The sequence below is a fragment of the Sphingomonas sp. TX0543 genome (assembly GCF_048565505.1).
In the GTDB taxonomy this organism is placed as follows: Bacteria; Pseudomonadota; Alphaproteobacteria; order Sphingomonadales; family Sphingomonadaceae; genus Sphingomonas.
Genome location: NZ_JBLZUS010000002.1, coordinates 1,598,108 through 1,711,476 on the forward strand (window position 1 = coordinate 1,598,108; position 113,369 = coordinate 1,711,476).

At 66.4% G+C, this 113,369-nt stretch carries 108 protein-coding genes, 1 tRNA gene, 1 pseudogene and 1 riboswitch (2 of these 111 running past the window's edge); of the genes and pseudogenes, 51 read left to right on the forward strand and 59 right to left on the reverse strand.

The features are described from left to right. A protein-coding gene (locus ACM61V_RS08300) for a PaaI family thioesterase (protein WP_137788270.1) crosses the window boundary here: on the reverse strand, positions 1-250 show its 5' portion. It extends 203 nt beyond the left edge of the window; the window shows 250 of its 453 coding nt (coding positions 1-250); the start codon lies at positions 248-250; the stop codon falls past the left edge of the window. 117 nt (positions 251-367) lie between these two features. Here ACM61V_RS08300 and ACM61V_RS08305 point away from each other — a divergent pair. Then, positions 368-1,125, forward strand: a pseudogene (locus tag ACM61V_RS08305) (IS5 family transposase). Between the two features lie 79 nt (positions 1,126-1,204). Beyond that, positions 1,205-1,987, forward strand: a complete 783-nt coding sequence (locus ACM61V_RS08310; RefSeq protein ID WP_137788480.1) for a crotonase/enoyl-CoA hydratase family protein — start codon at positions 1,205-1,207, stop codon at positions 1,985-1,987. 12 nt (positions 1,988-1,999) lie between these two features. On the opposite strand, the gene ACM61V_RS08315 is transcribed toward ACM61V_RS08310, so the two are convergent. Beyond that, a complete protein-coding gene (locus ACM61V_RS08315; protein WP_419714256.1) occupies positions 2,000-2,758 on the reverse strand; it encodes a DUF1134 domain-containing protein in 759 nt (252 codons plus the stop codon). 177 nt (positions 2,759-2,935) lie between these two features. Here ACM61V_RS08315 and ACM61V_RS08320 point away from each other — a divergent pair. The 9 genes from ACM61V_RS08320 (at position 2,936) to ACM61V_RS08360 (ending at position 14,169) form a co-directional block, all read left to right on the forward strand. Further along, a tRNA-Ser gene (locus tag ACM61V_RS08320) sits at positions 2,936-3,025 on the forward strand. Between the two features lie 535 nt (positions 3,026-3,560). Next, positions 3,561-6,185, forward strand: coding sequence for a TonB-dependent receptor (locus tag ACM61V_RS08325; RefSeq protein WP_419713935.1), 2,625 nt, complete (start codon positions 3,561-3,563; stop codon positions 6,183-6,185). Between the two features lie 87 nt (positions 6,186-6,272). Further along, on the forward strand, positions 6,273-8,120 hold the full coding sequence (locus ACM61V_RS08330; RefSeq protein WP_419713936.1) for a CocE/NonD family hydrolase: 1,848 nt from the start codon (positions 6,273-6,275) through the stop codon (positions 8,118-8,120). Further along, the gene (locus ACM61V_RS08335; protein ID WP_419713937.1) at positions 8,120-8,731 is read left to right on the forward strand and encodes a DUF3237 domain-containing protein; all 612 of its coding nucleotides are present in this window, start codon (positions 8,120-8,122) and stop codon (positions 8,729-8,731) included. The genes ACM61V_RS08330 and ACM61V_RS08335 overlap by 1 nt, the downstream gene beginning before the upstream one ends. Positions 8,732-8,988: 257 nt before the next feature. After that, on the forward strand, positions 8,989-9,945 hold the full coding sequence (locus tag ACM61V_RS08340) for a LysR substrate-binding domain-containing protein (RefSeq protein WP_249341452.1): 957 nt from the start codon (positions 8,989-8,991) through the stop codon (positions 9,943-9,945). A 146-nt stretch (positions 9,946-10,091) separates the two neighbouring features. Beyond that, entirely contained in the window at positions 10,092-11,414 is a 1,323-nt protein-coding gene (gene gabT, locus ACM61V_RS08345) for a 4-aminobutyrate--2-oxoglutarate transaminase (RefSeq protein ID WP_137785920.1), read from the forward strand. Continuing rightward, positions 11,414-12,892: an NAD-dependent succinate-semialdehyde dehydrogenase gene (locus tag ACM61V_RS08350; RefSeq protein WP_137785919.1), complete on the forward strand. Its 1,479-nt coding sequence runs from the start codon at positions 11,414-11,416 to the stop codon at positions 12,890-12,892. Before gabT ends, ACM61V_RS08350 begins: the two co-directional genes overlap by 1 nt. Positions 12,893-13,151: 259 nt before the next feature. Continuing rightward, the gene (locus tag ACM61V_RS08355; protein ID WP_137785918.1) at positions 13,152-13,904 is read left to right on the forward strand and encodes a gamma-glutamyl-gamma-aminobutyrate hydrolase family protein; all 753 of its coding nucleotides are present in this window, start codon (positions 13,152-13,154) and stop codon (positions 13,902-13,904) included. 13 nt (positions 13,905-13,917) lie between these two features. After that, positions 13,918-14,169: a hypothetical protein gene (locus ACM61V_RS08360; RefSeq protein ID WP_137785917.1), complete on the forward strand. Its 252-nt coding sequence runs from the start codon at positions 13,918-13,920 to the stop codon at positions 14,167-14,169. A gap of 238 nt (positions 14,170-14,407) precedes the next feature. On the opposite strand, the gene ACM61V_RS08365 is transcribed toward ACM61V_RS08360, so the two are convergent. Together ACM61V_RS08365 and ACM61V_RS08370 are read right to left on the reverse strand one after the other, a co-directional pair. Next, the gene (locus ACM61V_RS08365; protein ID WP_137785916.1) at positions 14,408-15,709 is read right to left on the reverse strand and encodes an NAD(P)/FAD-dependent oxidoreductase; all 1,302 of its coding nucleotides are present in this window, start codon (positions 15,707-15,709) and stop codon (positions 14,408-14,410) included. Next, a complete protein-coding gene (locus tag ACM61V_RS08370; protein WP_137785915.1) occupies positions 15,709-17,061 on the reverse strand; it encodes a glutamine synthetase family protein in 1,353 nt (450 codons plus the stop codon). Before ACM61V_RS08370 ends, ACM61V_RS08365 begins: the two co-directional genes overlap by 1 nt. A gap of 144 nt (positions 17,062-17,205) precedes the next feature. Here ACM61V_RS08370 and ACM61V_RS08375 point away from each other — a divergent pair, with 144 nt between their 5' ends. Continuing rightward, positions 17,206-18,765 carry an APC family permease gene (locus tag ACM61V_RS08375; protein WP_137785971.1) on the forward strand — a complete coding sequence of 520 codons (1,560 nt, stop codon included), beginning with the start codon at positions 17,206-17,208 and terminating at the stop codon, positions 18,763-18,765. On the opposite strand, the gene ACM61V_RS08380 is transcribed toward ACM61V_RS08375, so the two are convergent. From ACM61V_RS08380 to ACM61V_RS08430, 11 genes are all read right to left on the reverse strand, one after another. After that, on the reverse strand, positions 18,752-20,260 hold the full coding sequence (locus ACM61V_RS08380) for a CoA-acylating methylmalonate-semialdehyde dehydrogenase (RefSeq protein WP_419713938.1): 1,509 nt from the start codon (positions 20,258-20,260) through the stop codon (positions 18,752-18,754). The two genes, ACM61V_RS08375 and ACM61V_RS08380, sit on opposite strands and share 14 nt — an antisense overlap. 72 nt (positions 20,261-20,332) lie before the next feature. Beyond that, entirely contained in the window at positions 20,333-21,724 is a 1,392-nt protein-coding gene (locus tag ACM61V_RS08385; RefSeq protein ID WP_137785914.1) for an amino acid permease, read from the reverse strand. Then, a complete protein-coding gene (locus tag ACM61V_RS08390) occupies positions 21,721-23,046 on the reverse strand; it encodes an aspartate aminotransferase family protein (RefSeq protein WP_137785913.1) in 1,326 nt (441 codons plus the stop codon). The genes ACM61V_RS08385 and ACM61V_RS08390 overlap by 4 nt, the downstream gene beginning before the upstream one ends. 129 nt (positions 23,047-23,175) lie before the next feature. Beyond that, on the reverse strand, positions 23,176-23,880 hold the full coding sequence (locus ACM61V_RS08395) for a GntR family transcriptional regulator (protein ID WP_137785912.1): 705 nt from the start codon (positions 23,878-23,880) through the stop codon (positions 23,176-23,178). Positions 23,881-23,973: 93 nt separating this feature from the next. After that, positions 23,974-26,094, reverse strand: a complete 2,121-nt coding sequence (locus ACM61V_RS08400) for a xanthine dehydrogenase family protein molybdopterin-binding subunit (RefSeq protein ID WP_137785911.1) — start codon at positions 26,092-26,094, stop codon at positions 23,974-23,976. After that, complete coding sequence (locus ACM61V_RS08405) at positions 26,091-26,552, reverse strand: (2Fe-2S)-binding protein (RefSeq protein ID WP_137785910.1); 462 nt, start codon at positions 26,550-26,552, stop codon at positions 26,091-26,093. The genes ACM61V_RS08400 and ACM61V_RS08405 overlap by 4 nt, the downstream gene beginning before the upstream one ends. A 12-nt stretch (positions 26,553-26,564) precedes the next feature. Next, positions 26,565-26,930, reverse strand: coding sequence for a c-type cytochrome (locus tag ACM61V_RS08410; protein ID WP_249341451.1), 366 nt, complete (start codon positions 26,928-26,930; stop codon positions 26,565-26,567). A gap of 8 nt (positions 26,931-26,938) precedes the next feature. After that, entirely contained in the window at positions 26,939-28,822 is a 1,884-nt protein-coding gene (locus ACM61V_RS08415; protein WP_419713939.1) for an NAD(P)-binding protein, read from the reverse strand. 344 nt (positions 28,823-29,166) lie between these two features. Then, the gene (locus tag ACM61V_RS08420) at positions 29,167-30,048 is read right to left on the reverse strand and encodes an amidohydrolase family protein (protein WP_137785907.1); all 882 of its coding nucleotides are present in this window, start codon (positions 30,046-30,048) and stop codon (positions 29,167-29,169) included. Further along, positions 30,045-31,100 carry a 4-oxalomesaconate tautomerase gene (locus ACM61V_RS08425; protein ID WP_137785906.1) on the reverse strand — a complete coding sequence of 352 codons (1,056 nt, stop codon included), beginning with the start codon at positions 31,098-31,100 and terminating at the stop codon, positions 30,045-30,047. The genes ACM61V_RS08420 and ACM61V_RS08425 overlap by 4 nt, the downstream gene beginning before the upstream one ends. Beyond that, positions 31,093-31,767 (reverse strand): 4-carboxy-4-hydroxy-2-oxoadipate aldolase/oxaloacetate decarboxylase, encoded by a 675-nt coding sequence (locus tag ACM61V_RS08430; protein ID WP_137785905.1) that lies wholly within the window; start codon positions 31,765-31,767, stop codon positions 31,093-31,095. The genes ACM61V_RS08425 and ACM61V_RS08430 overlap by 8 nt, the downstream gene beginning before the upstream one ends. A gap of 96 nt (positions 31,768-31,863) precedes the next feature. Between ACM61V_RS08430 and ACM61V_RS08435 the strand changes: the two genes are divergently transcribed. From ACM61V_RS08435 to pobA, 7 genes are all read left to right on the forward strand, one after another. Then, on the forward strand, positions 31,864-33,039 hold the full coding sequence (locus ACM61V_RS08435; protein WP_137785904.1) for a LysR family transcriptional regulator: 1,176 nt from the start codon (positions 31,864-31,866) through the stop codon (positions 33,037-33,039). 71 nt (positions 33,040-33,110) lie between these two features. After that, positions 33,111-33,947: an NAD(P)-dependent oxidoreductase gene (locus ACM61V_RS08440; protein ID WP_137785903.1), complete on the forward strand. Its 837-nt coding sequence runs from the start codon at positions 33,111-33,113 to the stop codon at positions 33,945-33,947. Beyond that, on the forward strand, positions 33,944-34,969 hold the full coding sequence (locus ACM61V_RS08445) for an amidohydrolase family protein (protein WP_137785902.1): 1,026 nt from the start codon (positions 33,944-33,946) through the stop codon (positions 34,967-34,969). Before ACM61V_RS08440 ends, ACM61V_RS08445 begins: the two co-directional genes overlap by 4 nt. Continuing rightward, positions 34,966-35,442, forward strand: coding sequence for a protocatechuate 4,5-dioxygenase subunit alpha (gene ligA / locus ACM61V_RS08450; protein ID WP_137785901.1), 477 nt, complete (start codon positions 34,966-34,968; stop codon positions 35,440-35,442). The genes ACM61V_RS08445 and ligA overlap by 4 nt, the downstream gene beginning before the upstream one ends. A gap of 1 nt (position 35,443) precedes the next feature. Next, on the forward strand, positions 35,444-36,337 hold the full coding sequence (locus tag ACM61V_RS08455; protein ID WP_137785900.1) for a class III extradiol dioxygenase subunit beta: 894 nt from the start codon (positions 35,444-35,446) through the stop codon (positions 36,335-36,337). A gap of 113 nt (positions 36,338-36,450) precedes the next feature. Next, positions 36,451-37,392: a Gfo/Idh/MocA family oxidoreductase gene (locus ACM61V_RS08460; RefSeq protein ID WP_137785970.1), complete on the forward strand. Its 942-nt coding sequence runs from the start codon at positions 36,451-36,453 to the stop codon at positions 37,390-37,392. After that, complete coding sequence (gene pobA, locus ACM61V_RS08465; protein WP_137785969.1) at positions 37,392-38,561, forward strand: 4-hydroxybenzoate 3-monooxygenase; 1,170 nt, start codon at positions 37,392-37,394, stop codon at positions 38,559-38,561. The genes ACM61V_RS08460 and pobA overlap by 1 nt, the downstream gene beginning before the upstream one ends. Positions 38,562-38,730: 169 nt before the next feature. On the opposite strand, the gene purU is transcribed toward pobA, so the two are convergent. Both purU and ACM61V_RS08475 read right to left on the reverse strand, forming a co-directional pair. Beyond that, complete coding sequence (gene purU, locus ACM61V_RS08470) at positions 38,731-39,582, reverse strand: formyltetrahydrofolate deformylase (RefSeq protein ID WP_137785899.1); 852 nt, start codon at positions 39,580-39,582, stop codon at positions 38,731-38,733. 18 nt (positions 39,583-39,600) lie between these two features. Further along, on the reverse strand, positions 39,601-40,476 hold the full coding sequence (locus ACM61V_RS08475) for a methylenetetrahydrofolate reductase (protein WP_249341450.1): 876 nt from the start codon (positions 40,474-40,476) through the stop codon (positions 39,601-39,603). Positions 40,477-40,555: 79 nt separating this feature from the next. Here ACM61V_RS08475 and ACM61V_RS08480 point away from each other — a divergent pair, with 79 nt between their 5' ends. Further along, entirely contained in the window at positions 40,556-41,299 is a 744-nt protein-coding gene (locus tag ACM61V_RS08480; protein ID WP_137785897.1) for an alpha/beta fold hydrolase, read from the forward strand. A 14-nt stretch (positions 41,300-41,313) separates the two neighbouring features. Continuing rightward, positions 41,314-42,711 (forward strand): syringate O-demethylase, encoded by a 1,398-nt coding sequence (gene desA, locus ACM61V_RS08485; RefSeq protein WP_137785896.1) that lies wholly within the window; start codon positions 41,314-41,316, stop codon positions 42,709-42,711. A 134-nt stretch (positions 42,712-42,845) separates the two neighbouring features. Here desA and ACM61V_RS08490 read toward each other — a convergent pair whose 3' ends face one another. From ACM61V_RS08490 to ACM61V_RS08505, 4 genes are all read right to left on the reverse strand, one after another. After that, positions 42,846-43,586: an IclR family transcriptional regulator gene (locus ACM61V_RS08490; RefSeq protein WP_249341449.1), complete on the reverse strand. Its 741-nt coding sequence runs from the start codon at positions 43,584-43,586 to the stop codon at positions 42,846-42,848. Between the two features lie 114 nt (positions 43,587-43,700). After that, positions 43,701-44,828, reverse strand: coding sequence for a cobalamin-independent methionine synthase II family protein (locus ACM61V_RS08495; RefSeq protein WP_137785895.1), 1,128 nt, complete (start codon positions 44,826-44,828; stop codon positions 43,701-43,703). A gap of 77 nt (positions 44,829-44,905) precedes the next feature. Beyond that, complete coding sequence (locus ACM61V_RS08500; RefSeq protein ID WP_171007498.1) at positions 44,906-45,064, reverse strand: hypothetical protein; 159 nt, start codon at positions 45,062-45,064, stop codon at positions 44,906-44,908. Between the two features lie 34 nt (positions 45,065-45,098). Next, positions 45,099-46,517: an aldehyde dehydrogenase family protein gene (locus tag ACM61V_RS08505; RefSeq protein WP_137785967.1), complete on the reverse strand. Its 1,419-nt coding sequence runs from the start codon at positions 46,515-46,517 to the stop codon at positions 45,099-45,101. Positions 46,518-46,654: 137 nt separating this feature from the next. Between ACM61V_RS08505 and ACM61V_RS08510 the strand changes: the two genes are divergently transcribed. The 3 genes from ACM61V_RS08510 (at position 46,655) to ACM61V_RS08520 (ending at position 49,894) form a co-directional block, all read left to right on the forward strand. Next, positions 46,655-47,089, forward strand: a complete 435-nt coding sequence (locus ACM61V_RS08510; protein WP_419713940.1) for a MarR family winged helix-turn-helix transcriptional regulator — start codon at positions 46,655-46,657, stop codon at positions 47,087-47,089. Between the two features lie 100 nt (positions 47,090-47,189). Beyond that, on the forward strand, positions 47,190-47,768 hold the full coding sequence (locus ACM61V_RS08515) for a TonB-dependent receptor (RefSeq protein ID WP_171007497.1): 579 nt from the start codon (positions 47,190-47,192) through the stop codon (positions 47,766-47,768). 20 nt (positions 47,769-47,788) lie between these two features. After that, positions 47,789-49,894 (forward strand): acetate--CoA ligase family protein, encoded by a 2,106-nt coding sequence (locus ACM61V_RS08520; RefSeq protein WP_419713941.1) that lies wholly within the window; start codon positions 47,789-47,791, stop codon positions 49,892-49,894. Between the two features lie 156 nt (positions 49,895-50,050). Here the strand turns inward: ACM61V_RS08520 and ACM61V_RS08525 are convergent, their stop codons facing one another. Further along, entirely contained in the window at positions 50,051-50,890 is an 840-nt protein-coding gene (locus tag ACM61V_RS08525) for a p-hydroxycinnamoyl CoA hydratase/lyase (protein ID WP_137785891.1), read from the reverse strand. A gap of 177 nt (positions 50,891-51,067) precedes the next feature. Here ACM61V_RS08525 and ACM61V_RS08530 point away from each other — a divergent pair, with 177 nt between their 5' ends. From ACM61V_RS08530 to ACM61V_RS08550, 5 genes are all read left to right on the forward strand, one after another. After that, entirely contained in the window at positions 51,068-51,535 is a 468-nt protein-coding gene (locus ACM61V_RS08530) for a hypothetical protein (protein ID WP_137785890.1), read from the forward strand. Positions 51,536-51,537: 2 nt separating this feature from the next. Then, positions 51,538-51,939, forward strand: coding sequence for a nuclear transport factor 2 family protein (locus tag ACM61V_RS08535; protein WP_419713942.1), 402 nt, complete (start codon positions 51,538-51,540; stop codon positions 51,937-51,939). 16 nt (positions 51,940-51,955) lie between these two features. Next, positions 51,956-53,236 (forward strand): MFS transporter, encoded by a 1,281-nt coding sequence (locus ACM61V_RS08540; protein WP_137785888.1) that lies wholly within the window; start codon positions 51,956-51,958, stop codon positions 53,234-53,236. A 160-nt stretch (positions 53,237-53,396) separates the two neighbouring features. Continuing rightward, positions 53,397-53,620: riboswitch (cobalamin riboswitch) on the forward strand. A 126-nt stretch (positions 53,621-53,746) separates the two neighbouring features. After that, positions 53,747-54,730, forward strand: coding sequence for a putative oxygenase MesX (locus ACM61V_RS08545; protein WP_137785887.1), 984 nt, complete (start codon positions 53,747-53,749; stop codon positions 54,728-54,730). A gap of 29 nt (positions 54,731-54,759) precedes the next feature. Beyond that, entirely contained in the window at positions 54,760-55,788 is a 1,029-nt protein-coding gene (locus ACM61V_RS08550; protein ID WP_137785886.1) for a methionine synthase, read from the forward strand. A 149-nt stretch (positions 55,789-55,937) separates the two neighbouring features. Here ACM61V_RS08550 and ACM61V_RS08555 read toward each other — a convergent pair whose 3' ends face one another. Continuing rightward, positions 55,938-56,105, reverse strand: coding sequence for a hypothetical protein (locus tag ACM61V_RS08555; protein WP_171007496.1), 168 nt, complete (start codon positions 56,103-56,105; stop codon positions 55,938-55,940). Positions 56,106-56,563: 458 nt separating this feature from the next. Here ACM61V_RS08555 and ACM61V_RS08560 point away from each other — a divergent pair, with 458 nt between their 5' ends. Further along, the gene (locus ACM61V_RS08560; protein ID WP_137785885.1) at positions 56,564-57,199 is read left to right on the forward strand and encodes a glutathione S-transferase family protein; all 636 of its coding nucleotides are present in this window, start codon (positions 56,564-56,566) and stop codon (positions 57,197-57,199) included. 122 nt (positions 57,200-57,321) lie between these two features. On the opposite strand, the gene ACM61V_RS08565 is transcribed toward ACM61V_RS08560, so the two are convergent. Both ACM61V_RS08565 and ACM61V_RS08570 read right to left on the reverse strand, forming a co-directional pair. Further along, positions 57,322-59,811 carry an ABC transporter permease gene (locus ACM61V_RS08565; protein WP_137785884.1) on the reverse strand — a complete coding sequence of 830 codons (2,490 nt, stop codon included), beginning with the start codon at positions 59,809-59,811 and terminating at the stop codon, positions 57,322-57,324. Beyond that, positions 59,808-60,512, reverse strand: coding sequence for an ABC transporter ATP-binding protein (locus ACM61V_RS08570; protein WP_137785883.1), 705 nt, complete (start codon positions 60,510-60,512; stop codon positions 59,808-59,810). Before ACM61V_RS08570 ends, ACM61V_RS08565 begins: the two co-directional genes overlap by 4 nt. Here ACM61V_RS08570 and ACM61V_RS08575 point away from each other — a divergent pair. Together ACM61V_RS08575 and ACM61V_RS08580 are read left to right on the forward strand one after the other, a co-directional pair. Continuing rightward, positions 60,500-61,165: an arylesterase gene (locus ACM61V_RS08575; protein WP_137785882.1), complete on the forward strand. Its 666-nt coding sequence runs from the start codon at positions 60,500-60,502 to the stop codon at positions 61,163-61,165. The two genes, ACM61V_RS08570 and ACM61V_RS08575, sit on opposite strands and share 13 nt — an antisense overlap. 86 nt (positions 61,166-61,251) lie before the next feature. Then, on the forward strand, positions 61,252-63,015 hold the full coding sequence (locus tag ACM61V_RS08580) for a GGDEF domain-containing protein (RefSeq protein WP_137785881.1): 1,764 nt from the start codon (positions 61,252-61,254) through the stop codon (positions 63,013-63,015). 42 nt (positions 63,016-63,057) lie between these two features. Here the strand turns inward: ACM61V_RS08580 and ACM61V_RS08585 are convergent, their stop codons facing one another. Next, positions 63,058-64,146 carry an MBL fold metallo-hydrolase gene (locus tag ACM61V_RS08585; RefSeq protein WP_212742164.1) on the reverse strand — a complete coding sequence of 363 codons (1,089 nt, stop codon included), beginning with the start codon at positions 64,144-64,146 and terminating at the stop codon, positions 63,058-63,060. A gap of 125 nt (positions 64,147-64,271) precedes the next feature. On the opposite strand from ACM61V_RS08585, the gene ACM61V_RS08590 reads away from it, so the two are divergent. The 6 genes from ACM61V_RS08590 to ACM61V_RS08615 all read left to right on the forward strand — a co-directional run bounded on the left by ACM61V_RS08590 (position 64,272) and on the right by ACM61V_RS08615 (position 70,645). After that, a complete protein-coding gene (locus ACM61V_RS08590; protein WP_137785880.1) occupies positions 64,272-64,655 on the forward strand; it encodes a hypothetical protein in 384 nt (127 codons plus the stop codon). Next, entirely contained in the window at positions 64,652-66,301 is a 1,650-nt protein-coding gene (locus ACM61V_RS08595; RefSeq protein WP_419713943.1) for a sulfatase-like hydrolase/transferase, read from the forward strand. The genes ACM61V_RS08590 and ACM61V_RS08595 overlap by 4 nt, the downstream gene beginning before the upstream one ends. Next, a complete protein-coding gene (locus tag ACM61V_RS08600; protein ID WP_137785878.1) occupies positions 66,301-66,888 on the forward strand; it encodes a TetR/AcrR family transcriptional regulator in 588 nt (195 codons plus the stop codon). The genes ACM61V_RS08595 and ACM61V_RS08600 overlap by 1 nt, the downstream gene beginning before the upstream one ends. Then, the gene (locus ACM61V_RS08605) at positions 66,885-67,544 is read left to right on the forward strand and encodes a 2-hydroxychromene-2-carboxylate isomerase (protein ID WP_137785877.1); all 660 of its coding nucleotides are present in this window, start codon (positions 66,885-66,887) and stop codon (positions 67,542-67,544) included. Before ACM61V_RS08600 ends, ACM61V_RS08605 begins: the two co-directional genes overlap by 4 nt. Before the next feature lie 100 nt (positions 67,545-67,644). Further along, entirely contained in the window at positions 67,645-69,888 is a 2,244-nt protein-coding gene (locus ACM61V_RS08610) for a transferrin receptor-like dimerization domain-containing protein (protein ID WP_249341447.1), read from the forward strand. A 67-nt stretch (positions 69,889-69,955) separates the two neighbouring features. After that, the gene (locus ACM61V_RS08615) at positions 69,956-70,645 is read left to right on the forward strand and encodes a ferritin-like domain-containing protein (RefSeq protein ID WP_137785875.1); all 690 of its coding nucleotides are present in this window, start codon (positions 69,956-69,958) and stop codon (positions 70,643-70,645) included. Between the two features lie 76 nt (positions 70,646-70,721). On the opposite strand, the gene ACM61V_RS08620 is transcribed toward ACM61V_RS08615, so the two are convergent. From ACM61V_RS08620 to ACM61V_RS08635, 4 genes are read right to left on the reverse strand one after another with little or no spacing between them, the layout of a single operon-like run. Then, on the reverse strand, positions 70,722-71,465 hold the full coding sequence (locus ACM61V_RS08620; RefSeq protein WP_419713944.1) for a peptidase: 744 nt from the start codon (positions 71,463-71,465) through the stop codon (positions 70,722-70,724). 19 nt (positions 71,466-71,484) lie between these two features. Beyond that, the gene (locus tag ACM61V_RS08625; RefSeq protein WP_137785873.1) at positions 71,485-72,336 is read right to left on the reverse strand and encodes a transglutaminase family protein; all 852 of its coding nucleotides are present in this window, start codon (positions 72,334-72,336) and stop codon (positions 71,485-71,487) included. Beyond that, positions 72,336-73,271: an alpha-E domain-containing protein gene (locus tag ACM61V_RS08630; protein ID WP_137785872.1), complete on the reverse strand. Its 936-nt coding sequence runs from the start codon at positions 73,269-73,271 to the stop codon at positions 72,336-72,338. Before ACM61V_RS08630 ends, ACM61V_RS08625 begins: the two co-directional genes overlap by 1 nt. Before the next feature lies 1 nt (position 73,272). After that, positions 73,273-74,682 (reverse strand): circularly permuted type 2 ATP-grasp protein, encoded by a 1,410-nt coding sequence (locus tag ACM61V_RS08635; RefSeq protein WP_419713945.1) that lies wholly within the window; start codon positions 74,680-74,682, stop codon positions 73,273-73,275. A 324-nt stretch (positions 74,683-75,006) separates the two neighbouring features. Between ACM61V_RS08635 and ACM61V_RS08640 the strand changes: the two genes are divergently transcribed. Beyond that, a complete protein-coding gene (locus ACM61V_RS08640) occupies positions 75,007-75,558 on the forward strand; it encodes a TetR/AcrR family transcriptional regulator (protein ID WP_137785870.1) in 552 nt (183 codons plus the stop codon). A gap of 3 nt (positions 75,559-75,561) precedes the next feature. Here ACM61V_RS08640 and rfbA read toward each other — a convergent pair whose 3' ends face one another. From rfbA to ACM61V_RS08665, 5 genes are all read right to left on the reverse strand, one after another. After that, the gene (gene rfbA / locus ACM61V_RS08645) at positions 75,562-76,431 is read right to left on the reverse strand and encodes a glucose-1-phosphate thymidylyltransferase RfbA (RefSeq protein WP_137785869.1); all 870 of its coding nucleotides are present in this window, start codon (positions 76,429-76,431) and stop codon (positions 75,562-75,564) included. Further along, the gene (gene rfbD / locus ACM61V_RS08650) at positions 76,428-77,315 is read right to left on the reverse strand and encodes a dTDP-4-dehydrorhamnose reductase (RefSeq protein WP_137785868.1); all 888 of its coding nucleotides are present in this window, start codon (positions 77,313-77,315) and stop codon (positions 76,428-76,430) included. Before rfbD ends, rfbA begins: the two co-directional genes overlap by 4 nt. After that, on the reverse strand, positions 77,312-78,364 hold the full coding sequence (rfbB, locus tag ACM61V_RS08655; RefSeq protein ID WP_137785867.1) for a dTDP-glucose 4,6-dehydratase: 1,053 nt from the start codon (positions 78,362-78,364) through the stop codon (positions 77,312-77,314). The genes rfbD and rfbB overlap by 4 nt, the downstream gene beginning before the upstream one ends. Before the next feature lie 9 nt (positions 78,365-78,373). Continuing rightward, complete coding sequence (gene rfbC / locus ACM61V_RS08660) at positions 78,374-78,940, reverse strand: dTDP-4-dehydrorhamnose 3,5-epimerase (protein ID WP_137785866.1); 567 nt, start codon at positions 78,938-78,940, stop codon at positions 78,374-78,376. A gap of 70 nt (positions 78,941-79,010) precedes the next feature. Further along, a complete protein-coding gene (locus ACM61V_RS08665; protein WP_137785865.1) occupies positions 79,011-79,952 on the reverse strand; it encodes a D-2-hydroxyacid dehydrogenase in 942 nt (313 codons plus the stop codon). A 46-nt stretch (positions 79,953-79,998) separates the two neighbouring features. Between ACM61V_RS08665 and ACM61V_RS08670 the strand changes: the two genes are divergently transcribed. Continuing rightward, the gene (locus ACM61V_RS08670; protein ID WP_137785864.1) at positions 79,999-80,973 is read left to right on the forward strand and encodes a M48 family metallopeptidase; all 975 of its coding nucleotides are present in this window, start codon (positions 79,999-80,001) and stop codon (positions 80,971-80,973) included. Positions 80,974-80,977: 4 nt separating this feature from the next. On the opposite strand, the gene cysS is transcribed toward ACM61V_RS08670, so the two are convergent. The 3 genes from cysS to ACM61V_RS08685 form a co-directional block, all read right to left on the reverse strand. Beyond that, positions 80,978-82,408 (reverse strand): cysteine--tRNA ligase, encoded by a 1,431-nt coding sequence (gene cysS, locus ACM61V_RS08675; protein ID WP_137785863.1) that lies wholly within the window; start codon positions 82,406-82,408, stop codon positions 80,978-80,980. A 182-nt stretch (positions 82,409-82,590) separates the two neighbouring features. Next, on the reverse strand, positions 82,591-83,883 hold the full coding sequence (locus ACM61V_RS08680) for a sensor histidine kinase (protein ID WP_249341446.1): 1,293 nt from the start codon (positions 83,881-83,883) through the stop codon (positions 82,591-82,593). After that, positions 83,867-84,580: a response regulator gene (locus ACM61V_RS08685; protein ID WP_249341445.1), complete on the reverse strand. Its 714-nt coding sequence runs from the start codon at positions 84,578-84,580 to the stop codon at positions 83,867-83,869. The genes ACM61V_RS08680 and ACM61V_RS08685 overlap by 17 nt, the downstream gene beginning before the upstream one ends. Positions 84,581-84,828: 248 nt before the next feature. Between ACM61V_RS08685 and rpsU the strand changes: the two genes are divergently transcribed. Together rpsU and ACM61V_RS08695 are read left to right on the forward strand one after the other, a co-directional pair. Further along, complete coding sequence (gene rpsU, locus ACM61V_RS08690; RefSeq protein ID WP_022686405.1) at positions 84,829-85,035, forward strand: 30S ribosomal protein S21; 207 nt, start codon at positions 84,829-84,831, stop codon at positions 85,033-85,035. Between the two features lie 119 nt (positions 85,036-85,154). Then, on the forward strand, positions 85,155-85,739 hold the full coding sequence (locus ACM61V_RS08695; RefSeq protein WP_419713946.1) for an FKBP-type peptidyl-prolyl cis-trans isomerase: 585 nt from the start codon (positions 85,155-85,157) through the stop codon (positions 85,737-85,739). Positions 85,740-85,810: 71 nt separating this feature from the next. On the opposite strand, the gene ACM61V_RS08700 is transcribed toward ACM61V_RS08695, so the two are convergent. From ACM61V_RS08700 to wecB, 3 genes are all read right to left on the reverse strand, one after another. Beyond that, positions 85,811-86,593, reverse strand: coding sequence for a metallophosphoesterase (locus ACM61V_RS08700; protein ID WP_137785860.1), 783 nt, complete (start codon positions 86,591-86,593; stop codon positions 85,811-85,813). Between the two features lie 91 nt (positions 86,594-86,684). Beyond that, positions 86,685-87,983, reverse strand: coding sequence for a UDP-N-acetyl-D-mannosamine dehydrogenase (gene wecC, locus ACM61V_RS08705; RefSeq protein ID WP_419713947.1), 1,299 nt, complete (start codon positions 87,981-87,983; stop codon positions 86,685-86,687). After that, positions 87,970-89,085: a non-hydrolyzing UDP-N-acetylglucosamine 2-epimerase gene (wecB, locus tag ACM61V_RS08710; protein ID WP_137785858.1), complete on the reverse strand. Its 1,116-nt coding sequence runs from the start codon at positions 89,083-89,085 to the stop codon at positions 87,970-87,972. The genes wecC and wecB overlap by 14 nt, the downstream gene beginning before the upstream one ends. Before the next feature lie 113 nt (positions 89,086-89,198). Between wecB and galU the strand changes: the two genes are divergently transcribed. Further along, a complete protein-coding gene (gene galU, locus ACM61V_RS08715; protein WP_137785857.1) occupies positions 89,199-90,068 on the forward strand; it encodes a UTP--glucose-1-phosphate uridylyltransferase GalU in 870 nt (289 codons plus the stop codon). Further along, positions 90,065-91,060: an SDR family NAD(P)-dependent oxidoreductase gene (locus ACM61V_RS08720; protein WP_137785856.1), complete on the forward strand. Its 996-nt coding sequence runs from the start codon at positions 90,065-90,067 to the stop codon at positions 91,058-91,060. Before galU ends, ACM61V_RS08720 begins: the two co-directional genes overlap by 4 nt. A 137-nt stretch (positions 91,061-91,197) precedes the next feature. Here ACM61V_RS08720 and ACM61V_RS08725 read toward each other — a convergent pair whose 3' ends face one another. From ACM61V_RS08725 to ACM61V_RS08760, 8 genes are all read right to left on the reverse strand, one after another. Then, positions 91,198-91,440: a hypothetical protein gene (locus ACM61V_RS08725; protein WP_137785855.1), complete on the reverse strand. Its 243-nt coding sequence runs from the start codon at positions 91,438-91,440 to the stop codon at positions 91,198-91,200. 98 nt (positions 91,441-91,538) lie between these two features. Beyond that, positions 91,539-92,297, reverse strand: a complete 759-nt coding sequence (locus ACM61V_RS08730; protein ID WP_249341444.1) for a HesA/MoeB/ThiF family protein — start codon at positions 92,295-92,297, stop codon at positions 91,539-91,541. Next, positions 92,294-92,695 carry a hypothetical protein gene (locus ACM61V_RS08735; RefSeq protein ID WP_249341443.1) on the reverse strand — a complete coding sequence of 134 codons (402 nt, stop codon included), beginning with the start codon at positions 92,693-92,695 and terminating at the stop codon, positions 92,294-92,296. Before ACM61V_RS08735 ends, ACM61V_RS08730 begins: the two co-directional genes overlap by 4 nt. 1 nt (position 92,696) lies before the next feature. Continuing rightward, positions 92,697-93,143, reverse strand: a complete 447-nt coding sequence (gene dut, locus ACM61V_RS08740; protein WP_137785853.1) for a dUTP diphosphatase — start codon at positions 93,141-93,143, stop codon at positions 92,697-92,699. A 57-nt stretch (positions 93,144-93,200) separates the two neighbouring features. Beyond that, positions 93,201-94,382, reverse strand: coding sequence for a bifunctional phosphopantothenoylcysteine decarboxylase/phosphopantothenate--cysteine ligase CoaBC (gene coaBC, locus ACM61V_RS08745; RefSeq protein ID WP_137785852.1), 1,182 nt, complete (start codon positions 94,380-94,382; stop codon positions 93,201-93,203). Next, positions 94,379-95,500: a hypothetical protein gene (locus ACM61V_RS08750; protein ID WP_137785851.1), complete on the reverse strand. Its 1,122-nt coding sequence runs from the start codon at positions 95,498-95,500 to the stop codon at positions 94,379-94,381. Before ACM61V_RS08750 ends, coaBC begins: the two co-directional genes overlap by 4 nt. After that, positions 95,500-97,038, reverse strand: coding sequence for a 2-polyprenylphenol 6-hydroxylase (gene ubiB, locus ACM61V_RS08755; RefSeq protein WP_137785850.1), 1,539 nt, complete (start codon positions 97,036-97,038; stop codon positions 95,500-95,502). Before ubiB ends, ACM61V_RS08750 begins: the two co-directional genes overlap by 1 nt. After that, positions 97,035-97,766, reverse strand: coding sequence for a class I SAM-dependent methyltransferase (locus ACM61V_RS08760; RefSeq protein ID WP_137785849.1), 732 nt, complete (start codon positions 97,764-97,766; stop codon positions 97,035-97,037). The genes ubiB and ACM61V_RS08760 overlap by 4 nt, the downstream gene beginning before the upstream one ends. Before the next feature lie 48 nt (positions 97,767-97,814). Here ACM61V_RS08760 and mutM point away from each other — a divergent pair, with 48 nt between their 5' ends. The 3 genes from mutM (at position 97,815) to dnaA (ending at position 100,783) form a co-directional block, all read left to right on the forward strand. After that, positions 97,815-98,630, forward strand: coding sequence for a bifunctional DNA-formamidopyrimidine glycosylase/DNA-(apurinic or apyrimidinic site) lyase (gene mutM / locus ACM61V_RS08765; RefSeq protein ID WP_137785848.1), 816 nt, complete (start codon positions 97,815-97,817; stop codon positions 98,628-98,630). A 91-nt stretch (positions 98,631-98,721) separates the two neighbouring features. Next, positions 98,722-98,985 carry a 30S ribosomal protein S20 gene (gene rpsT, locus ACM61V_RS08770; RefSeq protein WP_137785847.1) on the forward strand — a complete coding sequence of 88 codons (264 nt, stop codon included), beginning with the start codon at positions 98,722-98,724 and terminating at the stop codon, positions 98,983-98,985. Positions 98,986-99,388: 403 nt separating this feature from the next. Beyond that, a complete protein-coding gene (dnaA, locus tag ACM61V_RS08775) occupies positions 99,389-100,783 on the forward strand; it encodes a chromosomal replication initiator protein DnaA (RefSeq protein WP_419713948.1) in 1,395 nt (464 codons plus the stop codon). A 16-nt stretch (positions 100,784-100,799) separates the two neighbouring features. On the opposite strand, the gene ACM61V_RS08780 is transcribed toward dnaA, so the two are convergent. The 4 genes from ACM61V_RS08780 to secB all read right to left on the reverse strand — a co-directional run bounded on the left by ACM61V_RS08780 (position 100,800) and on the right by secB (position 104,448). After that, entirely contained in the window at positions 100,800-101,108 is a 309-nt protein-coding gene (locus ACM61V_RS08780) for a PspC domain-containing protein (protein ID WP_137785845.1), read from the reverse strand. A 221-nt stretch (positions 101,109-101,329) separates the two neighbouring features. Next, a complete protein-coding gene (gene trpS, locus ACM61V_RS08785; RefSeq protein WP_137785844.1) occupies positions 101,330-102,337 on the reverse strand; it encodes a tryptophan--tRNA ligase in 1,008 nt (335 codons plus the stop codon). Positions 102,338-102,354: 17 nt separating this feature from the next. Next, a complete protein-coding gene (gene murJ / locus ACM61V_RS08790; RefSeq protein ID WP_419713949.1) occupies positions 102,355-103,914 on the reverse strand; it encodes a murein biosynthesis integral membrane protein MurJ in 1,560 nt (519 codons plus the stop codon). A gap of 24 nt (positions 103,915-103,938) precedes the next feature. Continuing rightward, positions 103,939-104,448, reverse strand: coding sequence for a protein-export chaperone SecB (secB, locus tag ACM61V_RS08795; protein ID WP_137785842.1), 510 nt, complete (start codon positions 104,446-104,448; stop codon positions 103,939-103,941). Positions 104,449-104,607: 159 nt separating this feature from the next. Here secB and ACM61V_RS08800 point away from each other — a divergent pair, with 159 nt between their 5' ends. The 4 genes from ACM61V_RS08800 (at position 104,608) to ACM61V_RS08815 (ending at position 108,868) form a co-directional block, all read left to right on the forward strand. Next, positions 104,608-105,252, forward strand: coding sequence for a Tim44/TimA family putative adaptor protein (locus ACM61V_RS08800; RefSeq protein WP_137785841.1), 645 nt, complete (start codon positions 104,608-104,610; stop codon positions 105,250-105,252). Positions 105,253-105,280: 28 nt separating this feature from the next. Then, positions 105,281-106,555 carry a murein transglycosylase A gene (locus tag ACM61V_RS08805; RefSeq protein WP_137785840.1) on the forward strand — a complete coding sequence of 425 codons (1,275 nt, stop codon included), beginning with the start codon at positions 105,281-105,283 and terminating at the stop codon, positions 106,553-106,555. After that, positions 106,530-107,102: a Smr/MutS family protein gene (locus ACM61V_RS08810; RefSeq protein ID WP_137785839.1), complete on the forward strand. Its 573-nt coding sequence runs from the start codon at positions 106,530-106,532 to the stop codon at positions 107,100-107,102. The genes ACM61V_RS08805 and ACM61V_RS08810 overlap by 26 nt, the downstream gene beginning before the upstream one ends. 104 nt (positions 107,103-107,206) lie before the next feature. Beyond that, positions 107,207-108,868, forward strand: coding sequence for a putative bifunctional diguanylate cyclase/phosphodiesterase (locus ACM61V_RS08815; RefSeq protein ID WP_419713950.1), 1,662 nt, complete (start codon positions 107,207-107,209; stop codon positions 108,866-108,868). Here the strand turns inward: ACM61V_RS08815 and dapE are convergent. From dapE to rnpA, 6 genes are all read right to left on the reverse strand, one after another. Then, the gene (gene dapE / locus ACM61V_RS08820; RefSeq protein WP_249341441.1) at positions 108,846-110,009 is read right to left on the reverse strand and encodes a succinyl-diaminopimelate desuccinylase; all 1,164 of its coding nucleotides are present in this window, start codon (positions 110,007-110,009) and stop codon (positions 108,846-108,848) included. The two genes, ACM61V_RS08815 and dapE, sit on opposite strands and share 23 nt — an antisense overlap. Continuing rightward, positions 109,967-110,635, reverse strand: coding sequence for a glutathione S-transferase family protein (locus ACM61V_RS08825; protein ID WP_137785837.1), 669 nt, complete (start codon positions 110,633-110,635; stop codon positions 109,967-109,969). The genes dapE and ACM61V_RS08825 overlap by 43 nt, the downstream gene beginning before the upstream one ends. An 87-nt stretch (positions 110,636-110,722) precedes the next feature. After that, positions 110,723-111,358: a ribosome biogenesis GTP-binding protein YihA/YsxC gene (gene yihA, locus ACM61V_RS08830; protein WP_137785836.1), complete on the reverse strand. Its 636-nt coding sequence runs from the start codon at positions 111,356-111,358 to the stop codon at positions 110,723-110,725. Next, positions 111,355-113,055: a membrane protein insertase YidC gene (gene yidC / locus ACM61V_RS08835; protein WP_137785835.1), complete on the reverse strand. Its 1,701-nt coding sequence runs from the start codon at positions 113,053-113,055 to the stop codon at positions 111,355-111,357. The genes yihA and yidC overlap by 4 nt, the downstream gene beginning before the upstream one ends. 27 nt (positions 113,056-113,082) lie before the next feature. After that, entirely contained in the window at positions 113,083-113,295 is a 213-nt protein-coding gene (gene yidD, locus ACM61V_RS08840; RefSeq protein ID WP_137785834.1) for a membrane protein insertion efficiency factor YidD, read from the reverse strand. Next, positions 113,292-113,369 carry the end of a ribonuclease P protein component gene (rnpA, locus tag ACM61V_RS08845; RefSeq protein WP_137785962.1) on the reverse strand. Its footprint extends 267 nt past the window's final position, so the window shows 78 of its 345 coding nt (coding positions 268-345); the start codon falls outside the window, past its right edge; its stop codon occupies positions 113,292-113,294. Before rnpA ends, yidD begins: the two co-directional genes overlap by 4 nt.

A 113,369-nucleotide genomic window follows, 5' to 3' on the forward strand; every position in this document is an offset into this window, starting at 1 on the left:
CATGCGGCGCGAATGCCCCGATGCGCTGCCACACGACGAGGCTGGTCGCCACGTCCATCATCGCGATGATCGGGCCGGAAGCGATGACGCCGCTATCCTCGTCGCCGATCAGCTCCTGCGAATAGGGCAGGGCCAGTTCGAGCCAGTCATCGCCCATCGCGTGGAAGCGGATGCCAAGCCGCCCGGCGTGGCCGTTGAAGTTGCGGTTCTCGATCATCTCGAGCGCCATCCTGGCGGGGTCGAAGTCCATGTATCGTCCCTACACGCTGATGCGCGCCGTGCAACGCTAGGACGGATCGACATTCAGGATTCCCAAGGGGAGTGATCGCTGATTCATAGGTATCCGTGTTGAGACGCGGAGCGGATGATGGTGGCCAAGCGGTATGAACTGAATGATGCACAGTGGTCGAGGATCGCGCTGCTGTTGCCGGGCAAGGCGACGGATCCGGGGCGAACTGGATCCGATAACCGCTTGTTCGTGAACGGATGTTTGTGGGTGCTGCGGTCTGGGGCGCATTGGAGCGACCTGCCGGAGCGCTACGGCAAGTGGAAGACCGTGCATCGCCGCTTCAGTCGCTGGTGCCATGCCGGTGTCTGGGAGCGGGTGTTCGCAGCGCTGACGATCGACCGGAATAACCAATATCTGATGATCGACAGTACCATCGTTCGGGCGCACCAGCAGGCGGCGACTGGAAAAGGGGGGCGTGCGATCAGGCGCTGGGGCGTTCCCGAGGCGGACTGACCACCAAGGTCCACATGCTGGCGGACGCGCTCGGCCGGCCGCTGCGCTTCATCGTCACGCCCGGCCAGACCGGAGATATCACCCAGGCGCCGGCCCTGCTCCACGGCCAGGAGGGCGGCGCCGTACTCGCCGACAAAGCCTATGACAGCAATGCCTTACGGGCCATCATCGCCGACATGGGGGCTGAAGCGGTCATCCCATCGAACCGCCACCGCAAGGTCGCCATCCCTCACAACGCCACCATCTACAAACACCGCAACTGCATCGAGCGATGTTTTGCCCGCCTCAAGCACTTCCGGCGCTTCGCCACGCGCTATGACCGACGCACCGCCCACTTCGCAGGCTTCATACACCTCGCCGCCGCCATGATATGGCTACGATGAATGTCGATCCGTCCTAGGGCGTTGATACGTCGCACGATGCGCGGTAGCGCATGGGAAACGACACGCAGGAGAGCAAGCGATGGAACAGCGGGTGACGATCACGGTGACGGACGGTGTTGCCGATGTGCGCCTCAATCGTGCGGACAAGATGAACGCGCTCGATCCTGCGATGTTCGCCGGCCTCAACGATGCGGTGGCGCAGCTTGCCGGCATGAAAGACGTGCGCGTCGCCGTGCTTTCAGGTGAGGGCAGGGCGTTCTGCGCGGGTCTGGACATGGTGTCGATGGCGGGCGGCGGATCCGGCAACGATCTCGGCGCGCGGAGCCACGGGCTGGCCAATGCCGTGCAGCATGTCGCCTGGGGCTGGCGCGAGCTGCCGATGCCGGTGATCGCGGCCGTTCATGGCGTGGCGATGGGTGGCGGCTTCCAGGTGCTGTCGGGTGCGGACATCCGCATCGTGCACCCCGCCACCCGCATGTCGATTCGCGAAACGTACTGGGGGCTGGTGCCGGATATGGCGGGTGTGGCGCTGTGGCGCACGCTGGCGCGGGACGACGTGTTGCGCGAGCTGACCTATACCGCGCGCGAATTCTCCGGTGCGGATGCGCTGAACTACGGCTTCGCGACGCGGCTCGACGAGGATCCCCGCGCGGCGGCACTCACGCTGGCGCGCGAAATCGCCGGCCGCAATCCCGCTGCGATCCGCGCCTCGAAGCGGCTCTACAATATCGCCGCCGATGCCGATGCCGAAACAGTGCTGCGCGCCGAAAGCGCCGAGCAGATCGCCTTGATGCGCTCGCCCAACCAGGTCGAGGCGGTACGCGCCAACATGGAAAAGCGTGCGCCGGTGTTCAGCGACTGACCCGGCCAGTCGTCAGAACGGCAGCCATTTCGATTTGTGGGTGAAATTCATGTAACCGACGTTCACCCCGGCGCGCCAGCCCACACCCAGCCGCACCGGGATCAGCACGATGTTGCCGCGCCGCAGATAGGTCGCCGCAAACCCGCCGACGAAATAGAGGCGCCCCTCGGCGGCGGGAAAGCGGCGGTAAAGCTCCTCGGTGTCGTACAGGTTGTACACCAGTACAAACACCTTGTTGGCGTCGCCGCCAAGATCGAAGCCGAGCGACGGGCCGGTCCAGTAGACCGGCATCTGCCCCTCGACCTTATGCGTCATGACCCCGGAGCCATAGCGCAGGCCGACCACGATCGCGCCCGAGGCCTCGCGCCCGGCGATATAGGCATTAGGCTGGCCCTGATCCTTGAGAATTTTCTCGATGATCGACGCGAATCCCTCCGCGCCTTTCCCGAACACGCCTTCGCCCGCGCCGATGAGATCGTCGCGCTTGAACGTCGCGTCGGCAGTGGTGGTGGACTGAGCGCGCGAATCCTGCGTCTGGACGCCGCCGGCCGGGGCGGGCGCGAGCGGGGCGGGCTGGCCCGGCACGGGGTCGGCCGGGACCGGTTCGTCGGGATAGGCCGGAACCTGCCGCGCGGGCGGTGCGCCGCCGGGCGCGGGGGAAATGTCGTTGTCGATCGCCTTGTTCGGGTCGATCGTTCGCATTTGCGCCGGCGCGGCCGTGCCGGCCAGCAATGTCGCTGTCAGACCAAAGGCCAGCATCATCTTGCGCATCGTCACATACCCCCCGGGGAACGGAGCGATCCCCATCCTAGGATGCTAATCATCATGCGCCTTTCGGGGCAATGAACCGGACGACGACCTGAGTCGATTTCGCGCCAGGGCGAATCCGCAATGCATCGGTTGATTGCCGCGTTTCGCCCCGCTATAGCCCGCCCTCGCGCCGCATCCGGAGACGTGGGTGAGTGGCTGAAACCAACGCTTTGCTAAAGCGTCGTACGGGAAACCGTACCGAGGGTTCGAATCCCTCCGTCTCCGCCAGCAGGGTTTTTCAGGCTGTATCATCCGGTCGCAGGGGTGATCGCCGCGGGCTGCAGCGGGAAGGCCGCCTCGAGCCTTTGCAGGTCAGGCCGTTCTTGAGCGGACGGCCTTGCAGCGGGCCGGAGTGCGCGAGACAGATCGCCTCCAGCAGCGCAATCTTCATCGAATCCCCTCAGGATGCCGCGCTCGGCGCTGTCCGGGGAGTTCAAGCCGATTGCGGCGACAATATCCGCGCCGCGGCGCGCATGAACCCTCGCGCGGATCGCGCGGTCTGACCACGCGACGCCACGGCTGGGGCGGCGCGCGCAACGTCAAGTCGGAGATGACGACGGGCGGAGAAGGGGAGCGGGACCGCCGCGCCGGACGAGTGGCAGAGCCTTGCAAGCCAGGCCAACGCGTTGAAAGACCGACCTGCATCGTGTGGATAGCGGCTGGCGTCAGGCTGACGGCACCTCTCCGGGGCATTGCGCAGCCTCGGTCATGGGATAAGGCCTTTGACCTGGGGCACGACCTGGATCATCGCGCTGGTCGCCCGATGGAACCGAGCCGCGGGGCGTGGTGTCTGGAATGCACCATTGATGATCTTGTTGGCCACTCCCCCAAATCTGCCCGTACGTCGACACAGTTTCCAAATGGCACCGATCCGACGAAGGCAGTGGGCGCCGATGGCACCACTGGGGATCTGCGACGGGTTAAGAGGTTGGGCCGGATAGGGGAGTTGACAGTGAAGGGCTATTTCAAACGGCACGTCGCACTCTGCGCATTGCTTGCAGCGTCATATGCCAATCAGGCCGGCGCCCAGACGGCCACGCCCGCGCGGGCCGAGAAGGCGAATGACAACAGCGGCGCCGCCGCCGACATCGTGGTGACCGCGAACCGGCGTAGCGAGGCGCTCTCGACCGTCCCCATCAGCATCGCCGCCTACACAGGCGACGACCTGCGCGAATCGGGCGTGAAGTCGATGATCGATCTCGCCCAGAAGTCGCCCGGCGTGCAATTCGATCAATCGGCGGGCTTCGGTGCGGGAACGCAGACATTCGTCTCGATCCGCGGGATCGCCTCGACGATCGGGACTTCGACGACCGGTGTATATATCGACGATACCCCGGTGCAGTCGCGCGTCGCGGCGCTGTCCTATTTCGGCAATCCTTACCCCGCCCTGTTCGATCTCGAGCGTGTGGAGGTTCTGCGCGGGCCGCAAGGAAGCCTGTTCGGCGCCGGCGCGGAAGGCGGCGCCATCCGCTTCATCACGCCATCCCCGAAAGTTTCAGGCGTGAGCGCGACTGCGCGAAGCGAAATCGGCTTTATCGATGGCGGCGGCACGAATTTGGAGGCGGGCGTTGCTGTCGGCGCTCCGATCATCGAAGGGAAATTAGGTTTCCGCGCCAGCTTCTGGACCCGCCACGACGGGGGATACATCGATCGGATCAATCCGCTCACCGGCGATGTCCTGATCAAGAACACGAATAGCGCAAACGCATATGCCGGACGGCTCGCGTTCGCCTTCGTGCCAAGCGACGGGATCACCATCACCCCCGCAATCTATTTCCAGCGTCAGACGAACGCCGATGCTCCGCTGTTCTATCTTTCGGCGCCCCAGCCCGCCGATAGCCTGCAGACCCGCAACATCGCCGATCCGAAGAATGGTGTCTTTCTGAACGGCCGCCTCTTGCGTCAGCCGTTCTCGGACCGCGTGATCCTCCCATCGCTGAAGGTCGAAGTCGGATTGGGCGGGGCGACGCTTACCTCGATAACATCGTATGTCGACCGTCGGGGCAAGCTGCTGTCCGACACGACCCAGATCAACGGCGCGTTCTTCGGCACGGTGACCGGATTTGACGAGAACGGCCCCATCATCGTGCCGGGTTACGGGAATCCGAACGGGCCCGAATATCCCACCAGTTACGACCAGGCAGGCCCGCAGGATATCCGCACCAGCCTGAAATCGATAACACAGGAAGTACGGATTTCCAGCGATGGGGGTGGTCCGTTCAAGTGGACTGCCGGCCTGTTCTATCTTCACACCGAGCAGACCGATTTTCAACGCGCGACCTCTCCCTTCGTCGTTCAAAACTACATTCTGCCGCTGCTCCCGAATTCGCAAGGATTGAACGATCCGATCCTCTATTCGCAGATCACCCAGACCGACGAGCAATATTCAGTTTTCGGTCAGGCCGATCTTGGCCTGACGGACAAGTTGACGCTGACGGTTGGCGGCAGACTTTCCCACCACAAGGCGGACTATAATCAGGAACAGTCCGGATTTCTATCTGCGGCCCAGGTTTGGGGACCGCTGGTGACCTCCTCCGGCGGGCAAAGTGAGACTCCGTGGTCCGGCAAGGTTGCGCTCGACTACAAGTTCTCGCCGACACTGATGGTGTATGGATCTGCAAGCCGCGGCTATCGGATCGGTGGCGCCAATCAGCCGATCTCATCGACGTGTGGCGTCTCCAATATCTTCAAGCAGACATACAATAGTGACTATGTAAACAGCTTCGAAGCTGGTTCGAAAGGGCGCATCGGCAGGAAGATCCGGTTCGACGTCGATGCCTTTTATGTAAAATGGAAGAACGTACAGCAGAATGTCGTATTTCCATGCGCCTTCGGTTATATCGACAATACCGGAGACGCGACCGTCAGCGGATTCGATGCTTCGCTTGATCTAGACGTTGTGAGAAACCTCAAGATCTCCGGTTCGGTATCATATGCCAAAGCGACGTTTTCGAAGACCGTCCTGATACCCGGCGTCGCCGCGGGTGATCCTGGAAGCCTGGTTGTACGTAAGGGAGATCAGGTTAATCCCTATCAATCACCCTGGAACCTGAGCGCATCTGCCGAATATAGCTTCGATGTCGGCACTTCAAAGGCCAAGATCAGAATAGAAAATATCTATCGCAGCAAGAATAACGGCCCATTCACCTCGGATGATCCCCGCGCGGTTAATTTCGATCCGCTTCGTGTTTATAACCCCGCGACAAACCAAGTAAACGGTCGTGCGACGATTGCGATGGGTGATCTGGAGTTTGCGATATTCGTACAGAATCTTACGAATTCAAGGCCGTTGCTGTTTCAGTATAGAGACTCAACCGCCACGACATTGTTCACGGCGAATACATTCACACCTCGTACGATCGGCGCGTCGATCGATTTCCGCTATTGATCGGAGTTAAGAACCATTATGCCACGTGTCAGGAGATGGTCGATCAGGAACAAGATGCGCCTTGGCGCAGGCTCCCTGTCGATTTGTATGGCGGCTTGCAATCTGGCCGCCGCCAGCGAAGCGTCAGCCCAGGCGCAGGTTCCGGTCGCGAAGAGCCAGGATCCGTCGGAAATGGCGCCGGAGATCAAGATCCATCGACCGTTTTTTTCGAAGCGGTTGCGCGGGTATCTTCCCGCCCGTGATGGTACACAGCTGCGCTACAGCGTTCTTCTGCCGAAGGGCAAAGGGCCGCTTCCGGTCATCGTAAACTATTCTGGCTACGATCCCGGGTCGATCGGTGGCAAGGCCTATATGAACGACAATACGGCCATGTCGGTCAACCTCGACAGGACATTGGTCGAAGCGGGCTATGCCGTGCTCGGACTACAGGCGCGGGGCACCGGTTGCTCGGAAGGACAATTCGAATTCCTGGCGCGATCCTACGGCGAGGATGGATATGACGCGATCGAGTGGATCGCGAAGCAGCCGTGGTCGAATGGCGCGGTCGGCATGGCCAATTGGTCATGGGCCGGAATGTCGCAGATCGCCACGGCTGCGGAGCGGCCACCCCATCTCAAGGCTATAGCGCCAGGCATGGTGCTGGGCGATGCCCGGCTCGATTCCTGGGCGCCCGGCGGCGTTCCGGCTCCCGGATTCGTCGACGGCTGGTGGGATTATCTTCATTCGCGATGGGATGCGGCGAAGGAGAGTGCGAAGGCTGAGAACGATCAGCGCTGTTTGTCGCAGATCGCTCAAAACTATGAGTCGGCCGAGAAGAACCGCGTACCAGCCATCCTGATCCGCCATCCTCTGCGCGACGACTATATCGAAATCCGCCATCTCGCCGCCCGGACAAAGAACATCTCCGTTCCGGTGTTCAACATGGAAGCCTTTCAGGACGAGGCGGTCATTGCCCGGCAGGGCTATTTCCAGGAAACGCTGAACCCGGACCAGCTTTGGTATCTGCAGACCAATGGCGGTCACGACCTGTATGTCGCGACGCGGTTCCGCAAGCAGCTCGTGGCGTTCTTCGATCACTTCGTGAAAGGTATCGACAACGGGTTCGAACAGACGCCGCACGTCCAGGTATGGCTGGAGAGCACCTTCACGGGGCCGGCGGACGCCATTTTCGAGAACCTGTCCCCCGGCTTCACGTTTCAAAGCCAGCGGTTTCCGATGGCAGTCCAGCCGGTCAGCTTGGCCTTGAATGCCGGCGGAACGCTGGTGGCGAACGGGAAGGGGCAGGGAGCCGCCGACGGCTTCGACTATCCGGTCCGCGGACCGGCCGTCGACCACGAATTCGGCAAGGACAGTTGGGGCCCGATGGATCCGGCGTGGCGGAAAGGAAGCCTTGCCTACACGACGGCGCCGCTTTCCGATGATATGGTGGCCTACGGCCCGGCCAGCGCGGATCTGTGGGTCGTCAGCACGGGCGCCGATGCGGACGTGCAGGTGACGATCACCGAAGTACGGCCTGACGGGCAGGAAATGTACGTCCAGCGCGGATGGTTGCGCCTGTCCGATCGCCTGCAGGATGAAACGAAATCGACCGCGCTCCGGCCATGGCCGGTCGATCGTCCCGAAAAGATGCTGGCACTGGTGCCCGGACAGCCCACGCTGGGACGGATCGAGGTCCAGAAATTCGGCCATGCATTCCGGAAGGGCTCACGGCTGCGTCTATGGATCGATACGCCCAGTCAGTTCGGTGGCAATCTGTTCGCGCCCTATTCGGTGCCCACCCGGATCCAGGTGTTGCATGATGCAGACCATCCCTCGCGCCTGCTGATCGGCACGGTTTCCGCGAAGGACCTGCCGGCGCAACGGCCTGCCTGCGGCACCGTGCATCATCAACCGTGCCGGGCAGACCCGCTGGCATCCAACGGAGGACAGAATTGATGGCCATTTCGCGTCGCAGCGCCCTGGGATGGATGGGGCTGGCCGCGCCCGCGACGCTTTTGGGACCGGCGACGCGGCTTACGGCGACCGAGCCGCTCGGGCGCGAACCCCATGTTCCGCCATTGCCCCCCGGTGGCGCTCCGAAGACCTACGATGTTCCGGGCCTCGAATGGGTCATGGACATTGTGCCGATCTGCTCCGACCCAGAGTTCATGGGAGACAAGGCGGATCAGGTTTCGGCGGACGGGGACCGCTACGATGTATGGCCGTTGATCGGCGGGTTCTTTCGGGGGAGGGGCATCAAGGGGACGATCATCCCCGGCGGCGGCGACTTCCCCGTGATTCGCCCTGATGGCGTGGTCGTGGTCGACGCCCTGTATCGCCTGAAGACCGACGATGGCGTGCAGATCATCATCCACAACAAGGGATATGGCTATACGGAGGACAAGTACCGCCTCGTTCCGACGTTCAACGTGCCGGGGAAGAAGTATGGCTGGCTCAGGGAGTCGATCTTCGTCGGCACCTTGTCGTATCCGGTGCCCGCAGCGTACGGAGTGAAGGAGAAAGCGGGAGAGAACGGGCGATTGATTCAGGTGTATCGGCTCGTTTGACCGCTCCCATCTTTCCTTCGGATAGCTCGGGACCGATCGTCGCCCTATGGGGTTTGCCCGCGGGGCCGATCGGTCGCCCTTCATGGAGTCCAGAGCCGGGCCTGGCGCCGGATCGTATCAGACACCCATCCTTCGGGGATGGAAGCGCGGGCAGTGGTGTGCTTTCATCACCACTCCGCCGGATCGGCTCGTGATCAGGGACTGACAACGTCCCGGATCGCGACCGCCCGGCACGTTGCGAAGGTTTGGATGCGAGCATGCTGATCGATTCCCGGCTCCTGCCGCCGCTGGCGGCGCTGCGCGCGTTCGAGGCGGTGGGGCGGCTGGGCGGCATCCGCCGCGCGGCCAAGGAACTGACGGTCGACCATGGGGTCGTCAGCCGGCACATCCGATCGCTCGAGGCATGGGTCGGCGTCGAGCTGGTGGTGCGCGACGGTGCCGGTTACTCCCTGACCGAGAAGGGCGAGGTGTATCACCGCCAGATCTACGAGGCGCTTCGGGCGGTCGCGTCCGCAACAGGCGCGCTGGTCAAGGTCGGCGACGATCTGAAGCTTCGGCTGCAGTGCATTCCCGGCTTCGCCTCGCTGTGGCTGTCAGACCGGCTTGGCGAGTTCATCGATGCGAACCGCGACATCGACGTAGATTTCCGACCGTCGGATCACAGCCCCGATTTCCGCGGGCAGGATGTCGACGGCGACATCCGCTACCTGCGAACCTGGGAGGAGGTGGACCTTCCCAAGGTGGTCTACCGGCTGGACGTCGCCCGCCCGGTGGTCTTTCCGGTGGCCAGCCCCGCCTGCGCGGCCGGGCTGCCGCCGATCACCTCGCCAGCGGACCTGCTGAACATGCCGCTGCTGCACGAGGAAAACGATCTGGAATGGCGCCACTGGCTGACCGCGCAAGGCGTGGCCGTGCCCGAACGCATGCCGGGCTCGCGCCTCTGGCACGCGCACCTGACGCTGGCGGCGGCGCGACAGGGCCACGGCATCACGCTGGCGAACACGATGCTGCTGCGCGACGATCTCGCCGCCGGCCGCCTGGTCAAGGTGAAGCTGGCGCAGGGAGAGTTCGCGCCGGTGCTGCTGGGTACGTACACCTTCCTTGCGCGCGAGGATCGCTGGAATTCGCCCGCGATCGCCCGCTTCCGCCGCTGGTTATGGGGCGCGGTCGCCGTGTTCGACAGCGACGCCGCACTCGCGGCGGGTGCGCGTTGACGCTCCGGCGCCCGCACATTGAAAGGAAACGGAGGCGGGACGTGCCGCTGGTGACCCGGAGTCACCAGAGCCGGACAACTTGACCTCTTTCGCCGGTGCCGGCACGCGGAGGATGGCACGGGGCAAGAGCGAAGGAGCGTAACCCCGTGACCAGCAATGCCGAACTTGAGCGCCGCCGCATCCTTGCCGTGCCGCGCGGCGTCGGATCCGCGACCGCCGTCTATGCCGATCGGTCGGAGAATGCAGAATTGTGGGACGTCGAAGGTCGCCGCTATGTGGACTTCGCCGGCGGCATCGCCGTGCTCAACACCGGCCATCGCCACCCGCGCGTGATGGCGGCGGTTCAGGCGCAGCTGGCGCGCTTCACCCACACCGCCTTCCAGGTTTCGCCCTACGAAAGCTATGTCGAGCTCGCCGAACGGCTGAACGCGCGTGCGCCCGTCGCGGGGGCGGCCAAGACCATCCTGTTCACGACCGGAGCCGAAGCAACGGAGAATGCCGTTAAGATCGCCCGCGCGGCGACGGGCCGGTCCGGCGTGATCGCCTTTGCCGGCGGCTTTCACGGGCGGACCCTGCTCGCCTCCGCGATGACGGGCAAGGTGCAGCCATACAAGCGCATGTTCGGGCCCATGCCCGGAGAGATATTCCACATTCCCTTTCCCACCGGCCGCGACGGCGCCACGGTGGAACGCTCGATCGACGCGCTGCACACCCTGTTCGCCGCGGACCTGGAGCCGGAGCGGGTCGCCGCGATCATCCTGGAACCGATCCAGGGCGAGGGCGGCTTCCATGTCGCGCCGCCGGCGCTGCTCCGGCAGCTTCGCGCAATCTGCGACGCACATGGCATCCTGCTGATCGCCGACGAGGTGCAGACCGGCTTCGCGCGCACCGGCGCGTTGTTCGCGATCGAGCACAGCGGCGTTGCGCCCGACCTGATCTGCGCCGCTAAGTCGCTAGCCGGCGGTTTCCCGCTTTCGGCGGTGATCGGCCGTGCCGAGGTGATGGACGCGGTGGAGCCCGGCGGGCTGGGCGGAACCTACGGTGGCTCGCCTGTCGCCTGCGCCGCCGCGCTGGCGGTGCTGGACGTGATTGATGAGGAGGAGCTGATCGGCCGAGCGGACATGCTGGGCTCGCGCATCCGGGAACGGCTGGAGCAGATGGCCGGCGCGGAGGGCTTCGTCCCGATCGACAACATCCGCGGGCTCGGCGCGATGATCGGCTTCGACATACTGAGCGCATCCGGCGGGTTCGATCCAGCGGAAACCAAGGCGGTGTGCGCGCGCGCGCTCGCTGCCGGGCTGATCCTGCTCAGCTGCGGCACAAAGGGAGAGGCGATCCGCATTCTCGTGCCGCTCACCGCGTCCGACGCCATCGTTGATGAGGGGCTCGACATGCTGGAGACTGCCTTGCGCCGGGACGCGCCAGCAGCTGGGGTGGCCGCCAGGCGCGACGCGACGGTGCTTGCCTGATGACCGAACGGCTCGATCCCGCACTCGCCCGCGCGGAGCTGCTGCGCGCGGAGGCTTTCATCGACGGCGCATGGGTTTCGGCCGGCCAGACCATCCCGGTCACCGATCCGGCGAGCGGCCGGCTGGTCGGCACCGTTCCGATGCTGGGCCGCGCCGCGGCCGAGGACGCGGTGGGCGCCGCCCAACGGGCGCTCGCGGCGTGGCGCGCGCAAACCGGCAAGGCGCGCGGTATGATCCTGCGCCGCTGGCATAACCTGATGATCGCGCACGCCGAAGACCTCGCCCGGCTGATGACCGCCGAGCAGGGCAAGCCGCTGGCCGAGGCGCGCGGCGAGGTGCTGTACGCCGCGGGGTTCCTCGAGTGGTTCGCGGAGGAGGCGCGTCGCGTCCATGGCGAGGTGCTGACCCCACACCTCGCCGACAAGCGGCTGACGGTGCGGCGCGTAGCGGTGGGCGTGGTCGGAGCGATCACGCCATGGAACTTCCCACTGGCCATGATCACCCGCAAGGCCGGCCCGGCGCTGGCGGCGGGGTGCACCATGGTACTGAAACCCTCCGAGCTGACTCCACTCTCCGCGCTCGCGCTGGCCCGGCTGGCGGAGGAGGCGGGGGTGCCGCCCGGGGTGTTCAACGTCGTCACCGGCGACGCCGCCGCGATCGGCGCGGTGCTGACCGGCGATCCGCGCGTGCGCAAATTCACCTTCACCGGCTCGACCGCCGTGGGCAAGATGCTCGCGGCCAAATGCATGGACACGGTGAAGCGCGTATCGCTGGAGCTGGGCGGCAATGCGCCGTTCATCGTCTTTGACGATGCCGATCTCGATGCCGCGGTCGAGGGGGCGCTCGTTTCCAAATTCCGCAACACCGGGCAGACCTGCGTGTGCGCCAACCGACTGCTGGTCCAGTCCGGCATCTATGACGCCTTCGCTGCGCGGCTGGCCGAGCGGGTCGGCGCCTACAAGGTTGGAGCCGGGCTGGATGGAGAGACGCAGCAGGGCCCGTTGATCGACGACCGGGCGATCGCCAAGGTGGAGGCGCATGTCGGCGACGCCATCAGTCGCGGCGCGCGCGCACTGGCGGGAGGCGAGCGGATCTGGGGCGGCGGCAGCTTCTATGCGCCAACCGTGCTGGTCGACGTGCCGCGCGATGCGCTGCTGTGCCGCGAGGAAACGTTCGGCCCGGTAGCGGGGCTGGTTCGCTTCGATACCGAGGCCGAGGCGATCGCGATGGCGAACGACACGAGCGCCGGGCTTGCCGCCTATCTCTACACGCGCGATCTCGGACGCAGCGTGCGCGTGAGCGAAGCGCTGGAATACGGGATGGTCGGTCTCAACACCGGATTGATCTCGACCGAGGTGGCGCCATTCGGCGGGGTGAAGGAATCCGGCCTGGGGCGCGAGGGATCGCACCTGGGGCTGGACGATTATCTCGATATCCGGCTGGTCTGCGCACACGTCGAGCCGGCGCCCGCCGGTTGACCGGCGCGGCGATGACGCGGGCAGGGAGGGGCTAGCGGCGCAGGCGCCACGCAGCGACCGACCCGCCCGGCATCGCGGATCGCAGCCTCCGACAGCGAGATTGCACCCGGTCCTCGCGCGGGGGCGGCGCGTTGCCGCGGTGCCCTTACGACGTGTCGCGCCGTGCCGCGTCAGGCGACGCGATCGCTTTTGACAGCCTCAGTGATCACAGATATCAAAGCCGGGTCGTCCCTTCAGTCGTGATCGGAATCGAGGAACCATGGTCAGGCCCGTGCTGGGTATCATATGCTGCACCCGCGCCGTCGGCCATGATGAGGCGCAGGTGGCGATGAACCGATACGTCACGGCAGCGATGGCGTATGCCGATTGCGCGGCGCTGCTGGTGCCCTCGCTCCCGATGCTGATGGAGGCGGGCGAGATCGTGCCCCGGCTCGACGGGCTGCTGCTCACCGGCAGCCCGTCGAACGTCTCCCCGGCGCGCTACGGCGAGCGCGACGCTGCGGATGCCGACGGCCCGTTCGACACCGCCCGCGACGAGATGACGGCCGCGATGGTGCAGGCTTGCCTCGCTGCGGGGAAGCCGGTTTTCGGCATCTGCCGGGGCTTGCAGGAACTCAACGTGATTTTCGGCGGCACGTTGCGGCGCGACATGAGCCGCGCGGACGCACCGCTGCCGCACCACGCCCCGGACGATGCCAGCTGGGACGCAATGTTCGCGCACGGTCATGAGGTGACGCTTGCGCCGGGCGGTGTGCTCGGCCGCGCGCTGGGGAAGGAGCGGATCGAGGTCAACTCGGTCCATTTCCAGGGTGTCGCAAGGCTCGCAGACGGGCTGCGCGTCGAGGCCACCGCGCCCGACGGGGTGGTGGAGGCCTTCTCCGCTACCGGCCATGGCGCGCCCGTGCTGGCGGTGCAATGGCATCCCGAGTGGCACACGGCGGAGAACGATGCAGCGCAGGCCTATTTCACGTTGCTCGGACGTGCGCTCCGCGGCCAGTCCATCGACGGATAGCGGGACCGGCGGCATGCTGACGAAGGGCCACGACGTCGCCGAACCGCGTCGTCTGGACGTTGCGCATCATCGGCCTGCGCAGCCGGACCAAGGGCTGATGCGCGACCTTGGCGGCGCGGGATCATTACGCGTGCCGAGGACCGCTACATCTACGACGCGGACGGGAAGGGGCGAGATCCTCCGCATCATCGCGCGCTCGCTCGACGAAGCCACGCCTGCCCTGCGCGCGCTGGACGAGCCGGGCGAGCTCGCGGTGCGTGCCTGACCGGATGGTGCGGCAGCGTAAAACAGGCTGAGTCACGGCGAATACAGGTCGCGTGCGCGCGGCCTGACGCGCGGACGCTGCCTGATGAGCGGCGAGGGCAGCCATCAGCTCCATGTCGATTTCGGCCCGCACGACACGACCTGGCACGTGCAGCGCAGTCGGCTGTCGCAGCGGTCGGCGTCGTCCGCCGCGCGTCCCGCCTCGTGATCCGCCGGTGGCGACGGGCCGGGGCGCGCGGTCAGATACCGAGCCGGTCCCGCATCGCGTACCAGAGCGAGCCGAGCATCGTCAGCGGCACCCGGAAGTGGCGGCCGCCGGGGAAAGGGAGGTGCGGCAATGTCGCGAACACATCGAACCGCTCCATCTGCCCCGCCACGCCCTCGGCAAGGATCCGGCCAAGCAGCTGGGTCGTGGTAACGCCGTGCCCGCTGTCACCGTGCGAGTACCAGACCGTGGGCGAGAGCCGCCCGACCTGCGGCATGCGGCTGAGCGTCAGCGCGAAGTTGCCGCTCCACGCGTGATCGATCCGAACGTCGCGCAGTTGCGGAAAGGTCTTGAGCAGATTGGGGCGTATCTTCGCCTCGACGCTGGCGGGATCGCGCCCACCATAGACGACGCCACCGCCGTACAGCAGGCGACCGTCGGCGGTGCGGCGAAAATAATCCAGGATGTAGTTCGCGTCCTCCACGCACAGATTGGCCGGCAGCAGCTCTTCGGCCAGTGCGCCGAGCGGTTCGGTGGCGATAACCTGGCTGGAAACGGGCATGATCCGCCCGCTCAGGTCTGGCACGGCATCGCCCAGATAGGCGTTGCCGCATAGCAGCACGATGTCGGCGGTGACCGAGCCGTGTTCGGTCGTGACGACGGGCTTCGCGCCCCGTTCGACGCGCAGCACGCGACTGTGCTCGAAAATGCGCCCGCCCAGTGCCTCGAACGCCGCCGCCTCGCCGAGCAGATAATTGAGCGGGTGAAAATGCCCGCCGATGGGATCGATCATCGCGCCAACGTAACGATCGGTGCGGACCACCTCGGACAGCCCGGCCCTGTCGACCAGCCGCATGCCCGGATGGCCGTAGCGTGCCCACACCTTCGCCTGCTCGGCAAACCAGCTCATCTGCTTGTCGGTGAGTGCCGTGGCCGCGGCGCCATCCACCAGGTCGCAGGCGATTTCGTACTTCGCCACGCGCTCGCGGATGATCGCCCCGCCCTCGAGCGCGACGGCAGCGAGATCACGGGCGTGATCCTCGCCGTAGCGGCGCGCAAGCAGGTCCAGCGGGCGGCTGTAGCCATTGATCAGCTGGCCGCCGTTGCGCCCCGACGCGCCCCACCCGCAGCGCTCGGCCTCCACCACGACGACCGGGATACCGCGCGCCGCGAGTTCGATCGCCGCCGAAAGGCCGGTAAAGCCGCCGCCGACGATCACGACATCGGCGGTGACGGCGCCTTCGAGCGTCGGGCGGGCCGGCGCGGGATTTGCGCTGGCGGCATAGTAGCTCGGCATGCCCGCATAGGGGCTTGCGGGGAAGGAGGGTGCGTTCATCAGAGCGGTCCGAGGTAGCTCGCATATTCCGCGTCGCTGACGCGCGCGAGCAGGGTGTCGCGGTCCTGGCGCTTGCAGGCGACCAGGATGTCGCGGAAACGCCTGCCGAATGCCCTGGCGATGAAGTCCGAAGCGGCGAAGCGGTCGATCGCGACCCCCCATTCGGCAGGCAGGCGCGCGGCGACCTCGGGAGCGCCGGGTTGCTGCGGCGCCGGCGGGGGTTCGCCCGCCGCGATTCCGGCGAGCATACCGGCCAACACCGCCGCGACCGCGAGATAGGGATTGCAGTCCGCGCCCGGCACGCGATGCTCGATCCGGGTCGCCCTGGCATCCGCCTTCACCACGCGTATCGCCGCAGAGCGGTCGTCGACGCCCCAGCTTGCCGCGACCGGCGCGTGGGCGTTGGCGCGGAACCGGCGGTAGCTGTTGGCGTGGGGGGCGAAGGCGAGCATCGAATCCGGCATTGCCTTCAGCAGCCCGGCAACCGCATGGAACAAGGTTTCGGATGGCGCCCCGTCAGCCTCCGCCAGCACATTGTGTCCCTCGCTGTCGAGCAACGACACGTGAATGTGCATGCCGTTGCCGGAGGCGTCGCCATAGGGCTTGGCCATGAAGGTCGCGCCGAGCCCGTGGCGCCGCGCGAGCGCCTTGATAATCCGCTTGAGCAGGATCGCGTCGTCGCAGGCGGTGATCGCATCGGTGCGGTGGAGCAGGTTGAGCTCAAACTGGCCGGGCCCCGCCTCGCTCGACAAGGTGTCGGCGGGGATGCCCATCGCGGCGCATATTGCCATGATCTCGTCGAACAGCGGCAGATGCGCGAACTTCGCCTCGGGCGACAGGATCGCATTGACGTGGCGCAGGTCATCCGCCGCCGAGGCGCCCGGCGGGACCGGTCTGCCCGCCTCGTCGAGCTGGTGCAGATAGAATTCCAGTTCGGTCGCGACAACGGGGTGAAGGCCGCGCGCTGCCAGTGCGGCCTGCACCTGCGCGAGCACGCCGCGTGCATCGCCGACACCCGGATCGCCTTCTGGCGACAGGCCCAGCATCACCTGCGCGGTGGCGCCGTCGAACCAGGGCAGCAGCGCGGCACGGTTGGCGACGGGGAAGAACAGCCCGTCCGGGTCGCCGGTGCCGAAGGCGAGACCCGCATCGGGCACGTCGCGGCCCCAAATGTCGAGAGCGAACACGGACCTGGGCATCGCCAGGCCCTTGAGGTCCAAGGTCAACGCTTTTTCGCGGGTCAGCCACTTGCCACGGGCGACGCCGTTGACGTCGGACACGAACGCCTCGACGCGGGTAATCTCCGGATGCGCCTCCAGCAGCGCAAGAAGCTGGTGATCCTGATGGCTCATACTGTGATCGCATATCGACGCGAATGGCGTCTGTCTATAGCACGGCACGTTCAAAATCGGCATATCCGTGGTCGGTTTGTCTTGACTTTCTGTGATCGCAGCGCTTCGTTCGTGGGCAAGAGCCGAAGGAGAGGTAGTTTGCCGATGTCGGAAGCAGGCTTTGCCGGGGACAGTACAGGCGTCGGCGAGAAAGGGCTCGCCACCGGAGCGGTGGGGCTGTTCGGCGCGCTGGTGATCGGTGTCTCATGCGTCGCCCCCGCCTACACGCTCACCGCCGGGCTGGGGCCGATCGTCTCGGTCGCCGGGCTTCAGACCCCCGCAGTGATCCTGATCGGCTTCCTGCCGATGCTGCTCGTGGCGATGGGCTATCGCGAGCTCAATCAGGCGCTGCCCGACAATGGCACCACCTTCACCTGGGTGACCGCGACATTCGGGCCCTGGGTGGGCTGGATGGCAGGTTGGGGACTGGTCGCTTCCACGGTGCTGGTGCTGTCGAACAGTGCGGGCGTGGCGGTCGACTTCTTCTACCTGCTGCTGGCGCAGGCGACCGGCCATGACGAACTGACCCGGCTCGCTGACCACACAAGCGTCAACATCCTCACCTGTCTTGCGTTCATGGGCGTGGCGACGCTGATCTCCTATCGCGGGATGGAGGCGACCAAATTGGCGCAGGTGTTCCTGGTCGGTCTTCAGGTGCTGGCGATGTGCGCTTTCGCCGCCGCCGCATTCGGCAAGGCAAGGGCAGGGCAGGCGTTCGATCACACGCCCGTCACGCTTGCCTGGTTCAACCCGTTCGTCATCCCGAGCAGCGCCGCGCTCGCCGCCGGGCTGTCGCTGTCAATCTTCATCTTCTGGGGCTGGGACGTCACCCTGACCATGAACGAGGAGACCAGGGGCTCGCGCTCCACCCCCGGGCTCGCCGCGGCCGGGACGGTGGGGGTGACCATGCTCCTTTACCTGCTCGCGTCGTGCGCCGCGCTGACCTTTGCCGGGATCGGCACCGGCGCGCTGGGGCTCAACAACCCGGAAACACAGCGCAACGTGTTCCAGTCGCTGGCCGTCCCGGTGTTCGGACGTGCGGCGATACTGGTCTCGGTAGCGGTGCTGTGCAGCTCGGCCGCCGCGCTGCAATCCACCATCGTCAGCCCGTCGCGCACGCTTCTGGCGATGAGCTTCTACGGCGCGATGCCAAGGTCATTCGGGCGGACCAGCGCGCGCTTCCACACGCCTTCGGTGGCGATCGTGGCGTCGACGGTGGTGTCGTCCGCCTTTTACACGGGGATGCGGCTCTATTCCGAGCACGTGCTGTGGGATACGATAACCGCGCTCGGGATCATGATCTGTTTCTACTATGGATTGACCGCGTTTTCCGTCGTCTGGTTCTTCCGCGCGACCTGGTTCGATTCGGTTCGCAACGCGATATACCGGCTGATCTTTCCGCTGCTGGGCGGGCTCTCGCTGGCGGCCCTGTTCGTCAAGACACTGTGCGACAGTCTGAACCCGCACTTCGGCAGCGGCTCGCACGTCGGGTCGATCGGGCTTGTGTTCGTGATCGGCGTCAGCATCTTCGCCGTCGGACTTGGCATCATGGCGCTGATGGCGCTGCTCCGCCCCGAGTTTTTCCGCGCGCCGCTCGCCGGGCTGGACGTGACGGCGCCGCGCAGCATGCGCGACGCCGCCAGTAAGGCGCTCAGCCCGAGGTAGGGATCAGGAACGCCGCGCCGCGGTCTGCCGCGACGCCCGCGGTGGGCCAGCGCTGCGTCACCACCTTGGTGCGGGTGAAGAAGCGGATGCTGTCCATCCCGTACTGATTGTGGTCGCCGAACGCGCTGCGTTTCCACCCGCCGAAGCTGTGGTAGCTCACCGGCACCGGGATCGGCACATTGATGCCGACCATGCCGACTTCAACCGTGTCGACGAACTCGCGCGCGGCGCCGCCGTCGCGGGTGAAGATCGCGACGCCGTTCCCGTATTGATGCGCGGTCGCGAGCGCCACCGCCTCGCCCAACGTCTCGGCGCGCACCATCTGAAGGACCGGCCCGAAGATCTCGTCCTGGTAGCTTCGCATCGCCGGGGTCACCCGGTCGAACAGGCTTGGGCCGATGAAGAAGCCGTTCTCGTGGCCCTGGAGCGTGAAGCCGCGGCCATCGACCACCAGCTCGGCGCCCTCTTCGATGCCCATCTGGATGTAGCTCTCGATCCTGGCGCGGTGCTGCGCCGTGACCACCGGGCCATAGTCCGCATCCTCATCGCCGGGGAGGCCGACGCGCAGCCCGGCGATCCCGCTCACCAGCTTCTCGCGCAGCCGCTCGGCCGTCCGCTCGCCGACCGGGACGACGACGGGCAGTGCCATGCAGCGCTCGCCGGCCGAGCCGAAGGCGGCGCCAAGGATGTCGGACACCGCCTGATCGAGGTCCGCGTCGGGCAGGACGATGCCGTGATTCTTCGCGCCGCCCATCGCCTGCACCCGCTTCCCCAGCGCGGTGCCGCGGGCATAGACCGCTTGCGCGATGTCGGACGAGCCGACGAAGCTGATCGCTTTCACATGCGGATGATCGATCAGCGCCTCCACCGCGACCCGGTCGCCATGCAGCACCTGGAGCACCCCGTCAGGCAGCCCCGCCTCCGCCAGCAGCTCGGCCAGACGGACGGGAACAGAGGGCGCGCGCTCGGACGGCTTGAGAATGAAGGCATTTCCGGTCGCAAGCGCGGGGGCGAGCATCCAGAGCGGGATCATCGCCGGGAAGTTGAAAGGGGTGATCCCTGCGACGACACCCAGTGGCGCGCGCAGTGAGAAGACGTCGATCCCCGGACCGGCGCCGTGCGAATATTGGCCCTTGACCAGGTGCGGCACCCCGCAGGCGAACTCGACCACGTCCAGCCCACGCTGGATGTCGCCCCTCGCATCCGCCACCGTCTTGCCGTGCTCGCTGGAGAGCAGGCGAGCAAGCGCGTCCATTTCGCGCTCGATCAGGTCCTTGAAGCGAAATAGCACACGCGCGCGCCGCTGCGGGTTGAGCGCAGCCCATGCGGGCTGCGCAGCGCGCGCGGCCGCGACGGCGGCGTTCACCTCGTCCGCGTCGGCAAGGCGGACCTGCGCCTGAATGCTGCCGGTGGCCGGGTCGTAGACGTCGGCGAGGCGCGTCGCATCGGCAACGCGGGTCACCCCGTGCGCGAGCACGTGTTCGATCACTTGCATCTGTAGCTCCGTCAAAAGTGCGGCGCGGCGCGCTGCTGGGTCATGGATACGGCGCACGCGCGCCGCGGGAGGTCAGAGGGTCGGCGCGGGTCGCCTCGAAACCGCTCGTTTGAGGACCAGCCCGGCCAGTGCCACCAGCACCGCCAGGGCGCTGGCTCTGAACTGGGTTTCGAGCGCGGGGGTCAGCGCCATGGCGGCGAGCACGCCGACGATCGCGAGGATCGCCGCGATCGCGCCGTACGGGTGCCACCACATGCGAATGGTCAGCCGCTCCGGCGACTCACGCTCGAGCCGCGTGCGGAGCCGCAGCTGGGCGAGCGCAATGAGCAGGTACAGCACCAGCATCACCGCGCCCGAAGCGTTGACCAGAAAGGCGAAGGCGCGGGTCGGCGAGACGATGGAAAGCGTCAGCGCGGCCAGGCTGAACACCGTGCCGAACAGGATCGCGCGGCGGGGAACGCCTGCGCCTTGCGTCAGCGCCAGCCCGCGCGGTGCATCGCCGCGCATCGCCAGCGCATGAAGCACGCGCGAGGTGACGTACAGCCCCGAGTTGAGGCACGACAGCACCGCCACCAGCACCACCGCCTGCATGATCAGCGCGCCGCCGGGCACCCCGATCCGGGCGAGCGCGGTGGCGAACGGGGATTCGCCGGGGATGATATCGGTCCACGGCACCACCGCCACGATCAGCGCGATCGAGACGACGTAGAAAAGCAGGATGCGCGCAGCCACCGTGAGCGTCAGCTTGGCTATCACCTTCGGCCCGGCGCTCGATTCGGCGGCTGCCACAGTGGCGATCTCGGCGCCGACCAGCGCGAAGATCACATTGGTCACCCCCGCGACAACAGATAGCGCGCCGTGCGGCGCGAAGCCGCCGTGCGCGGTCCAGTTGGAAAGGCCGGTGCCGGCGCCCGCCACGCCGGTGATGGCGGCGATCGCCACCAGGATGAAGACAAGGATCGCGGTGATCTTCAGCCCCGACAGCCAGAATTCGAATTCGCCGTACGAGCGCGCGGACAGCAGGTTGACGCCGGTAAGCGCCAGGGTCAGCGCGAACGCCACCGCCCACACCGGGAGGACCGGCCACCAGCCGCAGACAATGGTGGCGCCGGCAATCGCTTCGATCGCGACCACCACGACCCAGAAATACCAGTAGAGCCAGCCGCTGAGAAATCCCGCCCAGTCGCCCAGGCCCAGCCGCGAGAATTCGGGGAAGGACTGCACCCCGGGTACCGCGTTCGCCATCTCGCTGAGCATCCGCATGACCAGCAGCACGATCAGTCCCGCGGCGGCGTAACTTACGATCGCGGCGGGGCCGATCGCCGCGATTGCCGAGCTCGAGCCGACGAACAGCCCCGCGCCGATGATCCCGCCGATCGCGATCATCTCCACGTGACGCGGCTTGAGACTTCGCGCCAGCCCCTGTTCGGGGCCGGTGGCGAGCTCGGCCGGGCCCGCGATCATGCCACGGTGGCCAGGGTGGCCCGGATCTGGTCGAACAGCCGGTCGATCAGCGGCTTGTCGATGATCAGCGGCGGCGACAGCGCGATGATGTCGCCGGTGACACGGATCAGCACGCCCGCGTCGAAGGCACGCTGGAACGTCTCGGTGGCGCGCGCGCCGGGCGCGCCGGGGCGCGGCTCGAGCTCGATCCCCGCGACCAGCCCCAGGTTACGCACGTCGATCACATGCGGCGCGCTGCGCAGCGCGTGCGCGGCCTCTTCCCAATAGCCGGCGAGGTCCGCCGCCCGCGCGAACAGCCCGTCCTCGGCATAGGTGTCGAGCGCGGCGATGCCTGCCGCCGCTGCCAGCGGGTGCCCAGAATAGGTGTAGCCGTGGAAGAATTCGATCCCGGAAGCGGCGGCGTTGACCACGGTGTCGTGCACGTGGCGCGAGGCGGCGACCGCGCCCATCGGCACCGCGCCGTTCGTCAGCCCCTTGGCCATGGTCAGGATGTCTGGCGTCACTCCGAAAAACTCGGCGCCCGTAGCGGTGCCAAGGCGGCCAAAGGCGGTGATCACCTCGTCGAAGATCAGCAGGATGCCGTGCGCCTGCGTGATCGCGCGCAGCCGCTCCAGATAGCCGCGCGGGGGGATCAGCACGCCGGTGGAACCGGCCACCGGCTCGACGATCACGGCCGCAATCGTGTCGGCGCCGTGAAGCGCGATCAACTCCTCCAGTTCGGTGCCGAAGTCGACGTTCGTCTCGGGGATCCCGCGCGAGAAGCGTGGCACGGCATTGTGCGTATGCGACAGATGATCGACACCCCAGACCTGGGTGGCATAGGCGCGGCGGTTGCCGCCGATCCCGCCCACCGACATTCCGCCGAAGTTCGTGCCGTGATAGCCGCGCTGGCGGCCGATCAGCCGCACGCGTCCCCCGTCACCGCGCGCGCGATGGTAGGCGATCGCCATCTTGAGCGCCGTGTCCGCCGATTCCGAACCGCCGCCGGTGAAGAAGATGCGATCCAGCCCCGCGGGCATGATTCCGGCGACCCGCGTCGCCAGCTCGAAGGCGAGCGGGTGGCCGAGCTGGAACGTCGGGGCAAAATCCAGCGTCCCCGCCTGCTCCTGGATCGCGCGGGTGATCCGTGGCGCATTGTGGCCCGCATTGACGCACCACAGCCCGGCGGTGCCATCCAGGATCTCGCGCCCGGCGGGGTCGCGGTATATCATGCCGTCCGCTGAGGCGAGCAGACGCGGATGCGCCTTGAACGCCTTGTTGGCGGTGAACGGCATCCAGAAATGCGAAAGATCGCGCTCGCCATCCGCCAGGTTTTCGGTCATTTTCAGCAAGAGCCTCTCCCCGCGTTGCTGCCCGGTGCATAGGCGTGCGCGGCAATGTCCGAGAAGTGACTGTTGTAGCTGCCGCGGTGTCCGATGGTCACCACCGTGGCGCGGCAGCGAGAGCGAGCGCTAGGCGCCCGGCTGCTCCCAGTTGCGCATCAGGTCCATCCCGTCGTTGATGTCGCCCAGGATCGCCTCGTGAAGCGCTGCTCCGTCCTTGGCGGCGATCGCATCGGTCGCGGCGACGTGGCGGTCGACCAGCTTGGAGGTGCCGTAGCGTCCATACACCACCCTCATGAACGGCCCGAACTGCATCCACAGGCTGTCGACCAGCCGATTGAGAATCTGAGTTGGCGCGGCCGAATAGATCAGTGAATGGAAGCGGTAGTTCGACTCCATGTAGCCGTTGAGGTCACCCTGCTCGAGCGCGCGATCGGTGGCCTCGTCAGCGGCGCGGATCAGCCGCAGCCGGGCGGCGTCGATATGGGGCAGTGCGTCTGTCGCAGCGGTCGGCTCCAGCAGCAGCCGGCAGCGGATGATCTCTTCCAACCGCGCCGGCGACATCCGGGGGACCATGATCGCCCGCTTGGAACGGATTTCCACCGCGCCCTCGGCCGAGATGCGGCTCAGCGCGTCGCGCACCGGCATCTGGCTCACACCCAGCTGCTGCGCCAGCCCGCGCGTTGATATGGCTACGCCGGGCGCGATCTTGCCCGTGATAAGGCGGTGGCGGAGTTCCTCGTAGATTGTCTGACGCAGCGAGCTCACATCCGCGTCGGCAGCGTCGTTCGCGAGCGCCTTGGCATAGCGGGTGGGGGTTGCCTGCGTGGCCATTTGCATCCTGCCTGGAATAAGATGAGGACGCCTTTAGCAAGTGGTGCGCCAGCGCGAAACGCCAAGTCGTGCCCCGGCGCGTCGGGTTGCGCGTCAGGCGCTGCTGCCCAGCAACGGCAGGTTGCGACGCCGCTCGCCCGTGGCGGCGAACAGCGCATTCGCGATCGCCGGACCGATCACCGCGGCGGGCGGCTCGCCCAGCCCGCCGGGGGACAGGTCGCTCGATACGATGTGGGTCTCGATCACCGGCGCATCGTCCATCCTGACGACGCGGTAATCGTGGAAATTGGATTGTTCCACCCGCCCGCCGGCCACGGTGATGCGGCCCCACAAGGTAGCGGCCATCGCGAACAACACCCCGCTTTCCACCTGCGCGCGAATGCCGGCGGGATTGATCGCCTGGCCGCAATCCACCGCCGCCACGACGCGGGTTACGCGCGGGTCGTCGCCGGCCACGGCCGTCACCTCCGCCACCGCCGCGATATAGGTGTCCCACAGGTGCAGCACGGCAATGCCGCGGCCACTGCCCGCCGCCACCGGCGTACCCCAGCCTGCCTTGGCGGCGGCGAGATCCAGCACGCCGAGCGCGCGCGCATCGGCGATCAGCGCGCGACGATAGGCCACCGGATCCTGCCCGGCGGCGTGGGCCAGTTCGTCGATGAAGCTTTCTACCGCGAAGGTGGTGCGCAGCCCGCCAACCCCGCGCCACCAACCGGTCGACAGCCCGCTCTCGACCTGCCTGAACGTGACGCGGCGCTGCGCGACGGGGTAGAGCGGCGCGACGGTGCCGTCGATCGCGTCATCGTCGACCCCTTTGAATTTGTCCGCCAGCAGTCGCGCCATGATCGACGAGCCGGCGATGCGGTGCCGCCAGACGACCGGGCGGCCCGACGCGTCGAGCGCCGCCTCCAGCCGGTCGTGATAGGCGGGACGGTACATGTCGTGCTGGACATCCTCCTCGCGGGACCAGATCAGCTTCACGGGGGCGTCGATCTGCCGGCCGAGCTCGGCGGCGCGCGCGATCATGTCCGTTTCGAGCCGCCGGCCGAAGCCGCCGCCGAGAAGATAGGTGTGAACGGTCACGTTCGCGAGCGGGAATTTCAGCGCGTCCGCTGCCTGCTGGCGCGCAGCAGCGGGAACCTGCGTACCTGTCCACAGAGTCGCATGTCCGTTCTCGACGTGGATCACGCAGGAGAGCGGCTCCATCGCGGCATGCGCGAGGAACGATTGGGTGTAGTCGGCACGAACCACGCGCGCGGCATGTGCGAGCGCCGGCCCGGGGTCACCGCCCCTGGTGCCGGCGTCGGCGCCGTCCTGGGCACACGCCGCCGCCAGCGCCCCCTCGATCGCGACCTGATCGAGCGCGGCGTGAGTGCCCGCGGTCCAGGTCGGCGCGGCTGCCTCCAGGCCCTGCTTGGCCGCCCAATAATTGTCCGCGACTACAAACAGCACGTCGTTGCCGCGCACTATCTGGCGCACGCCCCTCACCGCAAGCGCGGCGCGCTCGTCGCAGCCGGATAAGGTGGCGCCGATCGCGGGCGCCTGCGCCAGCGTTGCGACGCGCATTCCGGGGCGCGCCACGTCGATCCCGTAGGTCGCGGTGCCGCGCGCCTTGGCGGCGGCGTCTAACCGCCGTTGCGATTTGCCGATCACCGTAAAGGCATGGGCAGGCTTTAGCGGCACGTTCTCGGGCAGCGGTCGCCTGGCCGCCAGTGGTGCCAGCTCGGTATATGGCAGCGCGCGGCCGGAGGGCGGGTGATGAACCCCACCATCCTTCGCCACACAGGTGCCGGCCTCCACGCCCCAGTGGTGCGCCGCCGCCTCGATCAGCGCGGCCCGGGCGTTGGCGCCAGCCTGGCGGAGCGGCTTCCAAACTTCACGAACGGACGTCGAGCCGCCGGTGGCAGGATCGAGCGGCTTGAAGCGATCCGCATCGCCATCGGGGAGAATGATGCGAATTGCGGAGGGCGCGATATTCAGCTCCTCGGCCACCAGCATCGCGATAGTGGTGCTGACGCCCTGGCCCATCTCCGTCTTGGGCAGGAGGAGCGAGACGCCCGTAGCGTCGACGCGCAAGAAGGCGTTTGGGGTAAAGACGGCGTCATCGTCACCGCGCATCAGCCCGCACCCGGCGACCGAGGCGCCGATCAGGAGCGCGCCGCCGATCGCGCCGACGCGCAGCACGTCGCGACGGGAGGCAACCGGCGCCTTCATGCTCCGGCACCTGCGGCGCGCTTGATCGCGGCGCGAATGCGCGGATAGGTGCCGCAGCGGCAGATGTTGCCGCGCATCCCCTCGTCAATCGCGGTGTCGCTGGGCGCGGGATTGCCCGCGATCAGCGCCGCCGCCGCCATGATCTGTCCCGGCTGGCAATAGCCGCACTGCACCACGTCGACGTCGGCCCAGGCGTCCAGCAGCCGCTTGCCGAGCGCGGTATCGCGCATCCCCTCGATAGTAGTCACTTTGCGTCCGACCACGCTTGCCGCGGGCACCTGGCACGAGCGCTGGAGCTCGCCGTCCACATGCACCGAACAGGCGCCACAGAGACCCGCGCCGCAGCCGAATTTGGTCCCCGTCTGACCCAGCGTGTCCCTCAGCACCCACAACAGTGGCATCGCCTCGTCGGCGTCGACCTGATGGTTCCGGCCGTTGATGTTGAGCGACAGGGCCATCGGGTACTGTCCTCACTTTACCGTGGCGAGATGCGCGACGATTGCCGCGCGCTGCTTCGCGTCGGGGACCGCAAGGTTCATCCTGGTGCCGGGCACCGCCTTGCCCGGACCCGCGAGGAAGCGGTCCAGCGTCGCCTTGTCCCAGACGAGGCCGGACTTTTTAAGCGCGGCGGAATAGGGATATGCCGTCGACCCCGCCTTGCGCCCCATCACCCCGGCAAGGTTCGGGCCGATCGTCGGCCTGGCGCCGGCCTTGGCGACGTGGCACACCTGGCACCGCTGTTTGAACAGGTCGGCTCCGCTCTGCGCGATTGCCGGGCTGGCGGCGGCGAGCAGGGTGGGGGCGAGCAGGGCGGCGGCGTAAAGCGAACGGATCACAGGATACCTCATGCAGTTGCGGCGGCGCCATCGGGCGCGTGCCAGAGTTGGTTGACGGCGCGCCAGGCCTCGTCGATCGCGACGTTGGTGTAAGCATTCCAGCCGGCGTCTGAATTGGCGATGGCGACGCGCCCGACCGGGCGGCGCGCGGTATTCATGCGCACCTCCTGCTCGGCGGGATCGTCGTTAAGGCTGTCGGGGGTATAGGAATAGCCGTGGGGCCAGCGGTTCACCGTGACCGCGGCGACGTCCCGGTTGAAGTCGAACCCGCCGGGGCCCAGAATGCGCGTCATCTCGTCACGAAGCGCCTGCTCGTAATCGGCGAAGTGCATTTCATAGACCTTCTGGCGCGACAGGCGGAACTGGGTGCGCATGTCCATCCCCGCATCCTCGATCAGCGGCACCATCAGGTGATGGGACACGATCGGATCATCGGGTGTGCGCGCGAAATGATAGTCGCCCAGGCTGACCGGAAAGTCCAGCGACATGGAGGCGATCTTGCCGGCCGGGTTGGCGATCGATGAGGCGCCGAGCTTCTTCCACGCGTGCCAGTTGCGCTGGGCGACGTTGATATAGACCAGCGGCGCCTTGACGTTCATCGCCAGCGCGGCTCGCTGCGCCTCCGGCACGTCGTCCAGGATGTACGGGATCATCATGTTGTAGCAGGCGAGAACGCACGCCTTTGCCTCCACGCGCGCGAGCTTCCCCGCCCGCATATAGCCCACGTCCACCCGGCCGGCGCGGTTGCGCACGCGCACCGCCGTGCTCGACAGGCGGATGCGCACCGGATTGGCGGGGCGGTCGAGCGCGAGATAGTCGAACGGCGCGGTGACGATGTCGGTCATGGTGGTGCCCGGCGCAATCCCGGGGATCAGTCGCCGTACCAGCATCCGCGCGATCGAGGCGTTACCGTCGGGGAAATGGTAGATGTAGGGCTCTTCGTTCGTTTCATGCGCATCGAGCTTCAGGCCCTGACCGCCGGGCAGCCCGGTGTTGAATGCGCTGGCGGCGGATACGCCCTCCAGGCTGGAGACCCAGATGCCGAGCAGACGCTGGCGATAGACACTCAGCACCAGATCGTCGGCATCCCAATAACGGCGCAGGAAATCGGCGTAGCTGGTGCTGCGGATGATCCGCCGCTTTTCCGCGTCGGATTTTCCGGCCAGAGGGTCGCGGCCGCTGGTCTCGATCGCGATGACCCGGGCCTTGCTCTCGGGCGGCAACGGATAGTGATCCAGAACCGGGCGCAACGCCTCCGGCTGCGCGGCCGCCATTTCCGGGTCGCCGGCGCCGTATGCCTCGGGCGGTGGGCCCAGCACCAGACGGTCTTCGCCATAGCGCTCACGTGCGAAGAAGGTGGCGGTGCGCAGGCCCGCATTTCGGTAGAATTTGCGGTCGAACGCGGTGTCGAACCGCGTGATGTCCACCCCAAGCTCGCGCAGCAGTCCGGCCGCGACCGGGCTATACGTGCTGCGCGGCGACTCGATCGACTGGGTTCCGCCGTAACCGAGCAACTTCCGGCCATCGACGTCGAACTCGTTGCGCTTGGCATGCCCGCCGAAATCGTCATTGGTGTCGAGCACCAGGATGCGGTCGTTCGGGCGCGCGCGGTGGTGAAAGAAGGCGGCGGCGAGCCCGCTGATACCCGCGCCGACCACAACGAGGTCATAGCGCTCGGAAACCGGCATGGGATCGAGCTCGAAACGTTCGCCGTCGCGGACCCGGTGCGCGGTTTCGAACGATCCGGGATGGCTGCCGCGCAGCCCGGTCTTCGCAGGCGGGTAAGGGGCGGCGGCCGACGATGCGGAATGCCGTGTGCAGCCCGTTGCCGCGCCGGTGATCGCAATGGCGACCCCGTTCAGGAAATCGCGGCGAACAATTCCGTCACTCATCTTGTCCAGCCCTCTCGCACGTTTGCTACATCTGTGATCACATAAATGCAACGCGGCGATGCGCCAAACCGTGGCACCAGCGACATCGGCGTCCCGCTCAACGCCGCGACCGGCCTGTGCTGCCTGGTTCGGTCGACCGGTGAGGAATGCCGATGCGGCTGCGGGCCCCGATCTGCCCGGCGGAGTGGCCCGAAAGCCAGGAGATTGTACGCATCAGCCGGACATTGGGGAAAGTCGGCCCGGCTTGTCCGCGCGGGATCGCCGCTCGGACGAGTGGATCGCCGCCGGCTTATACGGCGCTCCGGCGCGCACGGATGCGGGGGTAGAGTTCGGGCGCCTCTCACTCACCGATCCCAATAGAGCCGCATCGGCGTGTCCACCAGCATCCGCCGCTGCGCCTCCGCCGTCGGCGCGATGCGCGGAATCATGTCGACCAGCGCGCCATCGTCGGGGATCGCATCCTGCATGTTCGGGTGCGGCCAGTCGGTGCCCCACAGGCAGCGGTCGGGATAGTCGGCGACGAGCGGGGCGACCGCTGCGGCGAAATCGTGCCACGGCGCGCCGCCCGCATCCAGCCGGTCAGGACACGTCGCCTTGAACAACAGGTCTGCGCGCGATTCCAGCAGGGTGCGGAAGGCGCGCAGGTCCGCGCCGTCCGGCCCCTGCGCGACGTCGGGGCGTCCCATGTGGTCGATCACGACCGGAACCGGGATCGCGGCGAGAAACGATCGCAGCTCGTCGAGTATGTCGGCCTCGAAATAGACGACGACGTGCCAGCCTTTGGGCAGCCGTGCGGCGAGGTCGAGGAATGCGTCCTTCGGCGCATCATCGACAAGCCGTTTCAGGAAATTGAAGCGGATGCCACGGATGCCCCGGTCGTGCAGCGCGTCCAGATCGCGCGCCGCGATCGCCGGGTCGACCACTGCCACGCCGCGCGCCCGGCCGTCGCTGCGGGCGATGGCGTCGAGCGTTGCGGCGTTGTCGGTGCCGTGGCAGCTCGCCTGCACGATGACGTTGCGCTCGAACCCCAACCGGTCGCGCAGCGCGAACAGCGCGTCCGGGCCGGCGTCCTGCGGCAGATACTTGGCCTTCGCGCTGAAGGGGAAGCGGTCGGCGGGACCGAAGACGTGGCAATGCGCGTCGACCGCGCCGGGGGGCGGGATGTAGCTTGGCCGGGACGGGGCGAGCGTCCAGCTGCGGATGCGTCCGTGCGCGTCGGTGCTCATGCGAAGACCCTTCCGTCCATCAGCTTGCGCGCGGTGCGCAGCATCCCCGCCTCGACCGGCGCGCCGGCATCGTCGACGGTTACGACACATTCGGTGACGCCCGTCGGATGTTCGACGCCCAGCGTCTTGCTGCGCCCCTCCGCGATGGTCGCCAGCGCGGCGGCAGGCGTGCCGTCGATCAGGCAGGCCGTGGCGACGCTGACCGCGCCGAGCACCCCGATCGAGGCATGGACGCGATGCGGGATCAGCGATCTTACCGCGATCGCGCCGCCATCGCGCGGGGTGGATACCAGCATCATCTTGGGTACCGACTTCTCGCGCACGTCGCCCAGGTTCATCATCGGTCCGGCCTGCAACCGGATCGCCTCCACCCGTGCCTTCATCGCATCGTTGGCGTCGAGCGTCTCGCGATCCTCGTGGCCCTCTATGCCGACGTCGGCGGCAGCGATGACGACGCAGGGCATGCCGTTGTCGATGAGGGTGCAGGCGACACCGTCGATCGTGTCGACCGCGTGGCCCGTCGGCAGCAATGCGCCGCACGACGACCCCGCCGTGTCGCGGAACGCGAGCGGGACGGCGGCTGCGGTGCCCGGCACGCCGCTGATCGCCGCATCGCCGGCATAGGTCACCGCGCCGCCGGGCGTGGCAACGGTCGCGACCGCCACCTGGCGCGTGTTCTCCATGAAGATCGCGACGCGGGTGACGTCGCCCGTCGCCGCGATCAGCCCGCGTTCGATCGCGAAGGGGCCGACCCCGGCCAGCATGTTGCCGCAGTTCTGGCCGTCGGTGACGATCGCCTGATCGACGAAGACCTGGAGGAACAAATAGTCGACATCGACGCCTGTGCGATCCGAAGCGCGGACCACCGCGACCTTCGACGTCAGCGGATCGGCGCCGCCCATCCCGTCGATCTGGCGGGGATCGGGGGAGCCCATGATCCTGAGCAGGAACGTATCGCGCGCCGCGGGATCGGCGGGCAAATCGTCGGCCAGGAAGAACGCGCCCTTCGATGTGCCGCCGCGCATCCACATGCAGGCCGTGCCGTCATTCATAGCGCAGGCCCATCGCCGCCAGCTTGCCCCGCATGTCATAGATATCGAGGCCGAGTTCGCCCGCCGCGAGCCGCCCGCGCTTCGACTGTTCGGCCGCTTCGCGGGCGCGGGACTTTTCGGCGACGGCCGCGGCGTCGCTGCGCCTGACGACGCAGACGCCGTCGTCGTCGGCGACGATCACGTCGCCCGGGTCGATCGCGGCGCCGGCGCAGACGACGGGTACGTTGACGCTGCCGATCGTGTTCTTGACCGTGCCTTGCGCGAACACCGCCTTCGACCAGACGGGAAAGCCCATCTCGGTCAGGTCGCGGACGTCGCGCACGCCGGCATCGATGACGAGGCCGCGACAGCCGCGCGCCATCGCCGATGTCGCCAGCAGGTCGCCGAAATAGCCATCCTCGCACGGGGAAGTGGGAGCAAGGACGAGGATGTCGCCGTCGCGCAGCTGCTCGATCGCGACATGGACCATCCAGTTGTCGCCCGGCGGCGCGGAGATGGTGACCGCCGATCCCGCGATCCGCGCGCCCGGATAGATCGGGCGCATCCGGCTGGCGAGCAGGCCGATCCGCCCCTGCGCCTCGTGCACCGTGGCGACGCCGGCTCCGGCGAGGATATCGATCACCGCAGCATCCGCCCGTTCGATGTTGCGCACGACCCGACCCGACATGTTCGCTCTCCTTCGCGCTCCGCGATGGCAGGCGGCGGCCGGCGCGGGCAATGTCGAAAAGATGACATGCCATAAGTTTTTGCTATAGGAGAATGGATGACGGACCCGTTCGACCTCAACCTGCGCCATCTGCGCGCGATACCGCTGATCGCCGAGCGGGGCAGCATGAGTGCGGCGGCGGAAGGGGTGAGCCTGTCGCAGCCGGCACTGACGCAGGGGCTCGCGAAGGTGGAGCGCCAGCTGGGTGTCGCGCTGTTTGAACGGCACCCGGACGGGATGACGACGACCGAGGAGGGGCGTGTGTTCGTCGCTCGGATCGATGCCGCCTTCGCCCAGCTGGCGCAGGCGACGCGCGGCGGCGGACGGGGCGGTCGCGGCTTCGCCCGACCGGAACGGCTGATGACGGCGACGCAATTGCGCGCCTTCCTGACGCTCGCCGACGCGGGCAGCTTCGTTGAAGGTGCGCGCGCGACCGGCTGGTCGCAGCCGGCACTGCACCGTGCGGTAAGGGAACTGGAGCAACTGGTGGCGGTGCCGCTGCTCGAAAGGCGCGGACGCGGCGTCGCGCTGACGGCACAGGGGCGGCGGCTGGCGCGGGGTGTACGGCTCGCCGCGGCGGAGGTCGCGGCCGCCATCGCCGAAACCGGCACGGGTGCGGGAGACGGAACGCCGCTGGTGATCGGTGCGATGCCGCTATCGCGCGCGCGCGTGCTGCCCAACGCCATCGCCGCGCTGATCGATGCCGCGCCCAGGGCGACGGTGAAGGTCGTCGAGGGATCGTGGCGCGAACTGGTCGAGCCGCTGCGCGATGGCGTCATCGACCTGATGATCGGCGCGGTGCGCGAGGATACGCCCGCGGGGCTGAAGCAGGTGGCGCTGTTCGAGGATCGGCTGGCGGTGATCGCGCGGCGGGAGCATCCGCTGGCCGCGGCGCCGGATCCGACGCCCGCGATGCTCGCGGCCTATCCGTGGATCGTCGGATCGCGACAGACGCCGCTGCGCGCGCAGTGGCAGGCGTTGTTTCCCGAGGCCGCGCCGGCGGCGCCGATCGAATGCGGATCGGTGATGACCATCCGCGGCATATTGTTGCACAGCGACTGCCTGACGCTGCTGTCACCGGATCAGGTCGCCCTGGAGATCCAGGCGGGGCTGCTGACGGTGATCGGACGTCCGCGCGCGGACATGGTGCGCACGATCGGCATTACCACGCGTGACCCGTGGCGTCCGACCGCGCTGCAATCCCGGTTCCTGGAGCTGCTGGGATCGGCATAATTCCAGAAAAGTGATGGCTGGTCGCCGCTTCCGATTGGCGTCGCCCGGCCCGGTCGGACGATGACGCCGGTATGGAGAGGCGACTGGCCCTTATCGGTTTCGGCGAAGCGGCGCGCGCGTTCGTGCCCGGCCTGAATGCGGCGCTGTCGGCCTATGACCTGCGCCTCGACGATGCCGGCATGCGCGATGCGATGGCGGTCGATGGCGTCGCCGCCTGCGAAACCCCGGCCGAGGCGCTCGCCGGGGCCGGCGCCGTGCTGTCGCTCGTCACCGCGGATCAGGCGTTGGCCGCCGCCGAGGCTGCGGACGGGCTGGAGCCGGGGGCCTTCTGGTTCGACATGAACAGCGTGGCGCCCGACACCAAGCGGGCCGCCGCCGCCGCCATCGAGCGTCGGGCCGGTCGCTACGTCGATGTCGCGGTGATGGCGCCGGTCATTCCGAAGCGCTGCGCGGTGCCGCTGCTGCTCGGCGGGCCTGACGCTGCGGACGGCGCGGCGATGCTGCGCGCGCTCGGCTTTTCGACCGTGGCGCTCGTCGATGGCCCGGTCGGGTCGGCGTCGGCGATCAAGATGATCCGTTCGGTAATGGTGAAGGGTATCGAGGCGCTCTCCGCCGAATGCGCGCTGGCGGCCGATGCCGCCGGGGTGCTGGACGCGTTGATCGCGTCGCTCGAGGCCAGCTGGCCGGGTGCCGGCTGGCCCGAGCGGTTCGATTACAACCTGGAGCGCATGATGGCGCACGGCACCCGCCGCGCGGCCGAGATGGAGGAAGTCACGCGGACACTCGACGCGCTCGGCACGGACGCATCGATGAGCCGCGCGACCGCCGCGCGCCAGCGGGCGATCGGCGATCGGCGCCTGGCCGCGCCGCATGGATTGACCGCGAAGCTGAAGGTGCTGACTGCATGACGCTCGTCATCGATTGCCACGGCCATTACACGACCGCGCCGGCCGCGCACAACGAGTGGCGCGAAGCACAGAAGGCGGCGTTCAAGGCGGGCGGCACCGCGCCCGCCTATCCGTCGATCGGCGAGGACGAGATCCGCGAGACGCTGGAGGCGAACCAGCTGCGCCTGTTGCGCGAACGCGGCGCCGACATGACGATCTTCTCGCCCCGCGCCTCGGCCATGGCGCCGCATGTCGGAGACGAGGGGGTGGCGATCGCGTGGGCGAGGGCCAACAACAACCTGATCGCGCGCTGCGTCGGCCTGTATCCCGAAACCTTCGCCGGCGTGTGCATGTTGCCGCAGTCGCCGAGGGCCGACATGGCCGGGTCGATAACGGAACTGCGGCGATGCGTCGAGGAATTGGGCTTCATCGGCTGCAACCTGAACCCCGATCCGGGCGGCGGCAGGTTCGAGCATCCGCCGCTGACCGACCGGTACTGGTATCCCTTCTACGAGGCGATGGTCGAGCTGGACGTGCCGGCGATGATCCACGTCTCGGGCAGCTGCAACCCGGCGATGCACGCGACCGGCGCCTATTACATCGCGGCGGACACGATCGCGTTCATGCAGCTGATCGAGGGTGATCTGTTTGCCGATTTCCCGGGCCTGCGCTTCATCATTCCGCACGGCGGCGGGTCGGTCCCCTATCACTGGGGGCGCTATCGCGGTCTTGCCGACATGCTGAAGAAGCCGGCGCTTGACGGGCATGTCATGAACAATGTGTTCTTCGACACCTGCGTCTATCATCAGCCGGGCATCGACCTGCTTGCCGACGTCATCGATACCAAGAACATCCTGTTCGGCAGCGAGATGGTGGGTGCCGTGCGCGGCATCGATCCACAGACCGGATGCTATTTCGACGATACCAAGCGCTATGTCGATGCGCTGCCGATCACCGCGGATCAGCGCCATGCGATCTACGAGGGCAATGCGCGGCGGGTTTTCCCGCGGCTGGATGCGAAACTGAAGGAGAGGGGGCTGTGACCAGTCCGAACGACACAAGGGTCGGCGATATCCACGAGTATCTCGCCGAGTTCGAGGACATTCCGGGCACCCGCGTCTTCACCGCGAAGCGCGCACGGGCGGGCTATCACATGAATCAGTTCGCCATGAGCCTGATGAAGGCGGAGAACCGCGAGCGGTTCAAGGCGGACGAGCGCGCCTACATGGACGAATGGCCGCTGTCCGACGAGCAGAAGCAGGCGCTGCTTGACCGCGACTACAACCGCTGCCTCGATCTGGGCGGCAACGTCTATTTCCTCGCCAAGCTGTTCTCGACCGACGGCATCCCGTTCGCGCAGGCGGTATCGACGATGACCGACATGAATTTCGAGGACTATACCAGGATGATGGTCGCGGGCGGGCGCAGCCCTGAGGGCGCGCGCAGCCTGAAGGCGAATGCGGCGGCGCTGGAGGCGGCCGACGCCGAGCGCGATGCGGCCAGGGAGGGTTGCTGACATGGCACGGATCACCGCGGGCGTCGCCTGCAGTCACGTTCCCCTGCTGGGCGTGGCATCCGATTTCAACAAGGACGCCGACGACTATTTCAGCCCGATCTTCGACGGGTTCGAATGGACGCGCGCATGGGAGAAGGCGGAGAAGCCGGACGTCATCGTGCTGGTCTACAACGATCATGCATCGGCGTTCGACATGAAGATCATCCCGACCTTCGCGATCGGGTGCGGCGAGCGGTACAAGCCGGCCGACGAGGGCTGGGGGCCGCGCGCGGTGCCAGAGGTGGAAGGGCATCCCGATCTTGCCTGGCACATCGCGCAGAGCCTGATCCTCGACGAATTCGACATGACCATCATCAACGAGATGGAGGTCGATCACGGCCTGACCGTGCCGCTGACGATGATGTACGGCAAGGCACAGGAATGGCCGGTGAAGGTCGTGCCGCTGGCGGTCAACGTCGTCACCTATCCCCCGCCCTCGGGCAACCGCTGCTGGGCGCTGGGCGAGGCGATCGCCCGGGCGGTGGCGGACTTCCCGGAGGATCTGAACGTCCAGGTCTGGGGCACCGGCGGCATGAGCCACCAGTTGCAGGGGCCACGCGCCGGGCTCATCAACCAGGAGTGGGACAACCGCTTCATCGACGGGCTGATCGGCGAGAGCGATCACCTGCGTCGCATCCCGCATATCGAGTATCTGCGCGAGACGGGGTCCGAAGGCATCGAGATGGTGATGTGGCTGGTGATGCGTGGCGCGATGGGCAAGGCGACGCGCGAGTTGCACCGGCATTACCACGTGCCGTGTTCGAACACCGCGATCGGCCATGTCGTGCTGCGCCCCGACAACGGCGAAGGCTATGACATGACGGGCAGCGACGTGATCGCGGCCGCGGCCGAGTAAGCAGCCTTCCTCTCCCTGAACGAGGGAAGGGGGGTGTTCGTACTGCCCGACCCGATAGCCGCCCACCCAAACAGCCCCTCCCTTTTCGGGGAGGGCGGAGATAATTTATGACGATCCGCATTGCCCTCGCCGGCGCCGGTGCCTTCGGCGAGAAGCACCTTGATGGCCTGAAGAACATCGACGGCGTCGAGGTGACGAGCCTTGTCGGTCGACGCCTGGAGCCGACGCAGGCGATCGCCGCGAAATACGGCATCGGCCATGCCTGCACCGACCTCGCCGAGACGCTGGCACGCGACGACGTCGATGCCGTGATCCTGTGCACACCGACGCAGATGCATGCGGCGCAGGCGATCCGGTGCCTGGAGGCGGGCAAGCATGTGCAGATCGAGATCCCGCTGGCGGACAGCCTGGCCGATGCGGAGGCGGTGCTCGCCAAGCAGCAGGAAACCGGGCTGGTCGCGATGGTCGGCCACACGCGGCGGTTCAACCCCAGCCACCAGTACCTTCATCGCAAGTTCGAAAGTGGCGAGGCGAGCATCCAGCAGATGGACGTGCAGACCTTCTTCTTTCGCCGCAAGAACATGAACGCGAAGGGCGAGGCACGGTCGTGGACCGATCACCTGCTGTGGCACCACGCCGCGCACACGGTCGATCTGTTCGCCTATCAGGCCGGACCGATCGTGCAGGCCAATGCGGTCCAGGGGCCGATCCACCCCGAGCTCGGCATCGCGATGGACATGTCGATCCAGCTCAAGGCGGAGAGCGGCGCGATCTGCACGCTGAGCCTGTCATTCAACAACGACGGGCCGCTCGGCACCTTCTTCCGGTACATCTGCGATACCGGCACATGGATCGCCCGCTACGACGATCTCGTCACCGGCAGGGAGGAACCGGTTAACTTGTCCGGCGTCGCCGTGTCGTCGAACGGCATCGAGTTGCAGGACCGCGAGTTCATCGCCTCGATCCGCGAAGGGCGCGAACCCAACAGCTCTGTCGCACAGGTCCTGCCGTGCTACCGCGTGCTCGACGCGCTGGACCGGCAGCTTTCGGCATGATGCGCGTTGATGTCGCGATCGTCGGGGCAGGGCCGGCGGGGCTGATGCTCGGCCATCTGCTGGCGATGGAGGGCGTGCGCGTCCAGCTGGTGGAGCGCGCGAGTGCGGCGCGTGTGGTGGAGCGTATCCGTGCCGGCGTGCTTGAGCGGACGACGACCGATCTGATGGCGCGGCTCGGACTCGATACGCGGCTGAAGGCGGAAGGTATTCCGCATGACAGCGTGGCCCTGGCCGATGGCGAGCGGCTGATCCGCATCCCGCTGACGGAGACGGTCGGCCATCACGTCACGGTATATGGCCAGACCGAGGTCACCCGCGACCTGATGGAGGCGGCCGGATCCCGGGGCGTGGCGATCGATTACGAGGCCGAGGAAGTCGCGCTCCACCATATCGAAAGCGATACGCCTTATCTGACGTACCGGGTGGATGGTGCGCCGCGGCGGATCGACGCGCGCTTCATCGTCGGCTGCGACGGATTTCACGGGCCGTCACGGCGGGCCATCCCGCAGGCGGCGCAGCGGATTTACGAGAAGGTCTATCCGTTCGGCTGGCTCGGCATCCTGGCCGACGTGCCGCCGTGCAGCGACGATCTGATCTATGCCAATCACGATCGCGGCTTCGCGCTGGCGTCGATGCGATCGCCGACGCGCAGCCGCTATTATATCCAGGTGCCGGCCGACGAGCCGCTATCCGAATGGCCGGACGATCGCTTGTGGGACGAACTCGCGGTCCGGCTCGGGCCGCAGGCGGCGGCGGGACTGGTCCGCGGGCCGGCGCTGGAGAAATCGATCGCGCCGCTGCGTTCGTTCGTTTCGGAGCCGATGCGCCACAAATCGCTCATGCTGGCCGGCGACGCTGCGCACATCGTGCCGCCGACGGGCGCGAAGGGGCTGAACCTGGCGGCGGCGGACGTGTCGGTGTGTGCCGAGGCGCTGGTGCGCTATTTCAAGCGCGGCGACAACGACGGTGTCGGCGACTATTCGCGCCGCGCGCTGGAACGCGTGTGGAAGGTCGAGCGCTTTTCGTGGCAGTTGACGACGCTGATGCACCGCTTTCCAGACCAGACACGGTTCGATCGGCAGATGCAGCTGGCCGAACTCGACTATATCGCCGGCAGCCGCGCGGCGCAGACCGCAATCGCAGAAAACTATGTGGGGCTGCCGCTGTAGTTCGGCGCGTCAGGCGATCGCCATCGGTCCGCCGCCGCCCGGCACCGGCGTCGCCGCGCGGGCGTGACGGCCGGCCCCGGCGTGCGACCGGCGGCGGTCGGCGTCGCAACGCCCGCCGCCGTCTGTCGCGACACGGCCGCAGCCATCGCGACCCCGTCGACCGGGACCGTCAGCGGAAGACGACGGTGCGCGATCCGTTGAGCAGCACACGATCCTGAAGATGGTCGGCAACCGCCTGCGCCAGGACGCGGCGTTCGATGTCGCGGCCCTTGCGCACCAGGTCGTCGGGCGTGTCGGCATGGCTGATCGGCTCGACATCCTGCGCGATGATCGGGCCTTCGTCGAGGTCGGCGGTGACGTAATGGGCCGTGGCCCCGATCATCTTCACGCCGCGGTCGTGCGCCTGGTGATAGGGCTTCGCGCCCTTGAATCCGGGCAGGAAACTGTGATGGATGTTGATGCAGCGGCCCGACAGGAAGGCGGCGAGGTCGTCCGACAGGATCTGCATATAGCGCGCCAGCACGACGAGATCGGCGCCCGTCTCCGTGACGATCCGCTTGATCGCGGCCTCCTGCTGCGGCTTCGTCTCCTTCGTGACGGGCAAATGGTGATAGGGGATGTCGCCCACCATCGTCGTGTTCAGCGCGGACAGGGGGTGGTTGGACACGATGCCGACGACATGCATCGGCAGTTCGCCGATGCGGCGGCGGTAGAGCAGGTCGCCGAGGCAGTGATCGAACTTCGACACCATCAGCAGCACGCGCTGGCGCGTACCGGTGGCGCGCACCGACCAGATCGCGCCCATTGCCGTGGCGACGGGGGCGAAGGCGGCGGCGATGGCCGCGGCATCGCCATCGGCCATGCGGAACACGACGCGCATGAAGAAGCGGCCGGTGCCGCTGTCGTCGAACTGCTGCGCCTCGGTGATGTTGCCACCGCGTGTCGCGATGAACTGTGCGACCTGCGCGACCAGGCCGGCCCGGTCGTCGCACGACAGGCGTAATACGTAGCTGTTCTCCATGGCTCTCCCTTGATGCCGTTATCGGCGCGCGGCGGCGCTGCGGGCGTCGATCCACTCGACCGTGCGCGCCAGGCCGCCGAACGGATAGAAATGCAGCCGAACCGGGCCGTGCGCTGGCGTCAGCCCAGCCTCCAGCGCGTCGACCAGCTTGTCTGGCCCGGCCGTTCCCAGAAGTTTCGTCACTGACACACCGTATTTCGTCATCACCGACGCCGTCGCCCCGACGCCGCAATGGGCGGCGAAGCGCAGCAGCGTCTTGATCCCCGCCGGCCCGGGCACGCCGATGCGGACCGGTGCGTCGATGCCCTGCGCGCGCAACTCGACCAGCCAATCGAGGAACGGCTGCGCATCGAAGCCGAACTGCGTCACGATCAGCGGCGCCATGCCGCGTTCCCCGATCGCGTCGCACTTGCGGTGCAGCCACGACCACCGCGCCCGCGCGTCCATCGCGGGGTGGCTTTCAGGATGGCCGGCAACGCCGATCGCGCGGATGCCGTTCGTTTCGAACAGGCCGGTTTCGAGCAGCGACATGGTGTCCGGGAACGGACCTGCCGGCACCGGCGGGTCGCCCGCGACCAGGAAGAAGCGGCGCGCGCCCGCCTCCGCCGTCGTCCGCTGCACGATCGCCGCCAGCTCGTTGGGCGACTCGATCCGCCGGGCGGACAGGTGCGGCATCGGCTCGAAACCCAGATCGCGCACCGCGACCGCCGCCGCGATGCGGGCGTCCATCGTCTCTCCGGGAAGAAAGGTGATCGCGACGGGCGTGTCGGCGGCGATGTTCGGCGCCGCATCGATCAGCGCGGGCACGTCTTTCGCTGTGATTTCCAGCGAATAGCCCTCCGTAAAGTGCAGCGGCGCGCGCTGCCATGCGGGATGGATGGCCGATGCGTTCACGCAAACCTCTCCTCGTGCGACGCCCTGGAAGTGCATTTGCTCTAGCAGTTGGTTTGAATTCCGTATAGGTGAAAGCTTCATGAGTGCGAATGAATCTATCGTGGAGAGCGACGGCGGCCCGATCCTGGTGCTGCCCGGCCTCATGTGCGATTTCTCGATGTTCGCCGATCTCGCCGATCGCGTGCCTGCGCTGGTCGCGGTGCCTGACTATGGCGCGTGCGACGCGATCGGCGCGATGGCCGATCATGTCCTCGCGGATGCTCCCGCCACGTTCGGACTGTTCGGTCATTCGATGGGCGCCCGTGTCGCGCTGGAGGTTTACCGCCGCGTGCCGGACCGCGTCACGCGGCTGGCTCTGGTCAGTACCGGCGTCCACCCCGTGCAGCCCGGCGAGGCGTACAAGCGATATGCGCTGGGCGACCTCGGCCACACGTCGGGCATGGCCGCGCTCGTCGACAGCTGGCTGCCGCCGATGGTGGCGGCCGGCGCGCGGAACGACACCGATCTGATGGGGCGGCTGCGCGCGATGTGCGTTGGCGCCGGGCTGGATCGATATCGTGGGCAGGTGCGCGCGCTGCTGGCGCGGCCGGAGGTCAAGACGCTGCTGCCTGGCATCACCTGCCCCGTGCTGGTCGCGTGCGGCGACGCCGATCTCTGGAGCCCGCCTGACCAGCATCGTGCGATCGCCGCCGCCATACCCGGCGCGCGACTCGCGATCGTGCCGGGCGCCGGCCACATGCTTCCCGCCGAAGCGCCGGAGGCGCTGTCGGCGATCCTGCGCGACTGGATTACCGCCACCACCCCCATTCGATCCCAAGCTTGAGAAGGAGAGGCTTCATGACCGACCAGACGTTGCAGCAACTGCTCGACCAGAGCGGTGATACCGTGGCCTTCCTGCGCAACCAGCAGGTTGGGCCGAATGCCTATCCCGGCGTGCCGGCCGAATATTCGAACTGGCGGTCCGAGCAGAAGGCGTGGCAGGAAACGGCCGTGCTGTTCAACCAGTCGTACCACATGGTCGATCTCGGCGTCGAAGGCCCGGATGCCTTCGCGATGCTCAACCATCTCGGCATCAACAGCTTCAAGGGCTTCGTACCCGATCGCGCGAAGCAGTTCGTGCCGGTGACGCCCGAGGGGTATGTGATCGGCGACGTCATCCTGTTCTACCTGGCCGAGAACAGTTTCAACCTCGTCGGCCGCGCGCCGGCGATTGAATGGGTCGAATATCACGCCGCGACCGGCGACTGGAACGTCACCGTGTCGCGCGACGAGCGGACGGCCGTGCGCCCGGACCCGGAGAACCGCCGCCACTACCGCTTCCAGCTGCAGGGCCCGAACGCCATGAAGGTGCTGGAGCGCGCAATGGGCCGGACGCCGCCCGATCTGAAGTTCTTCCACATGACGACGCTGGATATCGGCGGCAGGCAGGTGCGTGCACTGCGTCACGGGATGGCGGGCCAACCGGGCTATGAGCTGTTCGGCCCGTGGGCGGAGGGCGAGGATGTGCGCCAGTCGCTGATCGCCGCGGGCAAGGACTTCGGGCTGACGCTGGTCGGCGGGCGGACCTATTCGTCGAACACGCTGGAATCGGGCTGGATCCCGTCGCCGCTGCCCGCGACCTATTCCGGCGAGGGCTCGAAGGCATACCGTGAGTGGCAGAGCGCCAACAGCTATGAAGGCAAGGCGTCGATCGGCGGCAGCTACGTCCCCGACAGCATCGACGGCTATTACCTCACGCCATGGGATCTGGGCTACGGCCCGTTCGTGAAGTTCGACCACGACTTTATCGGCCGCGAGGCGCTGGAGCGCATGGCGGGGCAGCCGCACCGCAAGAAGGTGACGCTGGCGCTAGACAACGAGGACGTCGTTCGCGTCATCAGTTCGCAGTTCACCAAGGGCGAGCGCGCAAAATACTTCGAATTTCCGAGCGCGGTGTACGCGATGCACCCGTACGACCAGGTGCTGAAGGACGGCAAGCCGGTCGGGATCTCGACATGGGTCGGCTACAGCGCGAACGAAGGCCGGATGCTGACGCTGGCAATGGTGGATGCGGACGTGGCGGAGCCCGGCACCGAAGTGACGTTGCTGTGGGGCGAGCCTGACGGCGGTACGAACAAGCCGACGGTCGAGAAGCACGTCCAGATCGAGATCAAGGCCGTAGTCGCGCCGACGCCCTATTCGGAGGTCGCACGTGACAGTTACGCGGAGAGCTGGCGGACGCGTCAGCCGGCGTGAGGTGATGGGGCGGTTCCGAAGGGGGCCGCGCCGCCGACGCGCTCCCGCGCGGGCGGGAACCTGGGGTCACGGGCGACAGCCTCTCTGGCTCCGGGCTATCGTCCGCGCGGGAGCGCGAGCATTTCAGACGACGGCTATTCCGCCTCCAGCAAGGCGGCCGTCCGTCGCAGCAGTTCCGCCGCGCGATCCGCCATTCTGCGATCGTAGCGGACGATGGGGATCGCCAGGCTGAATGCGCCGATCACCTTGCCGCCCGCGACGACCGCGCGGCTGATGCCGTGGATGCCGGGCGTATGTTCCTCATGCGTGTGGGCGATGCCGGTGCGACGGATCTCGGCGATCTCGCGACGCAGCGCGTCGGCATCGGTAATCGTCGCCGGGGTGTAGGCGGGACGATCGGTTTCCGCGAGGTAGGTGTCGACCTGATCGTCCGGCAGGGCGGCGAGGATCGCCTTGCCCGCGGCGAACCCATGCATCGGGGTCATCGTGCCCATGCTGACCGCGTAGCGTAGCGCATGTTCGCTGGTTTCGGTCACCATCGCTTCGACCTGCCAGTCGCGCGGCACGAAGAATGAGGCGGTTTCGCCCAGCGCCACGCGCAGCGAGCGGACCAGCGGCGCGACCCGTTCGGCGAGCGAGAAGCTGCGATCCTCCGCCTGCAATCGCGCCAGGCCGGCGCCGGCGGTGTAGCGCCGCCCGTCGCGGGCCAGATAGCGGCGATCGACCAGCGTGTTAAGCAGGTAGGACAGGCTGCTGACCGGGATCGACAATGCGGTCGCGATTTCCCCCGCGACGACGGGGCGCTCACTTGCCACGACATATTCGATGATGTCGAGCGTGCGCATGGCGGATTTGACGGGCGGGGTGTCAGCCATCGATCAGGCTATAGCGGATAGGGGCGGACGTGCCAGTCCGATTGTCGTGTTCCCGCACGGACAGAAGGTGATCGCCGCAGGCGCCGGTGCTCCCGCCGCGGGATCACGGGCGCGTCATAGACGCGAATCCGCCAGGTCGGCGCCTTCGCGCAGGTTTGCGAGCTTCTTCCACGCGACGGCGGGATCGATCTTGCCATAGCCGGCGAAGGTGCCGAAGCCGCAGTCGGTGCTGCCGATGACGCGGTCCTTGCCGACGATGCCCGCGAAGCGCTCGATCCGTTGCGCGATCAGTTCGGGATGCTCGAGATAGTTGGAGCAACTGTCGATCAGCCCCGGCGCCAGGATTTTGTCGTCGGGCACGCTCGCGTCGCGCCAGACGATCCATTCGTGCTCATGCCGCGGGTTGGCCGCTTCGAACAGGATCGTCGCTGGCCGCGCCTTCAGGACGATCTGGATGATCCGCTCCAGCGGGATGTCGTGGTCGTGCGGCCCCTCGTAATTCCCCCAGCAGACGTGCATCCTGAGCTTGTCTGGGGGCAGGTTGGCGGTGGCGGCGTTCAACGCTTCGACGTTCGCCTCGATCACCTTCAGGAAATCGTCCTCCGCCATGTCCTGATACCCGGTGTGGCGCGACATGGCGAGGTCGGGGCAATCGAGCTGCAGGTCGAAACCGGCCGCGACGATCGCCTCGTATTCCGGCGTCATCGCGGTGACGAGGTCCGCGAGATAGGCCTCGTGGCTTGGATAGAAAGCGTTCTTCTGGAACGCGGTGATCAGGCCAGGCGAGGCGGCGTTCATGAAGGCGCGCACGGCGTTGCCATTATCGTTCAGCGCCGTCTGGAATCGGCGGATGTCGTCGTGGAGCGGGGCGAGCGTGACCAGCCTTACCGCGTCGATGCATGAGGCGCGGACGAAATCCTGCGACCCCATCATGTGCGCGAGCTTTGCGCGCAGGTCGGGCAGGGGGGCAAGGTCCCTTGCCGGCATCCGGTCGGTATGTCCGCCGAAGCCAGACAGCCGCTCGATCATGTAGGTCGAATAGCCGACCTTGCCGAGTTCGCCATCGCTGACGACCGTGACGCCCGCCGCGACCTGATTGGAGACGGCTTGCGTGACGGCCGCCTGAACCACGGTGTCGAATGCCTCGGCGTCGTAGGGCTCGCCCTTGTCGCGCGCCAGCAGGAGCGGGGTAAGCTCTGGGCCGCGCGGCAGGCTGCCGACATGCGTCGTCGCGATGGTCATGATGGCCCTATCCGAAAAGCGTCGTTCGTATCGGCGTAGCAATCACGCATGTGAACGACAAGGTCGGCCTGCTCACATCATGGCACCACCAGCACCGGCGTGATGAGCGCTCCGCTCTCGGAATCCGCGATGGCGCAGGCGGCATCGGCGCGTGGGCACGCGCCCGCGAGTGCGAGCGTAGATTGCGCCAGCAGTTGCGGCGCCGTGCCGGGGGCAGGGAAAGAGAACGGCTCCATCGCCGCTGCCCCCCGTCGCTCCGCCTCGTCAGACCTACGCGTCTTCCAGCGCGACGGCGTTGATGATGTGCGCCTGCGTATATTCGTGCAGCCCGGCTTCGCCCAGTTCCCCGCCCAGGCCGGATTGCTTCGTCCCGCGGAACGGGATGTTCGCGTCGATCGCGAGATACTGGTTCACCCAGACGGTGCCGGTGTCGATCCGCTTGGCGATCTCGGTCGCGCGGGCGACGTCCTTGCCCCAGATCGTGCCGCCAAGGCCGTATTCACTGTCGTTCGCGCGGGCAACGACGTCGTCGATGTCATCGTATTTCAGCACCGGCAGGACCGGGCCGAACTGTTCCTCGCGCACCAGGGGCGCGTCGTCATCCAGATCGCGGACGATCGTCGGCGGGATGAAATAGCCCGGCCGGTCGAGCGGCTCGCCTCCGGCCAGCACGGTGCCGCGGCCTTTCGCATCTGCCAGCAAGGCGCGGACCTTCTCGAACTGCATCCGGTTCTGGATCGGTCCGATGGTCGTGCCCTGCTTGGATCCGTCGTCGACGACCGCAGCCTTGGCGAGCTTTGCCAACTCGTCGCAGAATTCGTCGTACATCGATGACGGGACGTAGGCCCGCTTGATCGCCACGCAGATCTGCCCCGCGTTGGTCATGGCGCCGCCATAGACCTTTTTCGCAACGGCGCGCGGATCGACGTCGTCGAGGACGATCGCCGCATCGTTGCCGCCCAGTTCGAGTGTGACGCGCTTAACCCCTTCCGATGCGCTCGCCATCACCTTCTTGCCGGTCGCCGTGGAGCCGGTGAAGGCGACCTTTGCGACGTCTGGATGACCGCTAAGTTGCGCCCCAAGGTCGTTCTGGTCGCAGATGACGTTGACGACGCCCGGCGGCAGGATGTCAGCGCACAGTTCGCCGAACAGCAGCGTCGTGAGCGGGGTGGTCGGTGCGGGCTTTATGACCATCGTATTGCCGGTCACCAGGGCCGGGCCTGCCTTGTTCATCACGAGGATGACCGGGAAGTTCCACGGCGTGATGGCCGCGACCACGCCGAGCGGGGTGCGGTGCTCGATCACGGTCTGGCCGGGGTGGCCGGGCAATTCGCGTGGTTCGATCCGCATCGCGGTGAAGGCGCGCAGCGTGAAGACGCTGCCCATGATCTCGTTCATGGCTTGGTCGATGGGCTTGCCCTGTTCGGCGGTCAGCAGGCTGGCGAATTCACCGGCGCGCGCCTCCAGCGCGTCGGCCAGCTTGCCGACGAGCGCCGCACGATCCTCTATCGAGCGGGCGGCCCAGGCGGGAAACGCCCGCTTGGCGGCGGCCACCGCATCATCGAGGATTGCCGAATCGGCGCGCGGGCATTTGGCGAAGGGCTCGCCAGTCGCCGGGTTCGTGACGTCGAACGTGCCGCTGCCGGAAATCAGGGTGCCGTCCACTACCATGCGATATTCGCGATCCACCACCACCACTCTCCATCAATAGGGTCGATGCCGACCCGGTCTGTCGCCGGCGGCTCTCGACACTATAAGGCGATCGTGTCGATACCGCTCACGGCATATTGTGTTCCAGGCGTACAATCTTTGCAAGATGGTGAATGATGAAGTCCGATCCCGTTCTCGATCATCTGTTGGGATATCGGTTAAAGCGTGTGGCGATCGCGACCGATCAGGAGGCGCGGGGCGTACTGGAGCCGTTTGGCGTTACGCCGGCACGCCTGACGACGCTGCTGCTCGTCCGAACGAATCCGGGCTGCGACCAGACCGCGCTCGGCCGTGCGCTGTCGATTAACCGATCCAGCGCGATGAAACTGGTCAACGTGCTGAGCGAGCGCGGGCTGATCGAGCGTCGCCCTGGCCGCGATGCCCGCACCAACGCGCTGTACCTGACTAAAGAGGGCGGCGCGCGCCTGGACGAGATGGTCGCCGCGATCGAGCGATCAGACCAGGCGCTTGCCGACCGCCTGACGGCGGACGAACAGGCGGAGCTCGCCCGACTGCTCGACAAGCTGGTGTCGCAAACTACGGGCGATTGAAGCGACGACCAGCGAGATCAAAACAGCATTTGCAATATTGTTTGCCTAGGATACAATAACCCTCGGCGGCCGGCAGAGTTGCGACGTGGAGGAGGCCATGATGAGGCAGGGGGTATACGCATACGCTGCCGCCAGCGCGCTGGCATCGCTCATGGTCGCAGGCCAGGCGCTGGCGCAGACGGCGCACGCGACCACCGTCGAAGGTCCGCCGGACGCCGCGGTACCGGCCGGGCCGGTGGCCTGGTTCGATGCCAAGCTGTCGTTCGGCTGGCCGGATGCGAAGTATGACGAGGTTGGGGCCGGGCTGGCGCCGAGGCGGACCCTGCCGATCACGCTGGCATCGCGGTTCGCGAAGGCGCCCGAGTGGACGGTCCGCACCGGCGCCGAGGTGCGCCACAACTTTTCCGGCGGCGGTCGGGCGGCGTTCGGCGTCGACTGTACGCGGTACAGCCGCATCTTCCACGACGTCGCTAATTCGCCGATCATCGCCGACGACGGCTATCGCCTGTTGAACGCGCGGGTGAACTATACGCTGCCGAACGATCAAGTGACGCTGTCGCTGTTCGGCACCGACCTGACGAAGACGCTCTATCTCGTTTCCGGCAACGTCTTGCCCGCCTTCGGCGTGGCAGAGGCGAGCTATGGCCGTTCGCGCGAATGGGGTGTGAGTGCCGCCTAGAAGTTCTGATGGAGAGCCGATTGACCGACGCCGCCCCACCGCTTGCCCTCGACCGCCTCTTGCGTCCGCGATCGGTCGCCATCGTCGGTGCGTCCGACAAGCCGGGGTCGTTGGGGGCGTCGGTCCTCGCCAACCTGCTGCGGGACGGATATGACGGGGACATCTACCTGGTGAACCCGAAACGCGCGGAGATCGGCGGCCGGGCGTGCGTCGCAACCGTCGACGACCTGCCGCAGGGCGTTGACGCCGCAGTGCTCGCGATCCCCCGTGCGGGGGTGCTCGAAGCCGTGCGCGGGCTTGCTGCGCGCGGGGCTGGGTCTGCGGTCATTTTCTCCGCGGGCTTTGCCGAGGACGGGGCGGAGGGTCTGGCCGAACAGCAGGAGATCGCCCGTATCGCCCGGGCGAGCGGGATGGTGATCGAGGGGCCAAACTGCCTCGGGCTGGTCAATTTCGCCGACGGGATCGCGCTGTCCTTCGTCGAGATGCCCAGGGTGACCGCGATCGGCGTTCCGCGCGTCGGCATTGTGTCGCAATCGGGCGCGATGGCGGCGGTGCTTGCGACGACGATGATCGCGCGGCAGGTGCCGCTGGGTGCCTTCGTTTCCACGGGGAACGAGGCCGCGAGCGGGATCGAGGATTATCTGGCGCACATGGCTGCCGATCCCGGGACGACGGTGATCGGCCTGATCGCGGAGCACATTCGCCGGCCGCGCGCGTTCCTGTCTGCCGCACGGGCCGCACGGGCAGCCGGCAAGACGGTCGTGCTGCTGCATCCGGGTTCCAGCGAGGCAGGCAGGGCAAGCGCCGCGACCCATACCGGCGCGCTCGCGGGCGACCACGACGTCATGCGCGCGCATGTCGCGGCGGCGGGCGTCCTGCTGGTCGATACGCTGGAGGCGCTGGGCGACGTCGTCGAGATCGCGCTGCGCTGCCCCGGCATCACGGCTCGCGCGGTCGGGATGGTCGCGGAATCGGGCGCGTACAAGGCGCTGACCCTCGACCTTTCCGAGCGTGTCGGGCTGGCGCTGCCGGTGTTGACGGATGCCGATAGCCCCGCCCTGCGCGCGGCTATCCCGCCGTTCGTTCCGGTCAGCAACCCGGTGGACGTGACCGCGCAAGGTCTGGTCGATCCGTCGCTCTACGGCCGGACCATCTCGGCGCTGGCGGGCGACGTGCGCATCGATTCGATCATCGTTACGCTGATCCAGACCGATACGCACACGTCACACGTCAAGTTCGCCGCCGTCGCCGAGGCGGTGGAGATGCTGGGCACTGCCAAGCCGCTGATCGTCGCCGGTGTGGACGAGGGCGGCGGGGTGTTACCCGAAGACATCGCCGCCCTGCGCGCGGCGGGTGTCCCCTACCTGCCGACGGCCGAGCGGGTGGTACGCGCGCTGGCGGCGATCGGCGCGGGATTGGATGTGGTCGATGGCGCCTCTGCCATGGCCACCGGACTGACAGATGTGCAACCGGGCGCGACCATTCCAGAATACCGGTCGAAGGCGTTGCTGGGCGCGCACGGCATCGCCTTTCCACCGCACGACCTCGCGACTTCGATCGCCGGTGCTACAGCCGTTGCGAACCGGCTGGGCTATCCAGTCGTATTGAAGGCGCAGGCGGCGGCGCTGTCGCACAAAAGCGACGCTGGCGGCGTCATCGTCGGAATCGCTGACGACGCTGCCCTGGCTGCGGCCTGGGAGCGTATGCACCGCGATGTCGCGAGCGCACGCCCAGGGCTGGTGCTCGATGGCCTGCTGGTGGAAAAAATGGGCGCGCGCGGGGTCGAGTTGATCCTCGGCGCGCGCAACGATCCCGAATGGGGCGCGACGGTCCTCGTCGGGTTTGGCGGCGTGGCGGCCGAATTGCTGGAGGATGTCGTCCTCCTGCCGCCCGGCCTGTCGATCGAGGCCATCGAGGCGCGGATCGATACCCTGCGGATGGCGCCGCTGCTGCGCGGGTTCAGGGGTGCGGTGCCGGCCGATGTGCGCGCGGTTGCCGTCATGGCGCAGCGGCTCGGGGCAATCGTCGCGGCGACCCCGAACATCCGGGAGGTCGACCTGAACCCGGTGATCGCTCTGCCCGAGGGGCAGGGAGCGGTCGCGTTGGATGCGCTGATCTCAGGATGAGGCGAAGCTCGTCACGGCACGCGAGGTAAAGTCCCGCGTTAGTCGCGCGGGTTCATGTTGGCCGGATGATGGCTGCGGCGGGAAATGGACGGCTGCAGCGGGTTGGGGGGGCACTGAACCCACCCCCCCTTTTCCGTTATCGTGGGGATGGAGCGCTCAGCGTCCCGCCTTGCTCTTGTCGTACGCACCAAGCCCGGGCTTGTAGCTTTTCTCGTCGATGAACTGGCGGATGCCTTCCCGGCGGCCGTCGGTCTTGTCGTGAAAATTCGCAGCTTCCTGCATCCGCACCAGATAGTCCTCAGCCTCGTCATAGGTCATGGTCTTGACGCGGCGGACGGCGTCCTTCGCAAACTTCAGCGCGACCGGGTTCTTGTCGAGCAGCTTCGCCGCGACCTCCCGCACCCGAGCCTCCAGCGCGGCAAGCGGGACGCTTTCGTTGACCAGCCGCATCGTCGCAGCCTGCTGGCCATCGATCAGGTCGCCGGTCAGCGTCAGCCACATTGCGTCGCGCATCGGCAGCAGGTCGACGACGACCTTCGTGACGCCGCCGCCGGGCAGGATGCCCCAGTTGATTTCGCTCAGGCCGAATTTGGCTTCGTCAGCGCAGATCGCCAGATCGCAGGCGAACAGCGGACCGAAGCCGCCGCCGAAGCACCAGCCGTTCACCATCGCGATCGTCGGCTTCTGGAACCAGCGCAGGCGGCGAAACCATCCGTAGCTCTCCCGCTGCGACTTGCGCACGCCGCGCAGACCCTGCGCCTCGGTTTCGCGGAAATACTCCTTCAGATCCATACCAGCCGACCAGGCCGTTCCTTCACCTCCAAGCACCAGCACGCCGACATCGTCGCGGAACTCGATCTCGTCCAGCACGTCCATCATCCGGCGGTTGAGCGTGGGGCTCATGGCGTTGCGCTTTTCCGGTCGTGCGAAATTGACCCAGGCAATCCCGTCCGCGATCCGGACCGAGACGACGTCCTGCTCCTCACCCTGTGTCATGCATCCTCCTTGAATGTATCCTAGGGATACAATAACGAGCCGTCGAAAAAATGCAAGAGGTGCCCGGTCGGCGAATTTGGCGATTGCGGGGGCTTTCCGAAACAGATATTCCATCAATCAGCGGAAATATTCGCATATGAGAAGGGAGGATATTCGGGTGGATGTGAGCCTCCGTTCGTGACGGCACGTTGCCTCCATGTCGCGGCACGTCCGGTCGCTGACGACGGAACCGTCCGCCACGCCGTAACGTCCTTCCTGCGCGACATCGGTCTGACGACGATCTTCGGCAATCCCGGTTCGACCGAAATGCCGCTGCTGTTGGTCGGTCCGTTCCTGTTCGCCGAGCGACCGACCGGATCGCCGCAGCCGTTCGGCAAATGGGCGTGTGAGCCCGCGCGGGCGCAGGATGTTCCGGCGGCGATCGCGCGCGAGATCGAAAGCTCGCGGCCCTGTGCGATGGTCCACACGGTGATCAGCTACACCACGCAGGGCCGCAAGCTGAAGGCCGGCCCGTTCATGAAGAAGAGGTCGACGTTTTCCGACCGAGCCGCGCGTTCGCGCTGGCGACGGGACGGCGGATCGGCGGATCGGCGTCACCCGCCTGCCGCCGCGCACCTATGGTTTCGCAGTGGGATCGCGTTTTGATGATGGTGGGTGAATCGGACCGGATCGCGATAGAATGGGCCTGCACGACGCTCATCAACCGCTACGCCCTGTTGAACGACGCGGCGCGGTGGGAAGAGGTGGCCGCGATGTATGCGCAGGACGGGTCGATGACCCGTCCGACCGCGCCCGACGCGCCCATCGTCGGGCGCTCGGCGATACTGGCCGCGTTTCAGGCGCGTCCGCCTCGTACGACGCGACACGTCGTCGCCAACGTCGTGGTCGACGTGATCGACGAGACGCACGCCACCGCGTCCAGCGCGATGCTGCTGTTCACCGCGCCTGACGCGGCCCCGCTGGTCGGCGGCTTCGAAGACCGGTTGGTACTGACCCACGAGGGTTGGCGCTTCGCCGAGCGGCGCGGCACGCTGACCTTCCAACCCTGATGCGAGGATCCGTTCGATGAGCAATGCCGCCTGCCTATCCGCAGGACAGATGGGGTGGCGGCAGGTCGTCGCCGTCACCGTCGCGGTGCTTTTGAATGCGCTCGATGGATTCGATGTGCTTGCGATCACCTTTGCCGCGCCTGTCATCGCGCGCGAATGGGGGATCGACAATATCGCGCTGGGGGCGGCGATCTCCGCCGGGCTGGTGGGCATGACGATCGGATCGCTGCTGCTCGCTCCGGCAGGGGACAGGTTGGGACGACGCCCGCTCGTATTGTTCTGCGTCGCGATCATGGGTGCGGGGATGATGCTCACCGCCACTGCCACAACCGTCACCATGCTGTGCGTCTGGCGGGTTGTGACTGGTATCGGGATCGGCGGTATGCTGGCGGCGATCAACGCCGTCGTGGCCGAATTCTCCAACGAGCGACGGCGCGACTTCGCGATCGCGTTGATGACCGTCGGCTATCCGATCGGGGGGCTGGTCGGCGGGTTCGCATCGGCGGCGCTGGTCGCGGACGGGTGGCAGGCGATCTTCATCGCAGGCGGGGCGCTGACGCTGATCATGCTCCCGGTCGTCTGGCTCGCGATGCCAGAGTCCATCGCGCTGCTGGAACAGCGCGGGCGACCTGGCGATCGTGACCTCGCCGAGCGGCTGATGCGACGGCTGGGACACGAACCGTCGCGAGAAGTCGTCACACCCAAACCGGTCGCGCGACTGGCCACGATCGAGCTTTTCGCGGCAAGGCACCGCGCGCTGACGCTATGCCTGATCGTCAGCTATTTCCTGCACATCGTAACCTTCTATTTCTTCTCGGGCTGGTTGCCGAAGCTGATGACCGACCTCGGCTTCGCGACCCCCGATGCGATCCGCACGTCCGCGATCATGAGTATCGGCGGCGTCATCGGCGGCAGCCTGCTGGGCTGGTCGGCGCCGCGGTTCGGGCTGGGGCGGCTCGTCCCGCTGGTCATGGTCGGGACGACGATCACGATGGCTACTTTCGCGCAACTGAGCACGCTGGCGGCGTTGCAGATCGCGGCCTTTGCGACCGGGACGTGCGTTTTCGCCGGGATCGTCGGGCTTTACGCTCTGCTCGCCCGTGGCTTCCCGCCAGATCTGCGCGTTACCGGCACCGGGGTTGTCGTGGGCTTCGGGCGCGGCGGTGCGATCGTCGGGCCAGTGATCGGCGGCTTCCTGCTGCAGAGCGGCGTATCTCTCGGCACCTGCATCACCGTCGTCGGCCTGTTGTCGCTCGGCGCCGCGATTGCGGTGCGGGGGGCGGTCGCCCGCGTCTAGGGCGCGAATCTCCGGTTCAGGCTTGCTCCGCGGGCTCGCGACCCCGCTTCTAGTGACGCGCTGTTGCCTTGATGGCGCGTGTTCGCTGACCGTCGTCGCGCCTACCAACCAGCATATAAAGATATCTTTATATCATTATTGACAACCTCTGGCCGATGGTGTTGAACGGCCACGTCGAGGTTCCCCATCCCAGGCATGGCGATGGGGCTAAGACGGGAAGCCGGTGATGTCCTTCGGGGCAGAATCCGGCGCTGCCCCCGCAACTGTAAGCGGCGAGCGGCGGCTCCAATTCGTGTCACTGGGTTCCCGCAAGGAGCCTGGGAAGGCCGGAGCCACCGCGTTGACCCGTGAGCCAGGAGACCTGCCTTTCGACGCCATAACGTTCCTCGGACGGGGGTTCCTCCGGTGGATCGCGCTTGATGCGACGGTCCGTGGCTTGCCGCCATCCGGGCCTGTTCACGCCTTGAGCGCTTTCGCCTGACCTCCCCGCCCGCAAAGCCTGGGTGAGTCATGACGAATAGCGGGTTCACATTCTCGATCAGCAGCATCCCGTTCGACGAGGATTATCGTCCGGCCGACAACACGCGCATCACCACCAACTTCGCCAATCTCGCGCGCGGGGAAAGCCGCCAGGAGAATTTGCGCAACACGCTGGTGATGATCGACCACCGCTTCAACGCTCTGATGCACTGGGACAATCCCAGGGGCGATCGCTACACGCTGGAGCTGAAGATCGTCTCGGCCGCGCTCACGCTCGGAGATGGCGCGGACGACGAAGCATTTCCGCTGATCGAGATCCTGCACACCACCGTCACCGACCGGATCAGCGGCGAGCGCAGCGACGGGATGATCGGCAACAACTTCTCGTCCTATGTGCGCGATTACGATTTCAGCGTCGTCCTGCCGGATCACCTGCAGGCCGGTGGTGGCGGCGCGCCGGAGGGCTTCGGCGATCTGCACGGCAACCTGTTCAAGCATTTCCTCGGATCGAGCGCCTACCGCGACAATTTCAGCAAGCCCCCGGTCATCTGCCTCAGCGTATCGAGCAAGGAGGTGTATCGCCGGACCGCCAACGTGCATCCGATCCTCGGCGCCGAGTATCGCACCGACAAATTCTCGCCCACCGACCAGTATTTCGCAAAGATGGGCATGAAGGTGCGGTATTTCATGCCGCCGCACAGCGTCGCGCCGTTCGCCTTCTACCACACCGGCGATCTGGTCAGCGACTACACCAACCTCGAACTTGCCAGCACCATCGCCACGATGGAGACGTTCCAGAAAATCTATCGTCCGGAAATCTACAACGCGAATTCGGTCGCGGCGGAGCATTATCAGCCGAGCCTGAAGTATCAGGACTATTCGCTGACGCGCATCGTTTACGATCGCGAGGAGCGCAGCCGCCTCGCCGCCCAGCAGGGCAAGTTTGCCGAAGAGCATTTCATCAAGCCGCACTGGCCCACGCTCCAGCGCTGGTCCGCGACCTGCGGCCGCTGATCCCCACCCACACGACAGGTATTTGCATCATGACGACATTGTTGCCGACGACGACCGCGGGCAGCCTGCCCAAGCCATCCTGGCTGGCCCAGCCCGAGACCCTGTGGTCGCCCTGGAAGCTGGAGGGCGAGGAACTGGTCGCGGGGAAGCAGGATGCGCTGCGCCTGGCGGTCGACGATCAGCGGCAGGCCGGTATCGACATACTCGGCGACGGCGAACAGACCCGCCAGCATTTCGTCACGACGTTCATCGAGCATCTGGACGGCGTCGATTTCGAGAAGCGCGAGACGGTGCGTATCCGCAACCGCTATGACGCCAGCGTGCCGACCATCGCCGGCGCCGTCTCGCGCCCGACGTCGGTGTTCGTCGACGACGCCCGCTTCCTGCGCGCCCAGACCGATCAGCCGATCAAATGGACGCTGCCTGGGCCGATGACGATGATCGACACCCTGTACGACGCGCATTACCGGAGCCGCGAGAAGCTGGCATGGGAGTTCGCCTGCATCCTCAACGAGGAAGCGCGCGAGCTGGAGGCCGTCGGGGTCGACATCATCCAGTTCGACGAACCCGCCTTCAACGTGTTTTTCGACGAAGCGAACGACTGGGGCATCGCCACGCTGGAGCGCGCGGCCGAAGGGCTGAAGGCCGAGACCGCCGTCCACATCTGCTACGGCTATGGCATCAAGGCCAATACCGACTGGAAGAAGACGCTCGGCTCCGAATGGCGCCAGTATGAGGAAACCTTCCCGAACCTCCAGAAGTCGAAGATCGATATCATCTCGCTCGAATGTCAGAACTCGCGCGTGCCGATGGACCTGATCGAGCTGATCCGCGGCAAGAAGGTGATGGTCGGCGCCATCGACGTCTCGACGGACACGATCGAGACGCCGGAGCAGGTCGCCGACACGCTGCGCAACGCGTTGCGCTTCGTCGATGCCGACAAGCTCTACCCGGCCACCAACTGCGGCATGGCGCCGCTGTCGCGCGCCATCGCACGGGGAAAGCTGCAGGCGCTGGGTGCCGGTGCCGAAATCATGCGAAAGGAACTGGCGGCCTGAGCGACGGCCGACATCGTCCGGCGCGAACGATGCCGTGCCTTGCCTGAGGGTTTGCCCGGTGCCGTTGATCCCGCCCGCTCATGATGATGAGGGGCGGGATCAACGGCACGGGGAAATCGATGCACAAGCGGTTCGCACGCGCCTGCGCGTCACGGTGACCGCCAGGCCGGGTTATCGTCTGTGAAGGTCACATCGTTAGCCGGGCGCGGATCGACGCCCACATCCTCGCGATTGTCGGGATGGTGGTGATCGCCGCGATCGTCCACGTCCCGGCGCGCTGCGAAGGACGTGCTCGGCATCGTGGTGCGCGCTGCCATCGCGCTCCTCTTCTTCATCTACGGCGCGCGGATGTCTCGACCGGCGATCTGGACGGGCGTCCTCCACCGGCGGCAGCGCTCGCTGGTGTTCGCGACGATATACGTCCGACGCTTCAGCCGCTCTGGTAAGACGGGACGCCACTCGATCGGATCTCAAACAAGGTCTGCTCCCAATTCAGCAGCCCAGTCCCGCACCTACGTGCAAGCTTCTCACCAAAAGGAGTGAACCGCTCCGGGTTTGCCGGAGGCCATGCGGCATGGTTGGGAGCCCGCGAAGCATTCGCTTCCGAAAAGATCGCTAAAAATGGAACTGGATATCGGTTTGAGTGTGGCTCCCTCCGTCTCCGCCATTATTGCCGGTCGCCGCTTGCCGACAATCACACCGGTGCGGGCTGTGGCGTGGCGCGCATTTCCGGGGCACAACGGCTTCTGCGTTACGAAACATCAGGAGAGGTTGCATGCTCGTGGTCCATCATCTCGGGCTTTCGCAGTCCGAACGGATCGTCTGGCTCTGCGAGGAGCTCGGGTTGGAATATGAGCTGAAGCGGTACGATCGCCGCGCGGACAACCGGCTCGCCCCTGATTCCTACAAGGCGCTTCATCCGATGGGGATCGCCCCGGTAATCTCCGACGGCGATCTGGTGCTCGGTGAAAGCGCCGCGATCTGTGACTATATCAACGCGCGCTACGGTGGCGGGCGGCTGAGCCCCAGGCCGGACGACGCGGATTTCGCGGACTATCTGTTCTGGTTCCACTGGTCGAACGCCACATACATGGCGACCAAGATGATCGCCATGGGGATAGCGTTCAGTGGTGGCGACGCCGCGAAAGTGCCGTTCGTTGCGGAACGCGCGCAGCGAAGCGAGGAATTGCTAGAACGGCGGCTCGGCGAGGCACCTTTCCTCGCCGGTGAGCGGCTGTCGCTGGCCGACATCATGATGGTCTACAGTCTCACGACATCGCGCGCGTTCGGAGCGGCGCCGCTGACCGGCCTGGACAACACCCAGGCTTATCTTCGCCGCATCGCCGATCGGCCGGCATACCAGCAGGCGATGGCCAAGGCGGAGCCGGGAATGCGGCCGATGATCGACTGACGTCGCCATCGCGCCCGCCGCGCGGGATCAGGGGCTCGCGTGACCTGCCGTCGACTCACGCGAGACCAGGCGGCGGGGCCAGCGATATGACGGCAGCAATCCCGTTCAGCCCGGACGGCCGCTCACAATTCCCGTAGCGCTTCGGCAGGGCGCGCGCGCAGGGCTGGCAGGCTTCCCGCCACGCCGGTGCCGAGCGTCACCGCCATCGCCGCGACAAGCGTCGCCGCGACGGTATCCCAGCGCGGCGCCCAGCCGATCGCGAACACCTGCGTGACAACGTACCATCCGGCACCCGCGCCGATCGTCAGCGCGACGACGGCGAGAAGCAGCGACAGGATCGCATATTCGATCGCCTGCGCGCCAAGCACCTGCGCCCGGCTGCCACCGAGCAGCTTGAGGATCACCGCGTCGTAACGTCGCGCGCGGCCCGACGCCGAGACCGCACCGATCAGCACCGCGATTCCCGCCGCCACCGTCACGGCCGCCGCCGCGCGGATCGCGACCGCGACCTGGCCGAGCACCGCGCCGAGCTGACCGATGACGTCGCCGACGCGGATCAACGTGACAGATGGCAGCGCCGCCGCCACGCTCCGAGCGACCGCGCCGTCGTGTGCGGGCGCGGCATAGACACTGGCGAGCAGCCCGTGCGGCGCCTCCTCGATATAACCGGGGGAGAAGATGATCGCGAAATTCAGGCCCAGCCCGCCCCAGTCGATCTTGCGCAGTGCGGCGATGCGGGCGGGCACGTCCACACCGAGCACGGATATCGTGACGCTGTCGCCGATCTTGAGGCCAAGCGCGCTGGCGGCCTTGTCCTCCAGCGATACGAGCGGCGGGCCGCGATAATTCGATGGCCACCACTGGCCTGCGACGATGGCGTTGCGCGGCGGCAGCGTCGCCGACCAGGTGATCGTGCGGTCGCCGCGCAATACCCACGCGCCTTCCGGCAGCGTCTTCATGTCCGCCACGCGCTGCCCGCGCAATGCCACGATCGAACCGCGCAGCGACGGCAGCGTCTCGATCGTCGCGCCCGGCGCCGCGCGATCGACCGCCCGCCTGAAAGCCACGGCATCATCGGGCTGGAGATCGATCGCAAAGAAGCGCGGGGCTTTGGCCGGCGCGGCGTTTCGCAGTTCGGACGACAGGCTGGAATCGATCACGGCCAGCGCGACGAACAGCGAAAAGCCCAGCCCCAGCGCCACCACCAGCCGGTCGGTCTGTGCGCCGGGCCGGTGGAGGTTGGCGATCGCCAGCCGGATCAGCGGCGCTTTCGGGCGTGGCAAGCGCGATGCCAGGAAGCGCAGCGAAATGCCGACAAGCCAAAGCAACACGATCAACGCGCCGACAGCGCCGACGAAGCCGAGCGCGAGCAGCCGGTCCGATGCTGTCAGCACCGCCAGCGCGACCAGCGCGGCGGCCAAGGCCGCCATCAGCGCGATGATAACAGGCGCAGGCCAGCGGCGCGGCGCCAGTGCATCCCGCAGCAACGTGGCGGCGGGCACGTCGCGCGCACGCGCCAGCGCGGGGATCGCAAACAGCAGCGCAACCAGCACCGCCAGCAGCGCGGCGGTCGCCAGCGGCACTGGATAAAGCGCCAGCCGTGGCGGCACCGGCAGCGCAGCGCCGGCCACGGCCGTGATGATCCACGGCACCGCCGCACCGACCGCAAGGCCACCCGTCACGCCCACCGCCGCGACGATGCCGAGCTGCGCCAGGAAAATCCCCGCGATCGTTTGCGAGCGTGCGCCGAGCACTTTCAGCGTCGCGATGATCCGCGTCTTGCCGGCAAGGTACGCCGCAACCCCGCTGCCGACCCCGACGCCGGCGATCGCCAGCGCTGCCAGCCCGACCAGCAGAAGGAACTGCCCGAACTGATCGATGCCGCGCCGCAGGCCGCCCGCGGCGCGGTCGCTGGTCCTGGCGGTCCACCCCGCGCCCGCAAGCCGCTTGAGCAACCGGTCGCGCACGATGCCCGCGCTGGCGGGATCGGGCAGGGCGATACGGTAGCGGCTTTCGTAGAGGCTGCCGGGCTGGACGAGCGCCGTAGCCTCCAGCCCCGCGATGTCGATGATCGCGGGCGGCCCCAGCGCGAATCCCGCGCCAAGCCGGTCGGGCTCGTCGGCGATCAGCCCGATCACGCGCAGGCGCGCCGCTCCGACGCGCAAGCTATCGCCCGGCTTGACGCCCAGCCGCTCGGCCAGCGCAGGGGCGATCGCGATCTCGCGGCCTCGCGGTCGATCCGACAGGGCGCCAGCCGCCAGCCGGAATCGCCCCACCAGCGGCCATGCCGCATCCGTGCCGCGTAGATCGACAAGCGTCGCCGGCCCGCCCGCATCCGCCATCGCGCGCATTGATATTGCTTCGGAGACACGGCCGGCCGACGCGAACGCCGCCAGCTCTTCCACCGTCGCGCGGCGCTGCGATACGAGCAACTCCACGTCGCCGCCCAGGATCTGCCGTCCGTTCGCATCGAGCGCCGCCACCATGCTGGCGGCAAGGCTGCCGATCCCCGCCAGCGCCGCCGTGCCAAGGAACAGGCACACCGCAAGAAGCAGCAACCCGCGCCCGCCGCGCCGCAGATCGCGCAATGCCAGCCGCCAGACGGTGCTCAAGCGGTGCGCCGATCGTCGATGATCCGGCCATCCGCCAGATCGATCACGCGGGCGCAGCGCGCCGCCAGCGCCGGATCGTGGGTGATGATGAACAGGGTCGTGCCGCTCGCGGCGTGGCGCGCGAACAGCAGATCCATGATCGCGGCGCCCGTGGCGGTGTCGAGGTTGCCGGTCGGCTCGTCGGCGAAGATCAGCGCGGGCCGCGAGACGAGGGCGCGGGCGATCGCGACCCGCTGCTGCTCGCCGCCTGAAAGCTGCGCGGGATAATGATCGATGCGATGCGCCAGCCCGACAGCGGCAAGCTCGGCCGTGGCGCGCGCGAACGCCTCCGGCTCGCCGGCGAGTTCGAGCGGCACCGCCACATTCTCAAGCGCCGTCATCGTCGGCAACAGGTGAAATGCCTGGAGCACGATGCCAATCCGCCCTCGCCGCGCAATGGCCAGGGCATCCTCGTCCAGGGCCGAGAAATCCAGATCCGCCACGCGCACCGTGCCGCCGCTCGGCCGCTCCAGCCCGGCAAGGATCGCCATCAGCGATGATTTGCCCGATCCTGACGGGCCGAGCAGCGCGACGCTCTCGCCGGCTTCGACGCGCAGATCGATCGCGCGCAGGATTTCCACCCGCGCGGGCGCGCGGCCGAGCGCAAGGGATACGTTGCGCGCTTCGATCAGCGCGCTATCGGGGAGGGATGATCGGGTCACGGTTCAAGCGATATGGACGGCGATGGGCAATTGTCCATCTCGCATTGCTGTTGTTCGCCGGTATCGTGCCGGCCGCGCAGGCCGCGCCGCGCGCGCCGCTGATCTGGGCGTTCGGCGACAGCCTGAGCGCAGGCTATGGCCTGCCCCCCGCGCAGGGCTTTACCGCGCAGTTGCAGGCGGCGCTCCGCCGCGCCGGTGTAGCCGCCACGGTGCGCAACGGCGGTGTCGCCGGGGATACGGCCGCGCAGGCCCGCGCGCGCCTGCGATGGGGCCTGCGGGGCTTGGGAGCGACGCCTGATCTGGTGATCGTCGAGCTTGGCGCGAACGATATGCTGCGCGGCCTGCCGGTGGCGCAGGCGCGCGCGAATCTCGATGCGATCCTGATCGAGCTGCGCAACCGCCGCATCCCGGTGCTGCTCGCCGGGATGCGCGCCGCGCCAAATCTCGGCCCCGATTACGTCCGGGCGTTCGACGGCATGTATCCTGCACTGGCCAGGGCGCATCGCACGCCGCTCTATCCGTTCTTTCTCGATGGTGTGGCGGCGAATCCGCGCCTGCTTCAGCCCGACGGGCTGCATCCCAACGCCCGAGGCGTGACGATCATCGTCGCGCGCCTGCTGCCAAGCGTGCGTCGAGCGCTGTCAACGGGATAGCGCGACGGGCCTTGCTGCCGCTAAATTGTTGCAGCTGGGCGAAAAGAGTAAAGCTTTGCCAACCCTTTCGTGCCACAGGCGCGGTCATGAGGGCGTTCGCAAAACGGCGGGTGACTATATCGTGCCGGTTGGCGCTGGCGCTTCTCGCGTTGCTCTGCGGCCTCTCCGCCGAGGCACGCGCGGTGAACGCCAAGCCCGCGTCATGCTACGCCGTCACCGATCGCGCGGCGGCGGACAGCATCCTGTCGTCATTGCGCTTTTCGTGCACCGGTACGCCGCGCGACTATCAGCGCGGGAGCCTGTGGATCACGGTGCGGCTGGATCGTCTGCCGCTCGACCCGCGCGATCTTGCGTTGCTGATCCACCAGTCGCGCTTCGATCGCCTCGCGGTGGGATTCACCTACGCTGACGGGACCATGCGCTGGCAGGAGGTGAGGGGGGGCCGTTTCGGCGCCCACTGGCGCGCCGGTGGCCAGATCCTGTTCGAAGCACCGGAGGAGGCAACGCCGGTCACCGCCGTGACGATGCGACTGGACCGGCTGGCCGCATACGAACTCGTGCACGCGCGCCTCATGCCCAGGGGCGAAGCGGCGATGCAGGCGATGGGGCTGGCCGCCGCCGTCGGTGCGGCGCTGATGCTGTTGCTGATCGGCGCCGTCTACACATTGTCGCTCGCGATCGCGGTGCGTCGTCCGTATCTTGGCTGGCACGGCGCATGGGCGGTGTGCATGTTGCTGTGGGGGTTGGTCTGGTCGCAGTTTCATCTCTTGCTGCTGCCCGGCATGGCGGGCAGTGCTTCCGCGCAACTCTGTACCTTTCTTTCCTGCCTCGCCGTCACGCTGGCGACGATGAGCGCGCTGACGTCCTTCGCGACGGGGCTGGTGCCACGCGCGTTGAAGCGGGCGACGCTCGTGCTCGGCGGCGCGGTGGCGATCGCAGGAGTGCCGATCGCCTTGGTGCGTGGCGGCGATCTGATGATGCTCGGCGCCGCGCTCGGCTATCTTATAGTTGCCGATCTGCTGGCGGTTTCGGCATGCGTTGCGCTGGCGTGGCGACGCGGGGCGCGCGAGGCGCGCGATTTCGCGGCGGCGTGGTCCGTGCCGATGGCGACGTTGGCGTCGATCCAGTTCGTCGATATCGACGACAGTTTCTGGGGGGGCGGTTCGAAGCTGGTGATCCTGCTCGCCGCGACGTGGCAGACGCTATGGCTGGTCATCGCGGTGACGCGGCGGCTGGGCCGGCTGCGGATCGAACGCGATCGCGCCCGCGCCGGCGAGGTTCAGGCCTATGAGCTGGCGCGGCGCGATTCATTGACCGGGTTGCGCAACCGGCGCGGCTTTGTGGAAAGCGTCGCCCCGCTGCTCAATCGCGCGCGCGCCGACGGGCTGCCGGCAGCATTGCTGCTGGTCGATATCGATCGCTTCAAATCGATCAACGACATGCACGGTCATGAGGCCGGGGACGCGGTGTTGAACCGGGTCGGCCGGCGTATCGCATCGTGGGAGGGGGCGATGTGCACCGTGGGCCGGATCGGCGGGGAGGAGTTCGCCCTGCTCAGTATCGGCCTGGAGGGCGCGGTGCTTGAGCGTTTCGCGGAGAGCGTGCGCGCCGGGATCGCCGATTGCGATCACAGCGACCGGATCGGCGGAAAAGCAGTTACCGCCAGCATCGGCGTGGCGGAAACGCATCCGGCCGCCGAATTCGGGCTGCTGTTCAAGCTATCCGACGAGGCGCTTTATGATGCCAAGCGCGGCGGCCGCAATCAGGTGGTATTGCGCCGGCTGCTGCTGGAAGAACCGGCGCGGCCAGAGCGGCGCGGAAGCGGACGTCCGTTCGCCGGCCGGCGTTGATCGTGCCTCCCGCCCAGTCGAAAGGCTGCGCGCGGTGCGCCGTCAGCGCACCGGCCAGCGGCGGAACTCCATCCCAGTGCGGCCGGCGGGCAGGCTGAAGACCATGCCGTCCTCACCCACGGTGATCGTCCCGCCGAAGCGTTGTCGCGCGCTGCCGAGGAAAGCGGGGTACATCACCCGTGACGGGAGCGGTGGAATGTTGTGGCTGAAGACGAGGTTCCTCACCCCGGCCGCCTGCGCTTCCGCAGCGGCATCCTCCGGCGAGGTGTGATAGTTCAGGATATCCCGCGTGATCTTGGTCAGCCCCGGCTGGCCGCGTCGTGCCAGCGCCTCCGTCATCAACCCCACGAGGCGGGGTTGCAGCCCTTCATGCACGAGCAGGTCAGCGCCCTGCGCGTTGCGGGCGATCGATCGGGTGGCGCTGGTATCGCCGCTGAAAACGATCGAGCGCCCCTTGTACGTGAAGCGGTAGCCGACGGCCGGCTCGACCGGCCCGTGATCGACGCGAAAGGCGGTGACGGTGAGGCCGTCGCCTTCGAAAACTTTCACGGGTGACCAGTCGCCACGAGGGGGCAGCGCAAATGGCAATCCCCGTCCGCCAGCGCCGGACGGCGGGGCGACTCCTGCGCCATGGTGCGCGGTGCGGAAGCCCGAATCGATCGCATAGGCCCGATCGAAGCCGGCGACGACGCTATCGGTGCCGGCTGGCCCGTGCACGGGTAGCGGGCGCGTGCGCGCCGCGCCAGTCCAGGCATAGAGCATCATTGGCCCGAGGCCATCGATATGATCGGAATGGAGATGCGTCAGGAACACCGCCTCGATCCTGCCAGTGGGAATGCCCATCAGCATGATGTTGCGCGCGCCTCCTTCGCCCGCGTCGACGGCGAAGACATGTCGGCCCGCGATCAAGACGCTGCATGTTCCGGCGCGGGTCGGGTCCGGCATCGGGGAGCCGGAGCCGCACAACGCCACGTGGAGGCCATCGGGCAGCTCTCGCGTGACGTCCACGCCGGCACGGGCATCGATCGCGGCGCGCGCGGCGCCCCGGCCGACCGCGCCGGGAAACGCTGCCACAGCAAGGGTCAGCGCGAGCGCCACGCCGCCGCCCACCCATCCGATCGCGCGCATCATCCTGCCCTCCGACAATTACCTGAACGACAGGATACGCGATATTATGGCATTATCAATGCCGATACCTTGCGGATCGCACCGCGCGTGTTAGGATTGCGTCGAAGACGAACGGGGAGGATGAAATGATGACTCAGCTATCGCGGGTGCTGGTGGCGCTGGTCGGCTTGTTCAACGTCATCTTGGGGCTTGGCTTCCTGCTCGATCCGGCGGGCTCGGCGCTGCGCTTCTTCCTGTCGCCGCTCGGGACGCAGGGGATGGCGACCCTGCGCGCCGACTTCACCGCGTTCTTCGTGGTCGGCGGCGTGTTTGCGGTAATCGGCGCCTGGCGGCGCGAGGGTGGGCCGCTGCTGGTGCCGATCGCGTTGCTCGCCGTGGCCATCACGGGGCGAGCGGTCAGCCTGATCGCGGACGGCGCGGCCGCGACGGCTTTTCCGCCGATGGTGGTGGAAGCGCTGATGATTGCGCTGCTGCTTTTCGGGCGCCGCGCTTTTGCGGGCGCGCGGCCATGAAGCGCTGGAAGAAGATCGCGCTCGGCACCGTCGGCGCGGCGGCGGTCGCCGGGTTTGCGGCGAAAGATTATGTGCTGCTGCATCTGCCCGGCTGGCTCGCGCCGCGTGTGCATCCGTTCCGCGAGATCGCCTGGCAACCTGGGCCGGCAAGGCCATTGCTGCCGCCCGCGCAACGGCCGCCCAACATCGTGCTGATCGTGGCGGATGACCTTGGATACAACGATATCAGCTTCAACGGCGGAGGCGTGGCGCGGGGATTGCTCAAGACGCCGAACATTGACGCGATCGGGCAGCAGGGCGCCAGCTTCGCGCAAGGCTATGCCGGGAACGCCACCTGCGCGCCATCGCGCGCGGCCTTGTTGACCGGGCGTTATCCGACGCGCTTCGGATTTGAGTTCACGCCGACCGATACGCGCTTTGCCAAGACGATCGCGGGCTTTCCGAGCAAATGGCAGTACAAGACGATTCTCGATCAGGCGGCGGTTGACCATGATCCCCCGCCTGATGCGAAGGGTATCCCGACCAGCGAGCGCACGATCGCCGACATGTTGCGTGGCGGCGGCTATCACAGCATCCATCTCGGCAAATGGCATTTGGGTGGAGAGCGCGGGATGCGCCCGGAGCAGCGCGGCTTCGACGAGAGCCTCGGTTTCATCATCGGCGCGCAGATGTTCATGGATCAGCGCGATCCGAACGTCGTGAATGCGCAGCAGGATTTCGATCCGATCGACAAATACCTTTGGGCGAACCTGCCGTTCAGCGTGCAATATAACGGCGGCGAGCGCTTTCATCCCGATCGCTATATGACCGATTATCTGACGCATCAGGCGATCCGCGCGATCGACGCAAATCGCAACCGGCCGTTCTTCCTCTATCTCGCCTATAACGCGCCGCACACGCCGCTTCAGGCGCTGAAGAGCGATTATGACGCGCTATCGGCGATCCCCGATCACCGCACGCGCGTCTATGCCGCGATGATCCGCGCGCTCGATCGCGGGGTGGGGCAGGTGATGCAGGCGCTGAAGGCGCGCGGGCTGGACGATAACACGCTGGTGATCTTCACCAGCGACAACGGCGGCGCACATTACATCGGGCTGCCCGAGATCAACCGACCGTATCGAGGCTGGAAGGCGACCTTCTTCGAGGGTGGAATCCGCGTGCCGTTCTTCATGCGCTGGCCGGCGAAGATCGCGCCGGGCACGCGGGTGAACGGCCCGGTCAGCCATTTCGATGTCTTCGCCACCGCCACCGCCGCTGCCGGCATGAAGCCACCAGCGGATCGCGTGATCGACGGGATCGACCTCGCGCCCTATGTCGATGCGCGCCACCAGCCGATGCCGCGGCGTACCCTGTTCTGGAAGAGTGGCGCCTATCAGGCGGTGCGCGATGGCGATGCCAAGTTGCAGCTGCTCGATATCCCGCGCCAGTCGCTGCTCTATGAGCTGAAGGGCGACCCGACCGAACAGCGCGACGTTGCCGCCGCCAATCCGGCGGAGGTGAGGCGACTGACCGCGCTGGTCCGCGCGCATGATGCCGAACAGGTAAAGCCTTCCTGGCCGGCGCTGATCCGCTCGCCGATCGCGATCGATCGGCCGTTGGGCACGCCACCGCGCAATGGCGAAACCTATATCTACTGGTCGAACTGATGGCGGCGGAGGATGGGCGGCACAAGCGATCGGAGGCAAGCCGGCGCAAGATCATCGCGGCGATGGTCGCGCTGGTGGGCGAGGGTGATCCCGCGCCCGCCGCCGAGAAGATCGCTGCTCGCGCCGGCGTGGGGCTGCGCACGGTTTTCCGCCAGTTTGCGGACATGGAGGCGATCTACGCGGGCATGGCCGAGCGGCTGGCGGACGAATATCGGAACTGGCTGGACCCGTTCACCGCGACTGACTGGCGCGGTCAGCTGGCCGAAATGATCGAGCGCCGGCTCGAAACCTATGAGCGGCTGATGCCGTACAAGCGCGCCGCCGACGCGCATCGTCATGCCTCCGCGACGATCCAGCAGCGACATGCCGTCGTGGTGGCGACGATGCGCGCCCGCTTGCAGGGATTGTTGCCGCCGGCGATCGCCGGTGATGAGATCGGGCTCGAGACGATCGACCTGATGCTGAGCTTCGAAACCTGGCAGCGGCTGCGGCTGGATCAGGGCCTTCCGGTGCCGCGTGCGCGGATGGTGGTGGAAAGCGCGGTCGCACGGGTGCTCGCTTCGCACCAAGAGGAACCTGCGGCATGACGCTGGATTATGAGTGTTTCTGGTCGTTCCGATCGCCCTACAGCTATTTCGTCACGCCGCGACTGGTGGCACTGGAGCGGGATTTCGATGTGCGTTGCAATCTGCGTGTCGTGCGTCCGATTGCGGTGCGTCAGCCGGAATTCTTCAGCAACGGCGATCCCCTCTGGGTAAGCTATCTGATGCGCGATACCGTGCGGACGGCAGCCTTTCTGGGCCTGCCTTATCGCTGGCCGCGCCCGGATCCGGTCGTCATGGACATGGCGACGCGCAGTTACCCGCAGGAGCAGCCCTATATCCACCGCCTCAGCCGGCTGGGTCAGCTTGCGGCGGAGCGCGGACGCGGCTTGCCATTCGTCGCGGCGGTCAGCCACCTGATCTGGAGCGGCATTGTCGACAATTGGCATGAGGGCGATCATCTGGCGCGCGCGATCGCAGGCGCGGGCCTGGACCTCGCCGAAATGGACCGGGTGGTAACCGCGGAAGGCGGCCGGCTCGCCGCAGCGATCGAGGCGAACGAGGCCGATCAGCGCGCTGCCGGCCATTATGGCGTCCCACTGATGGCGTTCGGCGGAGAGCCGTTCTTCGGGCAGGACCGTTTCGATCAGCTCGTCTGGCGGATGAAGCAGGCCGGGCTGGAGGCGCGGGGCGGGCGATGAGGTCTGCCCCGGTGTAACGCCACCTGCCCCTTGCGTTATCCCCGCGAACGGTTTCTTGTGGTGCGAAACAGAGAACGGCGAGTGGGGGGACGGCATGGGCATGGCTGGACGGATTCTGGCGGGCGTTGCGCTCGCGGCGATGGCGGCGGGCGGCCTCGCGCAGAGCGCGCCCACCGACAGCAAGGCGATCGAGGCAAGGTTCGATCAGCAAGTCAGCAGCGCCGACCAGCTGGCGTGGCTGAAGGAGATGGCGTCCGAGCCCAATCATGTCGGCTCCCCGCACGACAAGGCCAATGCCGAGGCGTCGCTCGCCAAGTTCAGGCAATGGGGATGGGACGCGCGCATCGAAACCTTCCATGTCCTTTATCCCACGCCGGTTTCCACGACGGTGGAGATGGTGTCGCCTGAGAAGATCGTGCTTGGCGGGCAGGAGCCGCCGATCGCCGGCGACGATACCTCCGCGAACACCGCACATGCGCTGCCACCCTATGTCGCGTTTCAGGGTGACGGCGATGTCACCGGCGATCTCGTTTACGTGAACTATGGAATGCCCGGGGATTACCAGGATCTCGCGCGGCGCGGGATCGACGTGAAGGGCAAGATAGTCATTGCGCGCTACGGCACCGGCTGGCGCGGGCTGAAGCCGAAGCTCGCGCAGGATCACGGCGCGATCGGCTGCATCATCTATTCCGATCCGGCCGATGACGGTTATGGTCAGAGCGACGTATATCCGGTCGGCGGCGCGCGGCCCGCGGGCGGCGTGCAGCGCGGCTCCGTGGCGGATATGCCGCTTTATCCCGGCGATCCGCTGACGCCCGGCGTAGGCGCGACACTGAACGCCAAGAGGCTGAAGCGAGAGGATGCGAAGACGATCCTCAAGATCCCGGTATTGCCGATGTCTTACGGCGATGCGCAGAAGCTGCTCGCCCGGCTTGGTGGGCCGGTGGCGCCCGAGCCTTGGCGTGGCGGCCTGCCGGTCACTTATCACATGGGCGGCAACAACGGCGTTTCCGTTCATCTCGCGGTGAAGTCGGACTGGAAGCTGACCCCGGTCTATGATGTGATCGCGACGCTGAAGGGCGCGCGCTACCCCGATCAATGGGTGATCCGCGGCAACCACCACGATGGCTGGGTGTTCGGCGCGTCCGATCCGCTTTCAGGCAATGTCGCGATGCTTTCCGAGGCGAAAGCGCTGGGCGAGCTTTATCGTCAGGGCTGGAGACCGGCGCGGACGATCGTCTACACGAGCTGGGACGCGGAAGAGCCGATGTTGCTCGGCTCCACCGAATGGGCCGAGCAGCATGCCGACGAGCTGAAGAAAAAGGCCGTGATCTATATCAACACGGACAACAACGGGCGCGGCACCTTCTATGCGCAGGGCAGCCATCCGTTTCAGCATCTCGTCAATGGCGCCGCCGCCGATGTGACGGACCCTGAGACCGGTGCGACTGTAGCGGCGCGCGCGCGTGCTTCCGTGCTGGTGGGGGCGTTCGAGGGCAAAGAGCATCCGGGCGAAGCGACGCTGGAGGCCGCGCGGAACGGCGGCGATCTGCCGCTCGGCGCACTGGGATCGGGATCGGATTATTCCGCCTATCTCCAGCATCTCGGCCTGCCGGCGCTGAATATCGGATTTGGCGGCGAGGATGAATCGGGCGGCGTCTATCATTCGGTCTACGACAGCTTTCATCACATGACGACGTTCGATGATCCGGGCCTGAAATATGGCGCGGCCTTATCGAAGGTCGTGGGCCGGCTGGTGCTGCGACTGGCCGATGCCGATCTGCCGGTGCAGCGCTATGGCGATTTCGCCGATACGGTATCGACCTATCTCGGCGAGGTGAAGAAACTCGCCGCCGATCGCCGCGCGCAGGACGAGCAGCGCGATCGATTGCTTAGCGACGGCGCGTTTCGGCTGGCGAGCGATCCGCTAAAGCCGGTCGGCGCGCCGGCCGCCGAACCGATGACGCCGCATATCGAGCTTGCGGCGCTGGAAAATGCGGTCGATACGCTCAAGCAATCCGCTTCGGCGTTCGACAGTGCGCTGGCGGCGCGTGGCGCGGGGCTGACGCGGGCGCAGCGCGATCGGCTTGGCGCTCAACTCCGCGATATCGATCAGCTGCTGCTCGACGATCGCGGCCTGCCGGGTCGTCCGTGGTACAAGCATCTCATCTATGCGCCGGGCCGCTTCACCGGCTATGGCGCGAAAACGCTGCCGGGGGTGCGTGAAGCGATCGAGGAGCGGCGTTTCGACGACGCCAACGATTATGCCGCGCGGACGGCGAAAGTGCTGCGCGACTATGCGGCGCGGCTCGATATGGCGCGCCGGACGTTGGAAGAAAGATAGACCGTGTAAAGCGGAGACGGCGTGGCCGATGGCCGGCCGCCTGGAACGAAAGGAGCTGGATCGTTCCATGATGACATGGTTTCGCGAGCGCTATCTCGATCTGCTCGGGTCGATATATATCTATAACGAGCATCGCGGTTACAGGTCGATCGATCGGGTGCTGGAGGCGGTTCGCCGCCGCGCGCCCGACGATCACGCGCTGATCGCCGCGATCGAACAGCACCGTGCCGACGAGCGCAAACACTATGTCATGTTCAAGCGCTGGTTCGAATTGCGCGGCAGCATGCCGTATTTCATCGATCGCACCTGTGGCCATATCGACCGCTTCGTGGAGATCATGTTCCGTTCGACGATCGACGAACTCGATACCGATGCCATCGTCGCGCGCGACGATCTGTTCGAGCGGCTGTGCCGCGTCATCGCACTGACCGAGCAGCGTGGGCATCGCCAGGTGGAAATCCTGCTGCGGCATTCGCTGGTGCGGCATGATGCGGTGCTGATGCGGATCTTCCGGATCATCGAGCGCGACGAGCCGAGCCACTGGGCGCCCTACCAGGGCTGGCTCCACAGCCACGGGAAGCGTGATCCGAAATGGTGGGAGCGGGCGATCGATACGTTCATCCACTCCGAGCTGTTGTTCTTCAAACTGCCGGTGTTGTTCCTGCATCCGCGCCTTCTCCGCCGGACGCAATGGGCCGATGCGTCCGACCCGGCCGAGGCGCTGGCCTCCTCATTTTCCCTCGCCGTGCCGCGGTAGCCCGGCGGGCGGAAAAGCAGGAAGGCGCGTCGCCCAATGCCCGCGCTTGTTCAGCGATCATTGGCGGCGGGCGTGTTCAGGGAGCCGCGGTCATCCCCGGCAGCGTGCGGAACGCGGCGCGCAGGCGCTCACCCCATTCGCGTGAAATGGCGATGAAGCGCGGGTCATCGGCTTCGATCCGTTCTCGTGTCTGAAACGCGAAGCTGTCCGCGCGCATCACCGCCAGATCCAGCGGCATGCCCACCGAGAGGTTCGAATGGAGCGTTGAATCCATCGATACGCACACCGCCTTGACGACCTGTTCGAGCGGCATGTCGATCCTCAGAACCCGGTCGAGGATCGGCTTCCCGTATTTATGCTCGCCGATCTGGAAATAGGGCGTGTCGTCTGTCGCTTCGACGAAATTGCCAGCCGAATAAACCATGAACAGGCGATGCCGCCCGCCCGCGCGCTGCCCGGCGACAAGGATCATCGCGTCCGCCCCCGCGCCGCCGGCCTGGATCGACTCGCGATAGCGATCCTGCTGCGCCTGCATCGCCTCGCCCACCAGTTCCGCGATGCGATAGATGCTTTCGGCGTTCAGCACCGTTTCGATCTCTGGATCGTCGGCGGATTTCTCGATCGCCTTGTTCAGCCGGGTGATGACGCCCTGGGTGATCGAGAGATTGCCCGAGCACAGTATCCCGATCGCGCGCTCGCCCGAAACCTCCCAGGTGAACATCTTGGCGAAGCGCGAGATGTTGTCGATTCCCGCATTCGTTCGGGTATCGGATAGCAACACCAGCCCATCGGTCACGCGCACCGCGACGCAATAGGTCATGCGAACTCGTGCCCCCGTTTCATTGCTGCTGCTGCTGCTGCTGTTGCTGCATCGCTTCGATATCGCCTTCTCCGCGCGCGATCCTCACGTCGGCGGAAACGGTTCCCGGCCCCCCGCCGGTCACGATCCCGCGTAACGGGGCCGCGTCATTGGCGTCAAGACCAGTGCACAGGCGCACGTAGTGATCGGTCGGGCTCAGCCCGTTCGCGACGTCGAACCCGACCCAGCCGAGCCCAGCCACATGGGCTTCTGCCCAGGCATGGGTTTCGAGTTGCTGGTAGGCCTCGTCGCCGGCCAGCAGATAGCCGGTGACGTACCGCGCCGGCACGCCGCGCGCGCGGGCAGCGGCGATGAAGATATGCGAGTGGTCCTGGCATACGCCGCCGCCGCCCGCCAGCGCCGCGGCGGCGGGGGTGGCGCTGTCGGTCATCCCGCTGCGATAGGGCAGGGCGGCTCGCACCTCGGCGCTCAGCGCGTGCAGCCCCGGCAGCGCGCCGGCCCCCGGCTCCAGCCCGCCGCCAAGCGCGCGGATTGCCTCGTCAGGCTGCGTCAACGGCGTGTCGCGCAGGAAAACCTCCGGCGGGCACGCGCGCCGCAAGCCCTTGATGATCCCGGCGCGATCCTCCGTTTCGACGCGGCCGTGCGCCACGATCTCCAGCTCGTCGTGGTGACGGTGGCTCAGCCATTGTGCGAAACGCTCGCCATAGCCGCCCATGGTGCCGTGCGTAGTCTCCTCGCCGTCGATCTCGACGTGCCAGTCTATCACGCGCTGCCCGTCGAAGCTTGGCGGAAACAGTTTGAGGCGCAGCGCCAGCCCCGCCGCGCCGGCCGGATAACGCATATGGGTGAGGTGGCGGACGAGGAGCAGCATCAGTTGAAATGATAGGTCTGCGCGATCTCGCGCGACAGACGGTTGGTGACGTTGAGGGCATTCTGCACGAATTCGTGCAGCCCCTCCTCGAATATCTCGCCGCTCTCGCGGTCGCGCAGCTCGGCCAGCATCGCGGCGGCGGTGTCATGCGCCGCGCTGCGCCCGCCGTGCGACTGCGCCAGGCGATCGAGATGCCAGCCGATCTGGCCGAAGCAGAACGAAATCGAGCGCGGGAATTGCGGGTTGAGCACCAGGAGGTCGGTGATGCGCCAAGGGGAATAATCGCCGCCGCCATAGACGTGGTGATAGACCCGCGCGGCGGCCAGGGCATGCAGCACCGATGTCCACTGATAGTGATCGCGCACGCCGCCGACGACCGAGGTTTCGGGCAGCAGCACGTAATATTTCACGTCGAGCAGCCGCAGCGTCATCTCCGCGCGTTCGAGCGCGCCGCCGATCCGCAGGAAATCATGGCCTTCGTTGCGCAACTGCCCGGTTTCCACTGTGCCACGAAAGGTGGAGGCGCGGGTTTTCACCCAGTCGAGCAATTCGGGAAGGTTGCGCCGCGCGCTCGTCACGTCATATTGCTCCAGCCGGCGCCAGTCGTCGTTCAGCGCCTCCCACATGTCCTGCGTCAGCGCCGTGCGCACCGCCCGCCCGTTCGCGCGGGCCTGAAGCAAACAGGCGCGGATCGACGAGGGGTTGTTCTCGTCGAGCAGCAGCAGCCGGACGATATCCGCCTCCGCCACGGCACGATCGCCCTCGATCAGCCCGTCGGCGCCGGTGACGCGAAGCACGGAGCGCCATTCCTCGCGGTGGATCGGGCCGGGCAGGATCGTCATGCGCTGCCCCATCTGGATCAGCCGCGCGGTGCTTTCGGCGCGCTCGATATAGCGGGCCATCCAGAAGATGTTCTCGGCGGTGCGGCTCAGCATCTCAATCTTCCAGCACCCAGGTGTCCTTCACCCCGCCGCCCTGCGACGAATTCACCACCAGCGAGCCTTCGGTCAGCGCCACGCGGGTCAGTCCGCCCGGCACCAGTCGCATCCGCTTGCCGACAAGGCAGTAGGGACGAAAATCGACGTGACGGCCCACGATCTCGTTATGGCCGAGCACCGGCACGGTGGAGAGATCGAGCGTCGGCTGCGCGATGAAGTCGGCCGGGTCGGCGCGGATGCGCTCGGCATAGGCGGCCACCTCGGCGCGCGTCGCCTTCGGGCCGATCAGCATGCCGTAGCCGCCGGAGCCGTGGACCTCCTTTGCCACCATCTCGTCCAGATGATCGAGCACATAGGCGCGCTCTTCCGGCACGGCGCAGCGCCATGTCGGCACGTTTTCGAGGATCGGCGTTTCGGACAGGTAGAAGCGGATCATCTCCGGCACGAAGAGATAGATCGCCTTGTCATCCGCGATACCCGCGCCCGGCGCGGAGCACAGGTTCACCCCGCCCGCACGATAGGCGCCGAACAGCCCCGGCACTCCCAGCAGCGAATCCGGGCGGAACGTCAGCGGATCGATGAAATCGTCGTCGATGCGGCGATAGATGACGTCGACCTGCTTGGGGCCGCGCGTCGTTTTCATCCATACCTTGTCGTTATCGACATACAGGTCGAGCGGTTCGACCAGCTCGACGCCCATCAGATCCGCCAGGAAGCTGTGCTCGTAATAGGCGGAATTGAACGCGCCCGGCGTCAGCACCACCACGGTCGGATCGCTGCCGGCGCCCGCAGGGGCCACTTCCTTGAGCGTCGCGAGCAGATCGTTCGGATAGGAATCGACCGGTGCGACGTGGGTGGAAGCGAACAGCTCGGGAAACATGCGCTGCATGATCTCCCGGTTTTCCAGCATGTAGCTCACGCCGGATGGTGTGCGGCAATTGTCCTCCAGCACCTGGAAGCCGCCCTGGCCGGTGCGGATGATGTCGATCCCGACGATATGGCTGTAAACCCCGCCGGGCGGATCGAAGCCGATCATCTCCGGCAGGAAGGCGCGGTTGCGATAGATGAGGTCGCTCGGCACGATCCCGGCGCGGACGATCTCGCCGCGATGATAGACGTCGTAGAGAAAGGCGTTGAGCGCCTGAGCCCGCTGCCGGATGCCGCGCGCAAGCGTGCGCCATTCCGCGCCGGAAAACACGCGCGGCAGCAGATCGAAGGGTATGAGCCGTTCGGGATCGCCGCCTTCGCCATAGACCGCAAAGGTGATGCCGATCCGGCGAAATATCGTTTCGGCTTCCTTCAGCCGCGCGTTGAGCCTTTCGATCCCGACTTCATCGATCCAGCGCTGAACCTCGGCATAACAGGGCCGAACCGCAGCGTTCTGATCCGTCATCTCGAAAAAGGCCATTCGCTCTCCTTCGCTCGTCATTTGATGATGCGCTGCACAAGATTATTTGCAAGAGCGAAATTGCGCGCGACAAGCGGGCCGGGCCCTCGAACCGCCGATCGATCGTTTGAGTGACTGAGGTGCAGGCGCAGTCATTGATCGGCGCCTGATCGAGCAGCTCGCCGGTCATGCGCGAAATGACGGCGTCGGCACGCGCAATCCCCGCCTTCCGCCCAGTTGCCGCGCCGCCGCGATTGACCAGAAGAAGTGCGGCGGACGCGAGCGTAATGTGAGCGTTGTCAACATCTGCTTGCCCGCCCGGCATGGGCGGCGCTATGTGCGTGGATGGCAAAGGCTTATCACCATGGTGATCTCCGGGCGGCTCTGGTGGCGGAGGGCGTGTCGCTGCTCGAAAGCCAGGGAGCGGACGATCTGTCGTTACGTGAACTGGCGCGACGCGTCGGCGTGAGCGCGACGGCGTTGTATCGCCATTTTCCCGACAAGGCGGCGCTGATGGCCGCCGTCGCGCGTGAGGCATTGGCGAAGCTGGCGAGCGCGCAGCGCGAGGCGTCGGAGCGCGCTGGCGGCGGGGTGGCCGGGTTCAGCGCGACGGGCGCGGCATATGTGCGTTTCGCGCGCGACAATCCCGGCCTGTTCCGGCTGGTATTCGCGCATCCAGTGCCGCCGGGTTTCCACGACAAGGAAGACGATGCGATGGCGATGCTGAAAGCCACCGCAGCGGCGCTGGCGCCGCCGGGCACGGATGCGAACGCCTTTGCACTGCGGGCATGGTCGCTCGCCCACGGGCTGGCGATGCTCATGCTGGACGGTCAGGTATCGGTGGACGACGGGACGATCGATCGGGTGATCGACGTCTCCGCGATCCGCGGCGGCTGAGCGTCAGCCCTCGCGGACGGCGTTGATGATGGCGCGTCCGTAGGCGGTTTTGCTGAGCGCCTCGCCGCGTGCGAGTGCCTGTTCGGCGGTGATGAAGCCCCGGGTGAAAGCGATTTCCTCCAGGCAGGCGATCTGAATGCCCTGGCGGTGCTGGATGGTGCGGACGAATTCGGATGCTTCCAGCAGACTGTCATGCGTGCCGGTATCGAGCCACGCATAGCCGCGCCCCATCTGCTCGACGTATAGATCGCCGGTGTCCATGTAGAGGCGATTGAGATCGGTGATCTCCAGCTCCCCGCGCGCCGATGGCTTCAGATCGCGCGCGAGATCGATCACGCGATTGTCATAGAAATAGAGGCCGGTCACGGCGTGGTTCGATCTTGGGGTGGCCGGCTTCTCCTCCAGACTGATCGCGCGGCCGGTGTTGTCCAGCTCGACGACGCCGTAGCGCTCCGGATCATCGACACGATAGCTGAACACCGTTGCCCCTTCGGTGCGCGCGACGGCGCTCGCCAGCAAATTGGTCAAATGCGCGCCGAAGAAGATGTTGTCGCCCAGCACCAGCGCGACGCGATCGTCGCCAATGAAGTCACGCCCGATCGTGAAAGCCTGTGCGAGGCCCTCGGGGCGTGGTTGTTCGGCATAGGAAATGGAAAGGCCCCAGTCGCCGCCGGTGCCGAACATGCGCCGGTAATTGTCGATGAACTCGGGGCTGGAGATGATCAGGATATCGCGGATCCCCGCCATCATCAGCACGGACAGCGGATAATAGATCATCGGTTTGTCATAGACCGGCAGCAGCTGCTTGTTGATCGCCAGCGTCGCCGGATGCAGCCGGGTGCCGGACCCGCCGGCGAGTATGATGCCCTTCACGTGGGTGTTCCGATCAGTTCGTCGAGAATGTCGTCCAGCGCGTCCTGCCACGGGCGCGGGTCGATACCGTAAGCCGCGCGGATCGCGCCATGATCGAGCCGCGAGTTGGCCGGGCGCCGCGCCGGCGTGGGATAATCGGCGGTGGCGATCGGCTCCACCATCGGCGATGGGCCGCCCCGCCGCGCCGCGCCGGCGAAGATCGCGCGGGCGAAGCCGCACCACGTCGTCTCGCCGGCGTTGCTGAAGTGGAAGGTGCCGGTCGGCGCATCCGCGTCGTCCGCCATGCGCAGTGCGATCGTCGCGACCGCGGCGGCGAGATCGGCGGCGCTGGTCGGCGCGCCATGCTGGTCGTCCACCACGCGCATCGTGTCGCGCTCGGCGCCGACGCGCAGCATCGTCCGGATGAAGTTGTTGCCGTGCGCGCTCACCACCCATGAGGTGCGCACGATGGCATGCCGCGCGCTTCCGGTCGCCACCGCGAGATCGCCGCCGAGCTTCGACGCGCCATAGACGCCGAGCGGCCCGGTCTGGTCGTCGGGCGCCCAGCGGCCGTGCTTCGATCCATCGAATACATAATCGGTCGAGACATGGATCAGCGGGATATCCGCCGCCTTGCAGGCTTGCGCGAACGCGGCCGGAGCGAGCGCATTGACCGCCCAGGCGTTGACGCTGTCCTCCTCCGCCTTGTCGACCGCGGTGTAGGCGCCGCCCGAAATCACCGCCGCCCATGGCCGCGATGCGACCAGCGCCGCGATCGCCTGCGTATCGCGCAGGTCAAGCTCGTCGATATCGACCGCTACGATGCCCCAGCCGTCTGGCCACGGATAGCGTCGCAGCTCGGTGCCGAGCTGCCCGTTGCCGCCGGTGACGAGGATTTCCCTCACGCCGCAAGCCCGCGACGCTCGGAAGCCTTGGCCTGGACCAGCGCGCGCCACCACGGCTCGTTGGCGAGATACCAGCGCACCGTCTTTTCGATCCCGCTCTCGAACGTCTCCGCCGGCTCCCAGCCCAGCTCGTCGCGGATCCGCGATGCGTCGATGGCGTAGCGCGCGTCATGGCCGGGGCGATCGGCGACGAACGCGATCTGCTCCCGGTACGAACGCCCGTCGGCGCGCGGCCGCTCGCGATCGAGGATCGCACAGACGGTTTCCACAACCTCGATGTTCTTTTTCTCGTTATTGCCGCCGACATTGTAGGTACGCCCGGGCGCGCCGCGCTCGAACACCGCCTGCAGCGCGCGGACATGATCCTCGACATACAGCCAGTCCCGCACGTTGGTGCCCTGGCCGTAGACCGGCAGCGGCTCGCCGGCGAGCGCCTTGGCGATCATCAGCGGGATCAGCTTTTCCGGGAAGTGATACGGGCCATAGTTGTTCGAGCAATTGGTGATGAGCACCGGCAGCCCGAACGTATGGCCCCAGGCGCTGACCAGATGGTCGCTGCCGGCCTTGGACGCCGAATAGGGCGAGCGCGGATCATAGGACGTTTCTTCGGTGAACAGGCCGGTGTCGCCCAGCGAGCCGTAAACCTCGTCGGTGGAGATATGGTGGAAGCGGAAAGCCTGCTTCGTCATGCCCTCCAGCGATTGCCAGTAAGCCCGCGCCTCGGCCAGCATCGTGTAGGTGCCGACCAGGTTGGTCTGGATGAAAGCGTCTGGCGCGTCGATCGAACGATCGACATGGCTCTCGGCGGCGAGGTGCGTGATCACTTCGGGGCGGAAATCCGCGATCGCCGCGCGCACCGCGCCCGCGTCGCAGATGTCCCCCTGGACGAAGCGATAGCGGTTGCTGTGCGCCACTTCCTCGACGGTGGAGAGCGTGCCGGCATAGGTAAGCTTGTCGAAGTTCAGCACCTCGTGATCGCTATCGGCGATCAGATGGCGAATCAGCGCCGAGCCAATGAACCCGGCGCCGCCGGTGACGAAGATACGCATCGGATTACCTCAGGAAAGCGGCGCCAGCGGGCGGCCGTCATAAGGGAAGGGGCTGTCGAAATCGGCCAGTGCGGGCAGCTTCGCGTCCTTGGCTGAAAGCTCGGGCAGGGTGCCGGCCGGCAGCGACCAGTCGATTCCCGCGCTGTCCCAGCGAATGCCGCCATCGCAATCCGGCGCGTAATAATCGGATACCTTGTACGTCACCTCGCAATCCTCGGTCAGCGTGATGAAGCCATGCGCGAAACCGATCGGCACGAACAATTGCCGCCCGTTCGCCGCCGAAAGCTCCGCTGCGACATGCCGTCCCCAGGTTGGCGACCCGCGCCGCACGTCCACCGCTACATCGAGGATGCGCCCGCGAATGCAGCGCACCAGCTTGTCCTGGCCGTGCGGCGGCGTCTGGAAATGCAGGCCGCGCAGGGTAAACGCTGGCACGGAAAGCGAATGATTGTCCTGCACGAAACGGCAGTCGATCCCCCGCTCCGCGAAGCGCCGCTCGGTATAATATTCGGTGAACCATCCGCGTGCGTCGCCATGGCGCACCGGCTCGATCAGCTGGACTGGATTATCGTTCATCGAGGCGGTGCATAGACTGGCGGGCGTTCGCGGACAATTAAGATGCGGACAATCAGGATGCGGCGGCGGGTCAGTATCCGGCTTCCAGATCAGCGACATTCTGCATCGGCTTGCCGTTCAGAAAGGCGGCCAGATTGTGCAGGAAGAGCGCGCTGGCGCGCTGGAACATCTTGGGGCGGCCGCTGCGCCCGGACAGGTGCATGGTTATCATGCAGTTCGGTGCCGACCACAAGGGATGCTCGGCCGGCAGCGGCTCCGGGTTGGTCGGGTCGAGAAACGCGCCGCCGATCGTTCCGCCATGCAACGCGGCCAGCAGCGCCTCGTCGTCGATCATGTCTCCGCGCGCGATGTTGATGAGCCACGCGCTGCTCTTCATCGCCGCAAGCTCGGTCGCGCCGATCATCGCCTTGGTATCGGGTGTCGAGGGGGCCGCGAGCACCACCCAGTCGAAGTCGCCCAGCATTGCGCGCCATTGATCCGGCGTAAGCGAGCCGTCGCGCCCCGAACGGGTGACGCCGGTCACATCGACGCCAAACGCCTCCAGTTGTTTGGCGATCAGGCGACCGATCGCGCCAAGCCCCACCACCAGCGCTTTGGTGCCATATAATTCGGTCATGCCCGGCGCATCGAGCAGCCATTCGTGGCGGTCAGCGGCGCGGACGACCTCGTCGTAGCGCTTCGCCGCCGCCAACACGCCCATCACCGCATATTCCGCGACCGCGATCGCATTGATCCCCACGCCATTGGTGACGATCGCCCCCCGCTCGCGCAGCACGTCGAGCGGAAACGCATCCAGCCCGGCGTAGATCGTCGATACCCATTTGAGATTCGGGCCGGACGCGCGGATCGTTTCCGCGACGCTCGCGCTCTTCTCCATATCGACCCAGGCGATATCCGCATCGGCGATCATCGCCTTGGCATCCACGACGGATTTCCACCACGAAACAGATACTTCGCTGGGGATATGCGGTTCGAGCAACGGGCGCGCGTGCGCGGGCAGGACGGCTTTCATGGCATGACGATAGCGTCTTGAGCGGTCCGCGCCTATCGTGCGTGACGTGATAAAGTTTCGTTTTGCGGCTGCCTCCCTCCCGATCGCGCTGATCGCCGCCGCGCCTGCCGGTCTTTCGGTGGAGAGCCTTGAGGCGCTGCGGGCGATCGACCTGCGGCTCGGGACGATCGGCTATCGCCTCGCAACCGCCAACGCGGCACTCTGCGACCGGCAGTCCCGCACGACCGGGGCGCTGGTTCACGCGGTCACGCAATATGACCGTGCGAGCGAGGCGGCCGCAAGACAGGCATTCGGCTTCGCGCCGCCGGTGGCGGTGGAAGCGGTGGTTCCGGCTTCACCTGCCGCGCGCGCGGGGCTCCGGCCCAATGACGGCATCGTCGCGGTCGATGGCGTGGCGACTGTCGATCGGGCGATCGCCCCCTCGGTCGCGGATCGCGATGCCGTGCTGGCGCAGATCGCGCGCGGCACCGGAAAGGTGCGGTTCGATTTGCTGCGTGGCGGGGATCGGCGATCGGCGCAGGTCGATGCGGTTCAGGGATGCGAGGCAACCTTCGAGGTAGTGCTGGGCCCTGAATTGACGGCCCAGTCCGATGGCAAAGTGGTGCAGATCGGGGTGCGCTTCCTTGAGCGCTATAGCGACGCGGAAGTGGCCGTGATCGCCGCGCATGAGCTTTCGCACGTCATCCTGAAGCATCGCGCCCGGCTGGAAGCGGCGGGGGTGAAGGGCGGGCTGTTCGGTGAAATGGGCCGCAACGCCCGCCTGGCGCAACGCGCGGAGGAAGAGGCCGACCGGCTGAGCGTCCATCTGCTCTACAATGCGGGTTACGACACCGCCTCGGCGGCGGCATTCTGGCGCGCGCATGGGCGCGACGTGGACGGCGGCTTTTTCCGCAGCCGGACCCATCCATCGACCAGAGCGCGTGTCGCGGCGATCGAGGCGGAAGCAGCCACGCTGGCGGCGTCACCCGCGCGTCCGTCAATCCCGGCGCTCGTAGCGGAGCGGGAGCGGCCGATGCGGTGAGCGGCTAAGCCTCCACCCGCCAGTCCCACGCCAACGGATCACCGTCCATCACCTCCACGCCGGCGGCGATCAGTTCGTCGCGGATCGCGTCGGAGCGGCCGAAGTCCTTGGCCGCGCGCGCCTCGCGGCGCTCGGCGAGGCGGGCCGCGATCGTTGCCTCGTCGATCGTCGCGCTCGCCGGGCGGACGCGCAGATCCTCGCGGCGCAGGCGGGAAAGATCGAGCCCCAGCAGCGCATCGAAATCGGCCAGCGCAAGCAGGCGCTCCTGCGAGGCGATCTTGCGGTCCGCCAGCATCGCATCGAGCACCGGCAGCGCGCGCGGGGTGTTGAGATCGTCAGACAGCGCCGCATCCAGTTGTTCGCGATAGCCGTCGGCCGAGCTGGCCGATGGCGCGGGCGGGCGGGCACGCAGCCCCTCCACGGCCTGCACCAGCCGCTTCAGCCGCACCTGCGCCGCCGCCAGATTCTCCCACGAGAATTCCAGCTCGCTGCGATAATGCGCCTGCAGGCACAGCATCCGATAGGAAAGCGGGTGGAAGCCGCGATCGACCAGCGCGGCGAGCGTGAGGAACTCGCCCGATGATTTGCTCATCTTGCCCGCGCGTTCGACGAGGAAGTTGTTGTGCATCCACAGGGTGGCCCCGCTGTCGGTGCATTCGCAATGCGCCTGGTTCTGCGCGATCTCGTTGGGATGATGAATCTCGCGATGATCGATTCCGCCGGTGTGGATGTCGAAATGATCGCCAAGATATTTCTTGCTCATCACCGAGCATTCGAGGTGCCAGCCCGGCGCCCCCCGGCCCCACGGCGAATCCCATTCCATCTGCCGGTTCTCGCCGGGCGGGGAGGCGCGCCAGATCGCGAAATCCTGCGGATGGCGCTTGCCTGATACGGGATCGATCCGGCTCTCGCCCTCGTCGTCGCGCACACGCGCGAGCCGACCGTATTCGGGGACGGTGGAAACGTCGAAGTACAGGCCGCTTTCCAGCCGGTAGCAGTGTTTCGCCTCGATCTTCGCGGCGAAATCGATCATGTCCGCGATATGGTCGGTGGCCAGCGGAAAGCGCGCGGGGTCGCCGATGTTCAGGTCGCGCAGGTTCTGCTTGAAGGCCTGTGTGTAATGCGCGGCGATCGCCCAGATATCCTGCCCGGATTTCTTCGCCGCCGCCTCCATTTTGTCGTCCCCGGCATCGGCATCCGAGGTGAGATGGCCGACATCGGTGATGTTGATGATGTGGGTCAGGTCATAGCCCTTCCAGCGCAGCGTGCGCGCCAACGTGTCCGTGAAGACATAGGCGCGCAGATTGCCGACATGGGCATAGTTGTAGACGGTCGGGCCGCACGAATAGACGCCCACTTTCGGTGCGGCGATCGGACGGAACGCCTCGGGCTGACGGGTGAGGCTGTTATAGAGGGTGAGCGGGGCGCCGTGCATGGCTGCGCTCCTAGCGGGCAATGAAAGCCCCCGCCAGCCGGGAGTCTGGCGGGGGCGGGCATAGCGACGAGCGCCTTGCCGTTCGTGCTGGATGAGCCGGTCATCCGAAAGCGTTGAACGGCTATTCGATCCCGAACGTCACGCGCATATTTCAATGGCCTGCCGGAACATTTCAGATTGTTTCAGCGCGCCAGCGGCAGCGAGACGGTCGCGACCGCGCCGCCACCCTCGCGATTGGCGAGCGCCACGTGCCCCTCGTGCCGAATCACGATCGCCCGCGCGATGGCCAGGCCCAGCCCGGTGCCGCCGGTGGCGCGGTTGCGTGAAGGGTCGCCACGCACGAAGGGGTCGAACAGGCGATCGGCCTTCGCCGGATCGATGCCCGGTCCATCGTCCTCGATGCGGATGGTCGCTTCGCCACCGGCCACCGCCCAGTTCAGCCGGGCCGCATCGCCATAGCGGATCGCGTTCCCGATCAGATTGGCGAACACGCGGCGCAGCGCGCGGGGATCACCGCGCACCACCGCGCGGGGGCCGGGCGTGAGCGAGACGGCCGCGCCGCCGACGCCCATGTCCTCCACAACGCTGTCCAGCAGGCTCCCCAGCTCGACGAGTGACGAATCGCGTTCGCCCGCCTCGTCACGCGCGAAATTCAGCGTGTCGGAAATCATCGCGCGCATCTCGTCGATATCCGCCGAAGCGCGGTCGCGCGCGCCCTCGGGCAATTGCTCGACCCAGAAGGCGAGGCGCGACAGCGGCGTGCCCATGTCGTGCGCGATCGCCGCCAGCATGTTCGTGCGCTGTTCGGCGTGGCGGGTCAGGCGATCGTGCATGTCCGCGACGGCAGTGGTCAGCGCGCGGACCTCGGCCGGGCCGCCGGCGGGAAAGACGGGGCGATCCGCGCCGGCGCGCGCCTGGTCTGCGGCGTTGGCCAATCGCCGCAGCGGGCCGGAGATGATGCGTGCGATCCACCACGCCGGAATCGACAGCAGCAATATCGTGATCGACATCGCGATCAGCGTGCGGCTGTGCCAGTTGCTGAAGCGCGGGCCGGGCCGCCCTTCCACGATCCGCCATCCCGCCGGCGTGCGCCAGCCGAAGGCGAACCCGCCGACGAACGCGCTGGGGATGCCGGGCGGGGTCCGCACGATCATCGCCACCACATCGCCATGCGGCACGTGCAGCGCATGGGCGAGGCGCTGCGCCGCGTCCGTATCGGCGTGTTCCGGCCCGAGCGGGATCGGCGGGCGATCCGCGGTATAGATGCGCAGCGGCGGCCCGGGATCGCCCGGTTGCCGCCCGGTGCGCAGTGCGAAGGCGATGCTCGCGATGCCGCGCGGCGGGTCTTTCGGCGGTGGCCCGTTGAACGTGACCGCGAACAGCACCACCGCCGTCAGCACGATCGCGCCCAGCACCAGCACCAGGATCGGCGCCGCGATGGAGCGTACCGGGCGATGCTCAGCGATGGTCGACATCGACCGTGAACATATAGCCTTCGTTGCGGACGGTGCGTATCAACTCGTCATCGTCGTCCCGGGCGAGCTTGCGGCGAAGACGACTTATCTGCACGTCGATCGCGCGATCGAAATGCTCGGCGTTCACCCCGCGCGAGAGGTCGAGAAGCTGGTCGCGGGTCAGCACGCGGCGGGGATGCTCGACGAACGCGAGCAGCAGCCGGAATTCCCCGTCGGACAGGTTGATGACCACCTCGTCGGGATCGATCAGCTGCCGCCCGACCGGATCGAGCCGCCAGCCGGCGAAGCGTTGATGCGGGCGCTCCCCCGGCACGGTGCGCGCGCCGCCCTGGTTGCGCCGCAACACCGAGCGGATACGCGCGAGCAACTCGCGCGGGTTGGCAGGCTTCGCGACATAATCGTCCGCCCCCATCTCCAGCCCGACGATCCGGTCGATCTCCTCGCCAATCACCGACAGGATGATGACCGCCGGTGAGCGCGCCCGATCGAGCGAGCGCAGGATCGACAGGCCATCCTCGCCCGGCATCATCACATCGAGCACGATCAGCGCATAACTCTCGCTCGCGAGCAGCCGGCGCATCTCGGCGCCGTCGGCGGCGGTATCGACGATGTAACCGTGCGTGGAAAGGAAGCCCGCGGTAAGCTCGCGGATGCCGGGATCGTCGTCTACGATCAGCAGGCGGGTTTCCATATCCATGTCGACAGCGGCATTTAGCATGGACGCAAGATTAGGCGAGCGATGTCTCGCGCAGGTTTCAGCGCCGCAATATTCGGCGGATCGCGCGCCGCCGTGACGATCTGGCAACAGGTCGGCACAACATCATGCCGTTAAACTTGCCTTCCCGGCCTCGCGCTGGTAGGGGCCCACCGTTCACGGCGCGGACATGGTTCGACGCCGGCCTAGCTATTTGGCCCGTACCAGCCGATTCGGAGAAGTTCGAGTTTATGCAGATCATCGTTCGCGACAACAACGTCGACCAGGCACTGCGCGCGCTCAAGAAGAAGCTGCAGCGTGAAGGCGTCTATCGCGAAATGAAGCTGCGCCGGCACTATGAGAAGCCGTCGGAAAAGCGCGCCCGCGAGCGTGCGGCGGCCGTCCGTCGCGCCCGCAAGCTCGATCGCAAGCGCGCCGAGCGCGACGGCGCGCGGTAATTACCGCGTTGGCGCGCCGCCTCCGATGGGGCGGCGGCGCCAATTCTGCCCGAATCGCGACCGGCTGAAAGTCGAGCGGTCCTGTTCGGCGCGGCCCAGCCTCTGCATCGAGGGAAATCATGTCGACCGTAACCGCCGTTCCGATTCCGCCCGTCAAGCGCAGCTATATCGTGTGGCTGGTGCTGGGCATCGTTGCCGTGCTGGTCGCGGCGGCCGCGCTCGCTTTCCAGGGTGACGATTTCCTTGCCCGGAACGCCCGCCAGAAGGGCGTGATGACCACCGCGTCGGGCTTGCAGTATCAGGTGCTAACGCCCGGCGCGGGCGCGAAGCCCACCGACACCGATGTCGTGCTGGTGAATTACGAGGGCAAGCTGCTCAACGGCACCACGTTCGACAAGTCGCAGCAGCCGACGCCGTTTCCGGTAACCGGCGTCGTGCCCGGCTTCAGCGAAGGGCTGAAGCTGATGCCGAAGGGCTCGAAGTATCGCTTCTGGATCAAGCCGTCGCTCGGCTACAAGGACAAGGCGACCGGCCCGATCCCGGCCAATTCGGTGCTGGTGTTCGATGTTGAACTGATCGATTTCCTGCCGGAAACCGTGCTTCGCCAGATGCAGATGCAGCAACAGATGCAACAGCAGAAGGGTGGCGCCGGCGCCGGCGCCGGCGCTCCTCCGGGTGCGCCCGCCGGCCCCGGAGGCCGCTGACACCAAGATTTTGCGCGACTAGAAAACCGGTCGGCTGTGATGCCGCCCGGTTTTCTGCTGTCCGAGACGTTTTAGTGGCTGGCCGCAGGCGCGCTTGATTCGAGCGTCCGTTGATCGCGCCCTTCCAGCACCAGCGCCGTCAGCCGCCCGGTGGCGAATGCACCGGTATCGATCCCGATGCGGTTATGGCGGAATTCCGGTGCGTCGCTGATCGTATGGCCGTGGACGACCACGCCATCGAAGCTGCCGTCGTGGCTCAGAAACTCGCGGCGAATCCAGCGCAGGTCCGCCTCCTTCTGCTCCTCGAAGGTGGCGCCGGGGCGCATCCCGGCATGGACGAAGCGATAGTCACCCAGCGAAACCCCGCTGCCGAACGAATCGAGAAACGCGAGATGCTCGGCCGGCACCAGGCGCTGGATCAGTGCCGCCAGTTGCTCGAAATCGCACGCGTCATAATCGTCCGGATCCGCGCCGTAGCTCAGCATCGTCTCGCGGCCGCCGGCCCGGTGAAACACCGTCAACGCATGCCGATCCCCTGCCGCGGCGTGGAGCAGCAATTCCTCGTGATTGCCTTTGATGAAATCGCAGTGCCGATCGGAAGCGGCGAGTTGCAACGCCCGCTCCACCACGCCACGCGAATCAGGCCCGCGGTCGATCAGGTCGCCGAGGAAGATCAGGCGAACCTGCGCGCCGATCCCGTCGCTGTCGCGGTCGATCGCGTCCAGCAATTCATCGAGACAGTCTGATCGCCCGTGAATGTCGCCGATCGCATATACGCGCACGCCGTCGGGCAGTGCGGGTGGTGGCGTGACGGGGGCGGGGGCGGATTTGCGGAAGAAACGCGAAATTACCATCTGCACTCTATAGCCGTGATGGCGATCGATATGGACCGCTTAATGCGGGTATCAAGCCATTCCGGCGAAGATGGATTTCGTCCGGGCGTGTTCAGGCCGCGCGGCGTTGCTCGCCGGTTCCGCTCCGCGCCAGATTCGCATCGCCCCAGATGCCGCGCGTGTCCAGCACGTGCTTGTCCGCACGTTCCTCGATCGGCACCGAGCGGAATATGTCATGATCGACCAGCACGATCATGATCGGGCAGTCCGCGATGGCGCTGTCGATGTCGATCAGTCGCGCTCCCGCCTCCACAAGGCCGTCGGGCAGGGTGGCGGCGTAGGGTTCGACCACGGCGATCCGCGGGCCGAAGCGCGCGGCCAGCGCCTCCGCCACCTTCAGCGCGGGGCTTTCGCGGAAATCGTCGATGTTCGGCTTGAACGCGAGGCCGAGGCAGGCGACCGGCAGGCCGGGCAACGCCTCCAGCAGCGCGGTGGCGCGCACGATCACCCAATCGGTCTTTCCGTCGTTCACCTCCCGCGCGGTGCGGATCAGCGGCGTCTGCTCGGGCGCGGCGTGGACCAGGAACCAGGGATCGACCGCGATGCAATGGCCGCCGACGCCTGGGCCGGGCTGGAGGATGTTGACGCGCGGATGCCGGTTGGCGAGCCGGATCACCTCCCACACATCGACGCCCATCTTCTCCGCAACGATGCTCAGCTCGTTGGCGAAGGCGATATTCACGTCGCGGAAGGCGTTTTCGGTCAGCTTGGTCATTTCCGCCGCGCGCGCGCTGGTGGTGACACAGGCGCCGCGCACGAACCGGCGATAGAAGGCCAGCGCCTTGCGCGCGCAGCGCGGCGTGATCCCGCCGATCACGCGATCGTTGTCGATCAGCTCCACCAGGATCCGCCCCGGCAGCACGCGCTCCGGGCAATAGGCGATGGCGATATCCGCCGCCTCGCCCGCGACGCCGGGCACCTTCAGATCGGGGCGCAGCCGCGCGAGGAGATCGCGCACCTGCTCCGTCGTGCCGACCGGAGATGTCGATTCGAGAATCACGGTATCGCCGGCCTTCAGCACCGCCGCGATCGTCGTGGCCGCGTTCAGCACATAGCCGATATTGGGCGCGTGACCGTCGGCAAAGGGGGTCGGCACCGCGATGACGAACACGTCGGCCGCCTCGATCTCCAGCGACGCGCGCAGGCTGCCCCGCGCGACGACGCCGGAAACCAGGCCGTCGAGATCGACCTCCTCGATATGCACGCGGCCGGAATTGATGGTCTCGACCACGGCGGGGGTAACGTCGATCCCGACGACCCTGGCGCCGCTGCGCGCGATCACGGCGGCGGTCGGCAGGCCGATATAGCCAAGCCCCAGGACGGCGACCTTCAGCTCGTTATCCGGCACCATCGGCAATAACCCCTGCAATCCGAACCGCCGCGTGGCCGTCGCCAAAAGGATTGTGGGCGCGCGCCATCGCGGAATAGGCGGCCTTGTCGTCGATAAGGGTGAAGACTTCGGAAACGATACGGTCCGCATCGGTGCCGACCAGCTTCGCGGTGCCGGCGGCGATGCCCTCGGGGCGCTCGGTAGTGTCGCGCATGACGAGCACCGGCTTGCCGAGCGCGGGCGCTTCCTCCTGCACCCCGCCCGAATCGGTAAGTGCGAGATGGCACATGCCCAGCGCGCGGATGAAATGCGGATAATCGAGCGGCTCGATCCGGGCGATATTGGGCCGATCGCCCAGAATCGCGTCCATGACCGCGCCGACATTCGGATTGGGATGCATCGGGAACAGCACGGCGGTGTCCGCGCGCGCCGCGATCCGCGCGATGGCGTTGGCGATATTTTCCATCCCGCCGCCGAAATTCTCGCGCCGATGCGTGGTGACGAGGATCAGCTTTCGCCCGGCGAACCGCGCCGCCACCTCGTCCAGCCCGGCCGCAAGCGAAGGATCGGCATCGATCCGCGCGCTCGTCCAGTGCAAGGCATCGATCACGGTATTGCCGGTGACGTGGACGCCTCCGCGGATATTCTCGCGGGCCAGCGCCTGCGCGGCGGTGGTGGTGGGGGCGAAATGCAGGTCCGCGATCGGCGCGACGATGCGGCGGTTCACCTCCTCCGGCCAGGGATGATAGATGTTGCCGGAGCGCAGGCCCGCCTCGACATGCGCGACCGGGATCTTGCGGTAATAAGCGGCGAGCGCGCCCGCCATCGCCGTGGCGGTGTCACCCTGGACGATCACGCGCGCGGGCTGTTCCCGATCCATGACCTCGCCCAGCCCGGTCAGCAATCGCGCGGTGAGCCGGTCGAGCGTTTGCCCCGGCTCCATGAGATCGAGATCGATATCCGGGGTGAGCCCCGCGATGGCCAGCACCTGATCGAGCAGGCCGCGATGCTGCGCCGTAACGCAGACGCGCGGCGTGATGCCGGGGATCGCCGCCAGAGCACGCACTACCGGGAACAGTTTGATCGCTTCGGGCCGCGTGCCAAATATCAGCAGAACTTTCATGCCGCCGGATTATCCGGATTGGCTTAAGGACGCGCTAAGCATCTGCCGCTAAGCAAATTGTCGATGCGACCATGCACCGATAAAGACGCTGGCGTCGCAACAGGGACGAATGAATGTCGATCAAGCCGCTTCGTAAAGCCGTATTTCCTGTCGCCGGGCTCGGCACCCGCTTCCTTCCCGCCACCAAGGCGATGCCGAAGGAAATGCTCACCGTCGTCGATAAGCCGCTGATCCAATATGCGGTGGAGGAGGCGATCGAGGCGGGGATCGAGCAGATCATCTTCGTCACCGGGCGCGGCAAATCCGCGCTCGAGGATCATTTCGACATTTCCTATGAGCTAGAGGCGACGCTTAAGGATCGCGGCAAGAGCCTGGCGGCGATCGAGGGCATCCGCCAGCGACCCGGCTCGCCGGTCTATGTCCGCCAGCAGGAGCCGCTCGGGCTGGGCCATGCGGTATGGTGCGCGCGCGAGATCGTGGGCGACGAGCCGTTCGCGGTGCTGCTGCCGGACGAATTGATGGCGGGGAAGCCCGGGCTGCTTGCGCAGATGTGCGAGGTTTATCAGCGCACGGGCGGCAATGTCATCGGGGCGCTGGAGATCGACGCCGATCAGACGGATAAATACGGAATCATCTCTCCCGGCGCGCGCGATGGCCGCGTGGTCGAGGTTGCCGCGCTGGTCGAAAAGCCGGCGTTGGGCACCGCGCCGTCCAATCTCATGATTCCGGGCCGCTATATCCTGCAACCCGAAGTCATGCGGATTCTCGATAATCCGGTGAGGGGAGCGGGGGGCGAAATCCAGCTCACCGATGCGATGGCGCAACTGATCGGGAAGCAGGCGTTCAACAGCGTGCTGTTCGATGGGCAGCGCTACGATTGCGGCGACAAGGCAGGGTATATTCAGGCGAACCTCGCGCTGGCGCTCGCGCGGGACGATATCGGGCCGGTGGTGCGCGAATTCGCGCGGAAGCTGGTCGGATGATCCTCGTCACCGGAATGGCCGGGTTCATCGGCCATGCGGTGGCGGCCGCGCTGGCGGCGCGGGGCGAGCGTGTGATCGGGATCGATAATCTCAACGATTATTACGATCCGGCGTTGAAGCGCGCGCGCCTCGCCGATCTATCGGCGCGTTTCGGTGATGCTATCGCGTTCGTCGAGGCTGATATCGCGGACGAGGCCGCGCTTGACGCGGTCGTCGCGGGGCGGGGCGTGGATCGCATCGTGCATCTCGCGGCGCAGGCCGGGGTGCGATACTCCTTGGAAAATCCGCGCGCCTATGTCCGTGCCAATCTGGCGGGGCATGTGAACATTCTTGAACTCGCCCGGGGGCTGGGTGTCCGCCACCTTGTCTATGCTTCATCCTCGTCGGTTTATGGCGGCAATGACAAGATGCCGTTCAGTGTCGAGGATCGGGTCGATCGGCCCGTATCGCTCTATGCGGCCACCAAGCGGGCGGACGAACTGCTCAGCGAAAGCTACGCGCATCTGTTTCGCATTCCGCAGACGGGGTTGCGCTTCTTCACGGTCTACGGCCCATGGGGGCGGCCCGATATGGCGCCGTGGCTGTTCACCGCCGCGATTCTGGAGGGGCGGCCGATCAAGCTGTTCAACAATGGCGTGATGCGGCGCGATTTCACCTATATCGACGATATCGTGGCGGGTGTGCTGGCCGCGCTCGACAGGCCGCCCGCCGACGATCGTGCCGAGAAGCCCGGCGGAAGTGTGACGCCGCATGCGCGTTACAACCTCGGCAACAACCAGGCCGAGGAGCTGGTGCGGCTGATCGATGCGATCGAGGCGGCATGTGGACGCGGCGCCGTGCGGGAGATGCATCCGATGCAGCCCGGCGACGTTTGCGCCACCTATGCGGATATTGGGGAGACGACGCGAGATCTCGGCTTCGTGCCCGTCACCCCGATCGCGCACGGCATCGCGCGGTTCGTCGACTGGTATCGCGGCTATTATCGCATCTAGCAACAGCCCCCAAGACCCACGCGCTATTTTCTCGGTGTTTGGCTCGCCGTCTGAGAGGAAACCAGCGCAGATCCCGCAAAAGAAAACAAAAAAATAGCGGCCCGGAGACCGCTATTTCTTCCGAATTCCCTACGAACTCAGTTGCTGCTCGAATTGTTGTTCGAGTCAGCGATCACGACGATACCGGCGATGACGGCGGCAGCGGCGAGGACGGCGATGAGAACACCACCGCCAGCGAGCTTTTCCTTCGAAGCCGACGGGGTCGCAGCGCGCGACTGACCCACCGACAGGCTGGACGCCGGGTTAGCCGGCGCGGCGATCGCCGGAGCGACGGCGAGCGACGCGGCAGCGGCGGCGGCGATATATTTGGCAAGACGCATGATAAACTCCCTTTCCGGTCCGGGGGCGTAATTGCATCAACCTCCGGTGTTTGCAAGCCTCTAAAGCCGGACGGTTAACAAAGTTCCGCTGGATTGAGTCACGAATTTGTAATTCTGCAACGACAGGCCGGGTCTTTTTGAAGTCGAACCGTTCGCATCCTGAAGTAGAGCAAATCAGCGATAAGCAATTCCCCGGCCGTATCGTGACCAAAAAACGAGATAGCACGAATCGCTTCCATAGCGGCCAGGCTTCCGATCATGCCTACCATCGGACCCATAACGCCGTCTTCAGCGCACGATACTGCCTCTCGCCCCGGCTCGTTACCTACCAGGCAGCGATAGCATGGCTTGTCGGATTCCCATCCGCGATAGACCGCAAGCTGCCCGTCGAATTGCCCGACCGCGGCAGACACCAGTGGAATATGTGCGGCGAAGGCCGCGTCCGCGACAGCGAGGCGCGTTGCGAAGCTGTCGCTGCCGTCGATCACTACCGTCGCGTCGGCTAGCAATTGCGCGGCATTGCCGGGGTCAAGGCGGGCGGCGCGCTCTTCTATTGCGATATGTGGATTGATCGCGCGCGCGGCATCTGCAGCCGCACTTACCTTTGTTCTACCGACATCGGCGGTACGGAAAATCGTCTGACGCTGAAGGTTCGACAACTCGACGCGATCGTCGTCGATAAGGATAAGACGCCCGATCCCTGCTGCTGCCAAGTACTGGATCGCTGGGGAACCGATCCCGCCCGCGCCCACGAGCGCGACCGACGCGCACTTGAGCCTTATTTGACCGACACCACCGATCTCTCGCAGCACGATGTGCCGCGCGTAACGTGCCAGCTCGTCCGCGCCGAGCGTCACTCGCTCCATGCGAAATCAATCGATGTGCGATACCAGGTGTCGGCACCGGGGGCAGCCAAGTTCGCCCGCGCCATCCGCGATGTCAGGCCGACCGCATATTGCTCGACCGTTGGGCAGCCGATAGCGCGTGGCATAATCTTACGCACATCGCCGTCTCGGTCGACCAGCACGCCAAGCTCGACGTGCAGCGAAAAGCCTCCTGGCTCGCGTACCGCAACAGCGCAGCGTCCGGCCGCCACTTCATCACGAACGAATTTCGACAGTTCCGGCGTAGGCTCGGTGCGTCGGATCAGCGGCAGCTCCGCCAGAGTCGACCATTCCGTCGCAGGCAGGTTGGCACTGGGCCGCTCGCTGCCGGCGAGCTGCAACATCATGAGCAATATGGCGGGGATCATCATGTCATCGCCCGGTCGATCCAAAGCCGCCCGCGCCGCGCACCGTCTCATCCAGTATCGCGACTTCTCCGAGCACGGCGTGCAAGACCGGCGCGGCGACGAGCTGTGCGATGCGCTGTCCGCGCTTCACCTCGAACGGCTCATTGCCAAGATTGGCGAGGATCACCTTCACCTCGCCGCGATAATCGCTGTCGATCGTTCCCGGCGTGTTGAGACAGGTGACGCCATGGTTGAGCGCCAGACCGGAGCGCGGGCGCACCTGCACTTCATAACCATCCGGTATCGCGATCGCGAAGCCGGTCGCGACAGCGTGCCGCGCACCGGGCGCGAGAGTCAGATCCTCGGCCGCGACGATATCCATCCCGGCCGCGCCAGCGGTTGCATAGACTGGCAGGGGAAGGCCGGCGCCGTTGGCCAGGCGCTGTATCTCGATCGTTATCTGGTCAGTCATCGCCCTTCATATAGTGGAAGCTGCGCGCGTCGCCACCGGAAGCGTTTGCGATCCGTGTCAGGCGAGCGCCTCGGCGATGCGCTGCGCCAGCCGCTCTGCGACGGCCAGTTTGGACAGCCGCTCCCAACTTTCAACCCCGGCTGCGGTGACGATGTGGATCGCGTTCGCGTCTCCGCCCATCACATCGCCCGACACATCATTTGCGACGATCCAGTCGGCGCCCTTGCGCGTGCGCTTGGCGACGGCGTGATCGACCACCTTTTCAGTCTCCGCAGCGAATCCGATGAGGAGGCGTGGTCGATGCGGACTGTGCGCCAGCGTCGCGAGGATGTCCGGATTTTCGGAGAGATGCAGCGTTGGGGTGCCTCCCTCGGTCTTCTTGATTTTCTGGGCAGCCGTCTGCTCTGCGCGCCAGTCCGCGACTGCCGCGACCATCAGGGCGGCATCGACGGGCAGCGCGCGATCGACGGCAGCGGCCATCTCGCGCGCAGTTTCAACATCGATGCGATCGACGCCGGCCGGCGTAGGCAGTGTGACGGGGCCGGCGATCAGCGTAACCCGCGCGCCGAGCTTGGCGAGCGCTCCGGCAAGAGCGAAGCCCTGCTTCCCGGAACTGCGGTTGGCGATATAGCGCACGGGATCGATCGACTCGTGCGTCGGCCCGGCGGTGAGCAATATGTGGCGGCCGGCCAGTGGTGTGGTGCGGGGCGCGAATTGCGCCTCGATCGCCTGGGCGATCGCCGCCGGTTCCGGCAAACGACCGGGGCCATATTCGCCGCATGCCATCGCGCCCTCGTCCGGCTCGAGCAGGAGCACGCCGTCCGCGCGAAGCTGCGCGACGTTGCGGCGGGTTGCGGCGTGCTGCCACATGCGAACGTTCATCGCGGGGGCGGCGAGCACCGGCTTGTCGGTGGCGAGCAGCAATGTGGTGGCGAGATCGTCGGCGATGCCCGCCGCCATCCGCGCGATCAGATCGGCTGTGGCGGGTGCGACGACGACCAGATCGGCTTCTCGGCTGAGCTGGATATGGCCCATTTCCGCCTCGTCCTTCAGATCCCAGAGGGTCGTGTAAACCTTGTCCTCCGAAAGCGCGGCGAGCGTCATCGGAGTGACGAAATGCGCTCCGCCTTCGGTCAAGACGCAGCGAACCCGGTGGCCCGCCTTGCGCAGCAGGCGAACCAGCTCACACGCCTTATAGGCCGCGATGCCGCCGCCCACGATCAAAAGGATGCGTTTCATCGTACGACTCTTGTCACGGTGATGCGGCGCGTGTCGAGCGCGGCGGCGAGCAGATCGCGCAGGCTATCCGGCACGAAGATCAGGCCGGTCAGCAGCAGGGGCGCTACCAGCAGCCCCCAGTAGAAGGTATCGGCGCGGCAGAAGCATGCGATCAGCGCGGCATAGACGAGCAGCGTCGCCAACATGCGTCCCGCGAAGGGGTCGCGCCACCCGGCCCAGCCGGCGACCGCCAGCACTACCAGCGGCGCGGCGAGGGCCAGCGGCAGCATGGTAAGCGCCGTCGACAGCGCCATCGTCCTTATGAAAAAGCCGACGCCCAGCATGCCTGACCAGCCGGGCGAGGCGGGATCGAAAGGGCGGACCACGGCTCCTACGGCATGAGCATGAGCCGCGACGGCAACCGCGAAGATCGTTGTGGCGATAAACCATCCAAGCGCCTCGCGCCGGTCGCCATTCGTCAGCGCGAGGACGAACATCGCGCCGACGTACAACGCCGCCGTCTCGCGGATGAGCATCGCCGCCAGACCGAAGGCGACGGATTCGATCCAGCGCCCCGGTCGCCATAATGCGACGCTCAACGCGATCAGCAGTCCGGCCCAGATCTCGTGAAAAACGAGAAGTTCCGGCTGGACGCAAACGGCCATCCCCCCCGCCAGCAGCAGCACGGCGATCACGACCGGCTGCCACCGCGCCATCGCCGGCCGTAGCCGTTCCCACCAGGCGACCGCGACCACGATGACCAGCGCATAGAGCAGCAGCGGGACGATCGCCGGCGGAAAGTGTGCCTGTACGAGGGCCAGCGTAGGTAGCCGAAAAGTGACAAAGGGACGGAGCGGATAATTGCCGGTGCGGAGCGCTTGCGCGGTAACGAGATAATAGTCGCCGCCGTGTCGCACCGAATCGACGATCGATTCGTAAAGAAGCACGTCGGCGCGATTCTCGCTCGCCGGGGCCTTGGGATCGACTGGTGGCGGCCCGGCGGCAACCAAGGCCGTGAACGAAAAAACCAGCAGCAGCGCGAGCACCGCCAGCGCGATCCTGGCGCGCTGGCGCGGCCAACCGGCGAAGCGCGTCGGTTGCGCCAGCCAGAGCGGCGATCGCGCCCGCCCGCCCGTCATCACCAGTGCAGCGCGCCCAGGGTCGCGGCAGCCCCGGCGAGCCCGGCTATCAGCGCGACGGCCGCATAGCGCCAGCCGCCGCCGATCCGCACCGTGGCGATCTCGCGCAGCGGCGGGGCGGGGGGCGCGCCGCCCGGCGCCGGGAACCGATCCTCGATGCGACGGACAAGGTCAGGCAGGCGCGTGAGCGTGCGAACGTCCGCGATCAGCCGGTCGGCTATCGCCGCTTCCGGGCCCAGCTCCGTCCTGATCCATTCCTCCACAACGGGCCCAGCCGTGTCCCACATGTTGATATCGGGATCGAGGCTGGTCGCCACGCCCTCCACCATTACCATCGTCTTCTGGAGCAGCAGCAGATGCGGCTGCGTGGCCATGTCGAAATCCCGGGTGATCGAGAACAGGCCATCGAGCATCATGCCGATCGACATGTCCTTCACGGGCAACCCGCGCATCGGCTCGCCCACCGCGCGCAGCGCCGTGGCGAATTCGGCGACGTTGTGATGCGGCGGCACATAGCCGGCCTCGAAATGGATTTCGGCGACGCGGCGATAGTTCCCGGTGATGAGACCGTAGAGAATCTCCGCGAGCCACACGCGCGCGCGCCGATCGATCCGGCCCATGATGCCGAAATCGATCGCGACAATGCGGTTGCCGGGGACTGCGAACAGGTTTCCCTGGTGCATGTCGGCGTGGAAGAAGCCCTCCGCGATCGCCTGCCGCAGGAAAGCGTGAACCAGCGCGCGCGCCAGGGCAGGAAGATCATAGCCCCGCGCGACCAGCGCCGCGCGATCGGAAAGCTTGACGCCATCGATCCATTCGATCGTTAGCACCTTGCCCGTGGTGCGCTGCCAGTCGACCGCGGGGACGCGATAGTCCGGCTCTGCTGCCATCGCTTCCGCGAGTTCGGACGCGGATGCCGCCTCGCGCCGCAGATCGAGCTCGCGCGCCGTCCAGCGCTTGAACGTCTCGATCACCAGCCGGGGCTGGAGGCGCGCGATCTCGCCCCCCATCGGCTCGATCTGCGCGGCGGCCCATTCATAGGTTTCGATCGCGCGCGCGAATTCCTCCTCGACGCCCGGGCGAAGCACCTTGACCGCAACGTCCCGCCCATCGGTGGTCACTGCGCGGTGGACCTGCGCGATCGAGGCGGCGCCGACCGGAACCTCGTCGATGCTCGCGAAGAGATGGTCGAGCGGGCGACCGAAGCTTGCCAGCAATTGCGGGCGGATTTCGGCGAAGGGCACCGGTGGCAGCGCATCCTGCAGCCGCATCAGATCGGCCGCCGCGGCCTCTCCGACCAGATCGGGTCGGGTAGCTAGCGTCTGGCCGAGCTTGACCGCAGCCGGCCCGATCGCTTGGAAAGCATCGGCGTAACGCGGCGTTGCCGGTGTCCGCGCTCCTAAGCGCGCGAGGCGAAGCAGGCGACGCAGGCGCGGCGGCGTGTTCGGATCGCGCTCAATTCCGCGCAGCGCGCCGTGCCGCGCGAGTATCCGGCCCCATTTCAGGAGCCGCCAGCCATGGACGACGGCGGAGGTCAAATCTTCCAGCCGCTGTGGATCGCCACCAGCCCGCCAAGCAGCGGCTCGACCTTCGTCTGGGTAAAGCCCGCCGCGCGGATCATGCCCTCGAACGCCGGCATATCCGGGAAGCGACGGATCGATTCGATCAGATAGCGATAGCTGTCTCGATCATGCGCCAGCAACTCGCCGATCCGCGGCACGAGATGATGCGAGTAGCTGTCGTATATCTCCTTGAAACCCGGCCACTGCGTCGTGGAAAATTCGAGACAGAAGAAACGCCCGCCCCGCCGCAGCACGCGATGGGCCTCGCGCAGCGCCGCTGGAATATCGGTGACGTTACGAATGCCGAAGGCGATCGTATAGGCATCGAAAAAGCGATCAGGGAAGGTCAGCGTCTCGGCATTCGCCTCCGTCCACACCAGCCCGTCGATGCCGCGCTGCTGGGCGCGCTGCATGCCCACCTCCAGCATCGCCGGATTGATATCCGCGACCGTGATGCTCGCGCCGGCGCGCTCCAGCCGGAAGGCGATATCACCGGTGCCGCCCGCCATGTCGAGGATCTGCTCGCCGGCGCGCGGTTTCACGCGGCGCACGAAGCGATCCTTCCACAGGCGGTGCATCCCCGCCGACATGGCATCGTTCATTACGTCATAGCGGGAGGCGACGCTGGTGAAGACGCCGCCGACGCGCGCGGTCTTTTCGTCGCGCGCGATATCCTCATAGCCGAAAGAGACGATTTCACTCATGGCACCCAGCCCTAGCGGGGGGCGTGGCCGGCGGCTAGAGGCAGTGTAATGCCGGAGCTTCCCGAGGTAGAAACCACCGTTCGCGGCCTGGCGGCCGTGCTGGAGGGCGCAACGATCGCGTCGATCGAGGCGCGCCGCGCCGATCTGCGGCGACCTTTCCCCGACGACCTGCGCCAGCGGCTTACCGGCGCGTGCATAGTCTCGCTCGACCGGCGGGCGAAATACGGGCTTATCGGGACCGATCGCGGAGATACGATGATCTTCCACCTGGGCATGTCCGGGCGGTGGCGGATCGATCCCGAAGATGTGCTGACGCACGATCACCTGCTGATCGAAACCGCGGCGGGGCGTCGGCTCGCGCTCAACGATCCCCGTCGATTCGGGTCGGTCGATTTATGGCGCAGTGAGGCCTTGGATGGTTTTCCCGCCTTTGCGGCGCTTGGACCGGAGCCGCTCGGGCCGGACCTTAACGCGGCGTATCTCGTTCGTGCGCTCGCTGGGCGGCGAATGTCGATTAAGCTCGCGCTTCTCGATCAGCGGATCGTCGCCGGGTTGGGCAACATCTATGTCTGCGAGGCGCTGCATCTGGCGCATATTTCGCCGCAGCGGGCAGCCGGCGAAATCTCGCGCGCCAGGCTGACGCGGCTGGTCGATGCGATTCGCGCCGTCCTGCGCTCCGCGATCGAGGCGGGCGGCTCGTCGCTCAGGGATTATGCGCGGCCGAATGGCGAACTGGGCTATTTCTCGAAGCAGTTCGCAGTTTATGGTCGCGAGGGCCTACCGTGCGGATGCGGTGGCGTCGTCGCGCGTTATGCGGAGGGCGGGCGCTCCACGTTCTGGTGCCCCACCTGCCAGCGCGGTTGACCCGGTGAGCATCGCGCGCTAAGGGGCACGCTTCCAGGGCGAAGGGGATACCCGGCGCCCTTTTTTCATCGATCAGATTTCGAGGACGTCAATGGCGAACACGCCGCAAGCGAAGAAGCGCATCCGTCGCAACCAGCGTCGGGCCGAAGTCAACGGTAACCGCGTGGGCCGTATCCGCACCTTCGTGAAGCGGGTCGAAGCCGCTCTCGCCGCCGGTGACAAGACCGCAGCCAGCGCCGCGCTCGCCGAGGCGCAGCCGGAAATGGCCCGGGGCGTTGCTCGCGGGGTGCTTCATCGCAACACCGCCAGCCGCAAGTTCTCCCGCCTGACGAAGCGGGTTGCCGCACTGGCCTGACGGCAGCTAACCGTTACGGCGACACGAACGCCCGTCGGGAATTTCCCGGCGGGCTTTTTGTCGTTGCGGTGCGGTGTAACCAAAGAGTCATGGATTTCCCGCGATTCGCATTCCAGTGACGCTGGGGCGTTCTGAAATACGCGTTACATTTCAACATATTGTGAGATTTTTGACGGATTTGCGCCGTCCGTGACGAGTCAACGTTTTTATTTCGAGATTGTGTCAGGCTGCGGCCTTGATCGACTCACCGGCTTGTTCCTAAACCTTGCCCCGTCGCAACGGCGTTCGCCGTGCGCTCAACGTTACAGCGTCGTATTCCGACCGTGGTGGGGACCACATCGGGGGGACTTTTTTGGCGGTTCAATAACAGGCTGCGACGCTGTGCGTCGCTGCCCCGGGAGAGTTGCGCGTGGCATCAGGCGGTGAGACTTCGGAGCAGTTGAGCGATGTGGCGCGCGCCTGGGCACGCGTCCGCTCCAATCTGCGCGAGTCGGCCGGTGCGCGGTTGTTCGAGCAGTGGCTGAAGCCGATCGAGTTGATCGAGAGCGGAGACGCAGACGCGATTCGTCTGACGTTGCCGTCCGCGTTCATGACGAATTGGGTGCGCAACCATTACGCCGATCGACTCGTGCACGAATTCCGCGCGCTGCTGCCTCGCGTCCGCACGGTCACGATCGACACAGCGCGGGCGGGGGCTGTTGCCGACGTGATCATGCCCGCCGCGCTTCCTGCGGCGCCGGTTGCGGAATCGGCACCAGCGCATGTGGTTGGGGAGCGTCCGCTGCTCGATCCGCGCCTTACCTTCGAACGCTTTGTCGTGGATGCCTCTAACAAGGTTGCCTACAACGCAGCCCGCGCGCTCGCCGCACCGGGCCCGGTGCGCTTCAGCCCGCTATTCCTCCACTCGGGGACGGGGCAGGGCAAGACGCATCTGATGCACGCGATCGCGCACGAATTCCTCGCTGCGCAGCCCGAGGCGCGCGTGATGATCATGTCCGCCGAGCGCTTCATGTTCGATTTCGTTTCTGCGCTCCGCGGACGCGACACCTTCTCGTTCAAGGCGCGGCTGCGCGGCTGTGATCTGTTGTTGATCGACGATCTTCAGTTCATCGCCGGCAAGGACGCGACGCAGGAGGAGTTCTTCCATACCGTCAACGAGATCATGGCGGCGGGCAAGAGGCTGGTGATTTCCGCCGATCGCTGTCCGCAGGCGCTTGATGGGATAGAGGCGCGCATCGTCGGCCGGATGGCGATCGGGCTGGTCGCTGATATCAAGGCACCGTCGCTAGAGCTGCGCCGCGCGATCCTGGATAGCAAGCTGGCCGATCTGCCGGAGGCGCGGGTGCCGCGCGAAGTGCTCGACATGCTCGCAGGGCGTATCCGCACCAACATTCGCGAGCTGGAAGGTGCGCTCAACCGCGTCGTCGCCTATGCGCAATTGACCGGCGACGCGATCGATCTGGAGTTCGCGATGACCGTGCTCGGCGATGTGCTGCGAGGCGGGCAGCGCCGCGTGACGATCGATGAGATCCAGAAGCTTGTATCGACGCATTTCGATCTGAAGCCGATCGATCTTGTTTCGGCGCGGCGCGCACGTGCAGTGGCTCGGCCACGGCAGATCGCGATGTATCTCGCGAAGCGCCTCACCACGCGATCGCTGCCAGAGATCGGGCGGAAGTTCGGCGGGCGCGATCATTCGACGGTGATCCATGCGGTACGCAGGATCGAGGAATTGCGCGACAGCGACAACGATATCGACAGTGCCGTCCGCGTCCTGATGCACCAACTCGAAAACTGACGCATCAGGGGGAGTTTCACGCAGCCTGCGAGAATACCGGAGCAGGAGTGTTGTTCTGTTCCGGTACTACGGGAGCGATATCGCCTGCGGGGGCGGTGTTCACCTGTGTTTTCTGCTTCGGCTCCGGCGCAAAGATTCGGCTCGCGATAACGATCGCTGCCATCGTGAGGTAGGCGATCGCCACCCCCTCGATGCTCCACACCAGGCCGACCGCCAGCGCGACGCGCAGGATGTTCGGATGGAAACCGAAATCCTCGCCCAGCCGGCGGCAAACGCCGAAAATTTCGTGCTTCGGAGTGCTGGCGTTGGCAGAGTTGGCGGACATTGACTGGCTCCATTTGGTCGGTGAAGCGATGCTTCACCTGATGCCTGATACACAGCAGGAGTCGTGCCAGTTTTGTGTGTTACTGAAATACAAGGATATTATCGGAAAGCAGCGTGGCGGTTAGTCGCGCTGCGGGAAGACCGCTGCCAACAGTTGGCAAATTACGCCAATAGCTGAAAATGCCGCCGCCCTGTCGCACACGATCGAACGACGGCCGGAATTTACGCGAGCAGCCCCATCGCTTCCTGCGTCGCGCGCAACACCGGCGCGGCGAGGCTGCGCGCCTTGTCAGCCCCGCGCGCGAGGATCGCGTCGATCGCGGCGGGATCGTTCAGCAAGCGCAGCATCTCATCGCGGATCGGGCCGAGCGTCGCCACGGCGAGGTCCGCGAGCGCGGGCTTGAACGCGCCGAAGCCCTTGCCGGCGAATTCAGTCACCACGTCGGCCGCCGCGCGATCTGCGAGGGCGGCGAAGATGGTCACGAGATTGCGCGCCTCCGGCCGCCCCTCCAGCGCCTCCCATGAATCGGGCAGCGCGTCCGGATCGGTTTTCGCCTTGCGAAACTTGTCGGCGATCACATCATCCGAATCGATCAGTTTCACCACCGATTGTACCGACGGATTCGATTTCGACATCTTTGCGGAGGCATCGCGCAACGACATGATGCGCGGCGCGGCCTTGCTCACCAGCGGCTCGGGCAGGGTGAAGAGATCGCGCTTGTAATCGAGATTGAACTTGGTCGCGATATCACGCGCAAGTTCCAGATGCTGCTTCTGATCTTCGCCGACCGGCACGTGGGTGGCGTTATAGAGCAATACGTCCGCCGCCATCAGCACCGGATAATCATATAAGCCGACCGACGCGCCCTCGCGGTTCTTGCCCGCCTTGTCCTTGAACTGCGTCATCCGGTTAAGCCAGCCGACGCGCGCGACGTTGTTCAACAGCCACGCCAGTTCGCTGTGCGCGGGTACGCGAGTCTGATTGAACAGGATCGAGCGTTCGGAATCGATGCCGGCGGCGACGAGCGTCGCGGTCATTTCGATCGTGTTGGCCCTTAGCTCCGCTGGCGCGATCCATTCGGTGAGCCCGTGCAGATCGGCGATGAAATACATCGTTTCGCCGCCCTTGGCCTGAATTTCGCCCTGCATCGCCACCCACTGCTTCACCGCGCCCAGATAATTGCCGAGGTGGAGATTGCCGGTGGGCTTGATGCCGGAAACGACGCGCATGATTTCCCTTGTCTGATCTATCGACGGACGAGCCTTCGCGCATCGGCCAGCCGGAAGGCGCCGAACAGGAAGGTCGCGGCGACGTAAACCAAGCCGCCCAGCGCTACCAGCACGAACATCGCGCCCCACCGCGCCAGGCTCGGGCCGGTCGTGTATGGCCGGAACAGATCGTTCGCGAAATACATGACCGCCCCCATCAGCAGCGCGGCGGCCGCCAGCCGCCACGCGCGGCGGCGAAGTTGCGCATCGGGTACGAAATGCTCGCGGCGGCGCAGTTCGCGCCAAAGCATCCACACGTTAACGGTGGAGGCGAGCGCGGTGGCCAGCGGTGGCCCCATATGGCCGAGCGGCAGGATGAAGGCGAGGTTGAGGACCAGGTTTACCGCGATCGAAATCGTCGCGAAGCGCACCGGCGTTTTGGTGTCCTGCCTCGCATAATAGCCTGGCGTCAGCACCTTGACGAGGATGTAGCTTGGCAAGCCCACGGAAAAGGCCGCGAGTGACTGCGCGGTCGCGACCGTATCGGCCGGGGTGAACTTGCCGTGCTGGAACAGCGCCGCCACGATCGGCTGGCCGCAGACGATCAACGCGATCGTGGCCGGCAGGGTGAAGAACAGCGCCAATTCCATGCCGCGGTTCTGCGTTTCCATCGCCGCCGCGTCCTCGCCCTTCCCAAGGTGTGAGGAGATGGTGGGGAGCAGCACGGTGCCAAGCCCGATGCCGATAAGCCCGAGCGGGAGCTGATTCAGCCGGTCGGCGAAATAGATGTAGCTCACCGATCCCGCGGAAAGGAGGCTGGCGGCCAGCGCGGTGGAGATGACGAGATTGATCTGAACCGCGCCCGCGCCTGCCGCCGCTGGCCAGATCAGCGACAGGAGCCTCTTCACGTCCGGGTTGAGCGTCGGGCGGCGGATGCGCAGGCGCACCCCGGCGCGGCGACAGGCCCAGACCAGCCACAGCAATTGCAGCGCGCCTGATATCGTTACCGCGATCGCCTGATTGCGCGCTGTGAAAAGCGGCTCGTGATGGTGGAATAATAGCAGCGCGACGATCAGCGTAAGGTTCAGCAGGATCGGCGCGGCGGCGGCCACCCAGAAGCGGTGCAGCGAATTGAGGATGCCGCCCAGCAGCGAGACGAGGCTGATGAGCAGCAGATAAGGGAAGGTGAGTCGCGCAAGTTGCACCGCGAAGGCGAACTGATCGGGCGAGGCGTCGTGAAAGCCGCCGGAAAGCAGCCACGTAACCGGCCACGCTGCGATCTCCATGAGCACGGTCATGCCGATCAGCACCGGCAGCACCACCGACAGGGCATTTTCCGCGAAGGTCACGCCGTCATCCAGGCCACGCCCCCGGGGATCGGCGACCTTGTGGTTGAACATCGGGATAAATGCCGCGGAAAACGCGCCCTCCGCGAATAGCGCGCGGAACATGTTCGGCAGCCGGAATGCAATCAGGAAGGCGTCAGAGGCGAAGCCTGCGCCCACGAACCGCGCGAACAGCGAATCTCGCACCAGCCCGAGCACGCGGCTCGCCAGCGTGAGGCCGCCGACCGAGCCGAGCGCGCGGGTCAGGTTCATGATATCAGGCTTGGCGCAAGGGCGTCAGGCGTTGCCAACCGTACCCGCTTCGCCTTGCGCGCGCGCCTCGGCCTGCTGCTGATAAAGGCCGTTGAAGTCGATCGGCTCGAGCAGCAGCGGCGGAAAGCCGCCGTCCCGCACCGCATCGGCGACCACGCGGCGCGCGAACGGGAACAACAGGCGGGGGCCTTCGCCCAGCAGAAACGGCTGCACCGTTTCCAGCGGGATATTGCGCAGCCCGAACAGCCCGGCATAGGAAAGCTCGACGATGAAGGCGACGGTGCCGGCGCTCTCGGCGCGGATTTCAACCTTCAGCACCACCTCGTGTACCTCATCCGCCACCTGGCTGGAGCCGATGTCGAACTGCACGTTGATCTCTGGCGCCTGCTGGCTCTGATAGATCGCCGGGGCGTTGGGATTCTCAAACGAGAGATCCTTCACATATTGCGAGATAAGCCCGACCTGCGGCAGCGTATCGGCGCCATTGGGCAGCGCAGCGCCGCCAGTCGTCACGCCATTATCCTGTTCGGCCATCTCGTATCATTCCCCAAAACGTGCGAAGGAGGGCGCGCTGAACGCCCGAAAACTACTGAACCGGCGCCTAGCAGGGGCAATGCGCCGATTCAACGCCGCGAAAAATTGAATCGCGGGCGCATCGGGACTATGTTGTGCGTTCAGCGTATCGGAGGCCGGGTGTTCTATATTGTCCTTCTCGCGATGGTTGCCGGGTTCCTGGCATTGCGTCTCTACTCCGTGCTCGGCAAGCGCACGGGACACGAGCAGCCGTTGCCCAAGCCGGCCGACGACCGCGTTGCGCCCGGATCTATCCCGCGCACGATCGACGTGACCCCGGAGGTGCGTGAGTCGACCGTGCGCCCCATCGAGGGCGGCGCGGAGAGCGGGCTGCGTGCGATCGTGGCTGGTGAACCGGGTTTCGACGTGCCGCGCTTTCTCGAAGGATCGCAGGCCGCGTATCGGATGATCCTCGAAGCCTTCTGGCGCGGCGATGAGAAGACGCTGGCCGATTTGGTCGAGCCTGAAGTCGCCAGCGCTTTTGCCGAGTCGATCGCCGCGCGCGCGGCCGCGGGTGAAGTGCTGGAAAACCGCCTCGTCTCGATCGAACACGCCACGATCGTCGGTGCGACGCTCAATGGCCGCGACGCGCGAATCACTGTTCGTTTCGATGCCGATATCGCCGCCGTCACTCGCGACGCCGAGGGGCAGGTGGTCGCGGGATCGACCAGCGATGCGGTGGAGACCCACGACGTGTGGACCTTCGCGCGCACGCTCAAGAGCAGCGATCCGAACTGGAAACTCGCCGACACCGACGAAGCCTGAACGTGCTCGACCAAAAGGGGGAAGCCGCATGATTCGTCGTGGGGGATTGGCGCTGGCGGTCGCGACCTTGCTATCCGCCTGCGTGGGCGGTGTGGCGCCTCCGCCGCGACCGGGCAGCGCAGGCGCTGCGCAAGTGCCGCGCGACTATGATGTACCGGTGCGTCAGCCGACGCCCGCGACGCCGCTTTCACCCGTCGCGCAGGCCACGCTTCCCGGCGCGTCGACCGCCGCCACCGCGGGCCTTGTACGCGGTCCCGATATCTCGACGCTCCCGCTGACGAGCGATGGCGCCGCGGCGGCGCTGGCGGCATTCAGGCTCAGTTGCCCCTCGCTGGTGCGCCGCACCGACGTGTCCGGCCTGACGAACGGCGCGGATTGGCAGCCAGCCTGCGCCGCCGCCGCGGCGACCGTGCCGGGGGCTGCAGCGTCGTTCTTCGCGCGCTGGTTCGAAACGGTGCAGGTTGGCGACGGCCGTGCCTATGCGACGGGATATTACATCCCGGAAATCGCCGGATCGCCGACCTATCGCGAAGGCTATGCGCCGATCTACGCGCGGCCAGACGATCTGGTCGATGTCGATCTCGGGCAGTTCTCTGCCGATCTCAAGGGCAAGAGCATTCGCGGCCGCGTCGACGGCAACAAGTTCGTGCCTTATTACGATCGCACCGCGATCGAGCAGGGGGCGCTGAACCGCAAGGCTCGCATCCTTGGTTACGCTGTCGATCCGGTCGAGTTCTTCTTCCTGCAGGTGCAGGGTTCGGGGCTGGTGCGAATGCCCGACGGCAGCGTGTTGCGCATCGGCTATGATTCGCAGAACGGCCGCGATTATACCGGCATCGGATCGCTGATGCGGCAACGCGGCCTGCTCGGCCCGAACCAGCTTTCGATGCAGGGGATCGTGGGCTGGCTGCGGGCCAATCCCGATCAGGGGCGTGCGATCATGCGGGAGAACAAGAGCTTCGTTTTCTTCCGCGTGCTCGATGGGCCGCCGGTGGGCGCGCTCGGCCTAGCGGTGGCCGGCGGGACGACGGTGGCCGCCGATCCGCGTTTCATCCCGCTGGGCGCACCGGTTTTCCTGTCGATGGATCGGACCGATGCCACCGGGCTGTGGGTGGCGCAGGATACCGGCGGTGCGATCAAGGGCGCGAACCGCTTTGATACATTCTGGGGATCGGGCCGGGATGCGCGCGCGATCGCCGGCGGGATGAGCGCACGCGGCACCGCTTTTCTGCTGCTACCGGTCGGCACGCTCGAACGCCTGCAAGGAGGCGCGAGCGGTGGTTCGGCGACGCCTCGACGCTGAGGAAATAGCGCTGTGGGCGCGGGTGAAAGCCAGCGTGCACCCGCTACACCCCGTACGACGCAAGACGGCCGAACCGCCACTGCTACCGCCACAGCCACTGCCTGACCCGCCCGTCACGCCGCCACGAGCGAAAGGCCGAACGCCGACGATCCCGCCGGCGCGCGCAACGGCGCCGGTGCAGATACCGCTCGCTGCGACGACGCTCGATGGCGGCTGGGACCGCCGGATCGTGCGCGGCGCTGTCCAGCCAGATGCGACGCTCGACCTCCACGGGCATACGCTGCGCTCGGCGCACGCGATGCTGGACGCGGGGCTGGAAAGATCAATCGCGCGCGGCGATCGTGTGCTGTTGCTCATCACCGGGAAGCCACCGCGACCGGAAAGCGAGCGTCCGCACGCGCGCGGCGCGATCCGCGCGGCCGTAGCGGACTGGATCGCCGCTTCGCGCCACGCAAGTAACGTCGCGGCGTTGCGTAATGCTCATCCGCGCCACGGCGGCAATGGCGCATTGTACGTAATTTTCCGCCGAACTCGATCCAAACATTAACCTTTATGTGTCACCAGTAACCCTCTGCGGTTTGACTATCGGACCGCGCCGGCGGAGATCGAGCAACCATAATGGGGGAGCGTGTGACGCTTAGGAGTAAGGCGGTGTCGTTCGCATTTTACGCAGGCGGCGTCGCGTTCTTCCTGGCTTTGCTTGTTACCGCGCGCGATGGCTTCACCGCCGATTCCTATACCACCGCCTTTATCCCGGCGATCGTTTGCGCGGTAATGTGCTGGGCCTCCACCCAGCGCATCGTCGCGAACACGGCCGAGGCGATCGACAAGGCGGTGGATCGGCTGGCGGACGCCGCCGATGGCGAGATCGGGCAGTGTGTGCCCGACGAAATACGCACCGCCGTTCCGCAACTGGCGACCGCGATGGACCGCCTGTTCGCGCAGCTTACGGACAATATGGATAACATCCAGCGGCTTGCGCTGTTCGATCCGATAACCGGCCTTGCCAACCGCACCAATTTCCGCACCAGCGCCGAGCGATTGCTTGCCGAAACGGCGCCGCAGGTCGGGGCATTGTTCTTCATCGATCTCGATCGCTTCAAGACGGTCAACGATACGCATGGCCATGCCTGTGGCGACATGCTGCTGGCGATGGTCGCCGACCGTCTGCGGGTGGTTTCGGATCGCGCGGTCGCCGAGGAGGATATATATCCGCCGCTTATCGGGCGGCTGGCCGGCGATGAATTCACGATGCTGTTCCCCGTGCTGGCCGATCCGCGCGAGGCGGGATGGGTGGCGACGCAGATACTGGAAGCGCTCGCGACGCCTTTTCCGCTGATGAATGGCGAAGCGACGATCGGCGCCTCGATCGGTATCGCGCTGCGGCCCGATCATGGGCTTACACTGCATGATCTCATGCGCTGCGCGGATGCCGCGATGTATTGCGCCAAATCGGATGGCCGGGGCCGGTTCGAGCTATATAGCGAGGCACTAGCCGAGGAGATGGCGAGCCGCACGCGGCTGGATGCCGAATTGCGCGACGCCATCGATCATGATGAATTCACCCTGGTGTTCCAGCCGGAAGTATCGCTCTCCAGCGGCAATGTCGTCGCGGCGGAGGCGTTGCTGCGCTGGCGCCATCCGGTCGACGGGCTTCGATTGCCCGGCACCTTCATCGGGCGTGCCGAGGACAGCGGCCTGATGGTCGAGATTGGCGATTGGGTGCTCGCTCGCGTCGCGCGGACGATCGCGCACTGGGGATTGCTTGGCTTCGAGGGGCGGCTGGCGATCAACGTCAGCCCGCGCCAGATCGATCGCGCCGATTTCTTCGCGCGGCTGCGGGCGGCGATGCGCGAGGCGGGCGCACCGCCGCGATTGCTCGAACTTGAAATCAACGAAACGGTGGCGGCGCACGCACGTGGCGACGCAATCGCCGCGCTGGCGCAGTTGCGTGACGAGGGCGCCAAGATCGCGATCGACGGCTTCGGCACGGGGCTTTCGAGCGTCGCGCGGCTGCGGCAGTTGCCGATCGATCGCATCAAGCTCGATCGCGGGCTGATCGGCGTGATCGAGGAGGATCGGCAGGCGCGGCTCATCACCGCGGCGCTTATCGGGCTGATCCACGGCCTTGGTTGCGAAGCCGTTGCCGAGGGGGTGGAAACCCCTGCGCAGGCCGAACTCTTGCGTATTGCCGGGTGCAACGCGATCCAGGGCTATGGCGTAGCCCGCCCGATGGCGGAGGAGGATTTCCTGGCCTGGTCCGCCGCGCTCGATGATCTGGAGCCGAATTTCAGGAATGTGTCGATCGGGTGATAAGATCGGCGTAGATATCGGCAAGGGTCGCGAGATCCTCTACCGCCACCGCCTCGTCAAGCTTGTGCATCGTCGCATTGACGAGGCCGAATTCCACCACCGGGCAGATCGCGGCGATGAAGCGCGCATCCGATGTGCCGCCGGTAGTGGAGAGCGACGGCGTCAATCCGGTCCGCGCGGTGATCGCATCGCACACCATGGCTGAAAACCGCCCAGGCTCGGTCAGGAACGCCTCCCCCGAAATCCGTGCATCCACTTTCGCCTCGGGCGCATGGGCGTGGATGATCGCCTCGATCCGAGCGGCGAGATCGGGGCCGTTCTGTTCGTCGTTGAAACGGATCGACAGGCGCGCGGTGGCGCGGGCAGGGATCACATTGGTGGCGGGGTTGCCGACCGTGATATCCGTGACCTCGATGTTCGACGGCTGGAACCAGGCATTGCCCGCGTCGAGCGTGATTGCCTCGATCTCCGAAAGCGCGGCGACCAGCTTGGGAATCGGATTGTCGGCGAGATGGGGGTAGGCGACGTGGCCCTGTTTGCCCGGCACGTCGATCCAGATGTTCACCGAGCCGCGCCGCCCGATCTTTATCATGTCGCCCAGCCGCTCGACCGAGGTAGGCTCGCCGACGAGGCACAGATCCGGCTTCAACCCGCGCGCCGCCATGCGATCAAGGATGGCGCGCGTGCCATAGATCGCGGGGCCTTCCTCGTCACCGGTGAGCAGCAGGCTGACGGTGCCGGTAGCGGGCACCCGCGACGCGGCGGCGATGAAGGCAGCGATCGCGCCTTTCATGTCGACCGCGCCGCGCCCGTATAGCAGGTCGCCGCGCACCTCGGGGGCAAACGCGCCGGAGGCCCAGCCGTCGCCGGGCGGCACGACGTCGAGATGGCCGGCGAAGGCAAAATGCGGGCCGGCTTCACCGCGCACCGCGATCATATTCTCGACAGGGCCGTCGGGCGCTTCACCAACGGTGAAACGATCGACCGCGAAGCCGAGCGGCCTCAGCAACGCCTCCACCACATCGAACACCCGGCCGCTTGCCGGGGTGACGCTTTCGCAGCCGATCAGCTTCTCGGCGAGCGCCAGCGCGTCCAGCGTCACGCCTGGCCCGCCGGCTGCTCGTATTTCTCGATCACCCACTCCTCCTCCTGCGCGGCGGCGATCCAGTCCTGCATGAAGGGATGGTTGAGCACCGCCTCGACATAGCCGGTGGCGAAGCGCGCGACCGGCAGCGAATAGGTGACGATGCGGGTGCAGACCGGCGCGAACATGATGTCCGCCGCGCCGAACGTGCCGAACAGGAAATCCCCGTTGCCGCCGAAGCGGGCACGCGCCTGCGCCCACAATTCCATGATCCGCGTGAGATCGGCGATCACTTCGTCAGACGGGCGCCTGGGCGGATAGACCTGCCGGGTGTTCATCCCGCATTCGCGGCGCAGCGCGGCGAAGCTGGAGTGCATTTCCGCCGCCATCGAGCGCGCCATGGCGCGCGCGGCTTCATCCTCCGGCCAGAATTTATCGCGGCCGACCTTGTCGACGAGATATTCGACGATCGCGAGGCTGTCCCACACCACGATGTCATCGTCCCACAGAATCGGCACCTTGCCGGAGGAGGGCGCGAATTCGTCGCCCTCGCGGCGCTTGTCCCAATCCTGATCGTACAGCGGGACGACCACCTCATCGAATGGCAGGCCGGACTGACGGCAGGCGAGCCAGCCGCGCAGCGACCAGGAGGAATAGGCCTTGTTGCCGATGATAAGCTTCATGCGTGGCTGCCCGCGTTGGTGGATGAGTGCGGACAAGCGATAGCGGATTTTTGCCGCGCCGCGAGGGGGGAGGTGCGCAAAAAGCGGCTAGCGGATCGCCTCGATCACGGCCGCGCGCAGCTCGGCAATGCCGAGACCGCCTTCGGATGAGGTGGCGATGATATCGGGATGCGCAGCGGGACGCTTGCGAGCTTCCTCGGCGGTTTGCTCGGCGATCGCGGCCAGATCGGTCGCCTTCACCTTGTCCGCCTTGGTCAGGACGAGCCGGTAGCTGACCGCCGCCCGATCCAGCATCTCCAGTATCTCGCGATCGACATCCTTGATGCCATGGCGGCTGTCGATCAGCACCAACGCGCGCTTCAACTCCTGCCGCCCGCGCAGATAATCGTTAACGAGGAAGCGCCACTTCTTCACCATGTCCTTCGGCGCCTTGGCGAAACCGTAGCCGGGCATATCGACCAGCCGGAACGCAAGCGGAGATCCGACATCGAAGAAGTTCAGCTCCTGCGTGCGGCCCGGCGTGACGGAGGTACGCGCGAGTGCCTTGCGCCCGGCAAGCGCGTTGAGCAGCGATGACTTGCCCACGTTCGATCGGCCGGCGAAAGCGACTTCCGGCACGATCGGCGCCGGCAGGAACTGCAGCGCGGGGGCCGATTTGAGGAATTCGATCGGGCCGGCGAAAAGTTTCCGCGCGGCCTCGATCGTGTCGTCGTCGAACGTCACTTCGATGTGGCCTCAAGCAATGCCGGGTGGCGGGCGTAGAGCACGCGCTGCTGGATGATCGTGATGACGTTGGTGGTAATCCAGTAAACCTGGAGCCCAACCGCGAACGGTGCCATCACGAACATCAGCACCCATGGCATCAGCGCGAACACCTGCTTCTGCGTATCATCCATCGGCGTCGGATTCAGCTTGAACTGGAAGTACATGCTGATGCCAAGGATGATCGGTACGACGCCGATCGCGATGAAATGCGGCGGCGTGAAATTGAGCAGGCCGAACAGGTTCACCGGCGTGAGCGGATCGGGTGCCGAGAGATCCTTGATCCACGCAACGAACGGCTGGTGCCGCATCTCGATCGTCAGCATCAGCGCCTTGTACAGTGCGTAGAAAATCGGGATCTGGATCAGCGTGGGCAGACAGCCGGCAAGCGGATTGACCTTCTCCGCCTTGTACAATGCCATGACTTCCTGCTGCTGGCGCTGCTTGTCATCCTTGTAGCGTTCCTGGAGCGCCTTCATCTTGGGCTGGATCGCGCGCATATGCGCCATCGAGGCATATTGCCGCTGCGCGATCGGGAAAACGAGTGCGCGGATCGTGAGCGTCAGGATGATGATCGCCACGCCGAAATTGCCGACCATGCGGAAAAGCCAGTCCAGATAATAGAAGATCGGCTTTTCGATCAGGCGGAACCAGCCCCAGTCCAGCGCATAATCGAGCTTCGTCGCGCCTTCCTTGTCGGTGTAGCGATCGAGCAGTTTCACCTCCTTCGCGCCGGCGAAGAAGCGGCTGGTCTGCGTCACCTGGCGGCCGGGAGGCAGCAATTGCGGCGCGGCGGTGTAATCCGCCTGATAGGTGTTGTTCGCACCGGCGCGGAACTGACCGTCGAAGCTGCGCGCCTGATCGGGCAGCAGCGCGGTAAGCCAGTATTTGTCGGTGAAGCCGAGCCATCCGCCGGTGGTGGTGAACTTCTCCGGCGCCTTGTCGATATCCTTGAAATTCGGCGAATAATTGGCGGCACCGTTGTTGACCGACATCGGGCCGGTATGGATCGTCCAGCTCGCCGGATCTTTCGACACGCCTGCCCGGTTGACGAGGCCGAACGCCGCGACCGGAACCGGCCGCTGCCCGCCGTTCGCGACCGTCTGCCTGACCGTGAACATATAGTCCTTGTCCACCGACAGCACGATCTGGAAACGCTGGCCATTGGCGTTGGCGGCGGAGAGCGTTACCGGCTGTTCCGGCGTGAGCGTGTCGGACGAGGCAGTCCACACCGCGTCCGCCGCGGGCGGCGCGAGGCCGTCGTCCCGCCAGCCGAAGCCGGCGAAATTGGCATCGGTGGTGCCCGCGGGGGAGAGGAGGCGGATCGGCGGCGAATCCTTCGCGATCGTCTCCTTGTAGTTGGTCAGCACCAGATCGTCGATCCGCGCGCCCTTCAGGTTGATCGAGCCCTGCATGGTTGGCGTCGCGATTTTCACGCGCGGCGTTTCGGCGAGGACGAGCTTGCGATCGCGCACCGTGCCGGGGGCATCGGCGGTCGCGGCGACCTTGCCCTCGACCACCTTGGTCTTGCCGCCCTCAATCTTTGTCACCGGCGGGTTGGCGGCCGGGAAGAACCTGTTCTGGATCACCGGCCAGCCGAACAGGATCAGCGCCGCGATCACCGCGAACAGCACGAAATTCTTGTTTTCTTCGCTCACGTCAGATCCTGTCTTACGGCAACCACATTACGGCACCGGGTCATAGCCATGACCGCCCCACGGATGGCAGCGCGCGATACGCCGCGCTGCAAGCCAACTCCCGCGCGCTGCCCCATAGCGGCGAAGCGCCTCGATTGCATAGGCGGAACACGAAGGTTGATAGCGGCAGGTGGGCGGCAGCATCACGGATGGGCCGAGCTGCCACGCGCGCACCAGCAGCACGAGCAGCCGGGAGATCATCGGCGTTTCGCCTTTTCCAGCGCCTTGGCCAGTTCGGCGCGCAACGTGGCGTAATCCCGCTCCTTGCCGGTCTG

Bases quoted from the DNA above. Each gene is read 5' to 3' on its own strand.
- ACM61V_RS08760 (WP_137785849.1), bottom strand. From the start codon at position 97,766: ATGAGTGAAATCGTCTCTTTCGGCTATGAGGATATCGCGCGCGACGAA.
- ACM61V_RS08610 (WP_249341447.1), top strand. From the start codon at position 67,645: ATGGCTGGACGGATTCTGGCGGGCGTTGCGCTCGCGGCGATGGCGGCG.
- ACM61V_RS08615 (WP_137785875.1), top strand. From the start codon at position 69,956: ATGATGACATGGTTTCGCGAGCGCTATCTCGATCTGCTCGGGTCGATA.
- ACM61V_RS08500 (WP_171007498.1), bottom strand. From the start codon at position 45,064: ATGGAGCCGTTCTCTTTCCCTGCCCCCGGCACGGCGCCGCAACTGCTG.
- ACM61V_RS08725 (WP_137785855.1), bottom strand. From the start codon at position 91,440: ATGCGTCTTGCCAAATATATCGCCGCCGCCGCTGCCGCGTCGCTCGCC.
- secB (WP_137785842.1), bottom strand. From the start codon at position 104,448: ATGGCCGAACAGGATAATGGCGTGACGACTGGCGGCGCTGCGCTGCCC.
- ACM61V_RS08625 (WP_137785873.1), bottom strand. From the start codon at position 72,336: ATGCTGCTCCTCGTCCGCCACCTCACCCATATGCGTTATCCGGCCGGC.
- ACM61V_RS08825 (WP_137785837.1), bottom strand. From the start codon at position 110,635: ATGAAGCTTATCATCGGCAACAAGGCCTATTCCTCCTGGTCGCTGCGC.
- ACM61V_RS08490 (WP_249341449.1), bottom strand. From the start codon at position 43,586: ATGGCTGACACCCCGCCCGTCAAATCCGCCATGCGCACGCTCGACATC.
- ACM61V_RS08445 (WP_137785902.1), top strand. From the start codon at position 33,944: ATGACGCTCGTCATCGATTGCCACGGCCATTACACGACCGCGCCGGCC.
- ACM61V_RS08555 (WP_171007496.1), bottom strand. From the start codon at position 56,105: ATGGCAGCGCGCACCACGATGCCGAGCACGTCCTTCGCAGCGCGCCGG.
- ACM61V_RS08325 (WP_419713935.1), top strand. From the start codon at position 3,561: ATGGAACCGAGCCGCGGGGCGTGGTGTCTGGAATGCACCATTGATGAT.
- dut (WP_137785853.1), bottom strand. From the start codon at position 93,143: ATGACTGACCAGATAACGATCGAGATACAGCGCCTGGCCAACGGCGCC.
- ACM61V_RS08695 (WP_419713946.1), top strand. From the start codon at position 85,155: ATGTCGACCGTAACCGCCGTTCCGATTCCGCCCGTCAAGCGCAGCTAT.
- ACM61V_RS08480 (WP_137785897.1), top strand. From the start codon at position 40,556: ATGAGTGCGAATGAATCTATCGTGGAGAGCGACGGCGGCCCGATCCTG.
- ACM61V_RS08425 (WP_137785906.1), bottom strand. From the start codon at position 31,100: ATGAATGACGGCACGGCCTGCATGTGGATGCGCGGCGGCACATCGAAG.
- ACM61V_RS08330 (WP_419713936.1), top strand. From the start codon at position 6,273: ATGGCGGCTTGCAATCTGGCCGCCGCCAGCGAAGCGTCAGCCCAGGCG.
- ACM61V_RS08535 (WP_419713942.1), top strand. From the start codon at position 51,538: ATGGTGGGTGAATCGGACCGGATCGCGATAGAATGGGCCTGCACGACG.
- ACM61V_RS08605 (WP_137785877.1), top strand. From the start codon at position 66,885: ATGACGCTGGATTATGAGTGTTTCTGGTCGTTCCGATCGCCCTACAGC.
- ACM61V_RS08310 (WP_137788480.1), top strand. From the start codon at position 1,205: ATGGAACAGCGGGTGACGATCACGGTGACGGACGGTGTTGCCGATGTG.
- ACM61V_RS08420 (WP_137785907.1), bottom strand. From the start codon at position 30,048: ATGAGCACCGACGCGCACGGACGCATCCGCAGCTGGACGCTCGCCCCG.
- ACM61V_RS08700 (WP_137785860.1), bottom strand. From the start codon at position 86,593: ATGGTAATTTCGCGTTTCTTCCGCAAATCCGCCCCCGCCCCCGTCACG.
- ACM61V_RS08585 (WP_212742164.1), bottom strand. From the start codon at position 64,146: ATGATGCGCGCGATCGGATGGGTGGGCGGCGGCGTGGCGCTCGCGCTG.
- ACM61V_RS08390 (WP_137785913.1), bottom strand. From the start codon at position 23,046: ATGACCGAAAACCTGGCGGATGGCGAGCGCGATCTTTCGCATTTCTGG.
- murJ (WP_419713949.1), bottom strand. From the start codon at position 103,914: ATGAACCTGACCCGCGCGCTCGGCTCGGTCGGCGGCCTCACGCTGGCG.
- ACM61V_RS08595 (WP_419713943.1), top strand. From the start codon at position 64,652: ATGAAGCGCTGGAAGAAGATCGCGCTCGGCACCGTCGGCGCGGCGGCG.
- ACM61V_RS08430 (WP_137785905.1), bottom strand. From the start codon at position 31,767: ATGTCGGGTCGGGTCGTGCGCAACATCGAACGGGCGGATGCTGCGGTG.
- ACM61V_RS08405 (WP_137785910.1), bottom strand. From the start codon at position 26,552: ATGGCCCTGTCGCTCAACATCAACGGCCGGAACCATCAGGTCGACGCC.
- yidD (WP_137785834.1), bottom strand. From the start codon at position 113,295: ATGATCTCCCGGCTGCTCGTGCTGCTGGTGCGCGCGTGGCAGCTCGGC.
- ACM61V_RS08385 (WP_137785914.1), bottom strand. From the start codon at position 21,724: ATGATCGCGGGCCCGGCCGAGCTCGCCACCGGCCCCGAACAGGGGCTG.
- ACM61V_RS08750 (WP_137785851.1), bottom strand. From the start codon at position 95,500: ATGACGGGCGGGCGGGCGCGATCGCCGCTCTGGCTGGCGCAACCGACG.
- ACM61V_RS08780 (WP_137785845.1), bottom strand. From the start codon at position 101,108: ATGTCCGCCAACTCTGCCAACGCCAGCACTCCGAAGCACGAAATTTTC.
- ACM61V_RS08315 (WP_419714256.1), bottom strand. From the start codon at position 2,758: ATGCGCAAGATGATGCTGGCCTTTGGTCTGACAGCGACATTGCTGGCC.
- pobA (WP_137785969.1), top strand. From the start codon at position 37,392: ATGCGCGTTGATGTCGCGATCGTCGGGGCAGGGCCGGCGGGGCTGATG.
- ACM61V_RS08665 (WP_137785865.1), bottom strand. From the start codon at position 79,952: ATGAAAGCCGTCCTGCCCGCGCACGCGCGCCCGTTGCTCGAACCGCAT.
- rfbB (WP_137785867.1), bottom strand. From the start codon at position 78,364: ATGCGTATCTTCGTCACCGGCGGCGCCGGGTTCATTGGCTCGGCGCTG.
- ACM61V_RS08680 (WP_249341446.1), bottom strand. From the start codon at position 83,883: ATGTCGACCATCGCTGAGCATCGCCCGGTACGCTCCATCGCGGCGCCG.
- ACM61V_RS08440 (WP_137785903.1), top strand. From the start codon at position 33,111: ATGGAGAGGCGACTGGCCCTTATCGGTTTCGGCGAAGCGGCGCGCGCG.
- rpsU (WP_022686405.1), top strand. From the start codon at position 84,829: ATGCAGATCATCGTTCGCGACAACAACGTCGACCAGGCACTGCGCGCG.
- rfbC (WP_137785866.1), bottom strand. From the start codon at position 78,940: ATGAACGATAATCCAGTCCAGCTGATCGAGCCGGTGCGCCATGGCGAC.
- ACM61V_RS08640 (WP_137785870.1), top strand. From the start codon at position 75,007: ATGGCAAAGGCTTATCACCATGGTGATCTCCGGGCGGCTCTGGTGGCG.
- coaBC (WP_137785852.1), bottom strand. From the start codon at position 94,382: ATGAAACGCATCCTTTTGATCGTGGGCGGCGGCATCGCGGCCTATAAG.
- ACM61V_RS08360 (WP_137785917.1), top strand. From the start codon at position 13,918: ATGCTGACGAAGGGCCACGACGTCGCCGAACCGCGTCGTCTGGACGTT.
- mutM (WP_137785848.1), top strand. From the start codon at position 97,815: ATGCCGGAGCTTCCCGAGGTAGAAACCACCGTTCGCGGCCTGGCGGCC.
- wecC (WP_419713947.1), bottom strand. From the start codon at position 87,983: ATGGTGCCGGATAACGAGCTGAAGGTCGCCGTCCTGGGGCTTGGCTAT.
- ACM61V_RS08685 (WP_249341445.1), bottom strand. From the start codon at position 84,580: ATGGATATGGAAACCCGCCTGCTGATCGTAGACGACGATCCCGGCATC.
- galU (WP_137785857.1), top strand. From the start codon at position 89,199: ATGTCGATCAAGCCGCTTCGTAAAGCCGTATTTCCTGTCGCCGGGCTC.
- desA (WP_137785896.1), top strand. From the start codon at position 41,314: ATGACCGACCAGACGTTGCAGCAACTGCTCGACCAGAGCGGTGATACC.
- ACM61V_RS08580 (WP_137785881.1), top strand. From the start codon at position 61,252: ATGAGGGCGTTCGCAAAACGGCGGGTGACTATATCGTGCCGGTTGGCG.
- ACM61V_RS08720 (WP_137785856.1), top strand. From the start codon at position 90,065: ATGATCCTCGTCACCGGAATGGCCGGGTTCATCGGCCATGCGGTGGCG.
- ACM61V_RS08455 (WP_137785900.1), top strand. From the start codon at position 35,444: ATGGCACGGATCACCGCGGGCGTCGCCTGCAGTCACGTTCCCCTGCTG.
- ACM61V_RS08620 (WP_419713944.1), bottom strand. From the start codon at position 71,465: ATGACCTATTGCGTCGCGGTGCGCGTGACCGATGGGCTGGTGTTGCTA.
- ACM61V_RS08630 (WP_137785872.1), bottom strand. From the start codon at position 73,271: ATGCTGAGCCGCACCGCCGAGAACATCTTCTGGATGGCCCGCTATATC.
- ACM61V_RS08805 (WP_137785840.1), top strand. From the start codon at position 105,281: ATGATTCGTCGTGGGGGATTGGCGCTGGCGGTCGCGACCTTGCTATCC.
- ACM61V_RS08495 (WP_137785895.1), bottom strand. From the start codon at position 44,828: ATGACCATCGCGACGACGCATGTCGGCAGCCTGCCGCGCGGCCCAGAG.
- ACM61V_RS08525 (WP_137785891.1), bottom strand. From the start codon at position 50,890: ATGACACAGGGTGAGGAGCAGGACGTCGTCTCGGTCCGGATCGCGGAC.
- ACM61V_RS08575 (WP_137785882.1), top strand. From the start codon at position 60,500: ATGATCGGGTCACGGTTCAAGCGATATGGACGGCGATGGGCAATTGTC.
- ACM61V_RS08395 (WP_137785912.1), bottom strand. From the start codon at position 23,880: ATGGCCACGCAGGCAACCCCCACCCGCTATGCCAAGGCGCTCGCGAAC.
- ACM61V_RS08545 (WP_137785887.1), top strand. From the start codon at position 53,747: ATGACGAATAGCGGGTTCACATTCTCGATCAGCAGCATCCCGTTCGAC.
- ACM61V_RS08550 (WP_137785886.1), top strand. From the start codon at position 54,760: ATGACGACATTGTTGCCGACGACGACCGCGGGCAGCCTGCCCAAGCCA.
- ACM61V_RS08435 (WP_137785904.1), top strand. From the start codon at position 31,864: ATGACGGACCCGTTCGACCTCAACCTGCGCCATCTGCGCGCGATACCG.
- purU (WP_137785899.1), bottom strand. From the start codon at position 39,582: ATGGAGAACAGCTACGTATTACGCCTGTCGTGCGACGACCGGGCCGGC.
- ACM61V_RS08355 (WP_137785918.1), top strand. From the start codon at position 13,152: ATGGTCAGGCCCGTGCTGGGTATCATATGCTGCACCCGCGCCGTCGGC.
- ACM61V_RS08380 (WP_419713938.1), bottom strand. From the start codon at position 20,260: ATGCAAGTGATCGAACACGTGCTCGCGCACGGGGTGACCCGCGTTGCC.
- trpS (WP_137785844.1), bottom strand. From the start codon at position 102,337: ATGCGCGTCGTTTCCGGCATCAAGCCCACCGGCAATCTCCACCTCGGC.
- ACM61V_RS08515 (WP_171007497.1), top strand. From the start codon at position 47,190: ATGAGGCAGGGGGTATACGCATACGCTGCCGCCAGCGCGCTGGCATCG.
- rpsT (WP_137785847.1), top strand. From the start codon at position 98,722: ATGGCGAACACGCCGCAAGCGAAGAAGCGCATCCGTCGCAACCAGCGT.
- ACM61V_RS08560 (WP_137785885.1), top strand. From the start codon at position 56,564: ATGCTCGTGGTCCATCATCTCGGGCTTTCGCAGTCCGAACGGATCGTC.
- cysS (WP_137785863.1), bottom strand. From the start codon at position 82,408: ATGCACGGCGCCCCGCTCACCCTCTATAACAGCCTCACCCGTCAGCCC.
- ACM61V_RS08370 (WP_137785915.1), bottom strand. From the start codon at position 17,061: ATGAGCCATCAGGATCACCAGCTTCTTGCGCTGCTGGAGGCGCATCCG.
- wecB (WP_137785858.1), bottom strand. From the start codon at position 89,085: ATGAAAGTTCTGCTGATATTTGGCACGCGGCCCGAAGCGATCAAACTG.
- ACM61V_RS08635 (WP_419713945.1), bottom strand. From the start codon at position 74,682: ATGGCCTTTTTCGAGATGACGGATCAGAACGCTGCGGTTCGGCCCTGT.
- ACM61V_RS08340 (WP_249341452.1), top strand. From the start codon at position 8,989: ATGCTGATCGATTCCCGGCTCCTGCCGCCGCTGGCGGCGCTGCGCGCG.
- ACM61V_RS08375 (WP_137785971.1), top strand. From the start codon at position 17,206: ATGTCGGAAGCAGGCTTTGCCGGGGACAGTACAGGCGTCGGCGAGAAA.
- ACM61V_RS08400 (WP_137785911.1), bottom strand. From the start codon at position 26,094: ATGAAGGCGCCGGTTGCCTCCCGTCGCGACGTGCTGCGCGTCGGCGCG.
- ACM61V_RS08350 (WP_137785919.1), top strand. From the start codon at position 11,414: ATGACCGAACGGCTCGATCCCGCACTCGCCCGCGCGGAGCTGCTGCGC.
- ACM61V_RS08735 (WP_249341443.1), bottom strand. From the start codon at position 92,695: ATGATGATCCCCGCCATATTGCTCATGATGTTGCAGCTCGCCGGCAGC.
- ACM61V_RS08510 (WP_419713940.1), top strand. From the start codon at position 46,655: ATGAAGTCCGATCCCGTTCTCGATCATCTGTTGGGATATCGGTTAAAG.
- ACM61V_RS08335 (WP_419713937.1), top strand. From the start codon at position 8,120: ATGGCCATTTCGCGTCGCAGCGCCCTGGGATGGATGGGGCTGGCCGCG.
- ACM61V_RS08540 (WP_137785888.1), top strand. From the start codon at position 51,956: ATGAGCAATGCCGCCTGCCTATCCGCAGGACAGATGGGGTGGCGGCAG.
- ACM61V_RS08415 (WP_419713939.1), bottom strand. From the start codon at position 28,822: ATGAGTGACGGAATTGTTCGCCGCGATTTCCTGAACGGGGTCGCCATT.
- ACM61V_RS08590 (WP_137785880.1), top strand. From the start codon at position 64,272: ATGACTCAGCTATCGCGGGTGCTGGTGGCGCTGGTCGGCTTGTTCAAC.
- ACM61V_RS08365 (WP_137785916.1), bottom strand. From the start codon at position 15,709: ATGAACGCACCCTCCTTCCCCGCAAGCCCCTATGCGGGCATGCCGAGC.
- ACM61V_RS08600 (WP_137785878.1), top strand. From the start codon at position 66,301: ATGGCGGCGGAGGATGGGCGGCACAAGCGATCGGAGGCAAGCCGGCGC.